Source organism: Alterluteimonas muca (assembly GCF_021191595.1).
GTDB classification, from domain to species: domain Bacteria; phylum Pseudomonadota; class Gammaproteobacteria; order Xanthomonadales; family Xanthomonadaceae; genus Luteimonas; species Luteimonas muca.
Genome location: NZ_JAIWPS010000007.1, coordinates 55,805 through 169,987 on the forward strand (window position 1 = coordinate 55,805; position 114,183 = coordinate 169,987).

The following is a 114,183-nucleotide window of genomic DNA, read 5'->3' on the forward strand; positions in this document are numbered from 1 at the left end:
GGATGGGTTGCGGGTTGGCGACGACGTGTTCATCGGTCCGAACGTGACGTTTACAAATGATCGTCATCCCCGTAGCGGCCGCCGTGACTTCGAGCTGTTGGCGACTCACCTGGAGAAGGGATGCTCCATTGGTGCAGGGGCTGTAATCCTTCCAGACATCCGCATTGGACAGGGGGCGATGGTCGGCGCAGGCGCGGTGGTGACAAAAGATGTACCAGATGGGGCAACTGTCGTTGGCAACCCTGCGCGAGTCGTGGCGGAGGATCGACATGCCGCTCGATGATTGTCGTCTTGTGGACCTGCCGAAAATCTCCGACCCGAGGGGTAACCTGACCTTCGTCGAAGGTGGACAGCACATCCCGTTCGACATCCAGCGCGTGTACTACCTGTACGACGTCCCTGGTGGTGCGGAGCGTGGAGGGCATGCCCACAAGGCGTTGCAGCAGCTGATCGTGGCCATGTCGGGCAGCTTCGACGTAATGCTGGATGACGGGCGCGAGAAGCGGCGCTTCCATCTCAACCGTTCCTACACGGGCCTGTACATCTGCTCGATGATCTGGCGCGAGCTGGACAACTTCTCATCCGGCTCTGTCTGCATGGTGCTGGCCTCGAACCGCTACGACGAAGACGACTACTACCGGGACTATGGTGACTACATGAAAGCGCAAGGGCTGGCGCAGTGATCCCTTTTCTTGACCTTGGGGCAGCGTATCGCGAGCTGCAGGGAGAGATTGATGCCGCCGTTTCTCGCGTCCTGGCGAGTGGGTATTACATCCTTGGCCCGGAAGTCGACGCTTTCGAAACCGACTACGCCGCCTATTGCGATGCCAGGCACGCCATTGGCGTCGCCAATGGTCTGGACGCCCTGCACTTGACGCTATGCGCGATGGGCGTGGGGCCGGGCGACGAGGTCATCGTCCCGTCCAATACCTATATCGCCACCTGGCTGGCAGTCAGCCAGTGTGGCGCGGTGCCGGTGCCGGTGGAGCCTGATCCGGCCACCCACAACATCGACCCGGCACGGATCGAAGCCGCCATCACCCCGCGCACCAAGGTCATCCTGCCGGTGCACCTGTACGGCCAGCCGGCCGATATGGATCCGATCCTGGCCATCGCCCGCAAGCACGGTCTGCGCGTGCTGGAGGATGGGGCGCAGGCGCACGGCGCGCGCTACAAGGGCAAACGGCTCGGTGCGCACGGCGATGCCGTGGCATGGAGCTTCTATCCCGGAAAGAACCTGGGCGCGCTGGGCGACGGCGGTGCCGTCACCACCGATGACGACGCGCTCGCCGATCGTCTGCGTGTGCTGCGCAACTACGGTTCGCGGGTGAAGTACGTCAATGAAGTGCAGGGCTACAACAGCCGTCTGGACCCTCTGCAGGCCGCGGTGCTGCGGGTCAAGCTCGCCCACCTTGATGCCTGGAACGCCCGGCGCGCCGCGCTGGCTCGGATCTACCTGGACGGACTGCGCGACACCGGGCTGGTGCTGCCGCACGTGCCCGACTGGGCCGAGCCTGCGTGGCATCTGTTCGTGGTCGGGCACCCGCAACGAGATGCGTTGCAACGGCGTCTTGCGGAGACAGGTATCGATTGTCTCATCCACTATCCGATTCCCCCGCACAAGCAGCAGGCCTATGCCGACGCCCAGTTCGGTGCGGACGCGTTCCCGCTAGCCTCGCGGATGGCGGGGGAAGTGCTGAGCCTCCCGATCGGACCGCAACTTTCGGCCCAAGCTGCGGAACAAGTTGTTGCCGCCGTTGCAGAGGCAGTGCTGTCAAGGTGAGCGAGAGCGGTTCGTACCGACAGATCCTGCGCTCGTCGTCCATCATCGGCGGCGCCTCACTGATCAACATCTTGGTCGGCCTGGTGAAGATGAAGGTGGCGGCGGTGCTCCTGGGGCCGGCCGGGGTGGGCATGATCGGGCTGTTGCAGAGCTTGATGTCCGCTGCGTCGGCCGTGTCGGCACTGGGCTTCGGCACCGTCGGCACCAGGCAGATCGCCGAAGCCGTCGGACGAGACGACGACGCAGCCATAGCGGCCGCCCGCCGCGCCCTGTTCTGGGGCACTCTTGGCTTGGCCGCACTCGGTGCGATGCTCGTGTGGACGCTGCGCGACCTGATCGCAGTCCACGTACTCCATGACCCTGCAATGGGCGGCTCAATCGGCTGGCTTGCCCTTGGGGTGGCACTTACGGTGGCATCTGGTTCGCAAGCGGCCTTGCTCAACGGACTTCGCCGAATCGGCGACCTGGCGCGCGTGAGCATCGCCTCCGGCTTCGCGTCAGCTGCTCTCGGGGTTTGCGCGCTGGCGGTCTGGGGAGAACGCGGGCTCCTCGCCTTTATCCTGGCCACGCCACTGGCAAGCTTCACGGCAAGCCTATGGTACGTGTCGCGCCTCCCGCCGATCGTGGCGCCGGCCACCTCCTTTCCTGCACTCGCCCACCAGTGGGCAACGCTCGCGCGGCTTGGCGCCGCGTTCATGGCCGCGGGAGTGGTGGGCACGGCTGGGCATTTAGCAATGCGGATCTTGGTGCAGCGGGAACTTGGCGTAGACGCGCTTGGTCAATTCCAAGCGTCATGGATGATTGCGATGACCTACATCGGTCTCGTGCTCGGTGCCATGGGCACCGATTACTACCCGCGCCTCACCGCCACCATTCGCGATCACCGGGCTACCAACGCGCTAGTGAACGAGCAAAGCGAGGTTGCGCTGCTGCTCGCAGGGCCTCTTCTGCTCGGGATGCTTGGCCTGGCGCCTTGGCTGATTGAGCTGCTCTACTCGAAGGAGTTCGATGACGCTGTCAGCGTGTTGCGCTGGCAGGTGCTGGGCGACGTTCTGAAGGTTGCGAGCTGGCCGTTGGGCTTCGTCATGCTGGCCGCCGGCGACGGACGCGTCTACCTGATCGCAGAAACGATAGCGATGGGCGCCTTGATTGCCCTGACTTGGATTGCGCTCCCTGTAGTGGGCGTGGAGGCGACTGGACTGGCGTTTCTAGGCATGTATGTGCTGTATCTGCCATTGGTGTACTGGCTGGCGCGGCGGCGAACAGGGTTTAGATGGCGGCGAAAGGTGCTGGCCCAGTTGCTCGTCATCTTTGTGCTGGCGATGCTGGTGTTCATTGTGGGTGGATGGTCGAAGTGGCTGGGGGCTGGGCTGGGATTGGCTTCCGCGGGGGCGCTTGGCTTGTCCGGCCTGGCAAGACTCGGCCACATGGCAAACCTGGGCGGGCCGCTGGGTCGGATCGCGGCAGCGAGCAGAAGTCTGATGATGAAGGCGGGGGTATGGCGTGACTGAGATGCAGCAACAACCACTGGTCACGTTTGCGCTGTTCGCATACAACCAGGAGCGCTTCATTCGCGAAGCGCTTGTTGGAGCCGTGTCCCAGGATTATGGGCGACTGGAGATAATCATTTCCGATGATGCGTCGTCCGATAACACGTATCAGATCATTCGTGACTTCGCCGACAGCTACGACGGGGCGCACGATCTCGTCCTGAACCGGAATCGCGAAAATCTCGGCATCGGAGGGCATGTCAACAAGATCATGGGCTTGGCCCGCGGTGAGGTCATCGTTGTTGCAGCCGGAGACGATATTTCCCATCCCGGACGGGTTTCGAAGGTCATGAGCGTGTTCGAGAGCGATCCCGAGCACACGTACTCTGTATGGTCGGGCGCAACCTACATCGATGACGACGGGAGGGCGCTGGAGCGGCAATTCCCTGGCAACCCGTCCGGCTACACGGACAGATCGATGGTCCGGAACCAGCGCCCCCTGATCGGGGCCACGCATGCGTGGCGCAGGGACGTCTTCGACTTCTTCGGCCCGCTGCTGGAGGGTGTGGTTTTCGAAGATAATGCGATCTCGTTCCGGAGCTATCTGCTAGGTGAAATCCGCTACGTCGACGAGAAGCTCGTCAGCTACCGGACCCACGCGGAGAACATCACCAATTTCAGCGCAGTCGCGGACAAGGCCGCCTTGTATGCTGCGGCGGCAAGGCGAAGCCAATGGGCGATGACCGGCCTGGCGCAGAGACGGCGCGACCTTGAAGTGGCGCTTGCCAGGACCCCTGCGCTGGAGCGCAATCCGCGGGTGCTGCTTGAAGAACTGGATCGGGTGGAACGGAGGACCGCGAGGCGGCTTGAGGCTTACCGACAGTTCCCCCGGCTTACGTGGCGGACCACTGCGGCCGCGGCCAAGGATCCGGAAATCGCGAAGCTGCTGCTTCGTTCGGTCCAGGCGAAACTCCAGGGAGTTGGATCGGCAGCATGAGAATCCTGTTCATCACGTGGGATGGCCCGCAGGTTCCCTACCTCGAGACTCTGTTCCTGCCAATTTTTACCAGGCTTGCGGCGGCTGGCTTTCACTTCCACATCCTGCAGTTCACCTGGGGCGATCCGACACGACTTGAACGCACCAGAAGGGCGTGCGAGGAGGCGGGGTTCTCCTATCGACCGGTGATTGTCGCAAGGAGGCCGAAGGCGTTGGGCGCGCTACTGACCGCGATATTCGGGGCCTGGCATGTACGAAGGCAGATTCGCGAGCACGCGATTGATGTGCTGATGCCCAGAAGCACGTTGCCCGCCCTTGCTGTGCTGTTGACGCCGAAGAGGATTGGCAGACGGGTGATATTCGATGCCGACGGCCTTCCACTGGACGAACGGGTGGAGTTCGCAGGGGACCGTGCCAACAGCGCTTCCTACCGCCTCTTGCGTGACGTCGAGGCGCAGGCGGTTCGCCGCGCGGATCGAGTGCTGGTGCGATCTTCACAGGCCGTCCAGATCCTTGCAGCGCGAGCCGGTGCCGGTACCGATGCATCCCGGTTTCACGTCGTGGCGAATGGCCGTGACAGTGGTGCGTTTGCAACCGGTTCGCCCGCTCTGCGCGACCTCATGAGGGCCAGTCTGGGGGTTCGGCCGGATGAACCCCTGATCGTGTATGCGGGATCCATGGGTCCGAAATACAGGTTGCAGGAAATGCTGCATCTGTTCAAAGCAGTGCGGAAACGACGGGAAGATGCCCGATTCCTGATCCTCACCAACGACCCGGGTGAAGTCGAATTGGGTTTGGGTGAGCAGCCGGCATTGCGCGACGTCGTGCTGATCAAGCAGGTGCTCCCTGAGACGGTGCCAGCACATCTGGCGTGTGCCGACCTAGGCGTCGCACTCATCCAGCAGACGCTTTCGATGAGAGCTGCGGCACCGATCAAGCTTGGGGAATATCTGCTTTGTGGGGTCCCGACGGTGATAACCGGGGGGATTGGCGACTCGTCTTCGATGCCGGTCGACTGCGGGTTTGTGGTCGCAACTCTCGAGACGCCACAGCTTGCAGCGGCAGCCGACTGGTTCGTGGACACGGTGCTGCCCGACCGGGAGGGGTTTCGCCGACGCTGCCGCGCTCTTGGTGAGGAACGCTACTCGCTCGACGCATGTGCCGAGTCATATTTGCGCGCGCTTCTCGGCATGGGCGAAGACGCGTGAGCGAACCCGATCATTCCGGCGGGCGCACCTGCCCGGCGCCCGCCCGTGAAGAGGCGGACTGCCGATGAAGGTACTCATCCTCTCTCGCTACGGTCGCCTTGGCGCGTCGTCCCGTTTGCGGGCGATGCAGTTCGTGCCAGTCCTGGAGAAGCGGGGATTTCGCTGCACCCTGCAGCCGTTCTTCGACGATCCGGCACTCCAGCAGAGATATGCCACTGGCAGCTATTCGGCGTCCACCGTGCTCCGAGCTTACGTCTCGCGGCTGCGCGCACTGCGCCAGCGGAAAATGTTCGATCTGGTCTGGATCGAGAAGGAGGCGTTGCCATGGTTGCCGGCATCCGTCGAGCGCAAGCTTCTGGAGGGCGTGCCCTATGCGATGGATTTCGACGACGCCATCTTCCACAACTATGACCTGCACCGTCGTCGCTGGGTGCGTCGCCTGCTGGGAGACCGGATCGATCGACTGATGGCGGGAACCAGTCTGGTTGTCGCTGGCAACCGCTACCTTGCTGAGCGTGCGGCGAAGGCAGGTGCCCCGAAGGTCGAAGTCGTGCCCACTGTCATCGACCTCGAGCGGTATCCCCCGGTCTCGCTTCGCCGCGAACCGGACCACATCCCGAGAATCGTCTGGGTGGGTTCTTCGACCACGACTCAATACCTGCAGGATCTGGCTGCCCCACTTCGAATGCTTTCTGCGCGGCATTCCTTCAAACTGCGCGTGATCGGCCCAGGGGACATCGACATGCCAGGTGTGGACGTCGAGCGCATGGACTGGACTGAGGAATCCGAAGTGGCTTCGATACAGCAGTGCGACATCGGGGTGATGCCACTGCAGGATACGCCGTGGGAACTCGGCAAATGCGGTTACAAGCTCATCCAGTACATGGCCTGCGGGCTCCCCGTTGTGGCGTCGCGGGTAGGCGCCAACATCGACATCGTGCGCGAAGGCAAAAACGGTTTTCTCGCCAGCGACGCGGAAGAGTGGATCGTGCTGCTGGAGCGCCTGCTGGTGGATGCGCCTTTGCGTCACCGGCTAGGTGCGACGGGGCGGCAGCGGGTGGAGCAGGAGTTCAGCCTCCAGAGTCAGGCTGGTCGCCTGGCTGGGTTGCTCAAGCAAGCAGCGCTGCGCTGATGTGCGGGCTGGCTGGGTTCCTGTCGCGAGGTGCGGCGAATCCTGATGTCATGACTGTTCTTGCAAGAGGCATGGCGGACCGCATCGCCAGTCGCGGGCCCGATGACTGGGGAGTCTGGTGCGACCAGGACTCGGGCGTCGCGCTCGCGCACCGGCGCCTGTCGATCCTGGATCTGTCTCCCGCCGGGCACCAGCCCATGCACTCGTCCAGCGGCCGCTGGGTCCTGGCCTACAACGGCGAGGTCTACAACCACCTTGCGTTGCGCCAGCGGCTGGAAGGCGAGGGCGCGGCACCGGCCTGGCGCGGCCACTCCGACACCGAGACCCTACTGGCCTGCATCGAGGCCTGGGGCATCGAGCGCACCCTGCAGGCCAGCGTCGGCATGTTTGCCATCGCCTTGTGGGACCGCAGTGAGCGTGCGCTGGTGCTCGCCCGAGACCGCGTCGGCGAGAAGCCGCTGTACTACGGATGGCAGGGTGACACCTTGCTGTTCGGATCCGAGCTGAAGGCGCTCCGCGCGCACCCGGCGTTCAACGCGGCTATCGATCGCGGCGCGCTGGCGCTGTTGCTGCGACACAACTACGTGCCGGCGCCGTATTCCATTTACCAGGGCATCCATAAGCTGCCGCCCGGCACCTTCCTGCGTCTGAGCGGGGGGCACCGGGAGGTCGAGCCGGTGCCCTACTGGTCACTGGCTGACGTGGCCGAACGCGGCATGGCGCAGCCCTTCGCAGGTTCGGATGTCGATGCGCTCGACGCGTTGGAAGGGCATCTCGGCAATGCGGTGCGCGGGCAAATGGTCGCCGACGTGCCGCTGGGCGCGCTGCTCTCCGGCGGCATCGACTCCACCGTGATCACCGCGCTGATGCAGGCCAACAGCAGCCGGCCGGTGCGCACCTTCACCATCGGGTTCGAGGAGGGGGAGTACGACGAGGCAACCCATGCGCGCGCGGTCGCCGCGCACCTGGGCACGGAACACACCGAACTGCGCCTCAGCGGCGCCGATGCGCTGGCGCTGGTGCCGCAGATGCCGGCGATGTACGACGAGCCGTTCGCCGATTCGTCGCAACTTCCCACGCATCTGGTAATGAAGCTGGCGCGCCAGCATGTGACCGTGGCCTTGTCCGGTGACGCGGGCGACGAACTGTTCGGTGGGTACAACCGCTACTTCCTCGGCCCGAAAACCTGGGACGGAATCCGCCGGCTGCCGCCGGCGTTCCGACGTGCACTGGGCGCGGCATTGACGGCTGTGCCCGCGCCCACGGTGAACCGTTTGTTCGGGCCCCTGGCGGGTCGCAGGGGCATCGCCTTGCCGGGTGACAAGGCGCACAAGCTCGGCGCGCGCCTGCGCCATGTGCGCAGCATCGATGACCTGTACGTGTCGCTGGTCTCGGAGTGGCCCGATCCTGCCGGCATGGTCGGTGCAGGCAACCTCCCGCCGAACCTCCTCGACGATCGTGCGCGTTGGCCGAAGCTGCACGATCCGGTGGCGCGGATGATGGCGCTGGACGGCCTGACTTACCTGCCCGACGACATCCTGGTGAAGGTGGACCGCGCCTCGATGGCGGTGTCGCTGGAGACGCGCGCGCCGTTCCTCGACCGCGACGTGATCGAGTTCGCATGGTCGCTGCCGATGCATATGAAGCTGCGTGGGGGCAAGGGCAAGTGGCTGCTCCGCCAACTGGTGGACCGGCATGTGCCGCGCGCGCTGATGGAACGGCCGAAAATGGGCTTCGGCATTCCCCTGGACCAGTGGCTGCGCGGCCCTTTGCGTGAGTGGGGCGAAGCCCTGCTGGCCGAGGACCGGCTCAAGCGCGAAGGCTACCTGGATCCTGCGCCGGTCCGTGCGACCTGGCTGCGGCACCAGCGCGGAGAGGGCTCCTTCGGTTACCGGTTGTGGTCCGTGCTGATGTTCCAGGCGTGGCTGGAACAAGAAGGCGGCAACGCCTGATGTGGCCGTTCTGGCTGATGTTCCTGGTTCCGGCCTTCGGCGTGCTGGTGCCGCGCAGACTGCCCGCCGCACAGGCGAGTGTGATGTGGTGGGTCGTCGGGCTGCTGTTCGCAATGATGATCGGCCTGCGCCATGAAGTAGGCGGTGACTGGTTCAACTACCTGCCGCATTTCCAGCATGCGGCCACCATGAGCTTTGCCGAGGCCGCTGGGATGGGCGACCCCGGCCACTATGTGCTGAACCGTTTAGTGGCCGGGCTGGGTGGCAGCATCTACACCGTGAACCTGATCTACGCCGCCGTGCTGATGATCGGCACGGTGGTGTTCTGCCGGCGACAGCCCAATCCCTGGCTCGCGTTGCTTGCCGCGGTGCCGTACATGCTGATCGTGGTCGGCATGGGCTATACCCGGCAATCGGTGGCGTTGGGCCTGGCGCTGATCGGCTTGGTGGCATTGGGCGAGCATCGCATCCGTACGTTTGTGATCTGCATTGCGCTGGGGGCGCTGTTCCACAAGTCTGCGGTGCTGCTCTTGCCCATCGCCGCGCTGGCGTCCAGCCGCAACCGGCTGCTGACCGGCACGATCGTGCTGCTGTCGACCGGCCTGATGTACTACCTGCTGCTGGCCGAAAGCGCCGAGGCGATGTGGACCAACTACGTGGAAGCCGACATGCAGTCGTCGGGTGGCGCGATCCGCGTAGTCATGAACGCGGTGCCGGCCGTGCTGCTGGTCGTGTTTCGGAAGCGGCTGGTGCCCGAACCGGGGGAACGCAAGCTGTGGCTGTGGATAGCGGCGTTCGCCTTGCTTTGCGTGCCACTGGTGGGGATCGCCTCGACCGCGGTGGACCGGGTGGCGTTGTACCTGATCCCGCTGCAACTTTATGTATTTGCAAGGCTGCCACGCCTGGCCACGACCACCCGCGCCCGCACCGCGGTCGTTGTCGGAATCCTCGGCTATTACGCGGCTGTGCAGTTCGTCTGGCTGAACTTCGCCACGCATGCGCCGTACTGGGTGCCGTACCAGCTCATGCCGCTGACATAGGCCAGCTCCGCGCCGTAAGCGCCACAATCGCGCCAAACTGTTGAAATCGCGCCAGAATGAGGGCGTAATCTGGCGCCATTGTGGCGCGATTCGGAATCCTGATGCCTCTCCAGCCCGCAGACAACCTTCGGCACTTGTTGGCGGGGCATCCCGATGGAGTGGGACTCGCCGCCCTGCAGCGGCTGTGCCCGAACGTGCCCAGGCGAACGCTGCAGCGCCAACTGGCCCGGCTGGTGGCCGACGGCGAGCTGTTGCCTGTCGGTGAGGGACGCGCACGGATCTATCGCCCGGTGGGCGCGGTGCCGCCGGGAGCCGGAGCGGATGAGTCGCTCATCCCCTTGTCGCCCGAGGGCCGGAGGATCCGCGAACAGGTACGGCAGCCACTGGCGCGTCGCCGACCGGTCGGCTACGACGCGGATCTGCTTGTCAGCTACGAACCCAATCGCAGTGCGTGGCTGCCGCCGGCGTTGCGCGAACGGCTGCATGCGCTGGGCCGCGCGCCGGTGGCCGATGCTCCTGCCGGAACCTATGTGCGTCAGATCCTGAACCGGCTGCTGGTGGATCTGTCATGGGCATCCAGCCATCTGGAAGGCAATACGTACTCGCGCCTGGACACGCAAAATCTGATCGAATTCGGCAGGGTGGCCGAGGGCAAGGATCGCCTGGAAGCGCAGATGATCCTCAACCACAAGGCGGCCATCGAAATGCTGGTGGAACAGGCCGGGGACATCGCTTTCGACCGCTACACCGTGCAGAACCTGCACGCACTGCTCGCCGAGAACCTGCTGCCCGAGCCTGCGGCCGGGGGGCGGCTGCGCAGGATGGACGTAGGCATCAGCGGCTCGGTGTTTCATCCCTTGTCGATCCCGCAGCGCGTGGAGGAACTGTTCGACATGCTGCTGGAAAAAGCGGACGCGATCCGGGATCCATTCGAGCAGGCGTTCTTCGCGATGGTGCATCTGCCGTATCTGCAGCCGTTCGAAGACGTCAACAAGCGGGTCTCGCGGCTGGCGGCGAATATTCCGCTGATCCGGGCCAACCTGGCGCCCTTGTCGTTCGTGGACGTTCCGCGCGAGGAGTACATCGAGGGGCTGCTGGGCGTGTACGAGCTCGGGCGGATCGAGCTTCTGCGCGATGTCTTTGCATGGGCCTACGAACGTTCGTGCCAGCGCTACACGGTGCTGCGCGACGTGCTGCCGGATCCGGATCCCCTGCGCCTGGCGCACCGCGAACTGCTGCGGTCGGTGATCATGGAGCTGGTGCAGGGCGGCGTGCGCCGCACCGATACCGGCGCCATCCGCCGCAGTCTGCAAGGCAGGGTGGATGCCGGCGCGATGGACGATGTGGTCGCGCTGGTGATCAACGAACTGCACCAGCTGCATGAGGGCAATATCGCGCGGTACAGGTTGCGGCCATCGGAGTTCGGCCACTGGCTCGAGCTGCAACAAGGAGACACGGACTGATGCCCCGCCGGGTTGTGACCGGGCGCAAGATCGTCCTCTTCGCCAACACCGACTGGTACCTCTATAACTTCCGCCGCTCGCTGGCGCTGGCGCTGCAGGGGCACGGCTACGAGCTGCTGCTGATTTCGCCACCCGGTCCGTACGGCGAGAAGCTGCGCGCCCTCGGTTTGCGCTGGGAACCGGTGCCGATGGACCGCCGCAGCCTCAACCCGCTGCGCGAGGCGAAGCTGCTGGCATGGCTGATGTCGCTGTTCTGCAGGGAGCGCCCGGCGCTGGTGCACGGCTTCACCATCAAATGTGCCGTGTACGGATCCCTCGCGGCGCGCGTGGCCGGCGTGCCGGCGCGCGTCAACGCCGTGGCCGGCATGGGCTACGTGTTCATCAGCAACGACACCAAGGCCCGCGTGCTGCGCCCGTTGGTGCGCGCGTTGCTGCGTACCGCGCTGGATGGCGACAACGCGCGCCTGGTGCTGCAGAACCCGGACGACGTGGCGCTGTTTGAAGCGGCGGGGCTGGTGGACCGCGACCACGTGCGCCTGATTCCGGGGTCCGGCGTGGACTGCTCGCGTTTTGTCGCGCGCGACGGCCAGCGCGATCCCACGCGCCCGCTGCGCGTGCTGCTGGCCGCGCGCCTGCTGTGGGACAAGGGCCTGGCGGAGTACGTGGAGGCCGCGCGTCGGCTGCGCGGCGAGGGCAGGGCGATCGAGTTCCTGCTGGCCGGCGACCCGGACCCGGGTAATCCCGCCGCCGTACCGGAATCAACCGTGCGCGGATGGGCCGACGAAGGCGTGCTGCAGTGGCTCGGCCATGTGGACGACATGGCGGGGTTGTTCGCATCCGTCGACGTGGTGGTCCTGCCCAGCTATCGCGAAGGCCTGCCGAAGGGATTGATCGAGGCCGCCGCCTGCGCGCTACCGCTCGTGACCACCGACGTGCCGGGATGCCGCGAAGTGGTGAGCGATGGCGTCGACGGGCTGCTGGTGCCGGTGCGCGACGCCGCGGCGCTGGCCGCGGCGATTGCGCGGTTGCACGATGATCCTGAGCTGGCTGCGCGCCTTGGTAAGGCCGCCCGCGCCAAGGCACTGGCCGAGTTCGACGAGCAAATCGTCATCGCCCGCACCCTGGCGGTTTACCGCGAACTGCTGCCCGCGCCATGACCGGCGCCGACGCCCTGTTGGCGCTCCTGGCGCTGGGTGTGGCGGTGCTGCTTGCCCGGGGCAGCCATCCCCTGGTGGCGGTGCTGCTGGTGGTGTCGGCCTTGGCGGTGTCGGCGATGCTGTTCCTGCCGACCGCGATGCTCGGCGAGTGGTTTGGCATGCATCGTGTGCATCGGCTGTATGGCCTGACTCGCGCCACGCCACTGGATCCGCCTGAGTGGATCCACCTTATCGCCTTCGCCTGGCTGGGGCTGCTGATCTGGTTGGCTCGCAAGGACTTACGCAATGGGTGGGGCGTGCTGCTGGTCGCGATTTTCGGCGTGGCCGCGGAGCTCTCGCAGTGGCTGACGGATGGGCGGCAGCCGAAGCTTGAAGATGCAGCGTTGAACGTGGCAGGCGGCCTGACAGGGGTGCTGCTCGCGCATTTGCTACTCCATGCTCTGGCGTTCTCCCGTCGCAGGAGAGTCGGGAAGCACGGCTGAAGGCCCCCTTGGCGGTGCCGGCTGTTGGTCAGCTCTGGGCACTGATTGATGCCGCGTGCTCGCGGCGCGAAGCCCCGGCCCGGGGACCCACCAATCGTCACCAACGTGCGCGCCGAGGACGAGGCCAGGATTGACCGAAGGCGGCGCAGCATCTGCTGGAATACCTGGCACGCGTTGGCAGCGCGATGGTGGAGCGGCGCTGCGATGTGGTCGTGCATAGGTGTGCGAGAATTGCACCCGGTCTGCGATCTGTCACATCGGCATTGATCGCATTATGGGAAGGTTCTGCGTGATCAGAACCTGGCGCGTCAAACGCCTGCAGGAGCCCGGTTTTGAACGTAAGCGTTGTACTGGAGCAGCTGGATTGGCTGGCTGCATTGGTCGCCTTCGCGATCACATGGATGGCATTGGCGCTCCTGACGCCGCTGGCGCCGCGGCTGCGCTTGCTGGATTATCCGCGCGGCCGGAAGAACCATGCTGCTCCCACCCCGGTTACCGGTGGGCTTGCAATGGCAGTGGGCGTCGTCCTGGCCGCGCTTGTGTTTGTGCCCGTGGCTGGCGACGGGTTCTGGGGCTTTGCAGCCGCGGCGATCGTGCTGATCGGCGTAGGTGTGATGGATGACATCCACGATATCCGCTGGCATTGGCGCGTTCTTTCCCAGGTCATCGCGGCTCTCATCATGGTGTACGCCAGCGGCGTGCGCGTGGAGCAGCTGGGCCCCGTGTTCGGCCTGGACTCGATGGCGCTTGGGGCGCTGTCGGTGCCGTTTACGGTCTTCGCTACGGTGGGGCTGATCAATGCCATCAACATGGTGGACGGCGTTGACGGCCTGGCGGGGGGGCTGGTGTGGTGCGCGTTGCTGATGCTGGCGGCTGCTGCGCTGTATGCGGGCAATGGGCTGATTGCCGAGCGCCTGATGCTGCTGATGGGGGCGGTCGCTGCATTTCTTGTCTTCAACATGCGGTGGCCGTGGCGGCAACGCGCGCGCCTGTTCATGGGCAATGGCGGCAGTGCATTCCTCGGCCTTGTGGTGGCGTGGTTCGCGTTCCGGCTCACCCAGAACGCCAGCCATCCGGTGAATCCGGTGCTTGCGCTGTGGCTGCTGCCCATTCCGGTGATGGACACGCTGGTGGTGATGATGCGGCGCATCCGCAGTCGTCGGTCGCCTTTCCACGCCGACCGCAACCATATCCATCATCTGATGATCGATGCAGGCGTCAGCGTGAGCCGCACGGTGGCGCTCTTGTGCATGTTCACGTTGGGCTGCGGACTGATGGCCGGGCAGGCTATGCGCGCCGACGTGCCGCACCCGGTTCTGCTGGTGCTCTTCGGCGTGATGACACTGGCCTGGTATGGCTTCAGCGAAGACCGCGATCGGGCGTTGTGGTTTTTCAGCTGGCTTTCCGGTGAAACCGGGGCCCAGCGGCAGGCGCGTGTGCAGGCGCGGACGACATTACCCGACTGAGTTTTGTCCGCTACGGCGCGGTCGCGCGCTCCAGTGCCAACAGGCCGTCCATGGCCTGCATGCGGCCGCCGCCGCACATCGAATCGCTTGGTCGCAGCGAACCGCACACTGCCGGTCGGCGCGGGTCGCCGAACAGCCGGCAGCGCAGCTGTTCGTCGAGCTGGATGCAGGCGACGCCCGCGGGCTTGCCGTGCGGCATGCCGGGAATCGGCGAGCTGATCGACGGGGCGATGCAGCAGGCGCCGCAGTGGTCGCGACAGTGCATGGAGATCAGTCCGCGGTGACCAGCAGCGCGTTGCGCGAGCGCAGCTGCCGGTAGACCTCGTCGGTTTCCGGGCGCACGCCATGCCACAGCGCGAAGCCCTCGGCAGCCTGTTCCACCAGCATGCCCAGCCCGTCGACCACGTCGTGCGCACCGGCGGCACGCGCCCATGACAGGAACGGCACCGCGACCTCGCCGTAGTTGAGGTCCACCGCCACCGCGCGGTTGGCGAGCACGCTGCGCGGCAGCACCGGCAGGCCACTGCCGCGGCCGGCGGAGGTGGCATTGATGACGAGCTCGAATTCGCCGAGCCCGCCGGCATCGTCGAGATAGCGCGGATGCACGCGGCCGGGCTGGCCCAGCGCGTCGGCCAGCGCATCGGCGCGGCTGCCGGTGCGGTTGACGACATAGAGATCGCCGATGCCCGCATCCAGCAGTGCCGGCGCGACGCCGCGCGCGGCGCCGCCAGCGCCGATCAGCAGGGTGCGACGCGCGCGCAGGTCGAGCCCGGCGCGCTCCGTGAGGTCGCGCACCAGGCCGCGACCATCGGTGTTCTCGCCATGCCAGCCTTCCGGCGTTCGCACCAGCGTGTTGACCGCGCCGGCGCGCCGGGCGCTTTCGCCGAGGCTTGCGCACAGCGTGGCGGCACGTTCCTTGAGCGGCAGGGTGACGTTGCCGCCGCGGCCACCGGCGGCGGCGAACGCCGCCAGGGTGTCGGCGAAGTCATCGGGCGCGGCCTCGATGGCCTCGTAGCGCAGCGGGATCGACAGCGCGCGGCCGAAGGCGGCGTGGATGGCGGGCGACAGCGAGTGTGCGACCGGCTGGCCGAACACGGCATAGCGCGGGCCGGGATAGGCGTCTGCGTCGGCGGGGCTCATGGGTTCCTCGTCACGTTGGAGAGTCACCGGCTGCAGGTCGGGCAGCGCACGGCGCGAGTCTACTCCCGGAGAACGGAATCCGCGGGGGAAGGCGGCGGGGCAGGTGGTCTGGCGGCCGCGCAGCAACAGTCCACCTGCGATCGGAAGGGTTGGCAGCGGCAAGGCGCCCTCATCCGCCCTTCGGGCACCTCGCTCCGCGCCCCGGCCCTCGCGTTGCCGCTCGGGCGTTCACCGGCACGCGAGCCTACGGCTCGCAGACGCACCGCTTCACCCCGTACACGGGAGAAGGGTGTTGTCCGATATCGGACCAGACAGGCGCCGCGCGATCAGCCCTCGCGCAGCCAGCGCGCGGCCTGGGGGGCGTAGTAGGTCAGCACGCCATCGGCGCCGGCACGCTTGAAGGCGAGCAGGGCTTCCAGCGCGCAGGCGCGTTCGTCGAGCCAGCCGTGGCCGGCGGCGGCCTTGAGCATCGCGTACTCGCCGCTGACCTGGTAGGCGAAGGTCGGCACGCCGAAGGCGTCCTTCACCCGCCGCACCACGTCGAGATAGGGCAGGCCCGGCTTGACCATGACCATGTCGGCGCCCTCGTCGAGATCGTGCTGCACCTCGCGCAGGGCCTCGTCGCCGTTGGCCGGATCCATCTGGTAGGTGGTCTTGTCGGCCTTGCCGAGCGCGGTGGCGGAGCCCACCGCGTCGCGGAACGGGCCGTAGAACGCCGAGGCGTACTTCGCCGCATACGCGAGGATGCGGGTGTGGATGAGGCCGGCATCCTCGAGCGCATCGCGGATCGCGCCGATGCGCCCGTCCATCATGTCGCTGGGCGCGACCACGTCGGCGCCGGCCTCGGCATGCGACAGCGCCTGCCTCACCAGCACCTCGACGGTGGCGTCGTTCAGCACATAGCCGCGGTCGTCGAGCAGGCCGTCCTGGCCGTGCGCGGTATACGGATCAAGGGCGACGTCGGTGATGACCCCCAGTTCCGGGAAGCGCGCCTTCAGCGCACGCACCGCGCGCTGCACCAGACCATCGGGATCGAACGCCGCCGCGGCATCGAGCGACTTCGCCTCCGGTGCGGTCACCGGAAACAGCGCCAGCGCCGGGATGCGCAGTTCGCAGGCCTCTTCGGCCAGGCGCAGCAGTTCGTCGACCGACACCCGCTCGACGCCGGGCATCGAGGGCACCTCGACGCGGCCGGCGGGTTCATGGACGAACACCGGCCAGATCAGGTCATTGGCGGTGAGCACGTGCTCGCGCATCAGCCGGCGCGAGAAATCGTCGCGGCGCATGCGCCGCGGGCGGTGGGGAAGGCGATTCATGGGCGGATTCTAGCGTGCGGCTGCTGAAGGGCCGCGGGCCGGCGCGCGTGCGTTGGGCCGCGTATGGCGCGCGAAGCGCCCTCTACCCGCGCCGTCGGGCGTCCTGGCACAGGCAGGAGAGCGGCATGGATGGGACCCGGGCGGCGGAGTCGGCACCCCGCGTGTGGATCAGCCGTGTACGCCGTCGATTTCCACCGCCAGCTCGCGCCGGCACACCGCCGCATGCAGGATCACCCGCGGCACCCGGTCGCCGAAGCGCTGCTGCAGGGCATCGGCCACCAGCGGCAGGTCGGCACGGTCGCGCACGTACACCTTGAGCCGGGTGCCGGGCCCGAATGCCGCCGGCAGCCCGGGCCGGTGCCGGCGGGCGTTGTCGAGCAGGGCGTCGAAGTTGGCGAATGTTTCCTCGATCTGCGCCAGCAGCTCGCCATCGTGCTGCGAGGCATGTCCCACCACCGCCGCGGTGCCCGACAGCAGCAGTGGCATCACATGGCCGTCGGCCGGCAGCATCGCGCGCGCGAAACTCGGCGGCTGTGGCCCGTACTGGCGCGGGTAGCGGTAGGCGCTGACCTGGCGCGGGTTCTCCACCGGGATCCCCGGCTCGCGCGCGCTCAGCCAGTAGACCTGCAGCACGCGCTCGCCATCGCAGCGGCCGATCGCGGTGGCGGCCGGCAGGCGTCCGAGGTCGAACGCACCGAGGCCTTCGGCGCGGCCCACGCAGAAGCGCCGGTAGCGCTCGGCATCGCCTTCGCCCAGGGTGATCGCGTCGAAGTAGTTCCAGATCCGCAGCAGGTGCGGCATCGCGCTGGCGCCGACATGCGCGACCATCGCCGCATACGCGCGCCGCGCCGCGGCCTCGATGCCGTCGTCGCCTTCGGCCACCTCGATCACCCCGAAGGCGAGGTGCCCGTCGGCCGCCCAGCGGATCCCGCCGTCATCGCCGTGCCGCACCGGGCCGGCCACGCGCCAGACCTCGGCCGGGCTGTCGCCGAACGGCGCCAGTGGCACCCGCAGCACGCGCGGGTCGGTGCCGGCCGGGGTCCGGTGGCCGAACACGAATGCCGCCAGCACGTCGTCGTCGAGGCGATCGAGACCGGCCTCGGCGTAGTCGACGCGCAGCCGCGCGACGTCGTCGGGCGTAGCGGGCATTGGATGGGTCACGGGTTGCCCTCCTGCAGGGTGTCGCCGGTGAACACCTCGCCGCGACGGCGGCGCTGGCGCCAGCCGCGCAGCGCCTGCGGTGCGATCGCCAGCGCATTGGCGAGATAGAGCAGCCGGAACAGGTACAGCCGCAGGCGCACCGGGCGGTTGTCGAACACGTCGCCGGCCAGCATCGAGATCACCGCCTGTTCGATCTGGAAATCATTGCGCGGGGTGGCGAACAGCCGCTGCATCACCGGCGTGGTGAAGCGGTGGATGAACCACGAGAAATGCCGCAGCCCGCGGTCGGCGCGACGCGCCATCGCCTTCTGCAGCGCCGCCTCGCGCGTCGGCTCACGCAGCGCGCCGTCGACCACTTCGGCGCCACGCTCGCCGGCGTCCATCGCCAGGAACACGCCGGAGGAGAAGATCGGGTCGATAAAGGCGTAGGCGTCGCCGATCATCAGCCAGCCGGGTCCGTGCATGCGCCGGCAGCGGTAGGAATAGTTGCCGGTCGCGTGTACCGGCGCTACGCGCTCGGCGCCCTGCATGCGCGCCATCACCGACGGGCGCGCGGCCAGCGTCTGCATCAGGAAGCCGGCGTTGTCGCCGCGGCGCTGCTTGAGGTACGCCGGTGAGCACACCGCACCCACGCTCATGACATCGTCGCGCAGCGGGATCAACCAGTACCAGCCGTGCTCGAACCGGTCGATGGTGATGTTCCCGGCATCTTCGCCGGGGCGGCGTTCGACGCCGCGGAAATGGCTGAACAGCGCCGCCGACTGGTGCCTGCGGTTGCGTTGCTTGAGCTTGAGCCGGTTGCCGAGGAAGGTGTCGCGGCCGCTGGCGTCGACGAGGTAGCGGAAACCGATGCGCAGCGTGTTGCCGGCGGCATCGCGTGCCAGCGCATGCGTTGGCCGCCCGGCCGCGTCGTGTTCCAGCGCGTCCACCTTCACCTGCTCGCGCGCGTCGACGCCGTTGGAACGCGCGTGCTCGAACAGCAGCTGGTCGAATTCCGAGCGGGTGACCTGGAAGGCGTAATCGGCCTTGGGCTCGAGCGCACGGGTGAAGCGGAACATGTTGATGCGCTTCGGATCACCGCCAACCGGGAAATCCGCACCGGTCTTGAGCACGCCGATCGCGCGCACCTGTTCGAGCACGCCAAGGCGCTCGAGGATCGGGATGTTCATCGGCAGCAGTGATTCGCCGATGTGGAAGCGCGGGTGGGCGTCCTTTTCCAGCATCGTCACCCGCCAGCCGCGGCGCGCGAGCAGGGTCGACACGGTGCTGCCGGCAGGCCCGCCGCCGATCACCAGCACATCGGTCTCCAGCGGTGCGGGTGCCGGGGTTTCGTTCCTGTTGGGGTCTGTCATCTCGCGGCGGGTGCCGGCCCATGCCATCATTCCGGGCGCGCATCATAGCGCGGCGCGGCAAACGCTCCGCCGCCTCCAGTCCAGTCACGGGAATCCGCATGTCCAGCCAGACCTCCGCCGCCCAGACCCCCGCAGAGCAGGAACTCGCCGAACTCCTGGTCGAGGCGCTCAACCTCGAGGACGTGGCCGCAGCCGACATCGACCCCGAGGCGCCGCTGTTCAATGCAGGCCTCGGCCTGGATTCGATCGATGCCCTGGAACTCGCGCTCGCCATCAGCAAGCGCTACGGCTTCCAGCTGCGCTCCGACAACGACGACAACCGCCGCATCTTCGCTTCGCTGCGCGCGCTGTCGGCGCATATCGAAGCCAATCGCGCCGCCTGACGCCGGGCGTTCCGGCTGCCGGCGCGTGCCGCGCCGTGTTGCCAGGCCCCCTGAACCCATGCCCGCGCGCTCCGCGCCCATGACGCCACACGGCGCCGCCGCATGCTGCTGATCATCGAGATCGCGCTGGCACTGGCCTACGGTGTGCTCGCGCACCTTGCCGCGGCGTGGCGCAACGACGTGCTGTCGCTGGCCGCGCTGCTGGCGCTGGTGGCGATGCTGCTGGCCGCACCGATCGCTGCACGCCGCGCGTGGGCATGGCTGGCACTGCCGTTGCTGGTGGCCGCGGCGTGGTGGCTGTACGCGGCCGGGCACGCCGGGGTGCCGCTGCTGCTGGTGCCGGTGGCCTTCATCCTGCTGATCGCCTGGGTGTTCGGGCGCACGCTCCGGCGTGGCCGCACGCCGCTGATCAGCCGCATCGTGCTGGCGCTGGAAGGCGGGCCGGACGCGCCGCTGGCGCCGGAACTCATCGCCTACACCCGGGCGCTCACCGCCTTCTGGGCGGCATTGCTGGTGACGCTGGCGCTGGTCAACCTGGTGCTTGCCGCCATCGCCACGCCCGACGGCCTGCTCGCCTCGCTGGGCGTCACGCCGCCGGTGTCGATCACCCGCACGCAGTGGTCGTGGTTCGCCAACCTGTTCAATTACGGCATCGTCGGTGGCGCGTTCATCGGTGAATACGCCTGGCGCAAGCGGCGCTTCCCGAACCGCTACGCGAGCTTCGCGGATTTCCTGCGGCGGATGGGCGGCCTCGGGCCGGCATTCTGGCGCGACCTGCTGCGCTGACGGCGCCGCGCGGCGACGATGCCCACCCACCCACGGTATGCTGCGCGCGTGAATCAGCGAATGGACTCCATCGAATTCGGGCCCGCACGCATGCAGCGTCTGGCGTGGGCGGCGGCGAACGCGGTGCAGTTCGGTTTCACCCTGGCGTGGACGGCGGGGCTGATCACGATCGCGCTGCTGCTGTGGGCGGTCACCGGCGGTCGCCGCCGGCTGCCGCTGCGCATGGCGTCCCGTTGCTGGGCGCCCGGGCTGTTCTGGGGCGCCGGCGCGCGCTGCGAGGTCGAGGGCGTCGACGGCGTGGACTGGTCGCGTCCCTATGTACTCGTGGCCAACCACCAGTCGGTGATCGACATCTGCGCGCTGTTCCGCGCGGTTCCGGTGCCGCTGCATTTCCTGCTCAAGCAGGAGATGGCCCGCGTGCCATTCGTGGGCTGGTATGCACGCGCGATGGGCATGGTGTTCATCCCCCGCGACAACCGCCGTGCCGCCACCGCCAGCCTGCGTCGCTCGGCGGACCTGGTCCGCAGCGGCGCGATCCTGTGCATCTTTCCCGAAGGCACCCGCAGCCACGACCGTACGGTCGCCGAGTTCAAGCCGGGCGCCTTCCAGGCGGCGCTTGCCGCCGGTGCCGACGTGCTGCCGGTAGCGCTGGAGGGCACCGGCGCGGTGCTGCCGCCAGGCGGCTTTTTCCGCGTGCGCCCCGGCACCATCCGCGTGCGCATCGGTACCCCGATCGCGGTCGCGGGGCGCGACCGCCAGGCGCTGGCGCAGGAAGCGCGCGCGCAGGTGCTGGCGTTGCTGCAGCATCGCAGCTGAACAGCGCCGCGGTCGCCCGTTACCGATCCGGTATCCTCTGGCCGCTTTTCACCAGTCGCGCCAGGGGGGCGCGCCGGAACGCCATGCAGTTCGAGATCGCGCACGACCATCCCAGCCTTCCCGGCCACTTCCCCGGCAACCCCGTGGTGCCGGGCGTGCTGCTGCTCGAACGGGTGCTCGACGCCGTCGAGGCGGCCGGCGGTCGCGCCGGTGCGCTGCGCCTGCCGCAGGTGAAATTCCTGCAGCCCTTGCTGCCGGGGCAATGTGCGGAAGTCTCGCTCGAGACTCCCGCGCCCGGCCGCTGGCGCTTCCGGGTCACCCGTGACGCGACGCTGCTGGCGTCCGGCGAAGTCGTCGACGACGCGGCGGGCCCGGCGTGAGCGCGCAGTGGAAGTGGCGCCGCGAGGCCGGCGCCGGCTGGGCGATCGCCGCGATCTGCGCGATCGGCCGCTATGGCGGGCGGGCGCTGGCGCGCGCGGTGCTCTACCCGTCGACCCTGTACTTCATGTGGCGGCGACCCGAAGAACGTCGTGACTCGCGCGATTACCTGTCGCGCGTGCACGGTCGCCCTGCCACCGCCGGCGAGGTGTTCCGGCACATCCACACCTTTTCGCAGACGGTCCTGGACCGCCTGTTCCTGCTCGGCGAGGACATGCGCCGCTTCGACGTGCGCACCCATGGCCTCGACGAACTGCACCGGCACCTCGAGTGCGGCCGCGGGGTGCTGCTGTTCGGCTCCCACCTGGGCAGCTTCGAGGTGCTGCGCGTGCTGTCGCGGCAGCGTCCCGACGTGCCGATCCGGGTGGTGCTCGACCGCGCCCACAGCGTCAGCGTCACTGCGCTGCTGGAACAGATCAATCCGGAGATCGCCGCCACCGTGATCGATGCCGGCCAGGACGGCCCGGCGATCATGCTGGCGATCCAGGAGGCGGCAGCGCAGGGCGCGATGATCGCGCTGCTGGTCGATCGCACCCAGCCCGGCGAGCCGTCGGTGAGCGTGCCCTTCCTCGGTGCGCCGGCGCGCTTCCCGGTGGCACCGTGGCTGATCGCCTCGGTGCTGAAGATCCCGGTGGTGCTGGCGTTCGGTCTGTACCGCGGCGGCAACCGCTACGATCTGCTGTTCGAGCCCTTCAGCGACGGCATCCAGGTGGCGCGTCGCGAGCGCGCGGCCGCGCTGCCGGCGCTCATCGCGCGTTATGCGGCGCGGCTGGAAGATCGCGTGCGCGATGCGCCCTACAACTGGTTCAACTTCTACGATTTCTGGGAGCGTGGTGATGATGGCGTCGATCCTTCCGCCAACGAAGCGGGCACCGCGCGCGCCGTCGATCCGCCGCAGGGCGGCGTGGGCGGCGATCGCGCTGTGCGCGCTGCTGCCGTGCTCGGTCCTGGCACAGCCGGCGACTGAACGCCCGACGATCGAGGCCGGCTGGATCCTCGAACGCATTGCCCGGCCCGCACCGGTGAGCACCTCGTTCCTGGAAGTGCGCGATTCACCGATGCTCAAGGCGCCGCTGCGCGTGAGCGGCGAGTACCAGCGCCCCGACGACGCCACGCTCGTGCGCGAGGTGCAGTCGCCGTACCGCGAGACCACCACGATCCGCGGCGACCAGGCCACCATTGCCCGCGAGGGCCGCTCGCCACGCCGTTTCAAGCTGACCCGTGCGCCCGAACTCGCGGCACTGCAGGCGAGCTTCGGCGCGCTGCTGGGCGGCGACCGTGCCGCCCTCGAGCGCCACTACACCGTGCGCAGCCAGGGCGTGCGCGAGCGCTGGATCCTGACGATGACGCCGCGTGATGCCGCGCTTGCCGCCCGTGTGCGCGAGGTCGCGCTGTATGGTCGCGGCGCCGAGCTGCGCTGCATCGAAACGCGTCCCGTCGATGGCGAGATCCAGCGCACCCTGCTGGCCACCGCCGCGCGCGCAGCGACGCCGGCACATGACGGCGCGGCCCTGGTCGCGCTGTGCCATGGCGATGCGACGGCTGCCACGGGCAGCCCGGGTGGCGGCCGCAGCGGATGAAGCCGCTGACGCAGTGGATGCTGGCGCTGCTGTGGGCGGCGCTGCTGGTGGCGCTTGGCCTGTGGTCGGCGCAGCGGCTGGAAATTTCCGGTGATCTGCGCGCCTTCCTGCCGGCGCCGGAGACCGCGGCCGAACGCCTGCTGATCGATGAGCTCGGTGACGGCCCCGGCTCGCGGCTGCTGCTGGTCGGGCTGTCGGGCGCCGATGCCGAAGAGCTTGCCGCGCAGTCGGAATCGCTGCGCGAGTCGCTGGCCACGGAGCCGCTGATCGAGTTCGTCGCCAATGGTGCCGAGTCCGACCTGGGCATGATCCCGCCACAGCTGTTGCCCTACCGCTACCTGCTCAGCGAGCGCTTCGACGACGTCCCGCTCGCTGCCGACACGTTGCGCGAGGCGCTGGAGGCGCGCCTGCAGGATCTGGGCTCGCCGGCCGGTGCACTGGTGGAGCCGTTGCTGCCATCCGACCCGACGCTGGAGATCCTGCACCTGGCCGAACGCTGGGAGCCGGCCACCGCGCCGCAGCGCCTGCACGGTGTGTGGTTCGATGCCGACGGCGCCGAGGCGCTGCTGGTGGTGCGCACCCATGCCGCAGGGTTCGACCCCACGGCACAGGCACAGATCATCGCCACGATCGAAGCGGCGTTTGCCGATGCCACCGGCGACAGCGGCAGCCGGCTGACCCTCACGGGTCCGGGCGCGTTCTCGGTGGAGATCGGCAACCGCACCGCCAAGGAGGCGGCAACGATCGGCGCGATCGGCACCCTGGGCCTGGTGCTGCTGTTCGTGTTCGCCTACCGCAGCGCGCGCCTGCTGCTGCTGGGCGTGCTGCCGCTCGCCACCGCCGGTCTCGCCGGCTTCGCCGCGGTGGCCACGCTGTTCGACGGCATCCACGGCATCACCCTGGCGTTCGGCTTCACCCTGATCGGGGTGGCGCAGGACTACCCGGTGCATCTCTTCAGCCACCTCTACGGGCGGCATGCGCCTGCCACCAGCGCGCGGGCGCTGTGGCCGACGCTGCTGACCGGCGTGGTGTCGACCTGCATCGCCTATCTCACCTTCTTCGTGGCCGGCGTGGACGGCCTGCGCCAGCTCGCGGTGTTCACCATCGTCGGGCTGCTGGCGGCCGCGCTGGCCACGCGTTTCCTGTTGCCGCCGCTGCTGGCACCGCGCGCGGACGACGTTGGCCAGGCGCGCTGGGTGGGGGCCTGCGCACGCGCCTTCGATCGCCTGCCGCGGCCGCGCCCGGTGATGCTGTCGGTCGTCGCGGTGCTTGCACTTGCGGTCGTGGCGCTGGCACCGGCGCCGTTCTGGGAAAACGACCTGTCGAAGCTGACGCCGGTGCCCGAGCAGGGCATGCGCGACGACATGCGCCTGCGCGAGGCGCTCGGCGCACCCGACGTGCGTTACCTGATGGTGACCCACGGTGCCGACGAGCAGGCGGTGCTGGCGGCGTCGGCCAGGCTGCTGCCGGCACTGGACGCACTGGTCGACGAAGGTGCGCTCGGCAGCTACGAACTCGCCGCGCGCTACCTGCCGACGGTGGAAGTGCAGCGCGCCCGCCAGGCCGGCCTGCCGACACCCGACGCGCTGCGCGCCGCACTGGATGCCGCCCTCGTCGACAGCCCGTTCCGCGCCGATGTGTTCGCGCCGTTCCTGGCGGACGTGGAGACCGCACGCACGGCCGCACCGTTGACCGCGGCGGATCTCGCCGGCACGCCGCTGGATGCGGCGGTCTCGGGCCTGCTGCTGTCGGGCGGCGACGGTGCCACCGCGCTGGTCTCGCTGGGCGGCCTTGCCGATCCGCAGCGCGTGGCCGAGGTGGCACGCGCGCAGGGCGCGGAGCTGCTCGACCTGAAGACGACCTCCGAATCGCTGGTCTCGGCCTGGCGTGGCGGCGTGCTGCTGTCGCTGGCCCTGGCCGCGCTGCTGCTGGCAGCAACGGTATGGCTGTCGCTGCGCAGCCCGCGGCGGGTGTCGCGGGTGCTGCTGCCGATGGGCCTGACCCTGCTGCTGACGCTGGCCGTGCTGCGTGCGGCCGGGATCGAGCTCACCCTGTTCCACCTGGTGTCGCTGGTGCTGGCGGCGGGGCTGGGGCTCGACTACGCGCTGTTCTTCGAGCGTGCATCCGGCGACCGCGACGAGCACCTGCGCACGCTGCACGCCATCATCGTGTGTTCGTCGATGACCGTGCTGGTGTTCGGCCTGCTGGCGCTGTCGTCGATCCCGGTGCTGCGCGCGATCGGAATGACGGTGACGCTGGGCGTGGTCGGGAACTTCGTGTTCGCGCTGCTGCTGGCCGGGCACGCGGGGCCGGCGCGGACGGCGGCTTCCGCATGATCGGTCGCGACACGCTGCTGGGCCTGGTGCCGCACCAGGGTGCGATGTGCCTGTGGGACCGGGTGCTCGACTGGGACGACACCCGCATCCGGCTCGCCACCGCCACGCATCGTGATCCTTCCCATCCGCTGCGCGGCGCGCAGGGACTGCGCGCGGTGCACCTGTGCGAATACGGGGCACAGGCCATGGCGGTACACGGTGGTCTGCGTGGACGCGCGGTGGGCCTGCCGGTGCGTCCCGGGATGCTGGTGGCGTTGCGCGGGATCAGGCTGCACGTGGCGTATGTGGACGCGCTCGAGGGCGACCTCATCGGCGAAGCCGAAGCGGTGGCCGAAGGTACCGACAGCCAGCAGTACGCGTTCCGCATCCTCCACGGCGGGCAGCTCCTGGCCGAAGGGCGCGCGGCGGTGATGCTGGGTTGAATCCCGGGCGTGGGTAGGAGCGTCACGGCCGCAGGCCTCCGATGGGCGTCACCCCCGAGGAACAGATCGTGGGCGAGGTGGCGCCCCGGCCAAGGCCCGGCACGCTTCCGCCTCCGCCTCTGTGGGTTCATTTCCCGACTCGGGGGGGGGGGCGTACGGGTGAACCACCTTCCTGCGTGCCGCCCATCGTGCACACGGGGGCGTTGTCCTCCCTCTTCTCCACGTCGCGGGCGGAGCAAAAAAATCGGAGTGCCGAGTGCCGAGTGCCGAGTGCCGAGTGTCGAGTGCCGGGGGGCGGTGAGGTGCTTCGTTTGGCTTCGCGCTGCCCGTCGCGCGCACAGGGGGGTGTGCTCCCCCGGCCGGAGTCCGCGTCCAGCTACCACGGCCGGCCGCCGGCCATCCATGGCCGGCTGGGAGCACACCCCCCCGGTGCACGCGACGGGCCCGGGTATGCGTCGGCTCCGGCACAAAAAGCAACGGCGGTCGTGCCGGCGTCGCCTGTCGCTGACATGCGCGTGCGTTCGGCAGTTCCGGCTTCGAGGTCAACAGCGGTGGCAACCGGGAAGTCGTCGACTATCAGGACGGCCTACGTCCTCAGCCGTTGACCTTCCGGACCCGCCGACGGTTCGGGCCCGCCGCGGACGCAGGGGGATGTCCAGAGCCGGCCATGGATGGCCGGCGGCCGGATGTGGTAGCAGGACGCGGAGATATCCGGCTGGGCATCCCCCTGTGGCCGCGGTGGGCCGCCCGCGCCCCCACCCGGCGCATGCTCCTGCTCCGGCTCCGGCTCCGGCTCCGGCTCCGGCTCCGGCTCCGGCCCCGGCCCTGGGCTCTGGTTCGGCTCCGGGCTTCCAGCTTCCGGCTTCCGGGCGCGAGGCTCCGCGCTCGGATGTAACTCTTTTCAATCGGTAGAAGAACCTTCTTTTTTCTTCCGCGACCTGCCTACGCATTGCGACGCATCGGTCCAAGGGCCGGCGCGCTCCGGCCGTCGCCGTGCCGCCGCAAGTCCGCATATTGCGGCGAAGCATCGGCACAGCCATGGATAATGCGCCCATGACGAACGCGACTCCCAGGAACAACAGCCCGCGACGGGCGCTGGTGACCGGCGGCAGCGGCGATATCGGTGGCGCGATCTGCCGGCGCCTGGCCGCTGATGGCCTGCACGTGATCGTGCAGGCCAACGCCAACATCGCCCGCGCCGAAGCCGTGGTGGCGACCATCGCCGAGGCTGGTGGAAGCGCGCAGGCGATCGCCTTCGACGTCGCCGATGGCGACGCCACCCGCGCTGCCCTCGAAGCACTGCTGGAAGATGGCCCCATCCAGGTCGTCGTCAACAACGCCGGCATCCACGACGACGCGCCGATGGCGGGGATGAGCGACGCGCAGTGGAAGCGGGTGGTCGACGTGTCCCTGCACGGCTTCTTCCACGTCACCCAGCCTGTGCTGCTGCCGATGGCGCGCACCCGCTGGGGGCGCGTGGTCAGTGTCTCCAGCGTGGCCGCGGTGCTCGGTAATCGCGGGCAGGCCAACTACGCCGCGGCCAAGGCCGGCCTGCATGGCGCCACCCGCTCGCTGGCGCGCGAGATGGCCAGCCGCGGCATCACCGTCAACGTGGTCGCGCCGGGGGTGATCGCCGGGGCGATGGCCGAAGACAGCTTCGACCCCGCGACGATCCGCCAGCTGGTCCCTGCCGCACGCGCCGGCCAGCCGGATGAGGTTGCAGCGCTGGTGGCGTTCCTGTGCCGCGACGAAGCGGGCTACATCAACGGCCAGGTGATCGGCATCAACGGCGGCATGGGCTGACCGGCGGCGCGACCTCCACGCGGAATTCAGCAGTTGCGGCGCATGCTCGCCGCAACCCAACGAGGACTGCCGCCATGCGTGCGATGCGTACCCTCCTGCTGCTTGCCGCGGTGTCGCTGCTCGCGGCCTGCGCGTCTTCCCACATCCTCACCGGCACCCCGCGCGCGCCGATCGACCCCGCGCAGGTACGCATCTACCACGGCCCGCCGCCGGGCGCCTACGAGGAGATCGCGGTCCTGCGCACGCAGTCGGGTGCGTTCACCTATGGCGCGCAGAACAAGACCGATTCGGTGCTGCGCAGGCTGCGCGAGGAGGCGGCGAAACTCGGCGCCAACGGCGTGCTGCTGCAGGGTGTCGCCGATGAGGGCCCCGGCGGTGGTGGCGTCAGTGTCGGTGCCGGTGGAGGCCGCTTCGGCGGCAGCAGCTTCAGCAGCGCCGGCGTCGGCGTGAACATCAGCCCCAGCCAGCAGTACGGCAGCGGCATCGCGATCTGGGTCGCCAATCCGCCGGCGGCACAGGGCAACTGACGCACGGCGGCGATAGGACGGGCCCGCGCGATCTCCGCGCGGGTCGTCAGGCGTCGGCGGTCGCAGCCGCGCCGTACCAGTGCGGCGCCAGCAGTGCCGGGCCACCGGCACCGGCCACCAGGGCTCCCAGTTCGCCGGCATCGATGTCCGCATGCGTCTCGCGTGCGCGGCCGAGGATTTCGGCGGCCAGCACGCGCATGCGTTCGACATTGGCTTCCATGGTCGCCACGAACGCATCGTCGTCGAGCGTGGACGACTCGCCGAGCGCCCCATTCAATGCGTGGAACCAGTCGATCCGCGCCTGGTCGAGCAGCCGCGACGGCGGTTCGTCCAGGGCCGCGTTGCATTCGCCCCACGCCCGCAGCAGGGGCTGCATCGCCAGGTTCAGCGCCGAGGCGCGGGTGAACACCGGCCGCAGGCGGCCGATCGTGCGCATGTCGGTCAGGCGCCCGGCGAAGAACAGCGGCGCCAGCAGCGACCAGTAATAGGTGTAATCCCAGATCACCTTGACCGGCATCACCTGCGCATCGCCGAACAGCGCGTACTGGTCCTGGTAGAGGGTCAGCGTGTTGGCGTAGAACGAGAAATACATCTGCTGGTAGATCTCGGCGTACGCCGCGAACGGCTCGCCGCGGAGGTCCCGGGCGACCAGGTCGCAGATGTAGGTATTGGCGATCGCGATGAAGTCGCTGCCGGGGGAATAGAACGGATCCAGGAACAGCCCGGCCTCGCCGGTGATCGCCCAGCGGTCGGCGCTGAACACCCGGGTGCAGTCGTAGGAGAAATGCCGCAGGAACAGGAAGTCCTGCAGCGTGTGCTGTTCGCGTTCGAGCGACGCCGCCACGCGCGGCTGGTGCTCGCGCAGCCAGTCCATCGCCTTCGCATGCGTGTTCATGGTCTCGAGCGGGTGCATGTCGGCGTCGCAGACGATGCCCAGCGAATGCGCGCCCGAGGCCAGCGGGATCAGCCAGAACCAGTAGCCCGGCCCGCACATATGGTTGGTCGAGCGCCAGCGGTCGGGCGGCGTGCAGCGTGCCAGCCAGGCCGGGTCGTCGGACCAGTCGTTGGGGTCGACCACGCCATCCACGCGCCACCACACCGCATTGGCGTTATGCGCATTCGCACGCGCGAGGCCGAACCTGCGCTTGAGCAACCCGGCGCGGCCGCTGGCATCCACCACCCAGCGCGCATCGAAGCAGCGGGTGGTTCCGGCATGGTCGACGGTGATCGCATGGCGTGCGCCGTCCGTGCCCATGTCGAGTGCGCGTACGACCGCGCCGTCGAGGAAGTCGATGCCCGCTGCCCGCGCGCGTTCGCCGAGGAAATTCTCGAAGCGGCCGCGGTCGATCTGCCACGACGGCGTCGGCAGCAGCTGGCTGACGCCCAGTTCGGTGCAGCGGTCGATGTCGCTGCGGCCGTCGGAAAAGAAGAAGCGGAAACCGAACTTGCGGATCTGCGCCTCGTCGAGATGGTCGCGCAGGCCCAGCACGTCGGCGAGATAGTGCGCGCCGATCTCCACCGTCGATTCGCCGACCTTGTGTGCGGCCTCGCGCAGCGGGTGCGCGCGCCGTTCGACCACGGTGATGGCGAGGTCGGGGTGCTGCTGGCGCAGCTGCAGTGCAACGGTGAGCCCGGCAAGGCCGCCTCCCAGCACCAGCACATCGGTGGAGGCGGTCACGTCCATGCTCATCCGGTATGGGTGGGCTGCCCTGCGGCCAGCGGCGCGGCGTCGGGCAGGGTGTCGGAATCGTCGATCAGCGGCGGGTTGGCGCGCGTGGTGCGGTAGCGGCGCAGCAGCTGGCCCTGGCGGAGCACCTGCACGACCACGTGCGAGGTGATCGAGTACAGATCTCGCCACAACCGGAAATGGCTCTTGCGGAACACCACGCCCGAGCCGGCCACGGCATAGCGGGTTTCCACCGGCAGGGCGACCACGCGCATGCCCAGTTCCTGCGCGGCGGAGATCAGCATCTGCGCCTCGAACACGAAGCCCTCGCCGGGCACGTCGCGCAGTGCGCACACCGCGGCCGGGTACAGGCGCTGGCCGCTCTGCGAATCGACCAGCCGGTAGCCGCAGCCGATGGCGATGCCCCAGTCGCCGAAGTCGTTGCCCAGGCGGCGATACCAGGGCTGGCAGCTGCGCTTGCGCAGGCGCGCACCGACGACGATGGCGTCCGGATGGCGGTTGGCGGAGGCGATCATGCGCGGGATGTCGGCAGCCGAATGCTGGCCGTCGCCATCCATGGTCAACACCGCGCGCGCGCCCTGGCGCAGCGCCTCGGCGAAACCATCGCGCAGGCTGGCACCCTTGCCGCGCCGCTGCGGATGGCGCAGCACGGTGACCGGCAGGTCGGCGATGAGGTCGGCGGTGCCGTCGTCGGAGCCGTCGTCGACGACAATCACCCGCTCGCACTCGGCCAGCGCGCCGGTGACCACTTCGCGGATGCGCAGTGCCTCGTTGAGCGCCGGGACCACCACCGCGACGTTGCCGCGGTGCAGGCGCGCCGGATCAGACATGCATCGCCTCCAATTCAACCTCCAGGGCCTGTGCCGCACCGGCATCGAGCATCACCCGTCCGGCGCCGGCGGCGAGTGCATCGAACAGGGGCAGCATCGGCGCCATCGCGTTGCCGTGCAAGCGTTGCGCAAGTGGACCGGGCGCAGGCTGCGCGGTGCCGGCCGCACTTGGCGATGCGCGCAGCAGCGCGCCGCTGCCATCCGCCGCGGATGTCAGCACCAGGGCACCGCCCAGCAGGTCGGCGCTCGGCGTCAGCGTGCCGAGCAGGCCGCTGGATTCGACGTCGTAGGCGACCAGCAGCACCGCAGGCGTACCGGTGGCGAGCTGTGCAAGCGCCTCCAGCAACCCCTGGGCGAAGGTCCCCGGGCCGGCGCTGATCGCCGTGGTGGTGGCGGTGCAGCCGGCGCCGATGGTCCAGTAGCCCGCGGCGGCGTTGTGCACCGAATTGTGGAAGCGGATCGGCGAGATCGCGCGCGGGTCGCTGGCCAGGGTCTCGCACATGTAGCCGGTGATGGCGAAATCGCCATGGCCGGAGGCGAAGATCGATGCGAGCGTCGCCGGATCGTGGCCGGATGCGCGGGTGGCCGCCAGCGCGACCTCCAGCGCCACCGCCACCGATTCCGGCGCACGACGGCGCTCGTTGGGCGCCAGCAGTTCCGGCGACGGCCGGCGCGGCGCGCCCTCGGGCAGGCGGCCATCGTGCACGTAGTCGCGCGCGGCCTCCCACGACGGCAGGCCGCTGGCCCAGAAGCCGACGCCGGCGATACGTGCGCGGAGGGTGGTCATCGCCGGCACCTGCCGGCGGGTTGCATCGCGGTGTCGATCAATCCGGGAAGATCCTTCATGCGCGCCCGAACACCAGCGAGCAGTTGTTGCCGCCGAAGCCGAACGAGTTGTTCATTGCGTAATCGATGCGCCGCTGCGCGTTGTCGAACCGCACCTGCGGGCCGCAGGCCTGGTCCGGAGATTCGCTGTTGAGCGTGCCGGGCAGCAGGCCGTCCTCCAGCGCAATCAGCGCGAACACCGATTCGACGATGCCGGCCGCGCCCAGCGTGTGCCCGGTCCAGCCCTTGGTGGAGCCGGCATGCAGGCCGTCGCCGAACAGTGCATCGATCGCGCGCGCCTCGACCGCATCGTTGGCCGGGGTCGCGGTGCCGTGCAGGTTGAGGTAGCCCACCTGGTCTGGCGCAATCGCCGCGCGTGCCAGTGCATCGCCCATCGCCAGGCGCGCGCCGAGGCCGTCCGGGTGCGGCGCGGACATGTGGTGGGCGTCGCTGGATTCGCCGTAGCCGCACAGGCGCAGCGTGGCGCTGCCATCGTCGCGCTCGAGCACCGCGAAGCCGCCGGCCTCGCCCAGCGAGAGCCCGTCGCGATCGCGGTCGAACGGACGTGCGGGCTGCGCCGACACCAGCCCGAGCGAGTTGAAACCGAACAGCACGCTGCCGCACAGGGTGTCGACGCCGCCGACCAGCGCGGCGTCGACGATACCGGCTTGGATCAGCCGCGCCGCCTGCGCGAATACCTTGGCGCTCGACGAGCACGCGGTGGCCACGGTGATGCAGGGGCCGGCAAGCCCGGTCGCCGCCTGCACGAAGCCCCCGAGCGAATGCGGCTGGTGCACGGCGGGGCGCTGCAGGTCGGCCGGCACGTCGCCATCCTGCGCCCGTGCATAGGCCTCCTCGGTGGCGCCGATGCTGGAGGTCGAGGTGCCGATGACGATGGCAACGCGATCGCGGCCGTGGCGCGCGCGCGTGGCGTCGATCGCCGCCATCAACCCGTCCTGCTGCAGGGCCAGCCAGGCGAGGCGGTTGTTGCGGCATTCCCAGGCCGCCAGCGTGCCCGGCAGCGCGGCATCCTCGAGGCCGTCGACGCGGCCGATCCAGGTGTCGAGCGGATCGGCGCCGAAGTCGTTGCGGCGCAGCCCGCCGCGGCGCGCGGACAGCGCATCGGCCTGGGCCTGGCGGCCGCGGCCGAGTGCGGTGGTGGCGGTATACGCGCGGATGGCGAGCGCCTCGATCGGCGCCGGAGCGGTGGACAACGGCATCTGCGCGGCAGGGCCCATGGCTGGATTCGACGGGAGGCGGAGTATACGGAGCGGTTCGCAAGCGTTCCGTTCACGACCGCGCGGTTCAGGCGCGGGGTTCAGGGCGCCAGGCAGCGCCCCAGGAAGGCCTCGCCGACGCGGTAGCGGTGCAGCGCATCGGCGCCGCGCAGGCCATGCTTGGCGCCGGGGTAGGTCATCAGCTCGAAGGGGATGCCGGCCTGCTGCAACTGGCCCATCAGCTGGGTGGAATTGGAGAACAGCACGTTGTCGTCGGCCATGCCGTGCACCAGCAGCAGCGCGCCGGGGCGGATGTTGCCGGCATGGGTGAACACGCTGGCCTCGCGGTAGCCCGCGGGATTGGCGCTGGGCAGGTGCATGTAGCGCTCGGTGTAGTGGGTGTCGTACAGCGCCCAGTCCGCCACCGGTGCGCCGGCGATGCCGCAGGCATAGGCGTCGGGGGCCTTCGCCAGCAGCATCAGCGTCATGTAGCCACCGTTCGACCAGCCGTGCACGGCGATGCGTTCGGCATCCACCCAGGACTGCTCGCGCAGCCATTCGATGCCGGCGAGCTGGTCGTCGATCTCCACCGTGCCCTGGCGGCGATACAGCGCGCCACCGAAGGCCTTGCCGCGTCGCGGCGTGCCGCGGTTGTCGAGCGAGAACACCACATAGCCCTGCTGGGCCAGGTACTGGTTGAAGAACGCATCGGCGCGGCCGGGCCAGCTCTCAAGCACGGTCTGCGCGGCAGGGCCGCCGTAGACGAACACCACCACCGGATACTGCTTCGACGCATCGAAGTCCGCCGGGCGGATCAGGCTGTAATGCAGTTCGGTCGCGCCGTCGGCGGCGGTCAGCGTGCCGAATTCGGTCGGCAGGTGGGCGTCGCGATAGGGCGCGTACGGGTGCTGCGGGTCGGCAAGGTCGTTGTCGACCAGGGTGGCGATATGGCGGCCGTCGGCATGCAGCAGGTCGATCTGCGGCGGCGTGGTGGTATTGGACCAGCTGTCGACGAACACGCTGGCATTGCGCGCGAAACTCGCGTTGTGCATGCCCGGCTGGCGGGTGAGCCGGGTCGGCTCGCCACCGGCCAGTGGCACCGAATAGACATGGCGCTGGGTGGCACCGTCGCGGGTGCCGGCGAACCACGCCAGGCCGCGGTCCTCGTCGACCGCCAGCAGGCCGTCGACCACCCATTCGCCGGAGGTCAGCGGCGCCAGCGTGCGCCCATCCTCGGAGGCGAGGTAGAGATGCTCGTAGCCGCTGCGCTCGGAACCCCAGACGAACCGGCCGTCACGCAGGAAGTGCAGGTTGTCGTGCAGCGGCACCCAGGTATCGGAAGTCTCGGTGAGCAGCGTGCGCTGGCGGCCGTTGGCCAGCTCCACTTCGATGAGTTCAAGCGTCTGCTGGTCGCGCGACTGGCGCTGGAAGGTCAGCCGCTGCGGATCGCGCCACTGCACGCGGGCGAGGTAGATGTCGTGTTCGGGGCCGAGATCGATTTCGCGTGGAGCCGGCGTGTCAGCGCCGGGCGCGATCACGAACAGCTGCACGCGCACGTTGTCGTCGCCGGCGGCCGGATAGCGCTGCTCGACGATCTCGGTGCGGTCGGCATAGACCTCGGGGCGCTTCTGCACCGGCACCGGGGATTCGTCGATGCGTGCGTAGGCGATCGTGGAATCATCGGGCGCCCACCAGTAGCCGGTGTGGCGACCCATCTCCTCGTCGGCGACGAACTCGGCCACGCCGTTGCCGATGGTGTCGCTGCCGTCGAAAGTCAGCTGGCGCTCGGCGCCCGAGGCGAGGTCGATCACCCACAGGTTGCGGGCGCGCACGAAGCTCACGTAGCCGCCGCGCGGGGAGAGTTTCGGGTCGGTGGCGAAACCGCCGCCATGGGTGAGTTGGCGCACTGCGTCCGCGCGCTGCTTCGACAGGTCGTACAGGTACAGCTCGCCGCCGAGCGGGAACAGCAGGCTCGCCGCATCCGGCGACCACTGGTAGTCGACGATGCCCGACAGTCCGGCGATGCGCTGGCGCTCGCGGCGTGCCTTCTCCTCGTCGCTGAGGGTCTCCTCGCCCGGCAGCACCACCGACGAATCCACCAGCATGCGGGTCTCGCCACTGTCGACGTGGTACTCCCAGAGGTCGAGGCGGTTGCGGTCGGCGTCCTTGCCACGCAGGAAGGTCACCCGCGAGCCATCGGGCGCGACCTGCGGCTTCATCAGCGTAGGCCCCGACAGCGGCGCGTCGCCGGTGATCGCTTCGAGCGTGAGCCTGCGCTCGGCGGCAGGCGAGGTGGCGGCAATGGCGAGCATCAGGGCGGCGGCGGCGAACATCGAGCGCATGGGCGATCCGGTGGAGCAGGGACCCCAGTGTATCGGCTGCGGCCGCGCTGGCCGGCTCAGCGCCTGCCGAACAGCACCTTCTTCTCTTCCTCGCTCATCGGCTGGCCCGCATTCGGGTTGACCTGCTTCGCCAGCGCGTACGCGCGCTGCGTGGCGGGGCGCTCCGCGATCGAGGCATGCCAGCGCCGCACCTCGGCGAATGGCGACAGGTCGATCGGCGCCTTGGCGTAGACGTTGATCCACGGGTACGCCGCCATGTCGGCGATGGTGTAGTCGTCGCCGGCGATGAACGCGCGGCCCTCGAGGCGGCGGTCGAGCACGCCCAGCAGGCGTTCGACCTCGCGCGTGTAGCGCTCGATCGCGTAGTCGATCCTCTCCGGCGCATAGACGTTGAAGTGTCCGTACTGGCCGGTCATCGGGCCCAGCCCGGCCATCTGCCAGGTCAGCCATTCGATCGTGGCGATGCGCTGGCGCAGGTCGGTGGGCAGGAAGCGGCCGGTCTTTTCGGCCAGGTACTGCAGGATCGCGCCGGACTCGAACACGGTGATCCGGTCGCCACCGTCGGCCGGGGCGCGGTCGATGATCGCCGGCATCTTGTTGTTGGGCGAGATCGCCAGGAAGGCGTCCTCGAACTGCGCGCCGCGGCCGATATCCACCGGATGCAACGTGTAATCGAGGCCGGTCTCCTCCAGGAACAGGGTGATCTTGTGGCCGTTGGGCGTGGGCCAGTAGAAGAGGTCGATCATGTCCGCACTCGCTGTGGCAAAGAGGACCGCGAGTCTAGGACGGCGCCCGCGGCGGTGGTGTGGTGCCGCGTGGTGACGCGCGGTTGACGCGTGCGCGACGAGGATGGCCCGATGGACGAGGGAATGCCCGGGACCCGGGCAGGAACAGGAGCGCGCGCAGGCCCGTGCGCGACACCGGGAGCCGCCGCGCACGCGCGCGGCGCCTGGGGGGCGCCCTGCTGGTCGCGGTCGCGCTGGTCGCCTGCGCGGTGGCATGGAACGACTACCGGGTCCGCCGCCATGCCGGCGAACGCTATGTGCTCACCCTCGCCGACAGCCACGCCCGCGAGCTGCGCCACGCGTTCGCCAGCCTGGCCCGCGGCATGACCGGCATGGGCACCGACCTGCGCCTGTACGAGCGCATCGCGCCGCAGCAGGCGCCGGCGCTGTTGCGCGACGCGCTGCTCACCTTCGATGACCGCCATCCCGACGTGCACGGCCTGGAGGTGCGCGCCGGCGTCCCGCCCCCGTTCGCCGATGGCGCCGCGGCGCCGTGGACGTTGCACGTCGGGCCGCCCGAACGTGCAGCATCGGGTGCCTGGCAGATGGGGCTGGCGATGCGGATCCTGCCCGGCCCCGGCAGTGCCGACCGTTGGCTTGTGGGCGCGCTGGATCTGCGGTTCTTCGACGAGGTGCTGTCCGAGCACGAGGTCGGCGAGCACGGCATCGCCACCGTGCTCACCCGCGACGCGGTGCTGGTGGCGCGGTCGGACAGCGGGACCCGGCATACCGGGATGTCGGCCACGCATTCGCCGGTCTTCGCCCGGATCGATACGACGCCGCGCGGCATCGTCGACGCCCGCAGCCGGCTCGACGGGCGCCAGCGTGTGGTGGCCTACCGCACCGTGGACGGCCTGCCGCTGGTGGCCACCGTCGGGATGACACCCGGGGCCCTGTATGGGGGCTGGTGGGCGTTCGTGGCGGCGCTGGCCGCCGGTGTCGCCGGCCTGGCGCTGGCGTGGCTTGCCGGCCTGCGCTTCCTGGGTGTCGCCGCGCGCCGCGAACAGAGCATGCGCCGCAGCATCGAGGCCTCCGAGCACACCGTGGGGCACCTGCGCGAGCGGGTGCGCGACGTCGAGGCGCAGTACCGCTTCCTGTACGAGCAGCATCCGCTGCCGGCCTGCGTGTTCGACCGCGAGACGCTGGCGATCCTCGAGGTCAACGGGGCGGCCGTGCACAAGTACGGCTACAGCCACGACGAGTTCCTCGCCCTCAACGCCGCCGAGCTGCTGGCCGAGGGCCGGCTCGAGGACGTGCGCGAGGAGATCCAGACGCATCCGCGCGCCTATGGCCATCGTGTCTGGCTGCACCGCAAGCGCGATGGCAGCGTCTTCCACGCCCTCATCTTCGCCAGCGACCTGCTGTCGTTCCGGGACAGGCCTGCGCGGCTGGTGATCGCCCTGGACGTGAGCGACCGGGTTCGCGCGGAGGCCGACCTGCGCCTGCTGCGCCGCGCGGTGGCCGCCAGCGAGGAAGGGTTGTTCGTCCTTGATGTCGCGGCCGATCGACTGGTGTACGCGAACGCGGCCTTCAACCGCCTGACCGGCACCGGCGTGACGGGCGAGGGGCTGGAGATCGACGCCAGTGCACCGGAGGTCGTCGACGCCCGCGCCACCGCGGCATTGCGCGAGGCGATACGGCGGGGCGAGGAAGCCGCGGCCGAGGTCCACGATCAACGCGATCCCGACGACCCGCGCTGGCTGGAGGTGCGCATGGGCCCGGTGCCGGACGCCGGCGGCGTGGTCACCCATTACGTCGGCCTGGTGACCGATATCACCGCGCGTCGTCGCGACGCCGAGGAGCGCGCATTCCGCGCCAGCCACGACGCGCTGACCGGCCTGTCCAACCGCGACCACCTCATCCGGGCGATCGATGCGGCCATCGCCGGGCGTAACGGGCTGGTGGCCGCGTGCTTCCTCGACCTCGACCGCTTCCAGCTGGTCAACGACAGCCTCGGCCACGTGGTCGGCGACGAGCTGCTGGTGGCGGTCGCGCAGCGCCTCGAGGCCGCGGCCGGCGATGGCAGCCTGGTCGCGCGCCTGGGCGGCGACGAGTTCGGCGTGCTGCTGTGCTGCAGTGACGATGCCGAGCTGTCGCGGCAGGTGGAATCGCTGCGCGCGGCGGTGGCGGAGGCGCGCACCGTGCGTGGTGTCTCGCTGCACGTGACACCGAGCATCGGCTACAGCCGCCACCCCTTCGATGGCGACGACGGCCAGACCCTGCTGCGCACCGCCAGCCAGGCGGGTGCGCAGGCCAAGCGGCTGGGACGCAACCGCAGCGTCGCCTACCGGCCCGCCTTCGATCCGCGTGCCGGACAGCGGCTGGAGCTGATCCAGGACCTGCACCGTGCGCTGCGACACGACGAGTTCGAACTTGCCTTCCAGCTGCAGTTCGACAGTGGGCGCCGCCCCTGCGGCATGGAGGCGCTGGTGCGCTGGCGGCATCCGGAGCGCGGCCTGCTCGGACCTGGAGAGTTCATGGCGGCCTGCGAGGAATCCGGGCTGGTGCTGGCGCTGGGGCGCTGGGTGCTGGGCGAGGCCGCGCGCCGCTGGTGCCAGCTCGACGAGCGCGGCTGGGGCCGCCTGCGGATGGGCGTGAACGTCTCCGCGCTGCAGTTCCAGGAAGGCCTGGTCGCCGATGTCGCGTCGGCCGTCAGCGACTACGGCCTGCCGCCGGGGCGGCTGGAACTCGAACTCACCGAGAGCGTGCTGCTGGACAGCCCCGCCGATGCCCGCACCGTGATGCAGGACCTGAGCGCGCTGGGCGCGTCGCTTGCGATCGATGATTTCGGCACCGGCTATTCCAGCCTCGCCTACCTGAAGGCCCTGCCGCTGCAGCGCCTCAAGCTCGACCAGTCGTTCGTGCGCGACCTGGGCAGTGATCCCGGCAACGAGGCGATCAGCGAGGCGATCCTGGGCATGGCGCGCAGCCTCGGGCTGGAGGTCACCGCCGAGGGGGTGGAGACCGAGGCCCAGTTCAGCTGGCTGCACACGCGCGGCTGCGGCGAGTTCCAGGGTTTTCTGCTGGCGCGCCCCGCACCCTTCGACGAGGTGCTCGCGCGGCTGGGCGCGTCGGCGTGAATCCCGGGCCCTGCGACGCACTCGCGTAAACTGCGCGCATGGATGTTTCGTACCTGCTCGACGGCCTCAACGCGGCCCAGCGCGAGGCCGTGTCGGCGCCGCCGGGGCATTACCTCGTGCTCGCCGGCGCAGGCTCCGGCAAGACCCGCGTGCTCACCCACCGCATCGCCTGGCTCAATGCCGTGCACGGCGTGCCCGCGCACGGCATCTTCGCGGTCACCTTCACCAACAAGGCCGCGGCGGAGATGCGCCACCGCGCCGAGCCGCTGCTGCCCAACGGCGCGCGCGGCCTGTGGATCGGCACCTTCCACGGCCTGGCCCACCGCCTGCTGCGCCTGCACTGGCAGGACGCGAAGCTGCCCGAAGGCTTCCAGATCCTCGATTCCGAGGACCAGCTGCGCCTGGTCAAGCGCGTGGTGCAGCAGCTCGAACTCGACGAAGCACGTTTTCCGCCGCGCCAGATCGCCTGGTGGATCAACGCGCAGAAGGACGAGGGCCGCCGCGCGCAGCACCTGCAGGACGAGCCCGGCGACGAATGGGGCAGCGCCATGCGCCGCGCGTACGCGCTGTACCAGGAGCGCTGCGACCGTGCCGGGCTGGTGGACTTCGCCGAACTGCTGCTGCGCGCGCACGAACTGCTGCGCGACAACGCCGCGATCCTCGCCCATTACCGGCGCCGCTTCACCCATCTGCTGGTCGACGAGTTCCAGGACACCAATGCCATCCAGTACGCGTTCGTGCGCGTGCTGGCCGGCGACAGCGGGCAGGTGTTCGTGGTCGGCGACGACGACCAGGCGATCTACGGCTGGCGCGGCGCCAAGGTCGAGAACGTGCAGCGTTTCCTGCGCGACTTCGGCGGTGCCGACGGCGACAGCGCGCGGACCATCCGCCTGGAACAGAACTACCGGTCGACGGCCAATATCCTCGACGCCGCCAACGCGGTGATCGCGCACAACCCCGACCGCCTCGGCAAGCAGCTGTGGACCGAGAGCGGGCAGGGCGATCCGATCGACCTGTATGCCGCCTACAACGAGATCGACGAGGCGCGCTACATCGTCGAGCGTGCCCGCCAGTGGGTGCGCGACGGCGGCGGCTATGGCGACTGCGCGGTGCTCTACCGCAGCAATGCGCAGTCGCGCGCGATCGAGGAACAGCTGATCGCCGAACAGATCCCCTACCGCGTCTATGGCGGCGTGCGCTTCTTCGAGCGTGCCGAGATCAAGGACGCGCTGGCCTATATGCGCCTGTTCGCCAACCGCGCCGACGACGCCGCGTTCGAGCGTGCGGTCAACACGCCGGCGCGCGGCATCGGCGGGCGCACGCTCGACGAGGTGCGCATGCGCGCACGCGCCGATGGCCTGTCGCTGTGGGATGCATCGCTGCGCACGCAGCACGACAGCGTGCTGGCCGCGCGCGCGCGCAATGCGCTGGCGGCGTTCCATGCGCTGATCGATGCGCTGGCGGGCGAGGTGGACGACCTGCCGCTGCCGGAGAAGATCGACCACATGCTGGCGCGTTCCGGGCTGCGCGAGCACTGGGCCAAGGAAAGCCGCGGCGGCCTGGATTCGGAATCGCGCATCGACAACCTCGACGAGCTGGTGTCGGTGGCGTCGCGCTTCGTGCCGGGGGACGACGAGGAATCCGCGGCGCTCACCGAGCTGGTGGCGTTCCTTGCCTATGCCGCGCTGGAAGCCGGCGAGGGCCAGGCGCAGGCCGGCGAGGATGGCGTGCAGCTGATGACGCTGCACAGTGCCAAGGGGCTGGAATTCCCGCTGGTGTTCCTGGCCGGCGTCGAGGAAGGCCTGTTCCCGAACCAGCGCTCGATCGACGAGAGCGGCCGCCTCGAGGAGGAGCGCAGGCTGGCCTACGTCGGCATCACCCGTGCGCGGCAGAAGCTGGTGCTCAGCTACGCCGAGTCACGCCGGCTGCATGGCCAGGACATGCTTGGCCTGCCGTCGCGCTTCCTGCGCGAGATCCCGTCGCAGCTGTTGAACGAGGTGCGCCCGCGCACGCCCGCACCACGGCCGTCGTACGCGATGCCGCGGCGGGCCGGCCATGCCATCGTCGACGACGCCGCGCCGAGTTTCCGGCTCGGGCAGAACGTCGCCCATGCCAAGTTCGGCAGCGGCGTGGTGACCGACATCGAGGGCAACGGCGCGCACGCGCGGGTGCAGGTGAACTTCGACGAGGCCGGCAGCAAGTGGCTGGTGCTGGCCTACGCCAACCTGCAGCCGGGCTGAGCCCCGGCTCAGGCGGCCGGGTCCTTCTGCCGCGTGCGCGACACCGCCGTAACCATGCCGATGCCCAGCAGCACCACGGCGCCGACCACGATCCACTGCATCGCGACACCGGCGAAATAGGCGCCGGCCGCCAGGCCGATGATCAGGACCAGCATTCCGGCGAGATAGATGGCGAACGAGGACATGTGCGACTCCATGCCCGGGATGGGCGCGAGGGTGGCGCGCATGCTGAATGCAGGTGCGTGGAGCCGGCGTGGACGAAGGGTGGCCCCGGATGCCGCTTCCCGTCATGGCAGCATGGTGGCCCGCCCGGCTGGAGCGCATGCCCATGTACACCCACATCCTCGCCACCACCGACGGCTCGGAACTCGCCCTGCGTGGAGTGGCGCATGCCGCCGCCCTCGCCGCCGCACTGGACGCACGGCTGACGGTGGTAACGGTGTCGGAACCCTGGAACACGGCGCTGGCCGACCCCACCGGGTTCGGTGCCGCCGGCGAGCTGGTCAACGAATACCGCGCCGGTGCACGCGAACAGGCCGATGCCTGCCTCGCCGCGGCAGCCGCGCTCGCCGGCCGTCACGAGGTGACGGCGCAGGTGCTGCATGTGGAGGACCGCGCACCCGCGGAGGCGATCATCGACACCGCACGCGAGCACGGCTGCGACCTGGTGGTGATGGCATCGCACGGGCGCAGCGGCCTCGGCCGGCTGCTGCTGGGCAGCCAGACCCAGGCCGTGGTCGGACGCAGCAGCGTGCCGGTGCTGGTGGTGCGCTGACGCGCGCTACAGCACGTAACCGCCGTCGACGACCAGTTCGGTGCCGGTGACGAACGAGGCGCCGTCGCCGGCCAGATAGGCCACCGCGGCGGCGATGTCGTCCGGCTGCCCGACCCGCTTCAACGGCGTCGCGGCGATGCCGGCCGCGTTCGCCTCGTCGGAGTTGCCGGCCAGCATCGGCGTGTCGATGAACCCCGGGTGCACCGAGTTGACACGGATGCGATGTCGGGCGAACTCCACCGCCACGGTCTTGGTCATCCCGCGTACCGCCCACTTGGTGCCGACATAGGCGCAGGCGCCGGGGAAGCCCACCATGCCGGCAATCGAGGAGATGTTGACGATGCTGCCCCCGCCGGCGGCCTTCATCGGCTCCAGCGCGTGCTTCATGCCGAGGAAGGTGCCGGTCTGGTTGACCCGGACCATCCACTCGAAGGTGGCAGTGCTGGTGTCCTCGACCGCGCCGGGCTGGTACACGCCGGCGTTGTTGACCAGCACGTGCAGGGCGCCGAAGCGCTCCACCGCGGCGGCGACCGCCGCCTGCCAGCCGGCCTCGTCGGCGACATCGTGATGGACGAACAGGGCCCGCTGGCCGAGTCCTGCCGCCAGCGCTTCACCTTCGGCGTTGAGGAGGTCGGTGATCACCACGTTGGCGCCCTCGGCGTGCAGCCGACGCACGATCGCTGCGCCGATGCCGCGTGCGCCGCCAGTCACCAGGGCGGTACGGCCGTCAAGCGTGTGGATGGTCATTGCCTGCTCCGGTCCGGATGGATCGACAGGATGGCACCGCCGCGGTGGTCGCCGCATTGATCGCGCGCAAACGCGTTGTTCAGTCGCGCAGCTTGAAGCCCGGGTTCTCGTTGATCGAGCCGTCGGGTTCCAGGGTGACCCAACGCGAACCCTCGCGGTCGAACAGGATCGGCACCGGATCCTGGAACAGCGGACGACGCACGAACCGCAGTTTCCATCCGAACCGTTCCAGCAGCGGTAGCGCCGCACGCTGCGCAGGCGTCAACGCGGCGCGCAGCGCGTCGTGATCGGGATCGGTGGTTTTCCGGCGTTCGCGGCCGTACATGCGGTCGGCGAGATGGCGAAAGACCGCGCCATTGTCGCCGATGGCCGCCCCCTGTCGGTGAACCGCATCCCAGCATGGGCGGTCCGGCCGCCGATTCCGCTACGATCCGGCCTTCCGGTTCCGCCGCACAAGGCCGCTTCGATGAAACACCTGCTTGCCCTGGCCGTCGCCAGTCTGGTCTCCGCTTCCGCGTCCGCCGCCGAGGGCATGTGGACGCTCGACAACCTGCCCACCCGCGCGCTGCAGTCCGCCTACGACTTCAGCCCGGGCGAAGACTGGGTGCGCAACGCGATGCGATCCTCGGTGCGCCTGGCCGGCGGCTGCTCGGGCTCGTTCGTGTCCGGGGAGGGCCTGGTGCTGACCAACGCGCACTGCATCGTCGGCTGCGTGCAGGGCCTGTCGTCGGCGGAGAACGACCGCCTCAACGACGGTTTCGTGGCCGGTTCGCGCGGCGAGGAACTGCAGTGCCCGGCCGAGGAACTCAACGTGCTGCAGGAGATCACCGACGTCACCGGGCGCATCGCGAAGGCGACCGCGGGCAAGTCCGGGCGCGAGTACATCGATGCGCGCAATGCCGAGGTCTCGCGCATCGAGGACGAGTGCGTGGCGGGCGACGCCTCGGGCAAGCGTTGCGACGTGGTGTCGCTGTACGCAGGCGGCCAGCACCACCTGTACGCCTACAAGCGCTACCAGGACGTGCGGCTGGTGTTCTCGCCGGAGTACTCCGTCGGCTTCTTCGGCGGCGATCCGGACAATTTCAATTTCCCGCGCTACAACCTCGACATGGGCCTGCTGCGTGCCTACGAGAACGGCCAGCCGGCAAAGGTCGAGCACCACTTCCGCATCAACCCGGCCGGGGCGCAGCCGGGCGAGCTGACCATGGTCACCGGCCACCCGGGTCGCACCCAGCGCCAGCTCACCGTCGCCCAGCTCGAGCGCGTGCGCGACGTCGACCTGATCAACAACCTGCTGCTGCTGGCCGAGCGCCGCGCGATGCTGGCGCAGTACAGCCGCGGTGGCGAGGAAGCCGCGCGCCAGGCGCAGTCGGACCTCACCTTCACCGAGAACAGCTACAAGGTCTTTCGCGGCCAGCTGCAGGCGCTGCTCGATCCACAGGTGTTCGCGGCCAAGCGTCGCGAGGAGGCCGAGCTGCGCACTGCCGCCGAGTCGTCCACGCCGTGGGACGAGATCGCGCAGGCGCAGCAGGTGCGGCGCACGCTGTATTACCCGCACATGCTGATCGGCCAGCAGCGTGCGTTCGACAGCCGCTACTTCCAGTTCGCATCCATCCTGCTGCGCGGCGGCGACGAGCGCCCGAAGCCCAATGCCGAGCGCCTGCCCGAGTTCCAGGATGCGGGCCTTGCGCGGCTGGAGCAGACGCTGTTCTCGAAGTCGCCGGTGTACCCGGAGTTCGAGACGGTCAAGCTGACCCATTCGCTGAGCAAGTTCCGCGAACTGCTGGGCACCGACCACCCGACCGTGCGCCAGGTGTTCGCCGGCAGGTCGCCGGAAGCGCTGGCCGCGGAACTCGTCGGCGGCACGACGCTGGGTGATGCCGCCGAGCGCGAGCGCCTGTGGCGCGGAGGCAAGGCCGCGGTCGATGCCTCCCAGGATCCGTTCATCCGCCTCGCGCGTGCGCTGGATGCGGAATCGCGCGCGCTGCGCAGCCGCTTCGAATCCGAGGTCGATGCGGTGGAAGCGCGCAATGCCGAGTCGATCGCCCGCACCCGTTTCGCGAAGTACGGCACCAACGTCTATCCCGATGCCACCTTCACCCTGCGCCTGTCGTACGGCGAGGTGCGCGGCTGGAACGAGAACGGCAACGAGATCGCGCCGTACACGCAGATCGGTGGGGTGTTCGAGCGTGCCACCGGCTTCGCCCCGTACGCGCTGCCCGAGCGCTGGCTGGAGGCGAAGGACGAGCTCGATCTCGATGCACGCTTCAACTTCGTCAGCACCAACGACATCATCGGCGGCAATTCCGGCAGCCCGGTGATCAACCGTGATGCCGAGGTGGTGGGCCTGGCCTTCGACGGCAACATCCACTCGCTGGGCGGCAGCTTCTGGTACGACGAGACGCTCAACCGCACGGTGTCGGTGCACAGCGCGGCGATGATCGAGGCGCTGGATACGGTGTATGACGCCGGCCACCTGGTCGAGGAAATGAACCCGGTCGACGCGCGCTGAGGGCTGCCCTCACCCGCCCTCCGGGCACCCTCTCCCGCGCGCGGGAGAGGGGGAGGGGTGAGGGCCGCGGGCGCATTCCGACCCGGCAATTGCGCAGGCGTCGCGTATCCCTCAGCCCAGCTCGGACAGCCAGTCGCGGGGGCGCAGGTAGTCGGCCAGGCGTGCTTCCGCGCTGCCCGGCTCCGGCACATGGCCGTATTCCCAGCGCGCCAGCGGCGGCAGGCTCATCAGGATCGATTCGGTGCGCCCGCCGGACTGCAGCCCGAACAGCGTGCCGCGGTCCCACACCAGGTTGAACTCGACATAGCGGCCGCGCCGGTAGAGCTGGAAGTCGCGCTCGCGGTCGCCGTACGGGGTGTCGCGACGCCGTTCCACGATCGGCAGCCACGCGTCGAGAAAACCGTCGCCGACCGCGCGCATGTAGGCGAAGTCGCGCTCGAAATCCTCGCCGAGGTCGTCGAAGAACAGCCCGCCGACGCCACGGGTCTCGCCGCGGTGCTTCAGGAAGAAATACTCGTCGCACCACTTCTTGTGTGCGTCGTAGCGCGCCTGGCCGCCGAACGGTTCGCACAGCGCCCGGGCGGTGCGGTGCCAGTGCAGCACATCGTCGTCGAAGGGATAGAAGGGCGTGAGGTCGAAGCCGCCGCCGAACCACCAGGCCACCGTTTCGCCATCGCGCTCGGCGCGGAAGTGGCGCACGTTGGCATGGGTGGTGGGCACATGCGGATTGCGCGGGTGGAACACCAGCGACACCCCCGTCGCGCGCCACGAGGCACCGGCGAGTTCCGGCCGCGCCGCGGTCGCCGAGGGCGGCAGGCGCTCGCCGAACACGTCGGAAAAGCCGATGCCCGCCTGTTCGAACACCGCGCCATCGCGCATGACGCGGGTGCGTCCGCCGCCACCGAGCGCGGTGCTGCCGGGCGTGGGTTCACGCGTCCACGCATCCTCGTGGAAGCGCGCGGCGCCATCGGCCGCCTCCATCGCCGCGCAGATGCGGTCCTGGAGGCCGGTCAGGTAGTTGCGTACGGTGTCGGTGTCATCCATGCCGGGATTGTATCGGCAGCGCTCCGATGCTTCCCTCGGCGGTGGTACCTGTCGCAGCGAACGCGCGAGGCGTGCCCTCTCCCGCGGCGGCGGGAAAGGGTGCCAAGCGGCGACGGGTACAGGCGCGTCAGCGGTGCCCGGAGATCAGTTCCGGTCTTCCGTCGTCTTCAGCGCCCGCTCGAACAGCTCGTGGATGCGCCGGTACTGGTCGTACCAGGATGCCGCGTGCTGGTAGGCATGGCGCTCCATCGGGTAGCTCGCCAGTTCCCACTTGTCCTTGCGCAGCTCGATGAGCCGCTGCGCCATCATCACCGAGTCCCGGTAGAACACGTTGTCGTCGATCATGCCGTGCGCGATGAGCAGGTGGTCCTGCAGGCGGTCGGCGTACTCCATCGGCGAGGACACCCTGTAGGCCTCCGGGTCGATCGCCGGGGTGTTGAGGATGTTCGCGGTGTAGGCGTGGTTGTACTGGGTCCAGTCGGTGACCGGGCGCAGCGCCGCGCCGGCCTTGAACACGCCCGGCTCGCGCATCAGCGCCATGAAGGCCATGAAGCCGCCGTAGCTGCCGCCGTAGATGCCGACACGGTCGCGGTCGCCCTGGCGGGTGTCGACCAGCCAGTCGATGCCGTCCAGATAGTCCTCGAGCTCCGGGTGGCCCATCTGCCGGTAGATCGCCGTGCGCCAGTCGCGGCCGTAGCCCTCCGACGCGCGGAAATCGAGGTCCAGCACGATGTAGCCCTGCTGCACCAGCATGTTGTGGAACATCTGCTCGCGGAAGTAGTTCGGATAGCGGTCGCTGACGTTCTGCAGGTAGCCGGCGCCGTGCACGAACAGCACGATCGGATACTCGCGGCCCGGCTCCATCGCCGCCGGGCCGTAGTACTTGCCCCAGATCGTGCCGGCACCGTGCTTCGACGGCACCTGCACGGTCTCCGGCTCGAGCCAGTCGAAGCCGCGGAACTCGGCGGTGCGGGTATCGGTGAGCTGGCGGTAGCCGGCGCCGTCGACGCCGATCACCGCCAGCTGTGGCGGCACGTAGCTCGAGGAATGGCGCACCAGCAGGCGGCGGCCGTCCGGCGATTCGCGGAAATCCTCGACGCCGTCGAGCGCGGTCACTTCGCGCACCTCGCCGCCGGTGGCCGGGACCTGGCAGACCTCGTAGTCGCCCGGCCGGGCGCGGTTGCACACGAACAGGAAGGTGCTGCCGTCGGCGGCCAGCACCGGCGCCGAGGCCTCCCAGCGCCCGGAGGTCAGCGCGCGGGTGGTGCCGCCATCGCTGGTGTAGAGGTGCGAGTACCCGCTGTGCTCGGACAGGTACCACAGGGTGCGGTTGTCCGGCATCCAGCCGAACTCGTTGAAGCTCCAGTTGATCCATGCCTCGTCGGTAAGGCGGTGACGCAGTCGTGGCGACGTGGCGCCCGCGTCCACGGTGATCAGCCAGCGGTCCTTGTTGTCGACCGAATGCAGCATCAGCGCGGCCTGGCGGCTGTCACCCGCCCAGCGCATGACGTCGGGGCCCTGGCCTTCCAGCCGCACCGCGCGCACGCCCTTCAGCGGCTCCTGGCCGGCGCTGCGGCGCAGGTCCGCGAGCGGATCGCGGTCGATCCCGGGCAGCGCGTCGAGCGCGAGCTTCTGCGCCTGGCCGGTGGCGACCTCGACCATCCACAACGTCTGCGCGACCGGGTCGTTGCGGCCGACGCGGGTGCGCACGTCCTCGAATTCCTCGTAACCCGATTCGGTCACGTACTTCGGCATGCGCCCGCCCTGGCCCTTGTCGGCGGCCTTGGGTTCGGTGGCGACCAGCATGTAGCGACCATCGGGCGACAGCGCACTGGCGGCGATGGTGACGTCGCGGCCAAGATGGATCGGCGCAGGCGCGCGGGTGGGGTCGGCACGGCGCCAGTCGGCATCCTGCTCGCGCTGGGCATCGCGGCGCTCGCGCTCCACGCGCAGGGTGTCGACCAGGCGCAGCTGCAGCTCGCGCAGGCCGTCCTCCTTCGGCGGCGCAGCCGGGTCCTCCTCCGTGCGCAGCACGATGGCGGTGGTGACATCCTCGCGCGGATCCCAGCGGAACCAGCGGTCGTTGCCGACGCGCCATACCAGCGCGCCGTCGTCGCCCCACATCGGCGAGGCGGCGCGCTCGTCACCGCGGCCGAGCTGGGTCAGCGCGCCGTTGCGCAGGTCGCGCACGAACACGTCGCCATTGCGCACGTAGGCCATGCGCGTGCGGCCGCGGTCGTAGGCGGCCTGCATGCCATCGATATCCGCCCGCGCCGGGCCGTCGACGCGTTCGCCGCCCTCGCCACCGTCCAGCGGCACCACCCAGGTGTCGCGCACGATGCTGTCCGGGCGCTTGAGCGTGTAGAAGGCGCGCCGGCCGTCCCACGACCACCATGCCTGTTCGACCGGCGGGCCGATCCAGTCCGGATCGGCCATCACCTGGTGCAGGGTCAGCGGCTGGGCGGGCTGGGCGAGGGCAGGCGCGACGGCGCCCAGGAAGAGGACGAGCGGAAGCAGGCGGATCATGCGGAGTCCGGAAGGGCAAAAACCGCCGCAGGGTACCAGCCGGGATGCGGCGGACGGGCGGGCCACAGGTCACGGGTGGCAGTGCCGGGGCCGGAAAAGGACGGGGACGCTTTCGCGTCCCCGTCTGCACGTCCCTGTTCGCCGGAAGCATCCGGATCATCCTGTGCGTGCACCGTACGTGAATCGATGCTGAAAGGATGCGAAATCCGTCACAGTCGATGACGCAGCAGGTCGCGTTCTGCCGTAGTTCCCGAGTGGGGAAACGCAGCCTGACGTGGTGCGTCACATCGTGGCGCCGGTTTTCCGACCCCGTTGCTCGGCCTACGCCGGCCTCACATGGACCGCCCTAGTCTGCAGCACCGTTCAGCTTCGAGGTGACGGTGGACGCACTGCTGCTTTCGCGGATCCAGTTCGGGTTCGTGATCTCGTTCCACGTGCTGTTCCCGGCGTTCACGGTCGGCCTGTCGTCCTGGCTTGCGTTCCTGCAATGGCGCTGGCTGCGCACGCGCGACACGATCTGGCGCGACATGTACTTCTTCTGGATGAAGATCTTCGCGATCTCGTTCGGCATGGGCGTGGTGTCGGGCATCGTCATGAGCTTCCAGTTCGGCACCAACTGGTCGGTGCTGTCGGAACGCGCCGGCCACATCCTCGGGCCGCTGCTCGCCTACGAGGTGCTGACGGCGTTCTTCCTGGAAGCGTCGTTCCTGGGCGTGATGCTGTTCGGCTGGCGCAAGGTGCCGGAGAAGCTGCATTTCTTCTCCACCTGCATGGTCGCGCTGGGCACGCTGATCTCGACCTTCTGGATCCTCTCGGCCAACAGCTGGCTGCACACGCCCGCCGGTTTCGAGATGGTCGGCGACATGTTCCACCCGGTCAGCTGGTGGCAGATCATCTTCAATCCCTCGTTCCCGTTCCGGCTGGCGCACATGGTGCTCGCCGCCTTCATCACCACCTGCTTCGTCATCGGTGGTGCGGGTGCGTGGTACCTGCGGCGCGGCGACCACATCGAAGCCGGGCGGCGGATGCTCAGGCTGGCGGTCGCGTTCGCCGCGATCACCGTGCCCCTGCAGATCGTGGTCGGCGATTTCCATGGCCTGGCCACCTCCGAGTACCAGCCGACCAAGCTCGCCGCCATGGAAGGCCACTGGCACCACGGTGAGCCCGGAGCCGGCGTGCCGCTGGTCGTCTTCGGCGTGCCCGACGAGGCGAACGAGCGCAACAACTTCGAAGTGGCGATCCCGCGCCTGGGCAGCGTGATCCTCACCCACAGCCTGGATGGCGAGATCGAGCCGCTGACGGCGGTGCCGGCGGAGGATCGCCCGCCGGTGGCGCCGGTGTTCTTCGCGTTCCGGGTGATGGTGGGCATCGGGCTGCTCATGCTGGCGCTGAGCGTGCTTTCGCTGTGGGCCTGGCGGCGCGGGCGCCTGTACGACACGCCGTGGCTCTTGAATGGCTGGCGGCTGATGGCACCGAGCGGCTTCATCGCCGTGCTTGCAGGCTGGTTCGTGGTCGAGATCGGCCGCCAGCCGTGGGTGGTGCAGGGCCTGCTGCGGACCGAGGACGCGGTCAGCGACCTGGAGGTGTCGAGCGTGGTGATCTCGCTGAGCGCGTTCGTGCTGGCCTACGCGATCGTGTTCGGCGCGGGCGGCGGCTACATCTACAAGCTGCTGCGTCGCGGCCCGATGCCCTTCGAGCCGGCGCCCGAGACCGAAGACGGGGACCGCACGCCGAGGCGTCCGCTGTCGGCCGCCGACGGTGCCGACGAGGGCGATGTGTCGCCCCCCGAACCGGGCGGGAGGGCGAGCTGATGGACATGGAAACCGTGCTGCCGGTGATCTGGTTCGGAGTGATCGGCTTCGGCGTACTGATGTACGTGCTGCTCGACGGCTTCGTGCTCGGCCTGGGCATCCTCGCGCCGTTCGCCGATGACGGCCACCAGCTCGATCAGATGATGAACACCGCCGCGCCGATCTGGGATGGCAACGAGACCTGGCTGGTGCTGGGCGGCGTGGCCCTGCTGGCCGCCTTCCCGGCGGCGTATGCGCTGGTGTTGTCGGCCCTCTACCTGCCGGTGCTGCTGATGCTCATCGCGCTGATCTTCCGCGGCGTCGCCTTCGAGTTCCGCTTCAAGGCCAGGCGGGCGCGTCGCTTCTGGGGCGGGGCCTTCGCGGTGGGCTCGCTGTTGGCGACGTTCGCGCAGGGGGTGATCCTCGGTGCGCTGGTCGAAGGCATGCCGTTGCAGGAAGGCCGCTACGTCGGCGGCGCACTCGGCTGGTTCAGCCCGTTCTCGATGTTGACGGGCATGGCGGTGGTGTTCGGCTATGCACTGCTGGGCAGCACCTGGCTGATCCTCAAGACCGAGGGCCGGCTGCAGCAGATCGCGCGCACGCTGACCCGGCCACTGGTGCTGGTGGTGGCGGCGTTCATGGGGCTGGTGAGCGCGTGGCTGCCGTTCCTGGAGTCGCAGGTCATGGAGCGCTGGTTCGAAGGCAACAACTTCCTGTGGCTGTCGCCGGTGCCGTTGCTGGTGCTGGCCAATGCGGTGCTGCTGTGGCGCGCGGCGATGCGCGAGGGCCGTGACGCGACGCCGTTCCTGCTGACCCTGTGCTTCTTCTTCCTCGGTTTCGTGGGGCTGGTGCTGGGCATGTGGCCCAACATCGTGCCGCCGACGCTGTCGATCTGGGAGGCGTCGTCGCCCACCTCGTCGCAGGGCTTCCTGCTGGTCGGGCTGGTGGTGCTGCTGCCGCTGATCCTCGGCTACACCGGGTGGTCGTACTACGTGTTCCGCGGCAAGATCGGCTCGGATTCCGGCTACCACTGACGCCCTCCGGCGCAGGATGGATCCGCTTCGCACGGAGGTGCGACGACGGTCGCCGCCGCTACGGTGATGCCATGCGCGTGGTTCGCGCCGCGGTTCCTTGTACAGCCCGTTTCCCGCACAATCGCGTGCATCAAGCCGTATTCCGGGCCATGCACGCCTACGTCTACAAGAGCCAGCGCAAGGACGACACCTATGTCTACCTTGCCGTGCGCGACGACTTCTCCGTACTGCCCGCGGTCCTGCTGGACCGGCTCGGGCCGTTCCGCTTCGTGCTCGACGTGGAGCTCACCGCGGAGCGCCGGCTGGCACGCGAGGACATCGCGACCGTGCGTGCCAACCTCGCCGCGCACCGCTTCCACCTGCAGATGCCGCCGTCGGCTGCCGCCGATCCGCTGACCGCGGACTGGGGCACCGATGCCTGAGCCGGGCCCCGCCGCCGGGCGCGATCGCATTGCGCTGTATGCGCTGGGCGCCGGGCTGGCATTGCTGGCAGGCCTCGCGCCGTGGCTGGCGGCGCTCGGGCTGTGGCTGGCGCAGCCGGTGTTCGCGCTGGCTGCGCGTGGTGCCCGCCTGGATCGTGCATTGCCGGCCCAGTCCATGCCGCTGCTGCTGGCATGGGGCGGCCTGCTGGTGACCACCGCGGTGCTGGTGGCGTGGCCGCTGTCGGCGCTGCGGCAGAGCGGCTCGCTGGGCGCCGCGCTGGGCCTGAGCGCCAGTGGTGGTCTGCTGCTGATCGCGCTGTGGCGGACGTGGCCGTTCTGGCATGCGCTCGAACGCCAAGGTGGCAGCATGTCCGCGCACTGGCAGGCGCTGTCGGAACAGGATGCCGGCGCGCTGCGCGGCCTGTGGCTGGCGCTGGGCGCGGGGGGCATCGCCGCGCTGGCGGTGGTGCTGGCCTGGCCGGGCCTGGTCGATGGCGGTGCGCGCTGGGGGCTGGCCGCGCTCGCCGCGGCATGGAGCGGGCTTGCGCATCGCGGCCTGCAGGCGCTGGCACCGGCCACCCGCCTGCCGCTGCCCGTCGTCGATATCGAAATGCCGAAGGTGGTCGAGCCTGTCGTCGAAGGTGACCCCGATGCCGCGCTGTACGCCGCCGCGCGCGCCGGCCGTGTCGACCGGGCGCTGGAACTGCTCGAACACGGTGCGGATCCGATGGCGCCGCCGCCCGCGGGTGGGCGCGACCAGCGGGCGCTGGTGGTGCTGGCCGCGGTGCTGCCGGACCTGCGCCTGCTGCGCGCGTTGATCGCCCGCGGCGTGGACCTCAACGACGCCACCGCCGGCATGACGCCGCTGCTGGCCGCCACCCGCGACAGCTGGCACGGGCGACCGGAAGCGGTAATGACGCTGCTGGCCAACGGCGCCGATCCGCGTGCGCGCGACCACGAGGGCAACACCCCGCTGCACCATGCCGCGCGCAGCACCGATCCCGGCGTCGCCGCCTTGCTGCGTGATGCCGCCGCGGAACTGGATGCGCGCAACGACGAAGGCCTGACCCCGCTCGGCATCGCCTGCGCTGCCGGCAACTGGCGTCTGGCGAAGTTCCTGCTCGAGCGCGGCGCCGCCACCCATCCTGCCGATGCCACCCCGGCGCTTCTGGCCGCGGCCGGTGGCGACGAGGACGATGCCGCCGGCGTGCAGCTGCTGCTGCGCCACAAGGCCAGGGTGGATGCGCGCGACGCGCGCGGACGCACCGCGCTGCACGAGGCCGCGTTCGCCGGCCACGTCGACGTCGTCGCCGCACTGCTCGATGCCGGTGCCGCGGCGGATCCGGCCGACTCCAGTTCGCGCACGCCGCTGCTCGAGGCCGCGCGTGGTGGGCGGCTTGCCACTTTCGAGGCACTGCTGGCTGCCGGCGCCAGCGTCGGCGCGGTCGATGCGCAGGGGCAGGGCGCGCTGGCATTGGCCGCGCTTGCCGATCCGCCCTCGGCCAGCCTGGTGCGCCGCCTGGTCGAACTCGGGCTCGATCCGCACCAGGCGGACGCCGGCGGCCGCACGCCGCTCGATCACGCCGCGGCCGCGGGCCGCTGGTCGCTGGTGGCGCTGCTGGACCCCGGCTATGCGCTGCCTGCCAGCGTGCTTCCGGACGGCGCCGATGCGGAGGTGCCCGACCGCGCGCCGCTGGCCTTGCTGCGTGACGCGCTGCGCGAAGCGCGCACCGATCGCCTCGACGCACTGCTGGGGCTGGTGGACGCCCGCGAACTCGGCAGCCTGCTCGAGGACGACGAGGTGCCGGTGACGCCTGCCCGCATCGACTGGCTGATGGCCCACGGCGCAGATCCGGACGTACGCACGGGCGATGCCGACAGCGCGATCTTCCGCCTGCTCGCGCAGGGCCCGGAAGCCCTGGAAGCCCTCCAGGCGATGCTGCGCCACAACGTGTCGCCGGCGGGCGCCGGCGGGCTGGCGCGCTTCCTTGCCGCCTGCGCCCACGGCGACCATGCCGCGCGCGCGCTGGAGCACCTCGCGCTGGAACTGCTGGAGCGCGGTGCCGATCCGTTCGCGGCCTCGCCCGAAGGTGATCCGCCGCTGTCACTGGCGGTGCGGCTGGGCTGGCACCAGCTGCTCGAACGTCTGGTCGCGATCGGCGTCGACCTCGATGCCCGCGATGGCCGTGGCATGACCGCGCTGCACCTGGCCGCGGCCCTCGGCCGCGAGGCGGCGCTGAAGGCGCTGGTGCGGGCGGGTGCGAGCCCCGGCATGCGCGCAGCCGACGGGCAGACGCCGCTGGGCGTGGCGCTGGCCGGCGGCCGCCGCGACCTCGCCGACTGGCTCGACTGGCGTGGCTGGGCACTGCCCCGCCGCGCACTGCAGCCGGCGGACCTGCCCGGTGCGGCGATGGCCGGCGATGCCGATGCGGTGCGCCGCCTGCTCGACCTCGGCTTCGCTGTGGACACCATCGATGCGCAGGGCTGCAGCGCGCTGCTGCGTGCCAGCGGCGGCGGCCATCGCGCGGTCGTCGACCTGCTGCTTGCGCGCGGTGCCGATCCGGCGCTGGCTGCACACAGCGGTGCGACGCCGCTGTCGGCCGCGGTCAGCATGCGCGAGCTCGACATCGTCGATCGTCTGCTCGAAGCCGGTGCCGGTCACCAGCAGCGCCTGCCCGGCGAGGTGACCGTACTGATGCTCGCCGCCGCGCTCGGGCTGCCGGACCTGTGCGGGCGCCTGATCAAGGCCGGTGCCGACATCCACGCCACCGACGCCCAGGGCCTGACCGCGTTGCATTGCGCAGCCCTCTACGGTTTCACCGCGCGCGACCGCCCGCGCCTGGTCGCGCTGTTCGACACCCTGCTGTACGGCGGCGCCGAGATCGACGCCGTGGCCGCCGGCGGGGTCACGCCGCTGCTGCTGCTGCTGGGCGCACGTGCCGAGCCCGGCACCGCCTGCGACGAGAACGTGGTTGCCGCGGTGCTCGACCACCTGCTCGACGAGGGCGCTTCGCTGGACGCGCAGGACCCGCGCGGCTTCGGCCCGCTGCATCTCACCGCGCTGCACGGCCTGCTGCAGCTGGCACGCCGCCTGCTGCGGGCCGGTGCCGACCCCGGCCTGCGCGACGCGCTCAACCGGGTGCCGCGCGACGTCGCGATCATGCGCGGCTTCGTCGACGTCGCCGCCGAGCTTGCGCCGAGCCACCAGGCCGGCGGCGACGTGTCGATGGCGAGGTTCCTGCGCGATCAGGGCTGATCGGCGCCGGAACCCGCAGCACCTGCCCAGGGCTCGTGCCGTGCGGTCAGGATGCGGAGACGCACCCCGCGCCCGGCACCTGCCCGCGGTTGCGACAACGGCACCGGCGTTGCATCCTCGCTGTCCCGGACCGCGCAGGAAGCCATCATGTTCCGAATCGTCGCCGCCGCTTTGCTTGCGGCATCGTTGCTGGCGCTGCCCACCCGCGCCGAATCGCAGACCGCACGCGAGGCCCGCCAGGAAGTCGAGGCCAGCATGGTGGTCACCGGCACCGTCGACATCGACGCGCAGGGCGAGGTCACCTCGCACATCGTGGACCTGCCGGACAAACTCCCCGACTACGTGCTCGAGCTGGTCGATCGCGCGGTCCCCGCGTTCCGCTTCGAGCCGCTGCTGGTGGACGGATCACCCGCATCGGGACAGGCGAAGATGAGCCTGCGCCTGGTCGCAACGCAGGCCGGCGATGGCAGCATGAACGTCGCCATCCGCAGCGCGCATTTCGGCGAAACGTATTCGGACACTGATGCGAGCAGCGTGCGCAGAAAGAACATGCGTCCGCCGCAGTATCCCTCCAACGTGCTGGTTGCCGGCGGCACGGGCACGGTCTACCTGCTGGTCAAGGTCGGCCGCGACGGCCGCGTCGAGGACGTCGCGGCCGAACAGGTGAACCTGACGGTGGTCGGCACCGCGCGTGCCATGGAATCCATCCGCGAGGCCCTGGCCCGCGCCTCGATCAGTGGCGCGCGCAGGTGGACCTTCATCCCGCCGTCGGAAGGGCCGGAGGCGGCGCACGATCACTGGGTGGTGCGGGTGCCGGTCGATTTCCTCATCGGCAACAACCGCCGGCCCCGGTACGGCGAATGGGCGTCCTACCATCCCGGTCCCCGCACGCGTCCCGACTGGGCCAGGCCAACGCCGCCGGCCTTCAGCCCCGATCTGCTGCTGGCCGACAGCCTGACACCGGAAATGTCACGTTTCCGCCTGCTCACGCCGCTGGATGGCTGAGCCACGCCCAGCGACTGTTCCAGGAGGAACACCCATGAAGACGATGCTTGCGCTGGCCTGTTGCGCCACGCTGGTGGCCGCTACACCCGCACTTGCACAGCAGGTCGACACACCGGTGGCCTTCACCACGATGGTCAAGGTCGCGGTCGACGACGCCGGCAGGCCCGCTGTCGTCGAGGCGGTGTCGGCGTTGCCGGAAGCGGTGCGTGACTTCGTCGAGGCGCGCACGCGCGAACTCGAATTCCAGCCAGCGATGATCGATGGCCGGGCGCACGGTGGCGTCACCTACGTGGTGATGGGCGTGTGCGCGGTGCCGGATGGCGATGCCATGGTCATGGCAGCCGAATACCGCGCCAATGGCCCGGGCCAGACGGACGGGACGCCGTATCCGGCGCCACCACGCTACCCGATCGAAGCCGCCAGGCGTGACCTGGGCGCGGAGATGACGATCCACTACACCGCGAGGCCCGATGGGTCGGCGGCACTGGACCGGGTGGAGTTCAATGACAAGGCCCAGCGCGGCAAGGGAATGTTCGAGCGCATGGCACGCGACTGGGTGCGCGACATGCGCCTGCTTCCCGAGCAGGTGGACGGCCGGCCGATCAGCACGCCGGTGAGCACGCCGGTCGAACTGGTCGTGGCAAGGGCAGGTACGCCGCGCGCCCGCGAGATGCTGGAGGCGGCCCGGCGGTCCTGGGTGGACCGGCCGGAGTGCCTTGCGGCCGAGCGCCCCTCGGGCCAGGCCGTCGCCGCGCAATCGCCGTTCGTGGTGCGCGAGGACGCCGGATAACAGCACCACGGATCGGCGCCACGACGGACAGAACGGAAAAGCCCCGCGGATGCGGGGCTTTTCGTTTAGCGCCTCCGTTGCCGGATCAGCGCTTCATCGAGGAGAAGAACTCGTCGTTGGACTTGGTGGTCTTCATCTTGTCCAGGAGGAACTCCATCGCCGCGATCTCGTCCATCGGGTGCAGCAGCTTGCGCAGGATCCAGATCTTCTGCAGCAGCTCCGGCTCGATCAGGTAGTCCTCGCGGCGGGTGCCCGACTGGTTGACGTTGATCGCCGGGTACACGCGCTTCTCGGTGATGCGGCGGTCGAGGTGGATCTCGGAGTTGCCGGTGCCCTTGAACTCCTCGTAGATCACCTTGTCCATCGCGCTGCCGGTGTCGACCAGCGCGGTGGCGATGATCGTCAGCGAGCCGCCTTCCTCGACGTTGCGCGCGGCACCGAAGAAGCGCTTCGGCCGGTGCAGGGCATTGGCGTCGACGCCACCGGTGAGCACCTTGCCCGACGACGGCACGACGTTGTTGTAGGCACGCGCCAGACGGGTGATCGAGTCGAGCAGGATCACCACGTCGCGCTTGTGCTCGACCAGGCGCTTGGCGCGCTCGATCACCATCTCGGCGACCTGCACGTGGCGCGCGGCGGGCTCGTCGAACGTCGAGGAGACCACTTCGCCGCGCACGGTGCGCTGCATCTCGGTCACTTCTTCCGGACGCTCGTCCACCAGCAGCACGATCATGTGCACTTCGGGATGGTTGGTGGTGATGGCGGTGGCGATCTGCTGCATCATCATCGTCTTGCCCGCCTTCGGCGGCGAGACGATCAGCGCGCGCTGGCCCTTGCCCTGCGGGGCCATCAGGTCGAGGATGCGGCCGGTGATGTCCTCGGTGGAACCGTCGCCACGCTCGAGCTTGAAGCGCTTGCGCGGGAACAGCGGGGTCAGGTTCTCGAACAGCACCTTGCCCTTGCTGGCCTCCGGCGGCTCGCCGTTGATGGTGTCCACCACGTTGAGCGCGAAGTAGCGTTCGCCGTCCTTGGGCCAGCGGATGCGGCCACTCAGGTGGTCACCGGTGCGCAGGTTGAAGCGGCGGATCTGGCTGGGCGAGATGTAGGTGTCGTCCGGGCCGGCCAGGTAGCTCGCCTCGGCGCCGCGCAGGAAGCCGAAGCCGTCCGGCAGGATCTCCAGCACGCCGTCGGCCTGCACGCCTTCGCCGGTACGCGTCAGCACCTTCAGCAGGGCGAAGATGACGTCCTGCTTGCGGGCGCGGGCGACGCCTTCGTGGATGTTGAGCTGTTCGGCGATGTCGAGCAGCTTGTGCGCGGGCATCCGCTTGAGATCGCCCAGCGAGTACTGCGGGAAGCCTTCCGGGATGTTCGGCGGCGGCAGGCGGTGGGCCTGCTGCTGTTCGTTGCCGCTTTCCTGCGGCAGCCCGTCGTCGCGGAAGCGGTCGCGCTGGCGGTCGCGGCGGTTGCGGAAGCGATCGCGGCGGTTGTTGCCCTGGCCCTGGTTCTGGCCTTGGTTCTGGCCTTGGCCCTGCTGCCCGTGGCCGCGATTGTCCTGGCCGTCGTGGTCACGCCCGCCACCGTCGCCGCCATTCCCGCCATTGCCGTCGTTGGACTGGGCAGCGTGCGCGGGCGCGGAGGATTCGGAAGGCGTCGCCGCGGGCGCAGCCGGAGCCGAAGGCGCGGGCGCGGATGGCGCGGGTGCGTCCACCGGCAGCGCCTGCTGCACGGGGGTGTCGGCATCGGCCTTGGCGGCACGGGGTGCCCGCGGGGCACGCGGCTTGCGCACGCGCTTTTCGGCGGTGTCGCCTGATTCGCCGGTCTGGCCGGCGTCGGGGGTGTTATCGGACAAGTGCGAATTCCTCGCTGCTGCGAGCGCCCGCTTGGATGCGGGCGAGGGATGGAAGGGGAACCTTCAGAAGGGTGCGGCGCGGTACTCCACGCCGGATCGGTCAAAACTAGCACCGCCATCGTTCGGCGGCAAGCGGCCGCGCGGGCCGCTGCAATGGCGCCTGGCGGGCGCCATGCGGTGGATCAGAGTGCCTTGTCGATCATCTGCGCGAGCTGGGCCTTGCCCACCGCGCCGATCTGGGTGGCCTGCACCTGGCCATCCTTGAACAGCAGCAGCATCGGGATCGAGCGTACGTGGTACTTCAGCGCGGTCGCCTGGTGCTGGTCGATGTCGACCTTCACCACCCTGGCGCGGCCGGCATACGCCTCGGCCAGCTCGTCGAGGGCCGGGGCGATCATCCGGCACGGGCCGCACCACGGCGCCCAGAAGTCGACCAGCACGGGCTCGTCGGACTGCAGCACGGTGGTTTCGAAATCGGCATCGCCGGCGTGGATGACCTTGTCGCTCACTGGATTCTCCTGAAAGGCTCGGGGCAGGCGGCGCGGCCGCGCAACCTGCATGGATGCTAGACTTGGGCGCTTCCGGCCAAAAACCAAGGCCGGCTGTCAAGGCCTGATCGAGGCCCGACCGTCCAGGGCCCACAACGGCGCCCTCCCTCCGGCCGGCAGTCTGCGACGCGGGTCTCCCCCGCGCAAGCGCAATCCCGCCTCAAGCCACCGGCGAGCCCGGCCATATCGAGCACTCCCAACGCATGAGCGACAAGCCTCTAACCGACATCACCTTTTCGGAATTCGACCTGCATCCGCAGCTCCTGGCCGGCCTTGAGGCCGCCGGATTCCTCCGCTGCACCCCGATCCAGGCGCTGACCCTGCCGCTCGCCCTCAACGGCCGCGATGTCGCCGGCCAGGCGCAGACCGGTACCGGCAAGACGCTGGCCTTCCTGGTCGCGGTGATCGACCGCCTGCTCAAGCGCCCGGCGCTGGCCGACCGCAAGCCCGAGGACCCGCGCGCCCTGATCCTGGCGCCGACCCGCGAGCTCGCCATCCAGATCCACAAGGATGCGATGAAGCTCGACCTCGGCCTGAAGTTCGCCCTGGTCTACGGCGGCGTGGACTACGACAAGCAGCGCCAGCAGCTGCAGGACGGCGCCGACGTCATCATCGCCACGCCCGGCCGCCTGATCGACTACGTCAAGCAGCACAAGGTCGTGAGCCTGCATGCCTGCGAGATGTGCGTGCTCGACGAGGCCGACCGCATGTTCGACCTCGGCTTCATCAAGGACATCCGTTTCCTGCTCAGGCGCATGCCGATCCGCACCGAACGGCAGACGCTGCTGTTCTCGGCGACGCTGTCGCATCGCGTGCTCGAGCTCGCCTACGAACACATGAACGAGCCCGAGAAGATCGTCGTCGAAAGCGAGTTCATCACCGCGGCGAAGGTGCGCCAGAAGGTGTACTACCCGTCGGACGAGGAAAAGATCCCGCTGCTGCTGGGCCTGCTGTCGCGCAGCGAGGGCGCGCGCACGATGGTGTTCGTCAACACCAAGGCCTTCGTCGAGCGCGTGGCGCGTTCGCTGGAGAAGGCCGGCTACCGGGTCGGCGTGCTGTCGGGCGACGTGCCACAGAAGAAGCGCGAGTCGCTGCTGAAGAAGTTCCAGGCCGGCCAGCTCGAGATCCTGGTGGCCACCGACGTCGCCGCGCGCGGCCTGCACATCGATGGCGTCAGCCACGTCTACAACTACGACCTGCCGTTCGATGCCGAGGACTACGTGCACCGCATCGGCCGCACCGCGCGCCTCGGTGCGGAAGGCGACGCCATCAGCTTCGCCTGCGAGCGCTATGCGATGTCGCTGCCCGACATCGAGACCTATATCGAGCAGAAGCTGCCGCTGGAGCCGGTGACCGCGGAACTGCTGACCGCGCTGCCGCGCAAGCCGCGCGAAGGCGTCGAGCTGCAGGCGGAAGAAGGCGAGAGCATCGGCGAGATCTTCCGCGAGGCACGCGAGCAGCGTGCGGCGGACGACGCCCGCCGCGGTGGCCCGCGCAAGGGTGGTGCGGGTGGCCCGGGTGCCGGCCGTCGCAGCGGTGGTCGCGCGTCGTCGGGCGAAGGCGGGCCGGGCGAGCGCCGCCGGCCGCGCAGCAGCGAGGACGCCAGCATCGCGGCTGCTCCAGACGCCGCTCCGGCAACTGTCAGCAACGGCGCCGTGAGCACCCCGGTTGCCGCCGCACCGGGGGCCGAGGGCGCACCGGCGAATGGCGGTGATGCCGCGTCGCCGGCGCGCAAGCGTCGTCGCCGTCGTGGCCCGCGCAAGGACGGTGATGCCGCCGGCACGCCGCCGCAGGCAGCGGGTGCCGCATCGGGCGAGGCAGGAACGGCCGCGCCGCGCGCTCCGCGGCCCCCGCGCCAGGGTGGTCCGGAAGGCGGGAATGCGCGTGGGCCGCGTGCACCGCGTGACAGCGCAGCGTCGTCCGCCACCCCGCGCGCACCCCGCGACAACACGGCAGCGCCTGCGGCTCCGCGTCCGGCAGCTGCTACCGCCGCCCAGCAGCCGGCGCCGTCCCTGTTGTCGCGGATCGGCCGCGGCCTCAAGCGCCTGGTCGGCGGTTCCACCGACGCGCGCTGAGCAACCCGGCGCGAAGCCACGACGGCCCGGCATGTCCGGGCCGTCGTCGTTTGCGGCCCGACCGCACACCGGCGGACGTGCACAGGTGTTGCAGGCATAATCGATCGCCATGGGCGTCCTTCGATTCGACAACGTCAGCAAGCAGTATTCGGGCGGGCACGTCGCACTGGCGGACGTCAGCTTCGATGTCGGCGAGGGCGAGATGCTGTTCGTCACCGGGCATTCCGGTGCCGGCAAGAGCACGCTGCTGAAACTCGTACACCTGGCCGAGCGGCCCAGCCGCGGCGCGGTGCTGTTCGGCGAGCGCAACCTGTTGCGCGTGCGTGGCCGCAAGGTGGCGATGCACCGTCGCGATGTCGGCGTGGTGTTCCAGGACCATCGCCTGCTGGCCGACCGTACCGTTGCCGAGAACGTGGCATTGCCGCTGATCCTGCGCGGCCTGCGGCGGCCGGATATCGCCAGGCGCGTGCGCAGCGCGCTGGAGCGACTGGGCCTGGGCGAGCGCGAGCGCGCGCTGCCCACGCAACTGTCGGCGGGCGAGCAGCAGCGGGTCGGCATCGCCCGCGCGATCGTCGGCGAGCCGCGACTGCTGGTGGCCGACGAACCCACCGGCAATCTCGATCCCACCCTGTCGGCGGAGATCATGACGCTGTTCGAGACCCTGCCCGCGCGGGGCACCAGCGTGCTGGTGGCAAGCCACGACCTCGCACTGGTGCGGCGCATGCGCAAGCGCGTGCTGGTGCTCGACCAGGGGCGGCTGGTGGATGACATCAAGCCCGAGGAACTCGCCGATGAGTGAGCCGGCGGCGAAGCCGGTGCAGTCGCAATCCGGCTTCGGCACCTGGATCGACCACCATGCCTACAGCGTGGTGTCGGGCCTCGGACGCCTGCTGCGCAGGCCCTGGGCGACCGCGCTGACCATCGGCGTGATGGCGGTGGCGCTGGCGCTGCCGCTGGGGCTGCTGCTGGTGCTCGACAACGTCGGGCGGCTGTCGGGCAGCGTGCAGCAGTCGCAGGAAATCAGTGTGTTCCTGGCGATGGACACCAGCACCGAACGCACGCAGGCACTCGAGCGCGAGATCGCCGCACGTGCCGACGTCGCCACAGTGGAACTGCGCACGCCCGAGCAGGGCCTGGAGGAACTGCGCAGCCGTGGCGGCCTTGGCGATGCCATCGATGGCCTGGGTGGCCTCGAGGCGAACCCCTTGCCGGCGGTGCTGGTGGTGGTGCCGGCGGGCGACGATGCCGCGCTTGCCGCAACGCTGGGTGCGTTGCCCGAAGCCGAACTGGTGGTGCACGACGCCGCCTGGCGACAGCGGCTGGATGCGTGGATGCGTTTCGCCGCACGGGTGGCCTGGGTGCTGGCGGCGCTGCTCGGCATCGGCGCGCTGCTGGTGGTCGGCAATACCGTGCGCCTGGACATTCAGTCGCGCCGCGACGAGATCGGCGTGCTGCAGCTGCTGGGTGCCACCGACGGTTTCATCCGCCGGCCGTTCCTGTACCAGGGTGCGTGGTACGGCCTGGCCGCCGGCGCGCTGGCGCTCGGCCTGCTGGCCCTGGCCGGCCTTGCGCTGCAGGCGCCGCTGGCGGAACTCGTGGCCGGTTACGGCAGCGGCTTCGCCCTGCGGGGTTTCGGCATCGCGCAGTCGCTGGCGGTGGTCGCGGGTGCCGCGCTGCTGGGCTGGCTCGGCGCCGGCGTGGTGACCGGCCACTATCTGCGACAGACCCGACCCACGGATGCCTGAGATGAGCCATCCCGCCGCCCCCGACCTTCGCCACCTGGTCAGCGAGACCCCGCGGATCATGGTGGTCGACGGCTCGAAGCTGGTGCGCAGGCTGATCGGGGACGTGCTGCGGCAGGAGGTACCGAACGTCGAGGTCGTCGCCTGCGCCGGGCTGGCCGAAGCGCGCGAAGCGCTGGCGGCGGCGCCGGTGGATCTCGTCACCACCTCGCTGGTACTGCCCGATGGCGATGGCCAGCAGCTCGCGCGTGCGGTACGCGAGACCGCGGGGCAGAAATACGTACCGGTGATCGTGGTCTCGGCCGAGGCGCAGGCGCACCTGGAACGCCGCCGCTTCACCGAGGACGTCACCGACTACTTCGACAAGGCCGAAGGTCACCAGGCACTGGCGACCTTCGTGCGCGGCTACGTGATGCCGCAGGCGATCCCCGGCGCGTGCGTGCTCTACGTCGAGGACAGCCGCACGGTCGCGCTGGCGACCCGGCGCATGCTGCAGTCGCACGGCATGGAAGTGATCCACCTGATCAGCGCCGAGGACGCCATCGAGTGGCTGCGCGAGCGCCGCGACAGCGCCGATGCGCCGGGCGCGGACCTGCTGCTGACCGACGTCTACCTGAAGGGCGAACTCAGCGGCCGCGACCTGCTGCAGGCCGTGCGCGGCGAGCTCGGCTACGGCAAGCGGCGGTTGCCGGTGCTGGTGATGACCGGTGACGACAACCGGGTCAACCAGATGGCGCTGCTTCGCGACGGCGCCAACGATCTGGTGCTCAAGCCGATCGAGGAACGGCTGCTGGTCACCAAGGCGCTGTTTCAGCTGCGGCTGGCCCGGCTGGGCGGGGCAGGGCCGCAGGGACGCGGGGCGCCGGCGCCCACCGCGGGCTGAGGCGGTGACACGCAACGCATCGGTGGACGACCTCCCGACGCAGGCCGCGGGGGCGCCCCACAGTGACGCGGATTCGCGGATCCGTCTGCACCCGTCCTGGAAAGCCCGCATCGGCGACTACCTGCTGCGCGAGGACATGCAGGCGCTGTCGGCGTTCCTGCGCGAACGCAGGGCGGCGGGCGCGGCAATCTACCCGCCCGGCCCGCGGATCTTCGCCGCCTTCGAGGCCACGCCCTTCGATGACGTCAAGGTGGTGGTCCTCGGCCAGGATCCCTACCACGGCCCCGGGCAGTCCCATGGGTTGGCGTTCTCGGTGCCGCCCGGGGTGCCGGTGCCGCCGTCGCTGCTCAACATGTTCAAGGAACTCGAGCGCGACCTCGGCCTGCCACGCCCCGACCATGGCTATCTGCTGCCCTGGGCGCAGCGTGGGGTGCTGCTGCTCAACGCGGTGCTGACGGTCGAGCATGGCAAGGCCGGCGCACACCAGGGACGCGGCTGGGAAGGCTTCACCGACCACGTGGTGGAAACCCTCAACCGCGAGCGCGACGGCCTGGTGTTCATGCTGTGGGGCAGCTACGCCCAGGCCAAGGGGCGGGTGATCGACCCGCGCAGGCACAAGGTGCTGCGCAGCACCCACCCCTCGCCGCTGTCGGCCCACCGCGGGTTCAACGGCTGCGGGCATTTCTCCGCCGCCAACGACTACCTGCGCCGCCGCGGGCTGGGCGCGATCGACTGGCGCCTGCCGCCGCGGGCCCAGCTGGATGCCGTCGTCCCCGGCTGACTGCCGCCTGCACGGTTGCGGGCGGGATTGCCCGCTGTGCACGTCCTGTTGAAGGTGGATCCGTTACCGTCCTGTACTTCCGGAACACCCTTTGTGGGCTCGATAACGCCGTTCCACCGGCGGAACAGAGGAACTTTTCCTGTACCCGGCAGTCCAATAGCCCGACTGCTAACATGAGGTCCATGAGCCAGACGATGACTGCCAACGCCTTGGTTGCCAACAATCTCCCCGTCCCCAGTGCGCTCGGTTCGCTGGACGCCTACGTCAATGCCGTGCACCAGATCCCGGTGCTGTCGGTCGAGGACGAGCAGGCGCTGGCACGCCGTTACCGCGAGAACGAGGATCTCGACGCCGCCCGCGAGCTGGTGCATTCGCACCTGCGTTTCGTGGTGCACGTGGCGCGTGGCTACAACGGCTACGGGCTGCCGCTGGGCGACCTGATCCAGGAAGGCAACATCGGCCTGATGAAGGCGGTGAAGCGTTTCGACCCCGCGGTCGGCGTGCGCCTGGTGTCGTTCGCGGTGCACTGGATCCGTGCCGAGATGCACGAGTACATCCTCAAGAACTGGCGCATCGTCAAGGTCGCCACCACCAAGGCGCAGCGCAAGCTGTTCTTCAACCTGCGCCGGAGCAAGAAGCGCCTGGGCTGGTTGAACGCGGCCGAAGTGAGCGCGGTTGCCAAGGACCTCAACGTCTCCGAGCGCGAGGTGCTGGAGATGGAGTCGCGGCTGTCCGGGCGCGATATCGGCTTCGATGCCAGCGCCGACGAGGATGACGAGCGCGCGCCGCCGGCACCGGCCGGGTATCTGATGGCGCACGACGCCGATCCCGCACAGGCCTACGAACGTGCCGACAGCGAGGACAACCAGCTGGCGCTGCTGCGCGAAGGCCTGGCCGGGCTGGATGCGCGTTCGCGCGACATCATCAAGCGCCGCTGGCTGGATCCGGACGCCAGGATCACCCTGCAGGAGCTGGCCGACGAGTACGGCGTGTCGGCCGAGCGGATCCGCCAGGTGGAAGCCAACGCGCTGAAGAAGATGAAGGCGTTGTTCGCGGCCTGACCCGCGCGGTGGCTGCCAGAAGGCCCGGAGCGATCCGGGCCTTTTTCGTTGGTGCCGGTCGCGCGGTTAAGGGGACGTGCCCCACTTGAACAGCACCAGGCTCAGTGCCAGCGCCGACATGCCCGCCACCAGCCCGTACACGGTCTCGTGGCCCTTGGCATAGCGCTTGGCGGCGGGGAGCAGTTCGTCGAGCGCGAGGAACACCATGATGCCGGCGATCACCCCGAACACGCCGCCGAACACCGCCTCCGACATCACCGGCGCCAGCAGCACGTAGCCCAGGATCGCGCCGATCGGCTCCGCCATGCCCGACAGCAGCGAGGCGAGGAACGCCAGCGACTTGTTGTTGGTGGCGTAGTACACCGGCACCGCGATGGCGATGCCCTCGGGGATGTTGTGGATCGCGATCGCCAGCGCCAGCGGCAGGCCGACGGCCGGATCGCCGACGGTGGCGAAGAAGGTGGCCAGGCCCTCCGGGAAGTTGTGCGCGGTGATCGCGATCGCGGTCAGCAGGCCGACGCGCTTGATGTATTCGCGGTTGTGTTCGCGGAAGAACGGGTCGTCGGCTTCCAGGCTCTCGTGCGGGTTGGGCACCAGGTGGTCGATCCCGACGATGAGCAGCAAGCCGGCCAGGAACGCGAGGATCGCGCAGGTGAAGCCGAGGTTGTCGCCATAGGCGAGCGAGAACGACTGGATCGACTTGTTCAGGATTTCCGACAGCGACACGAACACCATCGCGCCGCCCGCGAAGGCGAGCCCGAAGGCCAGCAGCCGTGCGTTCGGCGCCCTGGTCGTGAACACCAGCAGGCCGCCGATGCCGGTGGCGAGACCGGCGCCGGTGGTGACCGCGAGCGCGATCAGGATGTTGGACAGCTGGATGTCGAGCATGCGCTGCGCGTTCCCGTGTCAGCGGGCGCGGGAATGCGCACGACTGCGTTGCAATCGTAGTCAGCGGCCGGCTGCTTGGCGACAGGCGCAGCCAGCCTTGCGGCATGTCCGTGCCGGCGGATCCGGCTGACGCCGCCCCCTCGCCACGCAGCTTCGAGCCGGCGCCCGGGCGGCGCCACCACGGTGGGGCGGAGGTGGCGGGCGTCGCGGGGCGTTGTCGGCCAGCGTCGGGGGGTGCGCCCGGTGCATGACGCCCGGCCCACGGCACGTGATGCCCTCACCACCATCCGCGCACGCCCGCGACCACGTGGGTGTCGCGTGCCGGCTCCCCGGCCGTGCGCGCAAGGTCCGCGGTGCCGCCGAACAGGCGCTCGTGCGCGATGCCGACATAGGGCGCGAACCGCGGAGTGATCTCGTAGCGCAGGCGCAGCCCGGCCTCGATGCCGTTGAGGCCGCTGCCGGTGCCGTGGTCGGGCTCGTCCTCGAGCGAGGCGGTGGCCTCCAGCAGCGGCTGCAGGATCAGCCGGTCGCTGAAGCGCAGGTCGTACCCCGCCTCCAGCTTGAGCTGCAGCTGGCCGCCGCTGCCGACGTAGGCCATCGCGGTGACGTCGATCATCCCCGGTGCGGTGCCTTCGACGCCGAGCGCCGCCCAGCTGCGCGACCCGGGCCGGGTCTCGTGGCACACCCCGGCCAGCACATCCCACCATGGCGTCACGGCGCGGCCATACAGCAGTTCGAGCTCGGCGCTGTCGGTCCGCCCGCCGCTGCGGCTGCCCTCGCTCTTCAGCAACAGGCCGTGCACATCACCGCCGACCGACGCCTCGGCCTCCCACAGCTGGCCGGTGCCCGGATCGGCATCCCGGGCCTCCAGGCGATCGATCTCGAGCTGCCACGTCACCGGCGACGGGTGCTCCATCGAATGGTGGGCAAGGACGGGAAACGCGGCCGCGCGATCGGCATCGGTCGGCTCCGGCACGGGCGTGCGTGGCGCACGGGTGGACAGCGTGCAGTGGCCCATCGCCGCGTGTTCCGGAGTGCACGAGGGGCCCTGGTGGTGCGCGTCGTGGGCCGCCTGGTGCTGGCCATGGCCTGTCCCGGTGCTGCCGCCGTCATTCCGGTGCCCGTGGTCCTACCCGTGCTGCTGTGCATGGTCGCCGTGCTGTGCGTGCGCCGTCGCGCCGCAGCTGATGGCGGCCAGCGCGGCGATCGCGATTGCGTGGCGCCTGCTCATGCGGTCTCCTCGATGCGGACCTCGCGCATCATCCCGGCCTCCATGTGATAGAGAAGATGGCAGTGGAACGCCCATCGGCCGAGTGCGTCGGCACGTACGCGGAACGCGCGGCGCGTGCCGGGCGGCATGTCCACGGTGTGCTTGCGCACCATGAAGTCGCCGTCGGCGTCCTCGAGATCACTCCACACGCCGTGCATGGGGATGGGGTGGGTCATCATCGTGTCGTTGACCAGCACGATGCGCACCCGCTCGCCGTAGTTGAGCCGCAGCGGCTCGGCGCCCGCGAACGGGATGCCGTCGAATGACCAGGAGAACTTCTCCATGTGGCCGGTGAGGTGCAGCTCCACCTCGCGCCCGGGGTCGCGGCCGTCCTCGTCGCCGGCAATGCTGGCGAGGTCCGCATAGGCCAGCACGCGACGGCCGTTGTCGCGCAGGCCGATGCCGGGGTCGTCGAGGCGTGGCGTCGGCGACATCGTCTGCATGTCGACCAGCGGGTTGCCTGCCTCGCTGGCAGGATGCGCCTGCATGCCGCCGTGTCTGGCGTGCGCATGGGCGTCGCGGCCGGGGTGGGCGGAGGCCTTTGGCTCGTGCCCGGCATGCGCAGCGTGCCCGGCGACAGGCGCATGACCACTGCCATGTCCTGTCTGCGCAGGAGGCGCGCCGTGTGCCGCCGGGCCTGCGTGGGCATCGCCGTGCCCGGCATGCGTGCCGTGTGCGGCGTTGGCCGGCGCCGCCCCGTGCATGGCGTGGTCGCCATGGCCCATGTCGGCCATCGTCAGCCGGGGGCGCGGGTCGATCGGCGGCAGCGGCGCTTCCAGGCCGGGCCGCACGGCGAGCGTGCCGCGGGCGAAGCCGGTGCGGCCCATGTCCTGGGCGAAGATCGTGTAGGCATCCTGGCCGGACGGTTCGACGATGACGTCGAAGGTCTCCGCGGCGGCGATGCGGAACTCGTCCACCGTCACCGGATGCACCGGCAGGCCGTCGGCGGCCACCACGGTCATCTTCAGCCCCGGAATGCGCACGTCGAAATAGGTCATCGCGCCGGCGTTGATGAAGCGCAGCAGCACCTTCTCGCCGCTGCGGAACAGCCCGGTCCAGTTCGATGCCGGCGTCGCGCCGTTCATCAGGTAGGTGTAGGTGTTGGCGTCGACGTCGGAGAGGTCGGTCGGCGTCATCCGCATGCGCGCCCAGTCACGGCGGTCGGCGAGCGCGGCGGCCCAGCCATGGGTGCGCACATCGCGGACGAACTCGCCGACGGTGGGCTGGTGGCGGTTGTCGTAGGCGGAGTCGATCTTCAGGCGGCGGAACAGCCGGCCGGGATCGAGATCGGTCCAGTCCGACAGCAGCACCACGTGCTCGCGGTCCCAGCGGTAGGGCAGCGGCTCGGCCGGGTCGACGATGATCGCGCCGTACAGGCCGGCCTGTTCCTGGAACAGCGAATGGCTGTGGTACCAGTAGCTGCCGGACTGGCCGAGCGTGAAGCGGTAGAGCCAGCTCTCGCCAGGCGCGATGCCGTCGAAGCTCAGGCCGGGCACGCCGTCCATGTTGGCCGGCAGGATGATCCCGTGCCAGTGGATCGAGGTCATCGCGTCCCGCAGCCGGTTGGCCACCCGCAGCGTCACGGTGCCGCCCTGGCGCCAGCGCAGGATCGGCGCCGGCAGGCTGCCGTTGACGGTGATGGCCGGTCGCGTGCGGCCGGTGAAGTTGACGGGCGTGCTGCCGATCGACAGGTCGAAACTGTTGCCGGCAAGCACCTGCGGCCCGGTGCGTGCGTCGGCGGACGCGTGCGCGGGCAGACGCAGGCCGGCGGTGCCGAGCGCGAGACCGCCCAGCGCCAGTCCCTGCACGAAGCGACGGCGCGACAGCGGCGCCTGCCATGACGGCAGGCCGGAAGAATGGTGGTGCATCGAAGGCTCCGGGCACGCGGGCGTGCCGTGATGACATCGGGTCACGCCACGGTGCGGCTGCACAGGGCGCGCGGTGCGGTCGCAGGCGACCGTGATGTCATGCCCCGATGGGCGGTCGCAGCGGTGGCGGGCGCGGCGTGGATGCGAGCCCTGGGGCGACGCGTTTCACCGGCGCGGCCACGGTCCGGGTCGCCGGCGGCAGCGCTGGCAATGCGGAAAGCACCTGCACCGGCTGCAGGCTCAGGTCCATGCACAGTTTCATGCAGTCGGTGACGCCGGGTGCGCGCTCCGGCTCGGGCGCTGCGTGTGGGGTGTCCGCAAGGGCGGCAACCGGATGCCCGCAGTCATGCCCCTCGGCGGCTGGAGCAGTCATCACGTCGCTGGCAAGGGCCTCCAGCTGCACATGCACCGATGCCATGGCCGAGCCGATGCCGTTGAGCAGCAGCGTCGCGCACAGCAGCAGGCGGAACAGCAGGGCATGGATACACGGAGGGCCGACGGCGGCGGCAGGATACCGCAGTTGTCCGCCGCCGGCCCGCCCGCGACGGCTTCACCGCCATGGGCCTGGGGTCACGCAGATCAGAAGTCCCAGCGCGCCGACAGCGTGACCGGTACCGAGACGCGGCTGCCGGTGTTGTTGATGCTGGCGAGGCCGAGGCCGCCGATGGCGCTGTCGTCGTCCTTGAGGTCGCTGACATAGCGCACGCCGCTGGCCAGGGTCACGCTGAAGGTGTCGGAGACCGGCATGACCACGCCGAGGTCGAGTCCGCCGGTCGCCGACCAGCCCGTCTCGTAGAACGGCGCATCGGCGATGGTGATGCCGGCGTCGGGGATGTCGAAGGTGGCGCGGATGCCGTTGGTGCGGGTCGCACCGATGCGCGCACCCACGAACGGCCGCGCGAAGCCGACGGTGCCGAAGTAGTGGCGGTAGCCGACTTCCGCCGCGAGCGCCTCGTAGTCGCCGAACGTGCCGTACACCGGCAGCTCGGTGTCCAGCGCGGGGACGAACGCGCCGCCCACCTGCACGTAGCCTTCCTCGGTCATCGTCTTGCGAATGGACCCGAACACCTCGGCACTGTCGCTCAGGCCATAGCCCAGTTCGAGGCCGATCGTGGTGGCCTGGCCGTAGATGCGGTCATGGTCGCGGGCGCCGATGCGCAGTTCCGCCGCCACCCCGGCGAGCGCGGGATTGAGCGGGCCGAGGTCGGGCACCGGCGCGACGGCGCCATCGTGGACATCACCGCCGACCGGGACATCCACGCCACCGGTCAGTGACAGCGAGAAACGACCGGCTTCGGGGCCGGCGGCGTGGGCGGAGGTGGCGAGCAGGGCAGCGAACGGGACAAGCAGCAGGGAGGTGCGCATGGGGGCTCCGGGAAGCGACGGTTGCGGCGACGCCACGGTGGCGACGCGCCGACGCTAGGGCTGGAGCGGTTATCCGCCGATCCACGCGGGGCATGTACAAAATATGTACATCGGCGACGGCGGCCGGCCAACGCAGGGTGCGCAGGCGATTGAAGTTGTTGCGTCCGATCGGTCACGTGCGGATGCGGCGTTCCGCAGCCATCACGCGCCGACGAGCCCCTTGGCATGCTCGTACTCCACCCATTCGGGGTCGTCGTTGACACCCCAGCGGATGGCCTTGTTGTCGAGCGCCGCAAGCGTGGCGTCGAGCGTGGAGGATTGCGCCGCGTACGCGTACCACAGCACCCGGTCCGGGGTTTCGTGGACCAGCACCGTCAGGCAGGCGCGGTCCTTCTCCAGCGCGGTCTTCACCGTTTCCAGCAGCGCGGAAGGCTCACCGGCGATCTCCGCGCGCTCGACCCAGGCCAGCGCCACCACCGGGAAGTCGGCGCGACGTACGCCGGCCGGCAATTGGCGGACGTGCAGGGTGCCGGCGATACCGTCGTGCACGAGCGGCCGCGCCAGCCAGTTGTCGCCGATGGCGGCGAGGTCGAACCTGCGGATCTTTCTGCGTTTCAGGAAGCCGAACATGGGGTTGCCTGCGGTGAGCGCTGGGGGTGATTCTCCCCTTCGAGGGGCGCCGGTGTGTGATTCCGGGCGGCACGCCACGGCCATCCGGGCGCGGAGCTTTGCGCCGGAAGCCCTGAAGCTCTGGAGCACGGAGCACGGAGCACGGAGCCGGGAAGCCGGGAAGCTGGGAAGCCAAGCCAAGCCAAGCCAGAGCCGGAGCACGGGCCGGGTGGGGCGCGGGTGGCCCGCCGCGGCCACAGGGGGATGCCCAGCCGGATATCTCCGCGTCCTGCTACCACATCCGGCCGCCGGCCATCCATGGCCGGCTCTGGACATCCCCCTGCGTCCGCGGCGTGCCCCGAAACGTCGTCGCGTTTCCGGAAGAGATCAACGGCGAAGCGCGTCAGACCGACGTGCCGGGGGCTTCCGGCCTGCCGCCTTTACCGTCGCTGCCGCCATGGCGCCGTTGCCGGCGTTGAGGCCGTATCGCGCCTGCCGACCTCATGCCGGAACTGCCGAACGCACGACGCGGGTATGTCAGCAGGCAACGGCGGCACAACCGCTTTCGATGTTCGGAACCGGCGAATGCCCGGGCCCGTCGCGTGCATCGGGGTGTGCTCCCAGCCTGCCTGGCGCGCCGAGCCTGCAGCCCGGCGCGCCGAACTCCGGGTCCGTGCGCGGGGCGTGCCATCCGCCCCCGCCCTCACCCCGGAGCGGATGACGGCGGGCAGACGCATCCGACCGCCGCTTCAGCGCCCGTAGGCGCGCGGCAGCCCACCCTGCTCGCGCGGCGATTCCTGCTGCATGTAGCGATCACGCAGCTCCGTCTGCCGCGAGCGCATCGGGATGGCGCGGCCGTCGAACCAGGTCTGCTCGGCGGTGTGGATGACGTCGAGCGGATCGCCCGTCCACAGCACCAGGTCCGCGCGCTGGCCCACGGCGATCGTGCCCACGCCTTCCACGCCCAGGGTTTCCGCCGGCACCCGGGTCAGCCCCGCGAGCGCGGCGTCCCAGGGCATGCCGTTGGCCACCGCGTTGCCGGCCAGCTGGCGCAGCTTGCGTGCGTTATGGGCGGCGTCGCTGGCCTGCGCGAACGACACCTGCACGCCGGCGGCCTGCAGGCGCGCGGCGTTTTCCAGCGAGGCGTGCAGCTGGTCGAAGCCGGCCGGCAGGTTGTCGAGCGGATCGACGAACACCGGCACGTTGGCGGCGGCCAGTTCGCCGGCCACGCGCCAGGCCTCGCTGCCGCCGGCGATGGCGATGCGCAGGTTGTGGCGCTTGGACCAGCGCAGCAGCTGGCGGATGTCGGCGGCGCGGTCCACCGCCACCAGCACGCGGCCGTTGCCGTCGAGGTAGCGGGTGAGCGCGGTGCGGCCCGCCGGCGTCAGCAGCGACACATGCGAACCGGCGGGGATGCGCCCGCGCGCCTCGTCGATGATCTGGTCGAGCAGCATCCACTGCGCGGCGCGCGAGTTGCCGGTGAGTTCAGCGCCGCGCGCACCCAGCTGCAGGAACAGCACCCGCGGGCCGGCCGGGTCGATGCCGCCATCCAGGCGCATGGCGGCGCCCTGGCCGGCGAGGATCGAGCCGCCCGAGGTGGCACCGGCCGCCAGCAGGGTGAAGCCGATGCCCTCGGCGGTGGCCACCGGGCGCAGGATCGAATCCGGGTTGTAGGCCAGGGTCACGTCGAATTCGGGCCGCACCACCATGTCCTTGGCGCCGTCGCCCAGTGCGAGGCGGCCGTCGCTGGTGGTCTCCTCGCCCGACACCTCCTCGATGCCGAGGCCATTGATGCCGCCGAACAGCGCCGGCGTCAGCGGCCTGCCCGCGGCGTCGACCACGGTCGCCCCGCCGGCGGCGAGGCCGTTGCCGACCCCGGCGATGCGGCCAGCGCGCACCAGCACGTCGGTGTTGTGCAGGGTGCCCTGCGCGGTGGCGGTGTGCACGGTGGCGTTGCGGATCAGCAGGTCCTGCGCGGCGACGGGCAGTGCCAGTGCCGCGGACAGCGCCGCGGCGAGCAGGGCGGGAACGCGGCGGCTCATCGGGCACCTCCGGCGGACTGGCCAAGCATGAAGTCGGACACCGGCTGGCGGCTGCGGTCGTTGCGGTCGTACACGCGCGCGCCGTCGATATAGACGTGCTCGGCCAGCGCGTAGCTCGAGAACGGGTCGCGGTTCCACACCACCACGTCGGCCATCTTGCCGGGCTCCAGGGTGCCGGTTTCATCCAGGATGCCCATCGAACGGGCGGGGTTGGCCGTGACCCAGGTGATCGCGCGCTCGGGGGCGATCTCCATGCCGGCGCGGCGTGCGCTGGCCATCACCTTGGCGGCTTCCTGGTTGAGGCGCTGGATGCCCTCGCTGGAATCGGAATGCACGATCGCGCAGCCGTTGGCGGGACGGTCCACCAGCGCCACGTTCTCCTGGATGCCGTCGAGGGCCTCCATCTTGAAGCCCCACCAGTCGGCCCACAGCGCACCGCAGATGCCTTCGCGGGCGAGGTCATCGGCGAGCTTGTAGGCCTCGACGCCGTGGTGGAACGCGGCGATCTCGAAGCCGAATTCATTGGCCAGCTGCATCATGTTGGCCATCTCGTCGGCGCGGTAGCAGTGGATGTGGACGAGGATGTCGCCGTTGAGCGCGCCGGCCAGGGTGTCCAGGCGCAGGTCGCGCTTGCCGGCGCCATTGCCGTTGCCGTTCTCGCTGCCGCTGTTGCGGCCACGGCGGCGCGGCGCCTCTTCGGCCGGGGTGTTGCGGGTGCGGTATTCGGCCGCCTCGGTGAAGGCGGCGCGGAAGCCGGCCATGTTGCCCATGCGCGTGGCCGGGCCGCCCTTCTGGCCGTAGACGCGCTTGGGGTTCTCGCCGCAGGCCATCTTCAGCCCGTGCGGCGCACCCGGGAACTTCATGTCCTGCATGGTGGTGCCGGCGACGTTCTTGAGCGTCACCGCGCGGCCACCGAACAGGTTGGCCGAGCCGGGCAGGATCTGCAGCGAGGTCACGCCACCGGCCAGCGCGGCGGCAAAGCCCGGATCCTGCGGCCACACCGAATGCTCGGCCCACACCGCGGCGGTGTTGGGGTTGGTCATCTCGTTGCCGTCCGAGTGCGCACGCACGCCGGGGCTGGGGTAGACGCCCAGGTGCGAGTGCACGTCGACCAGGCCGGGCGTGACCCACTTGCCGGTGCCGTCGACCACGGTCGCGCCCTCGGGGGCCTGCAGGCCCGGGCCGACCGCCTCGATACGGTCGCCCACCAGCAGCACATCGGCGCCGTCGAGGCGCTCGCCGGTGCCGGTCAGCACGGTGGCGCCGCGGATCAGCACCGGCGCGCTGGCGATCGGCGCATAGGTGCTGGGGTAGGGATCGTGGGCGAAGCGCGCGGCACCCTGCGGCGCCTCGTTGGCGAAGGCGGGCGCGGACGCGACCGCGAGCACCGCGGCCAGCGCCGCGGACAGTGGTTTGAGCATCGGTGGTTCCCCGGGACGTCGAACCGTCAACGCTATCCCCTGCCGCGGGGGCTGCCAACCTGACGTTGGTCATGGACGGGCACCGCGGGGAAGTCCAAGCGCCCGGCCGCGCGCCCGCGCCGCAACCTAGAATGGGGCGCAGAAAAGGAGATGGCATGAAAGACAAGTCCCAGATCGTCGACAACTGGCTGCCGCGCTACACCGGCGTGCCACTGGACGGCTTCGGCGAGCACATCCTGCTCACCAACTTCGGCGGCTACCTGGCCCATTTCGCGCGCCTGACCGGTGCCGAGATCGTCGGCGCCGACCGCCCGATGCCCAGCGCCACCGCCGACGGCATCACCATGATCAACTTCGGCATGGGCAGCCCCAACGCCGCGACGATGATGGACCTGCTGTCGGCGATCGCACCCAAGGCGGTGCTGTTTCTGGGCAAGTGCGGCGGGCTCAAGCGCAAGAACCAGCTGGGCGACCTGATCCTGCCGATCGCGGCGATCCGCGGCGACGGCACCAGCAACGACTACCTGCCGCCGGAAGTGCCGGCGCTGCCTGCGTTCGCGCTGCAGCGTGCGGTCTCCACCACCATCCGCGATCTCGGCCACGACTACTGGACCGGCACCGTGTTCACCACCAACCGCCGGGTGTGGGAACACGACGACGAGTTCAAGGCCTACCTGCGGCGGCTGCGCTGCATGGCCATCGACATGGAGACCGCGACCATCTTCGCCGCCGGCTTCGCCAACCGCATCCCGTGCGGTGCGTTGCTGCTGGTGTCCGACCAGCCGATGGTGCCGGAAGGGGTGAAGACCGAGGCCAGCGATGCCAAGGTCAGCGCCGAGTACGTGGAGAACCACATCCAGGTCGGCATCGAGGCGCTGCGGCTGATCCGCCGCCATGGCAAGTCGGTGCGGCACCTGCGGTTCGACGAATAGCGCATCACGGAGCCTGCCGATGAATCACAACACCCTGACCCTTGCCGCTGCGCTCGCGGCATTCTCGCTTTCCGCCTGTGCGGAAGAACCCGCCCGGCCCGCGGCGATGATCGCAGCACCCGTCGCAGAGGCCCCATCCGCTGCGCCGCCAGCTGAGGATCGGGGCAGCCTCGGGGTCGACACCGCTGCCGCGTCGTTCGCGTGGCCGGCGATGACCGTGCACAAGAGCCCGTCCTGCGGCTGCTGCGTGGTGTGGATCGAACACATGCGCCGTGCGGGCGTGCCGGTGGAGGTGGTCGACACCGATGACATGGGGCCGATCAAGCAACAGCTGGGCGTGCCGTACGGGAAGGGTTCGTGCCATACCGCGCGCATCGATGGCTATCTCATCGAGGGCCATGTGCCGGTCGCCGACATCCGCAGGCTGTTGCAGGAACGTCCGCAGGCGCGCGGGCTGGTGCTACCCGGCATGCCCGCCGGATCGCCCGGGATGGAGATGCCCGACGGCCGCCGCCAGGCATTCACCGTGGAGCTCGTGGCCAGCGACGGCACCACGAGCGATTGGGCGCATCACCCGGCGCGTGACGGAAGCACGCGATGACCCCCCCTCACGAGGTGGTGGCGTTCTGGTGGGAGGCGGGCGCGGGAAAGTGGTTCAACGGCGGCGAGGCATTCGATCGCGAATGCCTGCGTTTCCTCGACGCACACCACGCCGCGGCGCGTCGCGAGCATGCGCACTGGCAGGACACGGCAGAGGGCCTGGCGGCGCTGCTGATCCTGCTCGACCAGATCCCGCGCAACATCTTCCGCGGCAGCGGGCATGCGTTCGCCACCGACGGGCTGGCGCTGCACTACGCGCGCTGTGCGGTCGCACGTGGCATGGACCTGCAGGTGGACGCCGACCTGCGTGCGTTCGTGTACCTGCCGTTCGAGCATTCGGAAGTCCTGGCCGACCAGCACGAGGCGGTGCGGCTGTTCCGCACCCTCGGCAACGCCGAGTACGACCGCTATGCGCTGGCGCACCTGGACGTCATCGAACGCTTCGGCCGCTTCCCGCATCGCAACGCCGCACTGGGGCGGGTGAACCCGGCCGACGAGCAGGCCTGGCTGGATGCAGGCGGCGGGTTCTGAGGAATTGCGGAGGCTGTTCTCCGGGTTCCGGAGTCCGGGTTCGGGATCGCGGATTCGAGCGACGGCAACTGCTGGACTGGTCGTGCGTCAGTGCGCGTGGGGAGCTTCGTTATGGTCCGCGCTGCCCGTCGCGCGCCCAGGGGGGTGTGCTCCCCCGGCCGGAGTCCGCGTCCAGCTCCCACGGCCGGCCGCCGGCCATCCATGGCCGGCTGGGAGCACACCCCCCGGTGCACGCGACGGGCTCAGGCAAATCGTGGGCTTCGGCACGGAGATCCACAGCGGCTGCGGCGGCAGCCACGAAGCCCTGACCGCTTTCGTCGCTGACCTTCGTTCCGACGCGGCGGCAGGTTGGGGCCCGCCGCGGACGCAGGGGGATGTCCAGAGCCGGCCATGGATGGCCGGCGGCCGGATGTGGGAGCAGGACGCGGAGATATCCGGCTGGGCATCCCCCTGTGGCCGTGGCGGGCCGCCGGGCATTCCCTTCACGGAGAAGATCCACGCGCGGCGCGATCAGCCGCCGCCGGGGGTGAAGCCGATCGTGCGCCGCGTGGTGATCGGTGCATCCATCGGCTCGAAGCGCCAGCGGCGCACCGCGGTCAGTGCTTCGCGGTCGAACACCCGCGGCGGGTCGGCGCGCACGACGCGTGCATTGGAGACCGAGCCGTCGGCGGCCACGGTGAACTCCACCAGCACCTCGCCGGACTGCCCGCCACGCAGCGCCTCGGGCGGATAACGCGGGGCCGGCGTGCTGATCGCGCGCAGGTCGGCCGCCGACGGCGCCACGAATGCCGGTGCCGCGGACGCCGCCCGCTGCTGCGCGGCGCGTTCCTCGCTGGCGCGCTGCTCGGCCGCACGGCGTTCGGCGGCCTGGCGCTCGGCCGCTTCGCGGGCCGCCGCATCGCGCTCGGCCTGCTGTTCGGCTTCGCGGCTGGCTTCCTGCTGTGCCGCCAGTTCACGCGCGGCCTGTGCCTGCTGTTCCTGCTGCTGCTTCGCGCGCTCGGCCTCGAGCTGCTTGCGACGCTCGGCTTCCCGCTCCGAGCTCAGCGCCTGCTGGGCGATGCGCTGCTCGCTCGCGGCCTGTGCATTGTCGATGCTGGTGCCGAGCCGGCCGACCGCCGGGTGGCTGCCGTCGGTGCGCTGGATCAGGGCCTGCAGCCGGCGCGCCTCCTCGAAGTCCTCGCGGTCGCGCGCCTGCTCGGTGGCGATCACCGCCATCGGCAACAGGTCGATCAACGCGCTCGAGGCGCCGGCGTCGCCGGGCTCGCGCTCGCGCAGCGCGAGGTAGTACTCGATCGCGTTGTCGCCGGCCGGCGCGTACAGGCGGCTCTCCTGATACGCCCTGGACGCCGCCGCGCGCAGTTCGTCGACGCTGAGCGTGGCCACCGCGTCCGATGCCGGCGCGTCCTGGCTGACTGCGGCGGCCGGCTCGCCCGGCGCGGTCCCCACCGCGTCGTCGGCGGGTGCCGGATCCCCCGAACACGCGGCCAGTGCACAGACCAATGCCATGGCGATCAGGCGCCGGTTCCACATGGTGTTCCCCTTCGGTGTCGCCAACATCTGGTGTTCCCCCCTGGTAGTGCGTCACGCACCGTCGCGTAGGACGCGATAGCCGCGACGATTTGTCAACCGTCGATGTCGCGGAAGCCGCGCGCCCGGCCCTTCCCCGGCCGGCTGGTCCGCTGGATGCCGCGTTACTTGCCGATGCAGAACGTCGAGAAGATATGCCCGAGGAGATCGTCGGGCGTCACCCGCCCGGTGATCTCGCCCAGGGCGTCGTGGGCCACGCGCAGGTCCTCCGCCGCCAGCTCCAGCCGCTCGGCGTCGAGCTCCGCGGCCGCCTGCGCCAGGTCCGCCTGCACCCGCAGCAGCGCATCGACATGCCGCGCGCGCGCCGTGAAGGCATCCTCGCCCGTTGCGCCATCCGCCTCCAGCAGCGTGGCCAGGTGGCTTTCCAGCGCCGCCAGGCCGTCACCGGTGCGCGCGGAGATCCGCAGGCCCTCGACCGCGGCCGTGCTGTCCGGGCCGACAAGGTCGGTCTTGTTGAGCAGCACCACTTGGCGCGGCACGCCTGCCACTGACGCGGCGACCGCGGCCAGTCCGCCGGCGGGATCACGCGCATCGACCACCACCAGCGCGAGGTCGGCACGCTGCAGCTCGTCATGGGCGCGACGCATGCCCTCGCGTTCGATGGCATCGCCGCCCTCGCGCAGGCCGGCCGTGTCGACCAGGGTGAGTTCGATGCCGCCCACGCGTACGGTTTCGCGCAACAGGTCGCGGGTGGTACCGGCGATATCTGTGACGATCGCGCGCGCGCTGCCGGCCAGCGCGTTCAGCAGCGAACTCTTGCCCGCATTGGGCGGACCGACGATCACCGCATGCCAGCCTTCGCGCAGTTTCCGGCCGCGCCGCGCGGCGGCGAGCAGCGCCTGGAGGGTGTCACGTGCGGCGGCAAGGTCGCGCCGCAACCCGGCACCGCCGAGGGTGTCGATGGGTTCGTCGGCGAAGTCGATCGCCGCTTCCACCTGCACGCGCAGTGCCAGCAGCGCGTCGGCCAGCGCGTCGACCCGCTGCGAGAACACGCCGTCGAGCGAGCGCCGCGCGGCGCGGGCCGCGCGCACGTCCGCGGCGGCGATGAGGTCGGCGACCGCCTCGGCCTGGGCGAGGTCCAGCCGGCCATGGAGGTAGGCGCGCTCGGAAAATTCGCCGGCACGCGCGGGCCGCGCCCCGAGCTCCAGTGCGCGCCCGACCAGCGCCTGCAGCACCGGCCGGCTGCCATGCGCCTGCAGTTCCACCACGTCCTCGCCGGTGTAGCTGGCCGGCGCGCGGAACCACAGCGCCAGGCCGTCGTCGATCACGCGGCCGTCGGCGGCATGGAAGCGCACGTGGTGGGCGTGCCGCGGGCGCAGCCTGCGGCTACAGATCGCCTCGGCGATGTTTCGCACCTGCGGGCCGGACAGACGCACCACGCCGATGCCACCTGCACCCGGTGCGGTGGCGATAGCGACGATCGTGGAGGGACTGGACGTCATCGGCACAGGCTTCGCGCGCGTGTTGCACCTGCCAACGCACTGAACCCGCCATCAGGCGGGTTCAGTGGTCGATCAGGCCTTGGCCGGCTTGCCACCGGAGGGCTTGTCGTCGGCGTACTTGCGGATCAGCAGCCACTGCTGCAGCAGCCCGAGCGCGCCATTGGTCACCCAGTACAGCACCAGGCCGGCCGGGAAGAAGATCATGATCACGCCGAACACCAGTGGCATGAAGGTCATGATCCGCTGCTGCATCGGATCCATGCCGGTCATCGGCGACAGGCGCTGGGTGGCCCACATCACCGCCATGTTGAGCACCGGCAGGATGAAGTACGGATCGCGCGCGGTGAGGTCCTGGATCCACAGCATCCATGGCGCATGGCGCAGTTCCACCGACTCCAGCAGCACCCAGTACAGGGCGAAGAAGATCGGCATCTGCAGCAGGATCGGCAGGCAGCCGCCGATCGGATTGATCTTCTCCTTCTTGTACAGCTCCATCATCGCCATCTGCAGCTTCTGGCGGTCGTCGCCATAGCGCTCCTTGAGCTGCTGCATGCGCGGCTGGAACTTGCGCATCTTGGCCATCGACTTGTACTGCGCCTGCGACAGCGGGAACAGCGCAAGCTTCACCAGCACCACCAGGCCGACGATCGCCCAGCCCCAGTTGTTGAACAGGCCGTGCAGCAGGTCGAGCAGGCGGAACAGCCACTCGCCGAGCACCGCCATGACCGTGAAGCGCGAATAGTCGACGGCGCGATCGAGCCCGCGCACGTCCTCGGCGCGGATCAGGCCCACCAGCTTCGGCCCCACCCACAGCCGCGCACTGGTGGTGACCGCCTGGCCCGGGCCGACGGCAACGCCGGGGCCGAGTTCACGGATGAGATGCGGGCTGCGCGCGCCGGTGCCATCGACGTGCAGCGAGACGGTGGTCTCGTCCTGGCCGTCGGGAATCCATGCGCTGAAGAAATGATGCTGCAGCAGCGCGATCCAGCTGCCGGTGCCGCGCTGGTTGACGGTGCCGTCGTCGATGAAGTCGGCGAACTTGCGACGGCCGAAGCCATCCTGCGCGGTATGCCAGACGCCGCCGTTGAGGCTGAAGGACTCCGGATCCGGATTCATCCAGTTGCCGGCGGTGACCGGCGGCACCTTGGCCAGCTGGCGGTAGATGAAGCCCTGCCACGGCTGCGCGCCGCGGTTGATCACCTCGTCGCGTACTTCGATGGCATAGGTGCCGCGGCGCACGGTGTAGGTACGGCGCACGGTGACGCCGTCGGGCCCGGTCCACACGAACGGCACGCTGACGCTCTCGCCGTCGGCGTCGAGCACGTAGTCGTTGCGCCCGCCTTCGGGAACGAACTCGGCCTCATGGGTGGGCGCGGTGCTGGTGCTGCTGACCCAGCCGACCTGGGCGGCGTAGAAGCGCGAGGGATCCGGGTCGAGCAGGGTGACCGGCGGGCTGCCGGCCTCGCGGGTCTGCGGGTACTGCAGCAGCTCCGCCGACACCACGTTGCCGCGCTCCAGGGTCAGGCGCAGGACATCGCTGGTGATGGTGACGGGGGCCACCGTGCCGGCCGTGGCGGGTGCAGCGGCGCCGACCACCCCGGGTGCAGCGGGCGCCGACGGGGTCGCCACGCTGGGCGCCTGCGGGATCGAGCCGGGAGCGGCACCGGGAACGGCGGCGGTGGTCTGGCCGGCCGGCGTGGCGCCCGCCACGGGCGCGACCTGTTCCCGGTTCCATGCCATCCACAAAAGCGTCGCCACCATCAGCCAGGCGAGGATCAGGAAGGTACGGGTCTGGTTCATCAGGCAGGCACGCTCACGGGCCGGTGGAAGCCGGCGCGTCCGGAGGAAGGGGAGACGGATCGTCGGCGGGCATTGTGCCGGCCGGGGTGGCGACGGGCAACGCGCCGGCACGCTGCAGCAGGCGCAGGAAACCGTCGCGCAGTGCGCTGTTGTCGGCCTGGCGGGCAGACGGTCGCGCCACCAGCACGTAGGCGCCCGGGGCGAGTTCGCCCTGCAGGCGGCGGAACTGGTCGCGGATCACCCGCTTGATGCGGTTGCGACCCACCGCGGTCGGATCCACCTTGCGCGAGACCGCCAGCCCGAGACGCACCGGGCCGTCATCGGCGAGCCGGTGCAGGGCCATCATCGGGGAGGCCGTTCGCCGCCCGTGCTGGAAGACGCGGTCGAATTCCGCGCGCGCACGAACGCGCGCCTGCTTGGGGAAGCGGGCGGCTGTCATCGGAACGACTGCGGCGCGACCGGCACCTCGAGGGTGCGCGGCCGCGGCCGGCATCAGGCGCTGAGGCGCTTGCGGCCCTTGGCGCGGCGACGGGCGAGGATCTTGCGGCCGTCGGCGGTCGCCATGCGGGCACGGAAACCGTGGTCGCGCTTGCGCTTGAGGTTGCTGGGCTGGTAGGTGCGCTTGGTGGCCATGGGGTTGCTCGTGCATGTGGTCGCGAATGCTCGCGACGGAAAGAACCGGCGATTCTAGCGGGCGCCCCGGTCGCACGTCAACGCAACAGGGCGCGCGGACCGTCGGCGCGGATGCTTCCGGGGGGGCGCGGTGGTAGTCTGCCGGCCCACTCCCGCGCATCGTGCGCGCTGCCCATCCTGCGGCGGCGCGCAGGTCGCCTGCTGAAAAAAGTTCAACACCCGATGGATGTCTGGCCCCGCTGTCTCGAACGCCTCGAAGCCGAATTCCCGCTCGAGGACGTGCACACCTGGCTCAAGCCCCTGCAGGCCGCGCGGCGCGACGACATGACGGTGCTGTACGCACCCAACGCCTTCGTCCGCGACGAGGTGCGCTCGCGCTACCTGGCGCGCATCCGCGAACTGCTCGCGCATTTCGCCGGCAACGGCGAGGTCTCGCTGGAGATCGGCTCGCTGCCGCGCGCGGCGCCGGAGACGATGGCCGACACGCCCATCAGCGTGGTGCCGCCGCAGGCGCCCAGCGAACCGTTCGCCGGCAACCTCGACAGTCATTACACCTTCGAGAACTTCGTCGAGGGCCGCAGCAACCAGCTGGGCCGTGCCGCCGCACTGCAGGCCGCGCAGAAACCCGGCGACCGCGCGCACAACCCGCTGCTGCTCTACGGCAGCACCGGCCTGGGCAAGACCCACCTGATGTTCGCCGCCGGCAATGCCATGCGTGCGGCGAATCCGTCGATGCGGGTGCTGTACCTGCGCTCCGAGCAGTTCTTCAGCGCGATGATGAAGGCGCTGCAGGAAAAGGCGATGGAGGGCTTCAAGCGCCAGTTCCAGCGCGTGGACGCGCTGCTGATCGACGACATCCAGTTCTTCGCCGGCAAGGACCGCACCCAGGAGGAGTTCTTCCACACCTTCAACGCGCTGTTCGACAGCCGCCAGCAGATCATCATGACCTGCGACCGCTTCCCGCGTGAGGTCGAAGGGCTGGAACCGCGGTTGAAGTCGCGGCTGGCGTGGGGCCTGTCGGTGGCGATCGACCCACCGGACTTCGAGACCCGCGCGCAGATCGTGCTGTCCAAGGCGCGCGAGCGTGGCGCGCAGATCCCGGAGGACGTCGCGTTCCTGATCGCCAAGAAGATGCGCTCCAACGTGCGCGACCTCGAGGGCGCCCTGAACACGCTGGCGGCGCGTGCCAACTTCACCGGTCGCGCGATCACCCAGGAGTTTGCCCAGGAGACCCTGCGCGACCTGCTGCGCGCGCAGATGCACAGCGTCGGCATCCCCAACATCCAGAAGACCGTGGCAGACTACTACGGCCTGCAGATCAAGGACTTGCTGTCGAAACGGCGTACCCGTTCGCTGGCCCGCCCCCGCCAGATGGCGATGGCACTTGCGAAGGAACTCACCGAACACAGCCTGCCCGAGATCGGCGACGCCTTCGCGGGGCGCGACCATACCACCGTGCTGCATGCCTGCCGTCAGATCCGCACCCTGATGGAGACCGACGGCAAGCTGCGCGAGGACTGGGACAAGCTGCTGCGCAAGCTCAGCGAGTAGCGCGAAGAAGCCGGTGCACGGAACCGGTACAACATGTGGATAAGTCGACCGCCAATCCGGGGTGCCAGAGTTGTCCACAGGTTGTCTCCAATCCGCAGCGACTTGTCCACCCGTTTCACAGTTCCAATTTCTCCAAAGGATTCAACGGGTTGAAGCACTAGCCCACCGTTTCCGGCGACACCATCACCACCGCTTTTGATATTTATCCAATCCTTGATACATGGGCATGGGGGTTAGCGCAGGCATGCGATTCAGTCTTCAACGAGAGGTATTCCTGCGACCGCTGGCCCAGGTGGTCAATGTCGTCGAGCGCCGGCAGACCCTGCCCGTGCTGGCCAACCTGCTGGTGCAGGTGCAGGACGGGCGGGTGTCGCTGACCGGTACCGACCTCGAGGTCGAGATGGTTGCGCGCTCCGCGGTCGACGACGCGGTCGACGGCGAGACCACGATCCCGGCACGCAAGCTGTTCGAGATCGTCCGTGCCCTGCCCGACGGCAGCAAGGTCACGGTCTCGCAGACCGGCGACAAGATCACCGTGCAGGCCGGGCGCAGCCGCTTCACCCTGGCGAGCCTGCCGGCCAACGACTTCCCGTCGATCGATGACGTGGAGACCACCGAGCGGGTGCAGGTGCCCGAGGCCACGCTGAAGGAGCTGATCGAACGCACCGCGTTCGCGATGGCCCAGCAGGACGTGCGCTACTACCTCAACGGGCTGCTGTTCGACCTTGGTGAAAGCCGGCTGCGTTGCGTAGCGACCGACGGCCACCGCCTGGCGCTGTGCGAGGCCGAGCTGGAGGCACCGGTGGTGACGCGGCGGCAGATCATCGTGCCGCGCAAGGGCGTGCAGGAGCTGCAGCGCCTGCTCGAGGGCGGGGACCGCTCGCTGGAACTGGAGATGGACCGCAGCCACCTGCGGGTCAAGCGTGACGATGTCACGTTCACCTCGAAGCTGATCGATGGCAAGTTCCCGGATTACGCCGCGGTGATCCCGATCGGTGCCGACCGTGAAGTGCGGGTGGATCGCGAGGTGCTGCGCGCGGCGCTGCAGCGTGCGGCGATCCTGTCCAACGAGAAGTACCGCGGTGTCCGCGTCGAGGTCTCGCCTGGCCAGCTCAGGATCAGCGCGCACAACCCCGAGCAGGAAGAGGCGCAGGAAGAGATCGAGGCACAGACCAGCGTCGACGACCTCGCGATCGGGTTCAACGTCAACTACCTGATGGACGCGCTCAGCGCCCTGCGCGACGAGGAGGTCATCCTGCAGCTGCGCGATGCCAATTCCTCGGCACTGGTGCGAGAGGCGGGCAGCGAGAAGTCGCGGCATGTGGTGATGCCGTTGCGGCTCTGACCTGACCCCATGTTCCACGTGAAACAGTACCCGGCTCCGGCCGGGTACTTCGTTTCGGGCGTTCGCAGGGAAAGTCCGCCTCCCCGCGACGCCCTACACTGCTCTGGCTTTCGCCTTCCGGTACCACCGATCCGTGCGCATCACCCGCCTGCATATCCGCGATTTCCGCCGCCTTCACGACGTCGACGTCAGGCCGGGGCCGGGGGTGAACCTGCTGATCGGCCCGAACGGTGCCGGGAAGACCAGTGTTCTCGAGGCCATCCACCTGATGGCCTACGGCCGCAGTTTCCGTGGCCGTGTACGCGACGGCCTGATCCGCACCGGTGCCGCCGCGGTGGAAGTATTCGTCGAGTGGGATGACGCCGGGCGCGAGCGGCGCGCCGGCCTGCGCCATGGCGGCGACCGCTGGGAAGGGCGTCTGGACGGCGCATCCGTGGACCAGCTGGGCGACCTGTGCGCCGCGCTGGCGGTGGTCAGTTTCGAGCCCGGCAGCCACGCGCTGGTGGCCGGAGGCGGAGAGCCGCGGCGGCGTTTTCTGGATTGGGGCCTGTTCCACGTGGAACATGAGTTTCTGCCCGCCTGGCGCCGCTATGCCCGTGCACTGCGCCAGCGCAACGCCCTGCTCAAGGCGCAGCGCGGTGATGCCGAGCTCGACGGCTGGGAGCACGAGATGGCCGTCGCCGGCGAGACGATGACGCGGCTCCGTGCCGGATACGTCGACACATTGCAGGCGGCGCTGGCCGACGTGGTGCCGGTGATCGCGCCGTCGCTGGGCGCGGCGGGAATGGAGTTCGTCGCGGGCTGGAAGCGCGCGGACCTGAGCCTGCGCGATGCACTGCTGATCTCGCGCGAGCGCGATCGCCTCTCGGGTCATACCACCGTGGGCCCTCACCGCGCCGACTGGCGGGTGCATGTGGCCGCAACCCCGCAGGGCGAGGCGCTCTCGCGGGGGCAGGCCAAGCTGGTGGCGCTCGCCTGCCTGCTGGCGCAGGCACAGGATCTCGCCGGTCGGCAGGGCCAATGGCCGATCGTGGTGCTGGACGACCTCGCCTCCGAACTCGATGCCCACCATCGCGAGCGTGCGCTGGGGCTTCTGGCCGCCACCCGTGCCCAGGTCTTCGTCAGTGGGACCGATCTGCAGCCGCTGGCCAGTGCGGCCGCGGCCGGGGCGACAGTGTTTCACGTGGAACAGGGCAGCCTGATCCCCGACGGGCCGGCCGGCCCAGGCGCATCCGGGGCGGCCGTACCCCCCAAAATGCTATGATTCGTCGATTGTCGAGCCTGCTTCTTTGCCCTTCCGGCCGCCTTGGCCCGGCGCAGGCCGCGTCCGCACAGAGGAACGCATGACCGAGCAGACCCCCGAGTCCACCGCCGCCGGTGGCACCAGCGCCTACGACTCCAGCAAGATCACCGTCCTGCGCGGGCTCGAGGCCGTGCGCAAGCGGCCGGGCATGTACATCGGCGACGTCCACGACGGCACCGGCCTGCACCACATGGTGTTCGAGGTGGTCGACAACGCGGTCGACGAGGCGCTGGCTGGCCACGCCGACGACATCGTGGTGACGATCCACGTCGACGGCTCGGTGTCGGTGTCCGACAACGGCCGTGGCATCCCGGTCGACATCCACAAGGAAGAAGGCGTATCCGCGGCCGAGGTGATCCTCACCGTGCTGCACGCCGGCGGCAAGTTCGACGACAACAGCTACAAGGTCTCCGGCGGCCTGCACGGTGTCGGCGTCTCCGTGGTCAATGCGCTGTCCGAGCACCTGTGGCTCGACATCTGGCGCGATGGCCACCACCACCGCCAGGAGTACTCGCTGGGCGTGCCGTTGTACCCGCTCAAGGAGCTGGGTCCCGATGATCGCCGCGGCACGCTGCTGCGTTTCAAGCCGGCCTCGGAGATCTTCAGCGACACCGAGTTCCACTACGACATCCTGGCGCGCCGCCTGCGCGAGCTGTCGTTCCTCAACTCCGGCGTGCGCATCACCCTCGCCGACGAGCGGGAGGACCGCCGCGACACCTTCGAGTACGAGGGCGGCATCGCCTCGTTCGTGGAACATCTGGCGCAGCTCAAGACCCCGCTGCATCCGCACGTGATCGCGGTCTCGGGCGAGCACAACGGCATCAGCGTGGAAGTCGCGCTGCAGTGGACCGATGCCTACCAGGAAACGATGTACTGCTTCACCAACAACATCCCGCAGAAGGACGGCGGTACCCACCTGCAGGGCTTCCGTGCCGCGCTCACGCGCACGCTGACCAATTACATCGAGCAGAACGGCATCGCCAGGCAGGCCAAGGTGGCGCTGTCGGGCGATGACATGCGCGAGGGCATGATCGCGGTGCTGTCGGTGAAGGTGCCAGACCCGAGCTTTTCATCGCAGACCAAGGAAAAGCTTGTCTCATCGGATGTGAGACCGGCTGTTGAGAGCACGTTCGGTGCACGTTTGGAGGAGTTCCTCCAGGAACACCCGAACGAGGCCAAGGTGATCGCGGGCAAGATCATCGACGCGGCACGTGCCCGCGAGGCGGCGCGCAAGGCGCGCGACCTCACCCGCCGCAAGGGCGCGCTCGATATCGCCGGCCTGCCGGGCAAGCTGGCCGACTGCCAGGAGAAGGATCCGGCGCTGTCGGAACTCTTCATCGTCGAGGGCGACTCGGCCGGCGGCTCGGCCAAGCAGGGCCGCAACCGCAAGAACCAGGCGGTGCTGCCGCTCAGGGGCAAGATCCTCAACGTCGAGCGCGCGCGCTTCGACCGCATGCTGGCCTCGGCCGAGGTCGGCACGCTGATCACCGCGCTGGGCACCGGCATCGGCAAGGACGAGTACAACCCGGACAAGCTGCGCTACCACAAGATCATCGTGATGACCGACGCCGATGTCGACGGCTCGCACATCCGCACCCTGCTGCTGACCTTCTTCTACCGGCAGATGCCCGAACTGATCGAGCGCGGGCACATCTACATCGGCCTGCCGCCGCTGTACAAGATCAAGCAGGGCAAGACCGACCTGTACCTGAAGGACGATGCCGCGCTGGATGCGTATCTCGCCGGCAATGCGGTGGAAGGTGCGGCACTCACCCCGGCAGAGGGCGAGCCCGCCATCGAAGGCGTGCATCTGGAGAAGCTGCTGCTGTCGTACGCCCGCGCCCGCGACGCCATCGCCCGCAACGCGCACCGTTACGACCCGGCGCTGATCGAGGCGCTGATCGACTTCACCCCGGTGGATCCGGAGCGCCTGCGCGCCAATATCGACGAGCGCCATGAGCTCGATGCCCTCGAGGCGCGCCTCAACCGGGGTGGCCTCGGCCGTCCGGTCTATCGGCTCACCCTGCAGGCCGATGCCGACGGCCGGCCTGCGGCGTTGCTGTCCACCCGCAGGCACATGGGCGTGGAACTGCAGCAGGTGCTGCCGCTGGCCGCGCTCGAGAGCGGTGAACTGCGCGCGGTGCGCGAGGCGGCCGAGCTGCTGCATGGGCTGGTCCGCGATGGCGCGATGATCGTGCGTGGCAGCCGCCAGCAGCCGGTTGCGAGCTTCGCCGAGGCGCAGGCCTGGCTGCTCGAGGAGGCCAAGAGGGGGCGCCAGATCCAGCGCTTCAAGGGTCTGGGCGAAATGAACCCCGAGCAGCTGTGGGAAACCACGGTCAATCCGGATTCGCGCCGCCTGCTGCAGGTGCGCGTCGAGGACGCGGTGGCCGCCGACCAGATCTTCAGCACGCTGATGGGCGATGTGGTCGAACCGCGCCGGGAGTTCATCGAGGACAACGCGCTCAAGGTCTCCAACCTCGACGTCTGAGTCGGCTCGATGCAGGATCCGGCGGCAATGTTTGCCGGATCCGGCGGCAATGTTTGCCGGATCCGGCGATATCACGTCCGCGTCCGGCTGGAACCGGGCTTGACGCATCGTTAAGCCCCGCCCGATTACAAGTCGAATCCTCTCCCTGCGGAACTCCCGACGCATGAAGCCGATCCTGACAGCGCTGGCCGCGGCCGCGCTTGTGACCGCTTGCGCGACCACGGTGTCGCCGACCGGGCGCACCCAGTACGTGGGCGCCGTTTCCCAGGCCCAGCTCGACCAGCTCGGCGAGCAGTCGTTCGTGCAGATGAAGACCCAGCAGCAGGTGTCGGGCGATGCCCGCCAGAACGCTTACGTCAGCTGCGTGGTCAACGCCATCGTGCAGCAGCTGCCGGCCAACGAGCAGCGCATCCGCTGGGAATCGGCGGTATTCGTGGACGACAATCCGAACGCGTTCGCGCTGCCGGGCGGCAAGGTCGGCGTGTACACCGGCATCTTCAAGGTCGCGCAGAACCAGGACCAGCTGGCCGCGGTGATCGCCCACGAAATCGGCCACGTCATCGCCCGCCACCACGACGAACGCATTACCCGGCAGGCCGGCGCGAGCGGCGCGTTGCAGGTCGTCGGTGCCGTGCTCGGCTCGCGCTATGGCGAGGGGGTTGGCAATGCAGCGGTGCAAGGTGGCAGTATTGCCGCCCAGGCGGGGTTCCTGCTGCCCGGTTCGCGGGAGCAGGAAAGCGAGGCCGACGTGGTCGGCCAGCAACTGATGGCGTCGGCGGGTTTCGATCCGCGGGCCGCGGTCAACCTCTGGCAGAACATGATCGCGGCGAGCGGTGGCAACCGTCCCGCGACGTGGCTGTCGACCCACCCGGATCCGCAGAGCCGGATCGGCGAACTCCAGTCCCGCGCCCAGGGCCTGGTGCCGACCTGGCAGCAGGCGCGGTCGGCGGGTCGCCAACCCAGGTGTGGCTGACAGGACGTTGGCAGATCGAATCCAGCGCAACCAACGCACCGGCCCGGTGCCCAATGTCAACGCTACAGGTGATTGCATGAAAGCCACTACCCACGCACCGGCCCTGATCGCGCTCGCGGTTGCCGCCGTCCTCGGCACCGGCACCGTGAATGCCACGACGACGTCCGGCATCCAGGCCGACGAACAGCAGTGCCAGCGCGAACGCGCGTCGCGCAGCAATCGCCCGCAGGAGCTCTATCCGGAGTCGACCCGCACGGCACCGACCGAGCGTGCCTCGCAGCGCATGGGTGGCCAGCTCAACAAGCTCGGCACCGCGCTCGACAAGGAAGACAACGCGCAGGTGCGGCAGATCGCCGACGAGGTGATCGCCAACGCGCGCGCCAACAACTACGACAAGGCCTATGCCGCGCAACTGGCAGCCAACGCCGCCTACAACGACGATGACCTGGCCGCGGCCAAGACCTACCTCGTGCAGGCGGTGGAACTCGATGCGCTCGACAACAACGCGCACTTCCAGTCGATGATGATGCTGGCGCAGCTGCAGGCACAGGACGAGGAGTACGAGCAGGCGCTGGCCACCCTCGACCGTTACCTGGAAGGCAGCCAGAGCAGCAAGGCCGACGACCTCGCGCTCAAGGGGCAGATCCTCGTCCAGGCCGGCCGCCCGCAGGATGCGATCCCGGTGCTGCGCCAGGCCATCGACGCTGCCGAGACCCCGAACATGGGCTGGACCCAGGCGCTGATGGCGGCCTATCTCGACACCGAGAACACCGCCGAGGCCACCCGCCTCGCCGAGCAGATCGCCGCGGCGTCGCCGGGCGACAAGCGCTCCCAGCTCAACCTCGCGTCGATGCATATCCAGGCCGACAACAGCGCCGAAGCGATCGCGATCATGGAACGCCTGCGCGCCGAAGGTCAGCTGACCGAGGACCGCGAGTACCGCAACCTGTTCGCGCTGCACCTCAACACCGAGGGCGGTGAGCCCAAGGCCATCGAGGTCATCAACGAGGGCCTCGAGAAGGGCGTGCTGGAGGGCAACCACCAGACCTACCTCGCGCTCGGTCAGGCGTACTACTTCTCCGAGCAGGTGGCGCCGGCCATCGACGCCTACCAGAAGGCCGCGCCACTGGCCGAGAACGGCGAGACCTATCTCAACCTGGCACGCATCCTCTTCAACGAGGACCGCATCCCGGAAGCCAAGCAGGCGGCGCAGCAGGCGCTGGACAAGGGAGTCCGCAACCCCGACGAGGCGCGCAAGCTGCTGGCGCGCTGACGGCACGCCATCGACGCACTGAAAAAACGTTTTCCGTGCGGTGGTGGCGAGGATTCTTTCTGTTATAGACTTGGGAATTCGCGTCTGCACACGGTGAAGACGCGCTCCAAAGCCACCGACTAGGGGCGCCCCGGCGTCCAGCCAGACTTGAGTTCCCCCCGCATGACGCAACGCTTGCATAACCAACCGCGCGAAGACGAAGGCCTCAACTGGGCGCGTATCGCTGGCTTCACGATGGTGATCGCAGTCCATGCGGCCGCGATCATGTTGCTGATGGCGCCGGTCAATCCGCCGGGCGCGGGACCCGAGGAGGAAGAGGTGACCCAGGTGGTCATCATCGAACCGCCGCCGCCGCCACCCCCGCCGCCGCCGCCGCCGCCGGAACCGCCGAAGCCGCAGCCCATCAAGGAGCTGTCGCCGCCGCGCCCGACTCCGGTGCCGCCGCCGCCGGAAGATCCGCCGGTCGTGTTCGACGAGCCGTCGCCGGTCGACACGCCTGCCCCGCCGCCGGCCCCGCCCGCGCCTCCGGCCCCGGTGGCCGATATCGGCGCCAGCGTCGATATCTCGTCGAAGAACATGAACCCGCCGAAGTACCCGCCCGCCGCCATGCGCGCCGGCATCGAGGGTACGGTGATCCTGATCATCGACGTCGACGCCAACGGCAACGTCACCAACGTCAGCGTCGAGACCTCCAGCCGCAACCGCGACCTGGACCGTGCCGCGATGCAGGCCGCACGTGGCTGGCGCTTCAATGCCGCGACCGCCAACGGCAAGCCTGCCGCTGGCCGGGTCCGCGTACCGGTCGATTTCAACCTCGGCGGCTGACGCCTCCGCGGGTCGCAACACCCGTTCCATACCGCACCATCCATAACTCCAATCTTCATCATTCAAAGGTAAGCGTCATGCTGCAGGAATCCACCAACGCCCCTGTCACCGGAGCCACCGACAACGCCGCGGCAATGAGCCAGATGGGCTTCGCGGACATGCTCCAGCACATGGATGCGGTGAACTGGACGGTGCTGATCGTCCTGATCGCCATGTCGGCCATGTCGATCTACTGGATCATCTTCAACTTCATCAAGAACATGCGCCTGCGCGCATCGGCCGATCGCGTCGTGACCACGTTCTGGGAAACCCCGAACGCCCAGGACGCCATCCGCTACATGGAAGAGCAGCCGGCCAGCGAGCCCTTCTCCAAGGTCGCGCTCGACGCCGCACAGGCAGCGGCCCACCACCAGCGTCATGAAGGCTCGCGTCTGGTCGAGTCGCTCAACCGCTCCGAGTTCGTCGACCGCGCCCTGCGCCAGGCCGTGATCCGCGAGTCGCTGCGTCTCGAGTCCGGCCTGACCGTGCTCGCCACCGTGGGTTCGACCGCTCCGTTCGTCGGTCTGCTCGGTACGGTGTGGGGCATCTACCGCGCCCTGATCCGCATCGGTGCCAGCGGCCAGGCCGACATGGGTTCCGTGGCCGGTCCGGTCGGCGAGGCGCTGATCATGACCGCGATCGGTCTGGGTGTTGCGATCCCGGCGGTGCTGGGCTTCAACTTCTTCACCCGCTCCAACCGCATCACCAACAACAAGCTCGACACGTTCGCGCACGACCTGCACGACTTCTTCGCCACCGGTGCCCGCGTGGGCGATGCGCCGCCGGCCCAGCGCTGAATCTCGTCGACGTATTGACGGAGTCCGGATATGGCTTTCAGTTCCAATGAGGGCGGCGGCAAGCCGATGGCGGCCATCAACGTCGTCCCGCTGGTCGACGTGATGCTGGTGCTGCTGATCATCTTCATGGTGACGGCACCACTGATGACCCACCGCGTCCAGGTGGACCTGCCCGAAGCCGATCTGCTCGAACGGCCGGAGGCGGGTCCTGCTCCGCCGATCACCATCGCGGTGACGGACCAGGGCAACGTGTTCATCAACGATCAGCCCGTGTCTCTGGCCCAGCTGGAGAGCGCGCTGTCGGTGGAGGCACAGAAGACCCCGCAGCCGCCGATCAACCTCCGTGCCGACCGCACCACGAAGTACCGGATCGTCAACGAAGTGGTGACCATCGCGCAGTCCCAGGGCATGCGCAAGGTTGGCTTCGTATCGACCGTCGAAAGCAATTGAGGAAGAGCACCCATGGCATTCAGTAGTGGTGACGGCGACGGCCCCATGGCCGAGATCAACATCATTCCGCTTGCGGACGTGATGCTGGTGCTGCTGATCATCTTCATGGTGACCGCCCTGAAGACGCAGTACCCGATCGACATCGACCTGCCGCAGCGTTCGACGACGCCGCCGGACAACCCGGTGGAGCCGCCGGAGCCCGTCCGTCTGCGCATCGACAACTCGAACCAGGTGTTCTGGAACGACAGCCCGGTGCCGGTGACCGCGTTGCGCAACATGATGGAAGCGGAAGTGCAGCGTGATCCGGCCAACCAGCCGACGCTGGAGATCGACGCCAGCCAGGACTCGGACTACGGCGTGCTCGCCAAGGTCCTGGCCGAGGCGAAGAACGCACAGATGCTCAAGATCGGTTTCATCAAGAAGTAATCGCAGGACCTGGCCGGTCGTCGCCTGCAGCGCGCCGGCCAGCCGCTTACCTTTGAACGCCGCCTCCGGGCGGCGTTTTTTTGCCTGCGTGCCGGGCTGATCAGCCGCCGACGATGCGCACGTAGCGGGCGACGGTGGCGGCCAGCCCGTCGTAGAGCGCTTCGCCGATCAGCGCATGGCCGATCGAGACTTCCAGCACGCCGGGCACGGCGGCAAGGAACGGGCCGAGGTTGTCCTGGTTGAGGTCGTGACCGGCATTGACGCCGAGCCCGGCATCGCGGGCACGGCGGGCGGTGTCGAAGAAGGGAGCCAGCGTCGCGGTATCGCCGCGCGCGTGGCCCTCGGCGTAGGGGCCGGTGTAGAGCTCGATACGCTGCACGCCGATCGCGGCCGCCTGTTCCACGTCGGCGCCGGCATCCGCGAACAGGCTGACCCTGCACCCCAGCGCCTGCAGCGCGGCCACCGGTGCGCGCAGGCGCGCGGCATCACGGCCGAAGTCGAAGCCGTGGTCCGAGGTCAGCTGGCCGTCGTCATCGGGCACCAGCGTCGCCTGGTCGGGTCGCGCCAGTTCGCACAGCGCAACAAAACCCGGATAGCCCTCGCGTGCTCCGGCGAACGGGTTGCCTTCGAGGTTGAACTCGACGCCGCGCTGCCGGCACAGCGTCGCCAATGCGATGACGTCATCGGTGCGTGCGTGGCGTGCGTCGGGGCGCGGATGGACGGTGAGTCCGTGCGCGCCGGCCTCCAGGCAGACGCTTGCCGCACGCACGACATCCGGTTCGCCACCACCGCGCGAATTGCGCAACAGGGCGACCTTGTTGAGGTTGACGCTGAGCCGGGTCATGCGTTGCGTGCGTGCTCAGCGTGCGGTGTCACGGTCGCCAAGCGTGGCGGCGGCGGCGGCGGCGCGGCGCGCCTCGGCCTCCTCGCGCAAGCGCCGCAGTTCCTGCGGGTCGATCATCATGGTGTCGTCGCGGCTGCGGGTTCCCACGCGCTGTGCCAGCAGCGAGAGCACCCAGATCACCAGGAACGCCAGCGCGGCCAGCACGCAGAGGATGGCCAGGGCCATCGAGGTGGTCGACATCGCGATGGCGAATGCCGCGATCGCCAGCAACAGGAACAGCCAGGGCATGGGCGCTCTCCTTGAGCCTCGTCCGGTGAAGTCTACCCGCTGCGTGGCGCGGCGGTCGCCGCTCGCGAACGCCACGGCACCGCCCGTCCCGAATGCCGGGTGGCAACTCACAGCAACGGCGACAGCAGCCTGGCCATCGCTTCCGGCAGCCGATAGGTGAACAACGGGCGGCTGGCGACCGGCTCCACTTCGGGCGCGTCGGCGAACTCACCCTGCAGATGCTGCTCGAGCCGGGCAGCGACGTCGCGGTCGTCGAACATCACCGCGACCTCGAAGTTGAGGCGGAAGCTGCGGTGGTCGAAGTTGGCGCTTCCGAAGATCGAGATCGCATCGTCGATGAGCAGCGCCTTGGTGTGCAGCATGCGCGGCCCGTATTCGTGGATATGCACGCCGGCGGCGATGAGTTCGTCGAAGTAGGAACGCGCCGCATGGGTGACCAGCGCCGAATCGCTGCGCTTGGGCAGCAGCACGCGAACATCGAGGCCCGCGAGCGCCGCCGAGGTCAGTGCCATCCGCGCGGCTTCGCCGGGCACGAAGTACGGCGTGGCCAGCCACACCCGCCGGTGCGCCGCGTGGATCGCGCCCACCTGCACGCGGTGGATGGCTTCCCAGTCCGAATCCGGCCCCGACACCACCACCTGCGAGGCGATGTCGCCGGGCGGGTCGGCCTGCGGGGTCTCGTCGGCGATCGCCTTCAGGCAGTCGCGCTGGCCACTGGCATAGATCCAGTCTTCGGTGAACACCCGTTGCAGCGGACGCACCACGTCGCCCTCGAGCCGCACGTGCAGGTCGCGGAAGGCATCGTCGCGGCTGCGGTTGTCCTGTTCGTCGCTGATGTTGATGCCGCCGGTGTAGGCGATGCGGCCATCGATCACCACGATCTTGCGGTGGGTGCGCAGGTTGATCCACGGCCGCTCCCAGATGCGCCCGAAGCGCGCCGGATGGAACCAGGCGATCTCGCCGCCGGCATCCAGCAACGAGCGGAACATGCGCCGGGCGCGTGCGGCACCCACGGCATCGACCAGCAGGCGCACGCGCACGCCTGCGCGCGCGCGTTCGGTCAGCGCCTCGCACAGTGCGGTACCGATCGCATCGCAATGATAGATGTAGTACTCCAGGTGCACGTGCTGGCGCGCGGCGCGGATGTCCTTCAACAGCGCTTCGTACTTCTCGCCGCCGTCGACCAGCAACCGCACCTCCCGCGCCACCGACGGCGCCAGGCCACTCGCCGCCTGGCCGAGCCGCGCCAGCTCGCGCGCATCGGCATGCCTGCCAAAGGCGTCGCGGCTGGCATCGAGCTGGCTGCGGCTGTTGGCGCGGCGCAAGCGGTGCCGCTTGATCTTCTGCGGCCCGAACACGTGATAGATGAGGAATCCCACGTACGGCAGCAGCGCCAGGCCGAGCAGCCAGCTCAGCGTCGCGACCGGCTCGCGCTTCTGCAGCACGATCCAGCCGCCAAGCACGACCAGGTACAGCAGCCAGCCGAGCGCGAGCAGCGTGGTGAGGTCCAGTGAAGCGGTAACGGTATCGGCAAGCGGCGCGATCGCGTCGGGCATCGTGAACTCCTTGGGGGCGGCAACACGATAGCGGCTTGCGGGTGTGCGTCGCAGTGTGAGGAGCGGGTGTAACGCCGCGCGCAACGGTGTTGCATGGATGTAACAGGATCGAAATGGCGTTCCGCCGGCCCGGGGGCCGGGCGGCTTGCGCTTCGGGTGATGCACGGGAGTTACGCCCGCGTCGGACGCCTGGTGCAGGCCACAAGAGGCAACCCGTTGATTCCGAAGTAGAAACTCAACTGGCACGCGGTATGCGTTGGCTGTGGGACCCGAAAGGAGTTCCGCCATGTCCCGCACAGCCACCACCGTGATCGTCACCGGCCTGCTGCTCGCGCTGCCCGGCCTGGCATCGGCTGCCGGCGCAAGGCGCGCCGTGGACGCGCACCACGGCGAGATCACCCTGCTGCGTGACGTGCATGCACGGCCGGCCTACCGGCCGATGCCGCCGGGCATGGCGATCATCGCCGACCCCACCCCCACCCGGGAACTGGCCAACGCCCTGGGCACCGGGGAATTGAGCGACGCCGACTTTGCCGGCCTCGCCGCCGATGCCCCGGTCACCTCGGCCCGTGGTGGCGCCATTCCGCTGGCCGAGCGCATCGAGCAACCCCTGCACGGCGTGCTCGGCACCGCCGGGCCAAACGGCGGCGCCAACGGCACCGGCCATGCGCTGGGCGGTGCGCTCGGCGTGCCGCTCAACGCCGTCGGCAATACCACCCGCGGCATCGGCGACCACGTCAAGGGCGCGCTGGCGCAGTTCCCGATGATGGGCACCAAGGCGGGCGGCCCGTGAACATCGCCCGCGCATTCCACCGCACGGCCGCCGGCGCGGCTGCGCTGGCGCTGTGCATTGCCGCGGTCCTGCCCCGGGAGGCGGCCGCGGACGACTACACCGCGATGCTCGGCTACCTCGCCGACAGCCGCATCGAGGACCGCGCCTTTGCCGGCGCCCAGGGTGCGATCGCCATCAACCAGGCGGCCGGCGACCACAACCTGCAGGCCAACCTGCACAGCCTTGCGCAGGGCGACCGCGCCAGCGCAACGGCCACCGCACGCCAGTACAGCAACGACATCCGCACCCGCGGCGCGCTGCCCGACACCGCACGCGCGGTCATCGGTGGCGACGCATTCCGCGGCGCCGGCGGACTCGTTTCGATCAACCAGGCCAGCGGCGCAGCGAACGCCGAGCTCAATGTCGTCACCGCGACGCTGGCCAACCAGGGCATACGCGAGGCCGGGGATGCGCGGTTGGCATCCGCGGATCTCGCGTCGGCAGGGCCGCGGGCCCCCGCCGTGCAGGACGACAGCGACCCGGCGACGCGACACGTCGCCGTGGAGCGCACCGCCCTGCACGGGTTCGAAGGGGTCCTGCAGCTCAACCAGATCGCGGGGGCAGGCAACACCACGGACAACGCGCTGGTGATTTCCGTGCAGGCCGGACCGTGAAATTCACTTCCCAGGAAACACCAAGAGGAACTACCCAGATGAACACCAACCTGAAGCGGACTGCGCTTGCACTGGCAGTGGCTTCCTTCGCAGCGGCCGGTGCGGCGCAGGCGCAGGAAGTCGTCGACTACCAGGAATACGTGACCATCGATCACGACATCACCGTGGACGACACCCGCAACTACGAGACCAACGTCATCGACAACCGCGACTACGACGTGGCCGTCGACGACACGCGCAACTACTCGTTCACCGACAGCCAGGACTACGACGTCACCGTCGACGACACCCGCAACTACGAAACCAACACCACCAACACCACCTACGACCAGAACGTTGACATCAATGCGACGGTCGACGCCGACGTGGACCTCGTGCTCGATGCAGCCGCGGTGATCCGCTACAACACCACGACCAACGAACTGTCGAACTCGACCGAGAACTACACTTCCGACGAGACCAGTACGGTCGACTACACGTCCAACGAGACCCGGGACGTTGCTTTTGCCTCTGACACGGTGCGCTATGACGAGGAGCGCCGTTTCGATTCCGAGAGCTCGACCCGCGTCGACAACTCTTGGAACAACGTGGTGAACGAGGATGTCGACGTCGACTCCGAGATCCGTCGCGAGCAGAACGAGCATGGCCGTTCGGTGTACCTGGCGAAGGACCTGTCGCTGGATTCCGATATCAGCTTCAGCGGTGACATCGCGTTGACTGGTGAACTCGACGTCGACTCTGCGGCAATCGCCGTGGTCGATGGCCGCCAGACCATCGTCAACAACGAAGGCAATAACAACATGCTGGCCAACGATGCGTCGATCTCCGACCACGCGGCCTCGGGGTCGTCGGGCAACCTCGGCTTCAACGTGGCCGCCGGCGACAACAACGCCCAGGACAATGCCGCGGCGCTGTCGGCCGCCGATGCCGCCTTCAGCTTCGGCATGTCCGATGCCGAGATCTTCAACAACCAGCTCGGCGCCAACAACGCAACCGAGAACCAAGGCGTGACCAACAACGCCAACATGGGCGGCAATGCCTTCAACGGCGCCAGCGGCAACATCGCGGTCAACATCGCTGCCGGCAACAACAACGCCCAGCGCAACTCGCTGGCGGCGTCGGTGTCGGTCGCCGGTTATGCGCAGGCTTCGGTGGCCTCCGACCAGGTGTCGACCGGCAACGTGACCAACAACGCCGGAATGATGGAGACGCGCGAGGGCACCACGCAGATCAACCTGACCGGTTTGGTGTCCGGCAATGACGGCTCCAGCGCCAGCTACGCCGGACGCGGTGATGCCTACCAGATGGACCACATGTATCCCGACACCTGGAACGGCTTGAGCGCGCATCCCAGCGGCAATCGCACTGGCCACATCGATCTCGATAGCGAAATGCAAGGTGCCGTCGAGAACCGCTACAACCCTGACGTCGGAGGCTTGGCCTTTGATACCGGCGAGTGGGGTGACATCGATATGTCCGACCTCGAACTCGGCGCCAGCCTGACCGGAAGCGGCACCTATACCTATCAGGTGGCAGTGCAGTCGACCAACTCGGCCACCCTCGATGGATCCGCGTTCAGCGGTGCCTCCGGCAACATCGGCGTCAACGTCGCTTCTGGCACAGGCAACCTGCAGTCCAACAGTCTGTCGCTGGCGGTCGCTCAGCCGGGCAATGGCGGCGGCGAGCAGTAACCGACATCCGGCGTCATCAATGCCGCAGACGTAGCAAGTGCGTCACCCCCGGCGCCTCCCCTGTCGCCGGGGTCCCGAAAGCCCCGCTCCACTCCCCCCGGAGCGGGGCTTTCCCTTCCTGGAGTGATCGATGTCAGCCCGCACACGGATCCGCGTGCTCGTCACCAGGGTGCTCGCTGCCTGCGTCCTGCTTCTTGCCGGCACCGGTCCCGCGATCGCCGCGGAGATCGGCTTCAGCGGCGTGCTGCCGAACGGTGCGATCTACCGCACCCCGGTCGAGAGCATGCGCGAGGCGCGCTATCGCAACCTGGTGCGCCAGCAGACCGACTACAGCTGCGGCGCCGCCGCACTGGCGACGCTGCTGCGCTACGCCTATGGCCTGGATGCCGACGAGGCGACCGTCATCGAAGGGATGATGCGCGTGGCCGACCCGGTGGTGGTGCAGCAACGCGGTTTCTCGCTGCTCGACATCAAGCGCTACGTCGAAGCCCTGGGGATGCGTGGCCGCGGTTACCGGATCGACGAATCGCGCCTGCGTTCGCTGCGCGTGCCGGCCATCGTGCTGGTCGACGTGCGTGGTTTCCGCCACTTCGTCGTGCTCAAGCAGGTGGTGGGCGACCAGGTCGAGGTGGGTGATCCGATCCTCGGCAACCGCAGTGTGCCGATGGGGGAATTCCTGGAGTCGTGGCCGTCACGGGCCGTGTTTGTCGTGATAGGGAGCGACTTCGACCGCAACACCGTGCTGCTGGAGCCGATGTCCAGGCCCAGCGCGCGAACCCTGTATGCACGGCAGGGGCCGATCACCGACGCCGAGCTCATCGACTTCGGTTTCAGCCACGCCGACCTGTTCTGATGGAGTAACGCCATGCACACCGCCACCTGGTGCCTCGCCCTGCTGCTTGCAGGCGCTCCCGCCGTGGCCGCGCCGCCCGTATCCGCTCCGGCGCGCACCCCGCTTTCCGAGATTCCCGATGCCGAACTGGGCGACATGCGCGGCCGCTACGTGGTCGGCAACGACCTGGTCGCCTGGTTCGGCGTCACCATGACCTCGGTCTGGCAGACCGCGTCCGGGCAGACCCTGCAGGGCACCCTGCAGCTCGGCATGGACTTCTCGGCCGGTGGCACGCCGACGTTGAGCTTCGAGCCGACCGTGAGCATCACCGCCGCCGATGCGCCGCTGCCGACGGCAACCGCCGGTGCCAGCGTGGACGCATCCGGCCTGGCCAATGTCTCCGGCCTGGTGCAGAGCGTGCAGGTGGCCGGTGACGACAATGCGGTGCGCAACGTCACCGCGCTGCGCGTGCGCGAAGGCGCGGCGCCGGCACCGCCCACCGCGCAGGACGCCACCAGCCGCACCGCTTCGGCTGCCGGCATGCAGGCCAGCGCCGGAGTCGTCGACGGCGTGGCGCAGGTGCGGCTGCAGGTGGACGGCCAGGGGCTGACCACGCAGTGGCTGCGGTCGGGCAGCGCCGGGCAGAGCGTGCAGCTCGCCGCCAGTGGCCAGCAGATCCACAACCAGCTGCAGATCGACCTGGTCCGGCAGAGCCTGCCGGCGACCGCCAACCTGCAGCGCGACGTGGCACAGGCCATCGGCCTGAACCGCGGCGTCGGCATCTGAGCACCGTCCCGGGGGGAAACGCAGTGAACAACCAGACCTTGCATGGCACCGGCCGCATCGCGGCCGGTCTTGTTCTCGCGCTGGCCGCATCCGCCGCCGGCGCGCAGACACCGCCGCCGGCCACCGTGGCCAGCGACGCCGACCGCGCCGAGATGCGCAGGCTGATGGAGCAGCTCACGCAGATGCGTGCGGCCTATGCCCAGGAGGTCAGGCGCCTGCGCGACCTCGACATGCAGATGCAGGCGCTGCAGGCGCGTCTGGAAGGCCGCGTGCCACCGGCGGCACCGCTCGCCTCGCAGGCCGCAGCACCGGCCCCGCAACCACCGCAGTCACCCGTGCAGGCGCAGGCCGAGCCCGCCGCGGCCGCACCGCCACCCGCCGAGGGCTACGCGGGTACCGCCGAAGAGGCGCGGCGCGCGCAGGAAGAGGAACGCGAAAGCCGCAGCGTGGCCGACGTCAAACAGCAGAACCAGGCGCTGTTCGACCGCCGCCTGGTGCTGGAAAACAGCGTTGCCTACACCCGCTACGACCGCAAGCAGCTCACCCTCAACGGGTTCCTGGCGCTGGATGCGATCTTCCTCGGCAACATCGCCATCGAGAACGTCGAGTCCGACACACTCAACTACAACTTCGCCGCGCGCTGGGGCCTCAACCCGCGGCTGACGCTCAACCTCGACGTGCCCTATCTGGCGCGGCGCACGCTCTACCAGAAGGGCGGCGCCGGCGGTGCCGCGGCCAGCATCGCCCAGGAGCGCACCAGTGGGCACGGCATCGGCGACGTATCGCTCAGTGCCAACTACAAACTGTTCAGCGAGCGCGGCATCTGGCCCGACACCGTGCTCAATCTCGGCATCACCGCGCCCACCGGTCGTGAGCCCTATGGCATCAACTGGCGCATCCTCGAGCGCGACGACGACGACTTCATCCGCTTCGCGGTGCCCGAGGAACAGCCCACCGGCAATGGCCTGTGGGCGGCGACCGTCGGCCTGTCCGCGGTCAAGACCACCGACCCGGCGATCCTGTTCGGCAACATCGGCTACACCCGCACGATGGCCGGCTCCTTCGATGACCTGGACAACAACCCGGAAACGGTGAACCCGGGCCAGGTGCGGATGGGTGATGCCTACTTCTTCGGCGCCGGCGTGGCGTTCGCCTTCAACGAACGCACCAGCCTGAGCATTTCCTTCAGCGATCGCCTCGCCGCGCGTGCACGCACCCGGTATGACGGCGACGTGTGGCGCAAGGTGATCGGCAGCGACGCCAACGCCGCGATGTTCAACCTCGGGGTGACCCACGCGCTGAACCCGAACACCACGCTGGTCGGCATCCTTGGCATCGGGTTGACGCCGGATGCGCCCGACTTCTCGCTGACCTTCAAGCTGCCCTACATGCTGTAACCGGCAGAGCGCGCCGGGATGGGGCGCGGGTGGACGAGCCGCGGGCGAGGCCGCTCAGCGCAATGCCTGCAACTGCAGGCGGTGCTTGCGGCACAACCGGTACACCGTGACCCGCGACACCCGCAACCTGCGCGCGCACTCGCTGACGTTGTAGCCGCATGCGCGCAGGGCATCCAGCACCGCCTGCCGCTCGGCGTGCTCGCGGCGGTCGTCGAGGCAGATCGCCGGCTGCAGGGTGGGGTCGGCCAGGTGCAGGTCGGCAGGGCGGATCAGCTCCTGCTCGCTCACGACCGCCGCGCGGCGCACCCGGTTGAGCAGTTCGCGCACGTTGCCCGGCCACGCGTGCTCGCGCAGCGCACGCCGTGCGTCGGCATCGAAACCACGCGCGCGCACCTGGTTGTGTTCGCGGAACTCCTCCAGCACGCGGCGTGCCAGCAGTTCGATGTCGTCACCGCGCACGCGCAGCGGCGGCATGTCCAGGCGCAGCACGTCGAGCCGGTAGTAGAGATCCTGGCGGAAGCGACCCTGTTCCACCGCCTGCTCGAGGTCGACATGGGTGGCCGCCAGCACGCGCACGTCGACATGCACCGACTGGTTGCTGCCGACCCGTTCCAGGCTGCCTTCCTGCAGCACCCGCAGCAGGCTGGTCTGGGCGTCGGCGGGCAGGTCGCCGATCTCGTCGAGGAACACGGTGCCGCCGTTGCCGGTCTCGAACAGGCCCATCCGGCGCGCATTGGCGCCGGTGAACGCGCCGCGCTCATGGCCGAACAGTTCCGACTGCACCAGCGTCGGCGACAGCGCGCCGCAGTTGACCGCCACGAACGGCCGCCAGCGACGCGCCGAAAGATCGTGCAGGGCACGCGCCGCCAGTTCCTTGCCGGTGCCGGTCTCGCCGGTGATCAGCACCGGCAGGTCCACCCGCGCATAGCGGTGCACGGTGGCGCGTACCTCCAGCATCGCGGGGCTGGCGCCGACCAGCCGGTCGATGTCGCCGGCGGTATCGGCGCGGGTACGCTCGCAGGCGGCCAGGGCCTGCGCCAGCTGTTGCGCGTTCACCGGGGACACCAGGCGCTCGCTGCAGCGGGTGAGGATGCGCTCGAGCGCCGGATGCTGCTCCACAGCACCGCTGCCATCCAGGGCGATCAGCGGCAATTCCGAGTGTGCTTCCAGCAGGCGCGCCAGCGGCGCCACCTGCTCGGCGGTGAGGGCCCGCAGGTCGACCAGGCCGATCACCCGATCGCCGGTGCGCATGCCGATGCGTGCCGGGGCATCGCCGGCCACCACCCGCAGCTGCCAGCCGGCCGCGGCCAGCATGCTGCGCTCCTTGCCGCCGGGCTGGCCGAACCAGACCACGCAGCATCGCCCCACCTCACTGTGGTTCACGTCCATTTCCCCCGCGAACGCCGGTCCGCATTGCGTCGCCCGGCGCCGCCCGGGTGGACGCACCGGCAGGAGGTCCAACGCCGCCCGCGGGCGTGGGCGGCCACGGCACACGCTGAACATGTTCAGGCGCGTCGCATCGGCTGAGACACCGCCGCGGCAGACTGCCGCGATGAGTGCACCTGGACCCCACGGCAAGCTGCGCATTCCGGGCAGCGGCGCGATCAAGGGCCGCGGCTCGGCATCGTGGGTGGAGGGCCGCTTCGAGCGCCGCAGCGCGCAGGCCTGCCACGACGGCTGGGACAGCCTGCGCGAGGACGATCCGACGTTCCAGCCGGCGCCGCTGCGCACCCATGTCACCGAGGAAACCGCGCGCAGCATCATCAGCCGCAACCAGTCGCCGGATGTCGGGTTCAGCCAGTCGGTCAATCCATACCGCGGCTGCGAGCACGGGTGCGTCTACTGCTTCGCGCGGCCCTCGCACGCGTACCTGGACCTCTCGCCCGGCCTCGATTTCGAGACCCGGCTGTTTGCCAAGACCAATGCGCCGGACCGGCTGCGCGCCGAGCTCGGCAAGCCCGGCTACGTGTGTTCGCCGATCGCGCTGGGCATCAATACCGATGGCTACCAGCCGCTCGAGCGCGATCGCGGCATCACCCGCGCGTGCCTGGAGATCTGTGCGCAGGCAGGCCAGCCGGTGCATATCGTCACCAAGAGCGCGCTGGTGGTGCGCGACCTCGACCTGCTGGCGCCGATGGCCGCGCGCGGGCTGGTGGAGGTGCATCTTTCGGTGACCACCCTCGACAACCGGCTGTCGGCCCGCATGGAACCGCGCGCGGCCGCGCCGCATGCGCGCCTGCGTACGATCCGCGCGCTGGCCGAAGCCGGGGTGCCGACCGGGGTGCTCGTCGCGCCGGTGATCCCGATGATCAGCGACCACGAGCTCGAGGCGATCCTGGAAGCCACGCGCGAGGCCGGCGCGACGTCGGCGGGCTACGTGCTGCTGCGCCTGCCGCACGAGCTCAAGGAGATCTGGCGTGAATGGCTCGAGCTGCACTATCCGCAGCGCGCCGCCCATGTGATGAGCCTGGTCCAGCAGATGCGCGGTGGTCGCGACTACGACAGCCGCTACGGCAGCCGCATGCGTGGCCAGGGCCCGTTCGCCGATCTCATCGGTGCGCGCTTCGACCGCGCGCGGCGCGCGCTGGGTTTCGGTGAGCTGCCTCCCCTGCGTTGCGACCTGTTCAGCCCGCCGCGCGAGGTTTCGCCGCAGGGCGACCTGTTCTGACCGCGATCCGGCGTGCGTGTCCACGCCCTGCTGACCCGGGGATGGCTAGACTTCCGGCTTTCCGTGCACGCAGAACGAGTCATGTCTTCCGGTTCCAGTGTCCCGCGGGTCGACGACCTGCCCGACCAGCTTGTGCGCAGCGAAGCGGCGATCGCGCGCATGCGCAAGCGCGAGGAGCATCTCGCCCATGGCATCTCTCATGACCTGCGCGCGCCGCTGCGCGCGATCACCGGCTATGCGCAGGTGCTGGTCAACCAGTACGCGGAAGCGCTGGATCCGCAGGCGCGCGACTACCTGGGCCGCATCCACGATGCCGCCGGGCGCATGGAAGGCCTGATCGAGAAACTCCTGCAGCTGTCGTATGTCGATCGCGCGCCGCTCAAGCCCGAGCGCGTGGACCTCGGCATGCTGGCGGAATGGAGCCTCGCCGAACTGCAGGACCTGCAACCCGGCCCGATGGCCGACATCGAGGTACAGACCGATCTGTTCATGCATGGCGACGAACGCCAGCTCAAGCAGTTGATGGACCGCCTGCTGCACAACGCGTGGACGTTCTCGCGCTCGCGCGAGCAGATCCGTATCCGCGTGCGCGGCCGCCGCGAAGGCGCGCGCCTGCTGGTCGCGGTGGAGGACGCCGGCAGCGGTTTCGACATGCGCTATGCTGACCGCGTCTTCGTGCCGTTCCAGCGCCTGCATGGCAGCGAGCAGGGCGGCGGCGACGGCCTCGGGCTTGCGATCGCGCAGGCCATCGTCGAACGCCACGACGGCCGCATCTGGGCCGAATCCACCCCCGGCGTCGGCAGCGTGTTCCATATCGACCTGCCGGCGGCGCAGGACAGCGAGGACGAAGCTGGGCATGACTGAGAAGGAAATCCTGCTGGTCGAGGACAATCCCGACGACGTCGAACTGACCCGTATCGCATTCGCCGAGGCGAAGATCGCCAACCCGCTGGTGGTGGTGCGCGATGGCGTGGAAGCACTGGACTACCTGTTCGCACGCGGCTCGTACGCGCACCGCAATGCCGATGACCTGCCGTCGATCGTGCTGCTCGACCTCAACCTGCCACGGGTGGACGGCCGCGAGGTGCTGCAGGCGATCCGCGCCGATGCGCACACCCGCGCACTGCCGGTGGTGGTGCTGACCACCAGCAGCGAACCGTTCGATATCGAGGCCGCCTATGCGCTGGGCGTCAACAGCTATATCCGCAAGCCGGTCGACTTCCAGCAGTTCGTCGGCGCGGTGAAGCAGGTCGGCCTGTACTGGCTGGTGCTCAACCACCCCAGCCCGGCCTGAGCGGCAGGCCGCTTCAGCTGCCGCGGTAGAGCTGCTCGGCGCGCTGGAACAGGATCCAACTGGTGGCGATGAACTTGTCGCCACCACGCGGGCGGTTGCCGCGATGGGTATGGGTGAACGCGGTCGGCGCGATCAGCAGGTCTCCGGTGCGTGGCGTCACCTTGCGCTGCTGGAACATGAATTCGGTCTCGCCGGCGTCGAAGCCGTCGTTGAGGTAGAGCGTCCACAGCAGATGCCGGTGCAGGGTCTCGCACTGCGGATCGCGCGGGTACAGCTCGCAATGCCAGTACGGATAACCGCCCTCGCCGTCGCGGTACCACTGCAGGTTGACCGCACCCGGGCGCAGGCAGGTGCGTGCGAGGCCGCCAAGTGCGGCATCGTCCATCGCCGCCAGGTCCTCGGCCGACAGCCGCCGCAGGCCACCGCGGCCATCCGGCTGCTGCAGCATCAGCGGCGCGATCAGTGCCTGCGGGTAACGGCGCAGGTAGGCGAGCAGGCCCGTATAGACGGCGACGTTGAGTGCCTGGTCGACATCGGCCCAGTCCGCGCGGCCCGCAAGCGACAGGTCGCGGCTGTGCTTGAGCTCGGGAAACACACCGCCGCCGATCTGCCCCGGCGACAGCGCATCGCTTGCGCGCATGCGTTCGACGATCGCCGCACAGCTGGCCGCATCCAGTGCGGCGGGCACGACCTCGATGAAGTCGTCGACGGCGGATGCGCTGCGGTCGTCCATGTCGATAGCGGGTGAGAGGTGGGCCGCCAGCATCGCCGACGTCCCCACCCCATGCAACGCGTCAGCCGCGGACGTCGTGCTCGAGGTGGTAGCGCGTGGCGGCGTCCACTTCCTCGCGCGATCCGAGGAACACGGGTACGCGCTGGTGCAGCTCGCCCGGTTCGATGTCGAGAATGCGGCGGCGGCCGTCGGTGGCCGCGCCGCCGGCCTGCTCGATGAGCATCGCCATCGGGTTGACCTCGTACATCAGCCGCAGCTTTCCCGGCTTGGACGGATCCTTGCGGTCCCAGGGATAGATGAAGATGCCGCCGCGGGTGAGGATGCGATGCACGTCGGCGACCATCGACGCCACCCAGCGCATGTTGAAGTCCTTGCCGCGCGCGCCTTCCCTGCCGGCCAGAAGATCGCTGACATAGGCCTGCATCGGCACGTCCCAGTGGCGCTGGTTGGACATGTTGATGGCGAATTCCTTCGTCGCCGGCGGCACCTGGATGTCGCGCCGGGTCAGCACGAAGGAGCCCTGCTCGCGGTCCAGGGTGAACGCATGGGTGCCGTGGCCCACGGTCAGCACCAGCATCGTGCTCGGGCCGTAGATGCAGTAGCCCGCGGCAACCTGCTCGCGCCCGGGCTGGAGGAAGTGCGCGTCCTCGGCCGGGCCGTCGTCGCGCGCGCGCAGCACCGAGAAGATCGTGCCCACCGAGACGTTGACGTCGATATTGCTGCTGCCGTCGAGGGGATCGAACACCAGCAGGTAGTTGCCGCGCGGGAATGCATCCGGCACCGGCTGGCAGTGGTCCATCTCCTCCGATGCGCAGGCCGCGAGGTGCCCGCCCCAGGCGTTGGCCTCGAGCAGGATCTCGTTGGACAGCACGTCCAGCTTCTTCTGCGCCTCGCCCTGCACGTTGATGCTGTCGCCGCCGTCGCCGGCCACCGCGTCGCCGAGCACGCCGCCGAGTGCGCCCTTGCCCACCGCCACCGAGATCCGCTTGCAGGCGCGTGCCACCACCTCGATCAGCAGGCGCAGCTCCGGGTTGAGCTGGCCGGCGCGCTGCGCCTCGATCAGGAAACGGGTCAACGAGGTCTGGGACATGACGCACTCCACGGCTGCGGGGCCGGCATTATCGCCCGCATCCATGCGGCCGCCACCCGGCCTGCCGCCGCGCCTGCGTGCGCAGACTCAGATCACCCGCAGCGTGATCGCCTTCAGCACCGCACGGGTGCGGTCGCGGGTGCCGAGCTTGTCGAGGATCACCGACACGTAGTTCTTCACCGTGCCCTCGGCCAGGAACAGGCTGCGCGCGATCTCGCGGTTGGAATAGCCACCGGCCAGCAGGCGCAGGATCGCGACCTCGCGCGGATTGAAGCTGACCAGCGGCGCGCGGTCGTCGCGGAAGTGGAAACGCGCACGCACGGGGTCGGTGCTGACCGGCTGCAGCAGGGTCTCGCCGGCCGCCACGCGGGTGACAGCATCGAACAGCTCTTCCGGCGCGGCGTCCTTGAGCAGGAAGCCCTGCGCACCGGCTTCCGCGGCGCGCAGCAACAGGTCGCTGTCGTCGAAGGTGGTCAGCAGCAGGAGCGGCGTGGTGTCGCCACGCGCGCGCAGTGCCTGCAGGGCCTGGATGCCGTCGGTGCCGGGCATGCGGATGTCCGTAAGCACCACGTCCACCGTGGTGGCCTGCAGTTGCGCGAGCAGGGCCGCGCCATCGTCGGCTTCCAGCGCGATCACGATGCCCAGCCGCTCCAGCAGGGCGCGCAGCCCCGCACGCACCAGGGCCTGGTCATCGGCGAGCGCAACGCGCAGTGCGCTCATGCCGGCAGCTCCGCCTCGATGCGCAATGCGCCGCGCGGTCCGGTTGCCAGCGCCAGCCGGCCACCCAGGGCATCGATGCGTTCGCGCATCCCGGCCAGGCCATTGCCCTCGCGCACCGCGCCGTGCAGATGGCCATCGTCCTCGATCGCCACCCGCAGGCAGCCATCGTGCTGCACCAGGCTGACCGCAAGCGTGGTGGCGCCGGCGTGGCGGGCGCTGTTGGTCAGCGCCTCCTGCACCATCCGCAGCACGGCCTCCGCCAGCGCCGGATCGCGGATGCGCAGGTCGGGTGCGATCTGCAGCGCCAGCCGCGGCCGAGGGAAGGGCGCGGCCAGCGCGTGCAGCGCATTGGTGAGGTCGAGCCCGCCGCCGTCGCGCATCGCCTGCACCACGCCGCGGATGTCGCCCATCAGCTCACCGCACAGCTGCTGGGCGATCCTGAGTTCAGCGCGTTCGCGCAGCTGCGGATCGCTCGCCAGTGCGCGCAGGTTGAGGGTCAGTGCGGTGAGCGTGTGGCCGGCGACGTCGTGCAGTTCGCGCGCCACGCGCACCCGCTCGCTGTCGCGCGCGCTGTCGGCCAGCAGGGCGCGCGTGGCCAGCAGGTCGGCATTGACCCGTACCAGCGCATCGCGGCTGTTCTCGGCATTGCGCAGGGCGCACGCGGTCACCGCGGCGAAGCCCTGGAAGCCGGTGTAGAGCAGGGTCACCGTCAACGGCGCGGAATGCCCGTAATCGAGCATCAGCAGGTACTGGCCGAGACCGCTCAGCGCGATGGCGGCCACGACCGCACGCCCCGACCAGTGCGAGGCGACCACCGCGGTCCAGATCACCAGCAGCACCTGGGCGGTGCCCACGCGCGGATTGATCCACAGCAGCAGCAGGGCGAGCACCGGCATCAGCAGCAGCAGGGCGTCGGCCGTGCGCGGCGAACGGCGGCGCACGCCATCGTGCGAGAGCTGGGCGATCGCGAAGGCCCCCAGCAGCGCCCATGCCAGCGCCGGATGCGTGCCGGCGATCCAGCGCAAGGACATCGCCACCGCGCCCAGCGTGCACAGCCCGGCAAGGTGCATCGGATGCAGCAGGTTGCGCAGGGCGTCGGGCATGCGGCCATGCTGCGACGCCGTGGCGGCATCGGCAATGCCACGGCGGCCGAAAGTGACTTCCGGCAGGTCGGCGCGATGACCTCCGGCCATGTGCTGCTTCGGCGCCGGCAGCGAGTCTGACGGCATTCCCGTCACAGGAGCCGGCAATGTCACCCGGAGTGCGAAGTTGCAGGCTGACGTTGTATGTCGTGCTGGCGCTGGTACTGCTGGTCTGCCTGTGGATCGGCTGGCGGGACACGGCCGGTGGCTCGAGCAGGCGCTCGTGCGTCAGCGGATCCGCGAGTGGATCCGCCTGGGCCTGCAGCTAGCGGTGCAGTGCGCGATCCCGGGTGCGATCGCGCTGGCGTTCATGCGCAGGGCGGGCGGCGCCGGGCAACGGCGCCGCGTGTGCAGGCCTTAACCCGCGACCATCGAGATCGCGTCGGCCACGTAGTCGAGGTTGCGATCGTTGAGCGCGGCCACGCAGATACGGCCGGTGCCCACCGCGTAGATCGCGAACTCGTCGCGCAGGCGGTCGACCTGCTCTCGGCTCAGGCCGGAATACGAAAACATGCCTGCCTGGTCGTTGATGAAGGCGAAGCGGCCGGCACCATGGGCGTCCAGACGCGCCACCAGGCCTGCGCGCAGGGCGTGGATGCGCGTGCGCATCTCGCCCAGTTCCTGCTCCCACATCACCTTGAGCGCGGGATCGTTGAGCACGCCCGACACCAGCATCGCGCCGTGCGAGGGCGGACTGGAATAGTTCGCGCGGATCAGCCGCTTGACCTGCGACTGCACGCGGCGCGCCTCGTCGGCGTCGGCGCACACCACCGACAGCGCGCCGGTGCGCTCGCCGTACAGCGAGAACGACTTCGAATACGAGCTCGCCACCATGAAGTTGGCGATGCCCGATTCCGCCAGCAGTCGGATCGCCGCGGAATCTTCCTCGATGCCCTTGTCGAAGCCCTGGTAGGCGATATCGATGAACGGCACCAGCGCACGCTCGGCCAGCACCGCGATCACCTGGCGCCATTGGCCGACGTCGAGGTCGGCCCCGGTGGGGTTGTGGCAGCAGGCGTGCAGCAGCACCACCGTGCCGGCTTCGAGCCTGCGCAGGTCGGCGAGCATGCCGTCGAAGTCGAGGCCATGGCGCTCGGCATCGAAGTAGGTGTAGTCGAGCACCTCGAAGCCGACCGCGCCGAACACCGCGCGGTGGTTCTCCCAGCTCGGGTTGCTGATCGCGATGCGCGCTGCAGGCAGCGAGTGCTTCAGCAGCTCGGCGCCGGTGCGCAGCGCACCGCTGCCGCCCACGGTCTGCGCGGTAATCACGCGCCCGGCGGCCAGCAGCGCGGAATCCGAGCCGAACAGCAGTTCGCGGGTGGCGCGGGTGTAGGCGGGCAGGCCATCGATGGGCAGGTAGCCACGCGCTGCGCCCTCCTCGGCCAGCCGGCGCTGCACATTGTCGACCGCGCGCAGCAGCGGGATGCGTCCGGCCTCGTCGTAATAGATGCCCACGCCCAGGTTGACCTTGTCGGTGCGGGCGTCGGCATTGAAGGCCTCGGTCAGGCCCAGGATGGGATCGCCTGGAACCTGTTCAAGATGTGCGAAAACGGACACGGCGCGACTCGCTGGCTGGAAGACGGAAGGCCCGCGGCGCGGGGGCTGCGGGCCGGCCATGATACCCCGCGGCACCCTGTGGGCCTGGCGGGGGCGGGCGACCGGCCCGAGCCTTCAGCGCATCCGGTCCCAGTTCCACTGCAGGCCGACGGTGAGCTGGCGGCTGATGCCGGGCTCGTAGAAGCGGCCGTTGCCCTCGTTGACGATCACCGAGCCGATATGGCGGCGGTCGAAGACGTTGTCGAGTCGTGCGAAGCCGCGCAGGGTGCCGTTGGCGGTCTGCCAGTCGCGGCCACCGGACAGGTGCAGCAGGCCGTAGCCCGAAGCTGCTTCGCTACCGAGGTCGTTGACGGTGACATCGCCCAGCGCCTCGCCCTCGATGGCGGCCGACCACGGCCCCTGGCGCCAGTCGAGGCGCGCATACAGCTGCTGCTCGGCCACGCCGGGGATGCGGGTGCCGGCGGGCACTACGGTGCTCGGCACGGTGCAGCCGGCGCCCTGGCAGATCAGGTAGTCGCTGCGGAAGGTCGCATCCAGCCAGGTCCACGCCAGCTGCAGGTCGAGCGACTCGCCCATCGGCATCGTGAACGCGGCCTCGGCGCCCTGCCGGCGTGCCTGACCGACGTTGCGGAAGCTGCTGCGACCGCCGGCATTGCGTGCGACGGCGAGCTCGTTGTCGGTATCGGCGCGGAACAGCGCGGCTTCCAGCGACCAGCCCGGCGCGCCCCGCCACTTCACCCCCGCCTCGAGGTTGTCGCTGATCGCCGGCTGCAGGCCGAACGCCAACCCGGCGCCGCCATCGGCGCGGTAGGACAGCTCGTTGAAGGTCGGGGTCTCGAAGCCGCGGCCGGCCGACACATAGAAACGCAGTGCGTCATCGGGCGCGAACACCAGCCCGGCCACCGGCGCGGTCTGGCGGTAGCGCACGCGACCGCTGTCGTCCGGATTGGCGCCGGTGACATAGCGGTCGTCGGATTCGAACTGCACCTCGCTGTGGCGCACGCCAGCCAGCAGCGACCACTGCGGTGCGAACCGCCACCACGCCTGCGCGTAGCCGTCGGCGTTCTCCAGCGTGTTGCGCTCGTCGCGGCGCAGGCCGCCACGCACGCCGAGCGCGTCGCCGACGAAGTTCTCGAAACCGCGGCGGTGCTGGCGCTGGCGGTCGAGGTTGCCGCCCACGGTCACCTCGAACGGCGCCCCCGCCAACGCGCCTTCCCAGGTCCAGCGCGCATCGATGCCGTCGTAGCGGTTGTCGAGGTCGATCACCCCGCCGGCGTGCAGCGCGCTGTTGTTCTGCGGCGCCGGCGGAATCGGCAGGAACTGCACTACGTCGCGCTCGCCGCCCCAGGCGCGCACGCGTACCGTCTGTGCGTCACCCAGGCCGTGCTCGTAGGTGGCGCCGAGCTGCTGCTGGCGGGTGGTCTTGCGGGTGTTGTACTGGTGGGCCACGCCGACCGCCTGGCGCGGGTTCTCGCGCGCCTGCTCCGCGGTGAGGCCGAGCGGATCCTGCGCATCGACATCGAGCCAGTTCGCCACCACGTCGAGCCGGCGGCGCTCGCCGAAATCCCTGTGCAGCTTCAGGTTGGCGATGTCGCGGCGTGCGGC

At 69.5% G+C, this 114,183-nt stretch carries 101 protein-coding genes and 1 pseudogene (2 of these 102 only partly in view); 61 read left to right on the forward strand and 41 right to left on the reverse strand.

The annotated features are described in order from the left end of the window. The 13 genes from LDO11_RS15790 to LDO11_RS10430 all read left to right on the forward strand — a co-directional run. Positions 1–283 carry the 3' portion of an acyltransferase gene (locus tag LDO11_RS15790; protein ID WP_305068845.1) on the forward strand. 206 nt of this gene lie to the left of the window's left edge, so only the last 283 of its 489 coding nucleotides appear in the window; its start codon lies off the left edge, out of view; the stop codon is at positions 281–283. Then, on the forward strand, positions 270–683 hold the full coding sequence (locus LDO11_RS10375) for a sugar 3,4-ketoisomerase (RefSeq protein ID WP_232141480.1): 414 nt from the start codon (positions 270–272) through the stop codon (positions 681–683). Before LDO11_RS15790 ends, LDO11_RS10375 begins: the two co-directional genes overlap by 14 nt. Beyond that, the gene (locus LDO11_RS10380) at positions 680–1,783 is read left to right on the forward strand and encodes a DegT/DnrJ/EryC1/StrS family aminotransferase (protein WP_232141481.1); all 1,104 of its coding nucleotides are present in this window, start codon (positions 680–682) and stop codon (positions 1,781–1,783) included. Before LDO11_RS10375 ends, LDO11_RS10380 begins: the two co-directional genes overlap by 4 nt. After that, a complete protein-coding gene (locus tag LDO11_RS10385) occupies positions 1,780–3,294 on the forward strand; it encodes an O-antigen translocase (RefSeq protein ID WP_232141482.1) in 1,515 nt (504 codons plus the stop codon). Before LDO11_RS10380 ends, LDO11_RS10385 begins: the two co-directional genes overlap by 4 nt. Position 3,295: 1 nt before the next feature. Beyond that, positions 3,296–4,270: a glycosyltransferase gene (locus LDO11_RS10390; protein ID WP_232141564.1), complete on the forward strand. Its 975-nt coding sequence runs from the start codon at positions 3,296–3,298 to the stop codon at positions 4,268–4,270. After that, positions 4,267–5,478, forward strand: a complete 1,212-nt coding sequence (locus LDO11_RS10395) for a glycosyltransferase (RefSeq protein ID WP_232141483.1) — start codon at positions 4,267–4,269, stop codon at positions 5,476–5,478. Before LDO11_RS10390 ends, LDO11_RS10395 begins: the two co-directional genes overlap by 4 nt. A gap of 64 nt (positions 5,479–5,542) precedes the next feature. Continuing rightward, positions 5,543–6,610 carry a glycosyltransferase family 4 protein gene (locus tag LDO11_RS10400; protein WP_232141484.1) on the forward strand — a complete coding sequence of 356 codons (1,068 nt, stop codon included), beginning with the start codon at positions 5,543–5,545 and terminating at the stop codon, positions 6,608–6,610. Continuing rightward, positions 6,610–8,562 (forward strand): asparagine synthase (glutamine-hydrolyzing), encoded by a 1,953-nt coding sequence (gene asnB, locus LDO11_RS10405; protein ID WP_255683423.1) that lies wholly within the window; start codon positions 6,610–6,612, stop codon positions 8,560–8,562. The genes LDO11_RS10400 and asnB overlap by 1 nt, the downstream gene beginning before the upstream one ends. Before the next feature lie 41 nt (positions 8,563–8,603). Beyond that, positions 8,604–9,602, forward strand: a complete 999-nt coding sequence (locus LDO11_RS10410) for an EpsG family protein (protein WP_232141485.1) — start codon at positions 8,604–8,606, stop codon at positions 9,600–9,602. A gap of 290 nt (positions 9,603–9,892) precedes the next feature. Continuing rightward, the gene (locus LDO11_RS15855; protein ID WP_232141486.1) at positions 9,893–11,065 is read left to right on the forward strand and encodes a Fic family protein; all 1,173 of its coding nucleotides are present in this window, start codon (positions 9,893–9,895) and stop codon (positions 11,063–11,065) included. Next, positions 11,065–12,222, forward strand: a complete 1,158-nt coding sequence (locus tag LDO11_RS10420) for a glycosyltransferase family 4 protein (protein ID WP_232141487.1) — start codon at positions 11,065–11,067, stop codon at positions 12,220–12,222. The genes LDO11_RS15855 and LDO11_RS10420 overlap by 1 nt, the downstream gene beginning before the upstream one ends. After that, entirely contained in the window at positions 12,219–12,704 is a 486-nt protein-coding gene (locus LDO11_RS10425; protein ID WP_232141488.1) for a VanZ family protein, read from the forward strand. The genes LDO11_RS10420 and LDO11_RS10425 overlap by 4 nt, the downstream gene beginning before the upstream one ends. Before the next feature lie 332 nt (positions 12,705–13,036). Next, positions 13,037–14,170: an MraY family glycosyltransferase gene (locus LDO11_RS10430; RefSeq protein WP_232141489.1), complete on the forward strand. Its 1,134-nt coding sequence runs from the start codon at positions 13,037–13,039 to the stop codon at positions 14,168–14,170. Positions 14,171–14,180: 10 nt separating this feature from the next. On the opposite strand, the gene LDO11_RS10435 is transcribed toward LDO11_RS10430, so the two are convergent. The 5 genes from LDO11_RS10435 to LDO11_RS10455 all read right to left on the reverse strand — a co-directional run bounded on the left by LDO11_RS10435 (position 14,181) and on the right by LDO11_RS10455 (position 19,139). Beyond that, positions 14,181–14,435 carry a YkgJ family cysteine cluster protein gene (locus LDO11_RS10435; protein WP_232141490.1) on the reverse strand — a complete coding sequence of 85 codons (255 nt, stop codon included), beginning with the start codon at positions 14,433–14,435 and terminating at the stop codon, positions 14,181–14,183. A 5-nt stretch (positions 14,436–14,440) separates the two neighbouring features. Next, positions 14,441–15,310 (reverse strand): shikimate dehydrogenase, encoded by an 870-nt coding sequence (gene aroE / locus LDO11_RS10440; RefSeq protein WP_232141491.1) that lies wholly within the window; start codon positions 15,308–15,310, stop codon positions 14,441–14,443. Between the two features lie 326 nt (positions 15,311–15,636). Beyond that, positions 15,637–16,626 carry a porphobilinogen synthase gene (gene hemB, locus LDO11_RS10445; protein WP_232141492.1) on the reverse strand — a complete coding sequence of 330 codons (990 nt, stop codon included), beginning with the start codon at positions 16,624–16,626 and terminating at the stop codon, positions 15,637–15,639. Positions 16,627–16,794: 168 nt separating this feature from the next. Beyond that, positions 16,795–17,775, reverse strand: coding sequence for a chorismate transformation FkbO/Hyg5 family protein (locus LDO11_RS10450; protein ID WP_232141566.1), 981 nt, complete (start codon positions 17,773–17,775; stop codon positions 16,795–16,797). Between the two features lie 8 nt (positions 17,776–17,783). Next, complete coding sequence (locus tag LDO11_RS10455) at positions 17,784–19,139, reverse strand: NAD(P)/FAD-dependent oxidoreductase (RefSeq protein ID WP_232141567.1); 1,356 nt, start codon at positions 19,137–19,139, stop codon at positions 17,784–17,786. Between the two features lie 98 nt (positions 19,140–19,237). Between LDO11_RS10455 and LDO11_RS10460 the strand changes: the two genes are divergently transcribed. From LDO11_RS10460 to LDO11_RS10505, 10 genes are all read left to right on the forward strand, one after another. Next, the gene (locus tag LDO11_RS10460) at positions 19,238–19,522 is read left to right on the forward strand and encodes a phosphopantetheine-binding protein (RefSeq protein ID WP_232141493.1); all 285 of its coding nucleotides are present in this window, start codon (positions 19,238–19,240) and stop codon (positions 19,520–19,522) included. Between the two features lie 102 nt (positions 19,523–19,624). Continuing rightward, on the forward strand, positions 19,625–20,308 hold the full coding sequence (locus LDO11_RS10465; protein ID WP_232141494.1) for a COG4648 family protein: 684 nt from the start codon (positions 19,625–19,627) through the stop codon (positions 20,306–20,308). Positions 20,309–20,368: 60 nt separating this feature from the next. Beyond that, positions 20,369–21,124 carry a lysophospholipid acyltransferase family protein gene (locus LDO11_RS10470; RefSeq protein WP_232141495.1) on the forward strand — a complete coding sequence of 252 codons (756 nt, stop codon included), beginning with the start codon at positions 20,369–20,371 and terminating at the stop codon, positions 21,122–21,124. An 83-nt stretch (positions 21,125–21,207) separates the two neighbouring features. Beyond that, entirely contained in the window at positions 21,208–21,504 is a 297-nt protein-coding gene (locus tag LDO11_RS10475; protein WP_232141496.1) for an ApeI family dehydratase, read from the forward strand. Continuing rightward, on the forward strand, positions 21,501–22,529 hold the full coding sequence (locus LDO11_RS10480) for a lysophospholipid acyltransferase family protein (protein ID WP_232141497.1): 1,029 nt from the start codon (positions 21,501–21,503) through the stop codon (positions 22,527–22,529). Before LDO11_RS10475 ends, LDO11_RS10480 begins: the two co-directional genes overlap by 4 nt. After that, positions 22,477–23,142, forward strand: coding sequence for a LolA-related protein (locus tag LDO11_RS10485; protein WP_435574633.1), 666 nt, complete (start codon positions 22,477–22,479; stop codon positions 23,140–23,142). Before LDO11_RS10480 ends, LDO11_RS10485 begins: the two co-directional genes overlap by 53 nt. Continuing rightward, the gene (locus LDO11_RS10490; RefSeq protein WP_232141498.1) at positions 23,139–25,478 is read left to right on the forward strand and encodes an MMPL family transporter; all 2,340 of its coding nucleotides are present in this window, start codon (positions 23,139–23,141) and stop codon (positions 25,476–25,478) included. Before LDO11_RS10485 ends, LDO11_RS10490 begins: the two co-directional genes overlap by 4 nt. Beyond that, positions 25,475–25,900, forward strand: coding sequence for a hotdog family protein (locus LDO11_RS10495; protein ID WP_232141499.1), 426 nt, complete (start codon positions 25,475–25,477; stop codon positions 25,898–25,900). Before LDO11_RS10490 ends, LDO11_RS10495 begins: the two co-directional genes overlap by 4 nt. A 1,053-nt stretch (positions 25,901–26,953) precedes the next feature. Next, positions 26,954–27,703: a 3-oxoacyl-ACP reductase FabG gene (gene fabG / locus LDO11_RS10500; RefSeq protein ID WP_232141500.1), complete on the forward strand. Its 750-nt coding sequence runs from the start codon at positions 26,954–26,956 to the stop codon at positions 27,701–27,703. A gap of 74 nt (positions 27,704–27,777) precedes the next feature. Continuing rightward, positions 27,778–28,230 (forward strand): hypothetical protein, encoded by a 453-nt coding sequence (locus LDO11_RS10505; protein ID WP_129136963.1) that lies wholly within the window; start codon positions 27,778–27,780, stop codon positions 28,228–28,230. Positions 28,231–28,276: 46 nt separating this feature from the next. On the opposite strand, the gene LDO11_RS10510 is transcribed toward LDO11_RS10505, so the two are convergent. The 6 genes from LDO11_RS10510 to LDO11_RS10535 form a co-directional block, all read right to left on the reverse strand. Then, complete coding sequence (locus LDO11_RS10510; RefSeq protein WP_232141501.1) at positions 28,277–29,914, reverse strand: NAD(P)/FAD-dependent oxidoreductase; 1,638 nt, start codon at positions 29,912–29,914, stop codon at positions 28,277–28,279. 2 nt (positions 29,915–29,916) lie between these two features. Then, positions 29,917–30,747: a glycosyltransferase family 2 protein gene (locus LDO11_RS10515; RefSeq protein WP_232141502.1), complete on the reverse strand. Its 831-nt coding sequence runs from the start codon at positions 30,745–30,747 to the stop codon at positions 29,917–29,919. After that, entirely contained in the window at positions 30,740–31,534 is a 795-nt protein-coding gene (locus LDO11_RS10520; protein ID WP_232141503.1) for a beta-ketoacyl synthase chain length factor, read from the reverse strand. Before LDO11_RS10520 ends, LDO11_RS10515 begins: the two co-directional genes overlap by 8 nt. Positions 31,535–31,589: 55 nt before the next feature. Then, the gene (locus LDO11_RS10525; protein WP_255683427.1) at positions 31,590–32,792 is read right to left on the reverse strand and encodes a beta-ketoacyl-[acyl-carrier-protein] synthase family protein; all 1,203 of its coding nucleotides are present in this window, start codon (positions 32,790–32,792) and stop codon (positions 31,590–31,592) included. 98 nt (positions 32,793–32,890) lie between these two features. Continuing rightward, on the reverse strand, positions 32,891–35,131 hold the full coding sequence (locus LDO11_RS10530) for a S9 family peptidase (RefSeq protein ID WP_232141504.1): 2,241 nt from the start codon (positions 35,129–35,131) through the stop codon (positions 32,891–32,893). A gap of 56 nt (positions 35,132–35,187) precedes the next feature. Then, the gene (locus LDO11_RS10535; RefSeq protein WP_232141505.1) at positions 35,188–35,877 is read right to left on the reverse strand and encodes a glutathione binding-like protein; all 690 of its coding nucleotides are present in this window, start codon (positions 35,875–35,877) and stop codon (positions 35,188–35,190) included. Between the two features lie 164 nt (positions 35,878–36,041). On the opposite strand from LDO11_RS10535, the gene LDO11_RS10540 reads away from it, so the two are divergent. Both LDO11_RS10540 and uvrD read left to right on the forward strand, forming a co-directional pair. Continuing rightward, the gene (locus LDO11_RS10540) at positions 36,042–38,996 is read left to right on the forward strand and encodes a bifunctional diguanylate cyclase/phosphodiesterase (RefSeq protein ID WP_232141506.1); all 2,955 of its coding nucleotides are present in this window, start codon (positions 36,042–36,044) and stop codon (positions 38,994–38,996) included. Positions 38,997–39,034: 38 nt separating this feature from the next. Then, positions 39,035–41,236 (forward strand): DNA helicase II, encoded by a 2,202-nt coding sequence (gene uvrD, locus LDO11_RS10545; protein WP_232141507.1) that lies wholly within the window; start codon positions 39,035–39,037, stop codon positions 41,234–41,236. Positions 41,237–41,244: 8 nt separating this feature from the next. On the opposite strand, the gene LDO11_RS10550 is transcribed toward uvrD, so the two are convergent. Continuing rightward, positions 41,245–41,421 (reverse strand): hypothetical protein, encoded by a 177-nt coding sequence (locus LDO11_RS10550; RefSeq protein WP_206733328.1) that lies wholly within the window; start codon positions 41,419–41,421, stop codon positions 41,245–41,247. A gap of 143 nt (positions 41,422–41,564) precedes the next feature. On the opposite strand from LDO11_RS10550, the gene LDO11_RS10555 reads away from it, so the two are divergent. Continuing rightward, the gene (locus LDO11_RS10555; protein ID WP_232141508.1) at positions 41,565–42,011 is read left to right on the forward strand and encodes a universal stress protein; all 447 of its coding nucleotides are present in this window, start codon (positions 41,565–41,567) and stop codon (positions 42,009–42,011) included. Positions 42,012–42,017: 6 nt separating this feature from the next. Here LDO11_RS10555 and LDO11_RS10560 read toward each other — a convergent pair whose 3' ends face one another. Continuing rightward, a complete protein-coding gene (locus LDO11_RS10560) occupies positions 42,018–42,758 on the reverse strand; it encodes an SDR family NAD(P)-dependent oxidoreductase (protein WP_232141509.1) in 741 nt (246 codons plus the stop codon). Positions 42,759–42,837: 79 nt separating this feature from the next. Then, on the reverse strand, positions 42,838–43,083 hold the full coding sequence (locus LDO11_RS10565) for a hypothetical protein (RefSeq protein WP_232141510.1): 246 nt from the start codon (positions 43,081–43,083) through the stop codon (positions 42,838–42,840). A gap of 141 nt (positions 43,084–43,224) precedes the next feature. Here LDO11_RS10565 and LDO11_RS10570 point away from each other — a divergent pair, with 141 nt between their 5' ends. Continuing rightward, a complete protein-coding gene (locus tag LDO11_RS10570) occupies positions 43,225–45,270 on the forward strand; it encodes a S46 family peptidase (RefSeq protein ID WP_232141511.1) in 2,046 nt (681 codons plus the stop codon). A 111-nt stretch (positions 45,271–45,381) separates the two neighbouring features. Here LDO11_RS10570 and hemF read toward each other — a convergent pair whose 3' ends face one another. Both hemF and LDO11_RS10580 read right to left on the reverse strand, forming a co-directional pair. Further along, positions 45,382–46,314 carry an oxygen-dependent coproporphyrinogen oxidase gene (gene hemF, locus LDO11_RS10575; protein WP_232141512.1) on the reverse strand — a complete coding sequence of 311 codons (933 nt, stop codon included), beginning with the start codon at positions 46,312–46,314 and terminating at the stop codon, positions 45,382–45,384. Positions 46,315–46,458: 144 nt separating this feature from the next. Then, positions 46,459–48,840: a S9 family peptidase gene (locus LDO11_RS10580; protein WP_232141513.1), complete on the reverse strand. Its 2,382-nt coding sequence runs from the start codon at positions 48,838–48,840 to the stop codon at positions 46,459–46,461. Between the two features lie 380 nt (positions 48,841–49,220). Between LDO11_RS10580 and LDO11_RS10585 the strand changes: the two genes are divergently transcribed. The 6 genes from LDO11_RS10585 to LDO11_RS10610 all read left to right on the forward strand — a co-directional run bounded on the left by LDO11_RS10585 (position 49,221) and on the right by LDO11_RS10610 (position 57,137). Next, positions 49,221–50,651: a cytochrome ubiquinol oxidase subunit I gene (locus tag LDO11_RS10585; RefSeq protein WP_129136948.1), complete on the forward strand. Its 1,431-nt coding sequence runs from the start codon at positions 49,221–49,223 to the stop codon at positions 50,649–50,651. Then, complete coding sequence (cydB, locus tag LDO11_RS10590) at positions 50,651–51,664, forward strand: cytochrome d ubiquinol oxidase subunit II (RefSeq protein ID WP_129136947.1); 1,014 nt, start codon at positions 50,651–50,653, stop codon at positions 51,662–51,664. The genes LDO11_RS10585 and cydB overlap by 1 nt, the downstream gene beginning before the upstream one ends. A 149-nt stretch (positions 51,665–51,813) precedes the next feature. After that, positions 51,814–52,086 carry a YcgL domain-containing protein gene (locus LDO11_RS10595; protein WP_129136946.1) on the forward strand — a complete coding sequence of 91 codons (273 nt, stop codon included), beginning with the start codon at positions 51,814–51,816 and terminating at the stop codon, positions 52,084–52,086. Then, positions 52,079–55,342 carry an ankyrin repeat domain-containing protein gene (locus LDO11_RS10600; RefSeq protein ID WP_232141514.1) on the forward strand — a complete coding sequence of 1,088 codons (3,264 nt, stop codon included), beginning with the start codon at positions 52,079–52,081 and terminating at the stop codon, positions 55,340–55,342. The genes LDO11_RS10595 and LDO11_RS10600 overlap by 8 nt, the downstream gene beginning before the upstream one ends. 147 nt (positions 55,343–55,489) lie before the next feature. Further along, positions 55,490–56,347: an energy transducer TonB gene (locus tag LDO11_RS10605; protein WP_232141515.1), complete on the forward strand. Its 858-nt coding sequence runs from the start codon at positions 55,490–55,492 to the stop codon at positions 56,345–56,347. Between the two features lie 34 nt (positions 56,348–56,381). Beyond that, on the forward strand, positions 56,382–57,137 hold the full coding sequence (locus LDO11_RS10610) for an energy transducer TonB (protein WP_232141516.1): 756 nt from the start codon (positions 56,382–56,384) through the stop codon (positions 57,135–57,137). An 85-nt stretch (positions 57,138–57,222) separates the two neighbouring features. Here LDO11_RS10610 and rho read toward each other — a convergent pair whose 3' ends face one another. Both rho and trxA read right to left on the reverse strand, forming a co-directional pair. Continuing rightward, positions 57,223–58,986: a transcription termination factor Rho gene (gene rho, locus LDO11_RS10615; protein ID WP_232141517.1), complete on the reverse strand. Its 1,764-nt coding sequence runs from the start codon at positions 58,984–58,986 to the stop codon at positions 57,223–57,225. A 182-nt stretch (positions 58,987–59,168) separates the two neighbouring features. Beyond that, a complete protein-coding gene (trxA, locus tag LDO11_RS10620) occupies positions 59,169–59,495 on the reverse strand; it encodes a thioredoxin TrxA (RefSeq protein WP_232141518.1) in 327 nt (108 codons plus the stop codon). Positions 59,496–59,737: 242 nt separating this feature from the next. On the opposite strand from trxA, the pseudogene rhlB reads away from it, so the two are divergent. The 6 genes and pseudogenes from rhlB to rpoH form a co-directional block, all read left to right on the forward strand. After that, positions 59,738–61,393 (forward strand): annotated as a pseudogene (gene rhlB, locus LDO11_RS10625) (ATP-dependent RNA helicase RhlB); the annotation flags it as partial. 325 nt (positions 61,394–61,718) lie between these two features. Next, on the forward strand, positions 61,719–62,408 hold the full coding sequence (ftsE, locus tag LDO11_RS10630; RefSeq protein ID WP_129136939.1) for a cell division ATP-binding protein FtsE: 690 nt from the start codon (positions 61,719–61,721) through the stop codon (positions 62,406–62,408). Continuing rightward, positions 62,401–63,354 carry a permease-like cell division protein FtsX gene (ftsX, locus tag LDO11_RS10635; RefSeq protein ID WP_232141519.1) on the forward strand — a complete coding sequence of 318 codons (954 nt, stop codon included), beginning with the start codon at positions 62,401–62,403 and terminating at the stop codon, positions 63,352–63,354. Before ftsE ends, ftsX begins: the two co-directional genes overlap by 8 nt. Position 63,355: 1 nt before the next feature. Next, positions 63,356–64,234, forward strand: a complete 879-nt coding sequence (locus LDO11_RS10640) for a response regulator (RefSeq protein WP_232141520.1) — start codon at positions 63,356–63,358, stop codon at positions 64,232–64,234. Between the two features lie 22 nt (positions 64,235–64,256). Then, positions 64,257–65,015, forward strand: coding sequence for a uracil-DNA glycosylase (ung, locus tag LDO11_RS10645; protein ID WP_129137363.1), 759 nt, complete (start codon positions 64,257–64,259; stop codon positions 65,013–65,015). Positions 65,016–65,197: 182 nt separating this feature from the next. Then, the gene (gene rpoH / locus LDO11_RS10650) at positions 65,198–66,076 is read left to right on the forward strand and encodes an RNA polymerase sigma factor RpoH (protein WP_232141521.1); all 879 of its coding nucleotides are present in this window, start codon (positions 65,198–65,200) and stop codon (positions 66,074–66,076) included. A 66-nt stretch (positions 66,077–66,142) separates the two neighbouring features. Here rpoH and zupT read toward each other — a convergent pair whose 3' ends face one another. From zupT to LDO11_RS10690, 8 genes are all read right to left on the reverse strand, one after another. Further along, entirely contained in the window at positions 66,143–66,964 is an 822-nt protein-coding gene (zupT, locus tag LDO11_RS10655) for a zinc transporter ZupT (protein ID WP_129136935.1), read from the reverse strand. 277 nt (positions 66,965–67,241) lie between these two features. Beyond that, entirely contained in the window at positions 67,242–67,982 is a 741-nt protein-coding gene (locus tag LDO11_RS10660; protein ID WP_232141522.1) for a copper resistance protein B, read from the reverse strand. A gap of 209 nt (positions 67,983–68,191) precedes the next feature. Continuing rightward, positions 68,192–70,102: a copper resistance system multicopper oxidase gene (locus LDO11_RS10665; protein WP_232141523.1), complete on the reverse strand. Its 1,911-nt coding sequence runs from the start codon at positions 70,100–70,102 to the stop codon at positions 68,192–68,194. Between the two features lie 97 nt (positions 70,103–70,199). Further along, on the reverse strand, positions 70,200–70,622 hold the full coding sequence (locus tag LDO11_RS10670; RefSeq protein WP_343226124.1) for a CopL family metal-binding regulatory protein: 423 nt from the start codon (positions 70,620–70,622) through the stop codon (positions 70,200–70,202). Between the two features lie 59 nt (positions 70,623–70,681). Further along, positions 70,682–71,467 (reverse strand): hypothetical protein, encoded by a 786-nt coding sequence (locus LDO11_RS10675; protein ID WP_232141525.1) that lies wholly within the window; start codon positions 71,465–71,467, stop codon positions 70,682–70,684. Positions 71,468–71,668: 201 nt separating this feature from the next. Then, the gene (locus LDO11_RS10680; protein WP_232141526.1) at positions 71,669–72,097 is read right to left on the reverse strand and encodes a hypothetical protein; all 429 of its coding nucleotides are present in this window, start codon (positions 72,095–72,097) and stop codon (positions 71,669–71,671) included. A gap of 728 nt (positions 72,098–72,825) precedes the next feature. Next, on the reverse strand, positions 72,826–74,118 hold the full coding sequence (locus tag LDO11_RS10685) for an amidohydrolase family protein (protein WP_232141527.1): 1,293 nt from the start codon (positions 74,116–74,118) through the stop codon (positions 72,826–72,828). Beyond that, positions 74,115–75,539 (reverse strand): amidohydrolase, encoded by a 1,425-nt coding sequence (locus tag LDO11_RS10690; RefSeq protein ID WP_232141528.1) that lies wholly within the window; start codon positions 75,537–75,539, stop codon positions 74,115–74,117. Before LDO11_RS10690 ends, LDO11_RS10685 begins: the two co-directional genes overlap by 4 nt. Positions 75,540–75,694: 155 nt before the next feature. Between LDO11_RS10690 and LDO11_RS10695 the strand changes: the two genes are divergently transcribed. From LDO11_RS10695 to LDO11_RS10705, 3 genes are read left to right on the forward strand one after another with little or no spacing between them, the layout of a single operon-like run. Further along, positions 75,695–76,471 carry an AMP nucleosidase gene (locus tag LDO11_RS10695; protein ID WP_232141529.1) on the forward strand — a complete coding sequence of 259 codons (777 nt, stop codon included), beginning with the start codon at positions 75,695–75,697 and terminating at the stop codon, positions 76,469–76,471. 19 nt (positions 76,472–76,490) lie between these two features. Continuing rightward, entirely contained in the window at positions 76,491–77,072 is a 582-nt protein-coding gene (locus tag LDO11_RS10700) for a DUF411 domain-containing protein (protein WP_232141530.1), read from the forward strand. After that, positions 77,069–77,602, forward strand: coding sequence for a DUF924 family protein (locus LDO11_RS10705; protein WP_232141531.1), 534 nt, complete (start codon positions 77,069–77,071; stop codon positions 77,600–77,602). The genes LDO11_RS10700 and LDO11_RS10705 overlap by 4 nt, the downstream gene beginning before the upstream one ends. Before the next feature lie 510 nt (positions 77,603–78,112). On the opposite strand, the gene LDO11_RS10710 is transcribed toward LDO11_RS10705, so the two are convergent. From LDO11_RS10710 to rpmH, 5 genes are all read right to left on the reverse strand, one after another. Further along, positions 78,113–79,132, reverse strand: a complete 1,020-nt coding sequence (locus LDO11_RS10710) for an energy transducer TonB (RefSeq protein WP_232141532.1) — start codon at positions 79,130–79,132, stop codon at positions 78,113–78,115. A gap of 161 nt (positions 79,133–79,293) precedes the next feature. Beyond that, complete coding sequence (gene mnmE / locus LDO11_RS10715; RefSeq protein ID WP_232141533.1) at positions 79,294–80,631, reverse strand: tRNA uridine-5-carboxymethylaminomethyl(34) synthesis GTPase MnmE; 1,338 nt, start codon at positions 80,629–80,631, stop codon at positions 79,294–79,296. 72 nt (positions 80,632–80,703) lie between these two features. Beyond that, positions 80,704–82,431, reverse strand: coding sequence for a membrane protein insertase YidC (gene yidC, locus LDO11_RS10720; protein WP_232141534.1), 1,728 nt, complete (start codon positions 82,429–82,431; stop codon positions 80,704–80,706). Positions 82,432–82,444: 13 nt separating this feature from the next. After that, on the reverse strand, positions 82,445–82,870 hold the full coding sequence (rnpA, locus tag LDO11_RS10725; protein ID WP_232141535.1) for a ribonuclease P protein component: 426 nt from the start codon (positions 82,868–82,870) through the stop codon (positions 82,445–82,447). A 53-nt stretch (positions 82,871–82,923) separates the two neighbouring features. Then, positions 82,924–83,064 (reverse strand): 50S ribosomal protein L34, encoded by a 141-nt coding sequence (gene rpmH / locus LDO11_RS10730; protein ID WP_027070414.1) that lies wholly within the window; start codon positions 83,062–83,064, stop codon positions 82,924–82,926. A gap of 222 nt (positions 83,065–83,286) precedes the next feature. On the opposite strand from rpmH, the gene dnaA reads away from it, so the two are divergent. The 10 genes from dnaA to LDO11_RS10780 all read left to right on the forward strand — a co-directional run bounded on the left by dnaA (position 83,287) and on the right by LDO11_RS10780 (position 94,534). Then, entirely contained in the window at positions 83,287–84,615 is a 1,329-nt protein-coding gene (dnaA, locus tag LDO11_RS10735) for a chromosomal replication initiator protein DnaA (protein ID WP_129134598.1), read from the forward strand. A gap of 244 nt (positions 84,616–84,859) precedes the next feature. Then, positions 84,860–85,960 (forward strand): DNA polymerase III subunit beta, encoded by a 1,101-nt coding sequence (gene dnaN, locus LDO11_RS10740; protein WP_129134599.1) that lies wholly within the window; start codon positions 84,860–84,862, stop codon positions 85,958–85,960. A 133-nt stretch (positions 85,961–86,093) separates the two neighbouring features. After that, a complete protein-coding gene (gene recF / locus LDO11_RS10745) occupies positions 86,094–87,224 on the forward strand; it encodes a DNA replication/repair protein RecF (protein ID WP_129134600.1) in 1,131 nt (376 codons plus the stop codon). A 79-nt stretch (positions 87,225–87,303) separates the two neighbouring features. After that, complete coding sequence (gene gyrB / locus LDO11_RS10750; RefSeq protein WP_232141536.1) at positions 87,304–89,751, forward strand: DNA topoisomerase (ATP-hydrolyzing) subunit B; 2,448 nt, start codon at positions 87,304–87,306, stop codon at positions 89,749–89,751. A gap of 163 nt (positions 89,752–89,914) precedes the next feature. Further along, positions 89,915–90,724 carry a M48 family metallopeptidase gene (locus LDO11_RS10755; RefSeq protein WP_232141537.1) on the forward strand — a complete coding sequence of 270 codons (810 nt, stop codon included), beginning with the start codon at positions 89,915–89,917 and terminating at the stop codon, positions 90,722–90,724. A 76-nt stretch (positions 90,725–90,800) separates the two neighbouring features. After that, positions 90,801–91,997: a tetratricopeptide repeat protein gene (locus tag LDO11_RS10760; protein ID WP_232141538.1), complete on the forward strand. Its 1,197-nt coding sequence runs from the start codon at positions 90,801–90,803 to the stop codon at positions 91,995–91,997. A gap of 162 nt (positions 91,998–92,159) precedes the next feature. Continuing rightward, on the forward strand, positions 92,160–92,822 hold the full coding sequence (locus tag LDO11_RS10765; protein ID WP_232141539.1) for an energy transducer TonB: 663 nt from the start codon (positions 92,160–92,162) through the stop codon (positions 92,820–92,822). A 77-nt stretch (positions 92,823–92,899) separates the two neighbouring features. Continuing rightward, a complete protein-coding gene (locus tag LDO11_RS10770) occupies positions 92,900–93,658 on the forward strand; it encodes a MotA/TolQ/ExbB proton channel family protein (protein ID WP_232141540.1) in 759 nt (252 codons plus the stop codon). Between the two features lie 30 nt (positions 93,659–93,688). Then, positions 93,689–94,108 (forward strand): ExbD/TolR family protein, encoded by a 420-nt coding sequence (locus LDO11_RS10775; RefSeq protein WP_129134606.1) that lies wholly within the window; start codon positions 93,689–93,691, stop codon positions 94,106–94,108. 12 nt (positions 94,109–94,120) lie between these two features. Then, positions 94,121–94,534: an ExbD/TolR family protein gene (locus LDO11_RS10780; RefSeq protein ID WP_129134607.1), complete on the forward strand. Its 414-nt coding sequence runs from the start codon at positions 94,121–94,123 to the stop codon at positions 94,532–94,534. A gap of 100 nt (positions 94,535–94,634) precedes the next feature. Here the strand turns inward: LDO11_RS10780 and LDO11_RS10785 are convergent, their stop codons facing one another. From LDO11_RS10785 to cls, 3 genes are all read right to left on the reverse strand, one after another. Next, positions 94,635–95,378: a pyridoxine 5'-phosphate synthase gene (locus LDO11_RS10785; RefSeq protein ID WP_232141541.1), complete on the reverse strand. Its 744-nt coding sequence runs from the start codon at positions 95,376–95,378 to the stop codon at positions 94,635–94,637. Positions 95,379–95,393: 15 nt separating this feature from the next. After that, positions 95,394–95,666: a hypothetical protein gene (locus LDO11_RS10790; protein WP_232141542.1), complete on the reverse strand. Its 273-nt coding sequence runs from the start codon at positions 95,664–95,666 to the stop codon at positions 95,394–95,396. 107 nt (positions 95,667–95,773) lie between these two features. Then, positions 95,774–97,222 (reverse strand): cardiolipin synthase, encoded by a 1,449-nt coding sequence (gene cls / locus LDO11_RS10795; protein WP_232141543.1) that lies wholly within the window; start codon positions 97,220–97,222, stop codon positions 95,774–95,776. Positions 97,223–97,508: 286 nt separating this feature from the next. On the opposite strand from cls, the gene LDO11_RS10800 reads away from it, so the two are divergent. From LDO11_RS10800 to LDO11_RS10825, 6 genes are all read left to right on the forward strand, one after another. Then, positions 97,509–98,015, forward strand: a complete 507-nt coding sequence (locus LDO11_RS10800; protein WP_232141544.1) for a FapA family amyloid fibril periplasmic chaperone — start codon at positions 97,509–97,511, stop codon at positions 98,013–98,015. Then, positions 98,012–98,668, forward strand: a complete 657-nt coding sequence (locus tag LDO11_RS10805) for a FapB/FapC family functional amyloid domain-containing protein (protein ID WP_435574631.1) — start codon at positions 98,012–98,014, stop codon at positions 98,666–98,668. The genes LDO11_RS10800 and LDO11_RS10805 overlap by 4 nt, the downstream gene beginning before the upstream one ends. Positions 98,669–98,706: 38 nt before the next feature. Then, positions 98,707–100,359, forward strand: coding sequence for a FapB/FapC family functional amyloid domain-containing protein (locus LDO11_RS10810; RefSeq protein WP_232141545.1), 1,653 nt, complete (start codon positions 98,707–98,709; stop codon positions 100,357–100,359). A gap of 130 nt (positions 100,360–100,489) precedes the next feature. Further along, positions 100,490–101,212 carry a C39 family peptidase gene (locus LDO11_RS10815; protein ID WP_232141546.1) on the forward strand — a complete coding sequence of 241 codons (723 nt, stop codon included), beginning with the start codon at positions 100,490–100,492 and terminating at the stop codon, positions 101,210–101,212. Positions 101,213–101,224: 12 nt separating this feature from the next. After that, the gene (locus LDO11_RS10820; protein WP_232141547.1) at positions 101,225–101,977 is read left to right on the forward strand and encodes a hypothetical protein; all 753 of its coding nucleotides are present in this window, start codon (positions 101,225–101,227) and stop codon (positions 101,975–101,977) included. Positions 101,978–102,015: 38 nt separating this feature from the next. Next, positions 102,016–103,374: a transporter family protein gene (locus LDO11_RS10825; RefSeq protein ID WP_255683432.1), complete on the forward strand. Its 1,359-nt coding sequence runs from the start codon at positions 102,016–102,018 to the stop codon at positions 103,372–103,374. A gap of 54 nt (positions 103,375–103,428) precedes the next feature. On the opposite strand, the gene LDO11_RS10830 is transcribed toward LDO11_RS10825, so the two are convergent. Then, positions 103,429–104,688, reverse strand: a complete 1,260-nt coding sequence (locus LDO11_RS10830) for a sigma-54 interaction domain-containing protein (protein WP_232141571.1) — start codon at positions 104,686–104,688, stop codon at positions 103,429–103,431. Between the two features lie 238 nt (positions 104,689–104,926). Here LDO11_RS10830 and LDO11_RS10835 point away from each other — a divergent pair, with 238 nt between their 5' ends. The 3 genes from LDO11_RS10835 (at position 104,927) to LDO11_RS10845 (ending at position 107,336) form a co-directional block, all read left to right on the forward strand. Next, positions 104,927–106,042 (forward strand): PA0069 family radical SAM protein, encoded by a 1,116-nt coding sequence (locus LDO11_RS10835; protein ID WP_232141549.1) that lies wholly within the window; start codon positions 104,927–104,929, stop codon positions 106,040–106,042. Between the two features lie 81 nt (positions 106,043–106,123). Next, the gene (locus LDO11_RS10840) at positions 106,124–106,906 is read left to right on the forward strand and encodes a sensor histidine kinase (RefSeq protein WP_232141550.1); all 783 of its coding nucleotides are present in this window, start codon (positions 106,124–106,126) and stop codon (positions 106,904–106,906) included. Next, the gene (locus LDO11_RS10845; protein WP_129134652.1) at positions 106,899–107,336 is read left to right on the forward strand and encodes a response regulator; all 438 of its coding nucleotides are present in this window, start codon (positions 106,899–106,901) and stop codon (positions 107,334–107,336) included. Before LDO11_RS10840 ends, LDO11_RS10845 begins: the two co-directional genes overlap by 8 nt. A gap of 13 nt (positions 107,337–107,349) precedes the next feature. On the opposite strand, the gene LDO11_RS10850 is transcribed toward LDO11_RS10845, so the two are convergent. The 6 genes from LDO11_RS10850 to LDO11_RS10875 form a co-directional block, all read right to left on the reverse strand. Continuing rightward, positions 107,350–108,069, reverse strand: coding sequence for a 2OG-Fe(II) oxygenase (locus LDO11_RS10850; protein WP_232141551.1), 720 nt, complete (start codon positions 108,067–108,069; stop codon positions 107,350–107,352). A gap of 61 nt (positions 108,070–108,130) precedes the next feature. Next, positions 108,131–109,159: a class 1 fructose-bisphosphatase gene (locus LDO11_RS10855; protein WP_232141552.1), complete on the reverse strand. Its 1,029-nt coding sequence runs from the start codon at positions 109,157–109,159 to the stop codon at positions 108,131–108,133. Positions 109,160–109,246: 87 nt separating this feature from the next. Continuing rightward, positions 109,247–109,879: a response regulator transcription factor gene (locus LDO11_RS10860; RefSeq protein WP_232141553.1), complete on the reverse strand. Its 633-nt coding sequence runs from the start codon at positions 109,877–109,879 to the stop codon at positions 109,247–109,249. Beyond that, positions 109,876–111,072, reverse strand: a complete 1,197-nt coding sequence (locus LDO11_RS10865) for a sensor histidine kinase (RefSeq protein WP_232141554.1) — start codon at positions 111,070–111,072, stop codon at positions 109,876–109,878. The genes LDO11_RS10860 and LDO11_RS10865 overlap by 4 nt, the downstream gene beginning before the upstream one ends. A 306-nt stretch (positions 111,073–111,378) precedes the next feature. Further along, positions 111,379–112,578 carry an amino acid aminotransferase gene (locus LDO11_RS10870; protein WP_232141555.1) on the reverse strand — a complete coding sequence of 400 codons (1,200 nt, stop codon included), beginning with the start codon at positions 112,576–112,578 and terminating at the stop codon, positions 111,379–111,381. Between the two features lie 114 nt (positions 112,579–112,692). Beyond that, on the reverse strand, positions 112,693–114,183 hold the 3' portion of the coding sequence (locus LDO11_RS10875; protein ID WP_232141556.1) for a TonB-dependent receptor family protein. It continues 648 nt past the right edge of the window; 1,491 of the gene's 2,139 nt are visible here — the last part of the coding sequence; the start codon falls outside the window, past its right edge — the gene reads right to left on this strand; it ends in the stop codon at positions 112,693–112,695.

What these genes read in the sequence shown, in the direction of transcription:
- LDO11_RS10375 (WP_232141480.1), top strand. Translation starts at nt 270, where the DNA reads ATGCCGCTCGATGATTGTCGTCTTGTGGACCTGCCGAAAATCTCCGAC.
- LDO11_RS10390 (WP_232141564.1), top strand. Translation starts at nt 3,296, where the DNA reads ATGCAGCAACAACCACTGGTCACGTTTGCGCTGTTCGCATACAACCAG.
- LDO11_RS10395 (WP_232141483.1), top strand. Translation starts at nt 4,267, where the DNA reads ATGAGAATCCTGTTCATCACGTGGGATGGCCCGCAGGTTCCCTACCTC.
- LDO11_RS10400 (WP_232141484.1), top strand. Translation starts at nt 5,543, where the DNA reads ATGAAGGTACTCATCCTCTCTCGCTACGGTCGCCTTGGCGCGTCGTCC.
- asnB (WP_255683423.1), top strand. Translation starts at nt 6,610, where the DNA reads ATGTGCGGGCTGGCTGGGTTCCTGTCGCGAGGTGCGGCGAATCCTGAT.
- LDO11_RS10420 (WP_232141487.1), top strand. Translation starts at nt 11,065, where the DNA reads ATGCCCCGCCGGGTTGTGACCGGGCGCAAGATCGTCCTCTTCGCCAAC.
- LDO11_RS10425 (WP_232141488.1), top strand. Translation starts at nt 12,219, where the DNA reads ATGACCGGCGCCGACGCCCTGTTGGCGCTCCTGGCGCTGGGTGTGGCG.
- LDO11_RS10435 (WP_232141490.1), bottom strand. Translation starts at nt 14,435, where the DNA reads ATGCACTGTCGCGACCACTGCGGCGCCTGCTGCATCGCCCCGTCGATC.
- aroE (WP_232141491.1), bottom strand. Translation starts at nt 15,310, where the DNA reads ATGAGCCCCGCCGACGCAGACGCCTATCCCGGCCCGCGCTATGCCGTG.
- hemB (WP_232141492.1), bottom strand. Translation starts at nt 16,626, where the DNA reads ATGAATCGCCTTCCCCACCGCCCGCGGCGCATGCGCCGCGACGATTTC.
- LDO11_RS10450 (WP_232141566.1), bottom strand. Translation starts at nt 17,775, where the DNA reads ATGCCCGCTACGCCCGACGACGTCGCGCGGCTGCGCGTCGACTACGCC.
- LDO11_RS10455 (WP_232141567.1), bottom strand. Translation starts at nt 19,139, where the DNA reads ATGACAGACCCCAACAGGAACGAAACCCCGGCACCCGCACCGCTGGAG.
- LDO11_RS10460 (WP_232141493.1), top strand. Translation starts at nt 19,238, where the DNA reads ATGTCCAGCCAGACCTCCGCCGCCCAGACCCCCGCAGAGCAGGAACTC.
- LDO11_RS10465 (WP_232141494.1), top strand. Translation starts at nt 19,625, where the DNA reads ATGCTGCTGATCATCGAGATCGCGCTGGCACTGGCCTACGGTGTGCTC.
- LDO11_RS10470 (WP_232141495.1), top strand. Translation starts at nt 20,369, where the DNA reads ATGGACTCCATCGAATTCGGGCCCGCACGCATGCAGCGTCTGGCGTGG.
- LDO11_RS10475 (WP_232141496.1), top strand. Translation starts at nt 21,208, where the DNA reads ATGCAGTTCGAGATCGCGCACGACCATCCCAGCCTTCCCGGCCACTTC.
- LDO11_RS10490 (WP_232141498.1), top strand. Translation starts at nt 23,139, where the DNA reads ATGAAGCCGCTGACGCAGTGGATGCTGGCGCTGCTGTGGGCGGCGCTG.
- LDO11_RS10495 (WP_232141499.1), top strand. Translation starts at nt 25,475, where the DNA reads ATGATCGGTCGCGACACGCTGCTGGGCCTGGTGCCGCACCAGGGTGCG.
- fabG (WP_232141500.1), top strand. Translation starts at nt 26,954, where the DNA reads ATGACGAACGCGACTCCCAGGAACAACAGCCCGCGACGGGCGCTGGTG.
- LDO11_RS10505 (WP_129136963.1), top strand. Translation starts at nt 27,778, where the DNA reads ATGCGTGCGATGCGTACCCTCCTGCTGCTTGCCGCGGTGTCGCTGCTC.
- LDO11_RS10510 (WP_232141501.1), bottom strand. Translation starts at nt 29,914, where the DNA reads ATGGACGTGACCGCCTCCACCGATGTGCTGGTGCTGGGAGGCGGCCTT.
- LDO11_RS10515 (WP_232141502.1), bottom strand. Translation starts at nt 30,747, where the DNA reads ATGTCTGATCCGGCGCGCCTGCACCGCGGCAACGTCGCGGTGGTGGTC.
- LDO11_RS10520 (WP_232141503.1), bottom strand. Translation starts at nt 31,534, where the DNA reads ATGACCACCCTCCGCGCACGTATCGCCGGCGTCGGCTTCTGGGCCAGC.
- LDO11_RS10525 (WP_255683427.1), bottom strand. Translation starts at nt 32,792, where the DNA reads ATGCCGTTGTCCACCGCTCCGGCGCCGATCGAGGCGCTCGCCATCCGC.
- LDO11_RS10530 (WP_232141504.1), bottom strand. Translation starts at nt 35,131, where the DNA reads ATGCGCTCGATGTTCGCCGCCGCCGCCCTGATGCTCGCCATTGCCGCC.
- LDO11_RS10535 (WP_232141505.1), bottom strand. Translation starts at nt 35,877, where the DNA reads ATGATCGACCTCTTCTACTGGCCCACGCCCAACGGCCACAAGATCACC.
- uvrD (WP_232141507.1), top strand. Translation starts at nt 39,035, where the DNA reads ATGGATGTTTCGTACCTGCTCGACGGCCTCAACGCGGCCCAGCGCGAG.
- LDO11_RS10550 (WP_206733328.1), bottom strand. Translation starts at nt 41,421, where the DNA reads ATGTCCTCGTTCGCCATCTATCTCGCCGGAATGCTGGTCCTGATCATC.
- LDO11_RS10555 (WP_232141508.1), top strand. Translation starts at nt 41,565, where the DNA reads ATGTACACCCACATCCTCGCCACCACCGACGGCTCGGAACTCGCCCTG.
- LDO11_RS10560 (WP_232141509.1), bottom strand. Translation starts at nt 42,758, where the DNA reads ATGACCATCCACACGCTTGACGGCCGTACCGCCCTGGTGACTGGCGGC.
- LDO11_RS10565 (WP_232141510.1), bottom strand. Translation starts at nt 43,083, where the DNA reads ATGTACGGCCGCGAACGCCGGAAAACCACCGATCCCGATCACGACGCG.
- LDO11_RS10570 (WP_232141511.1), top strand. Translation starts at nt 43,225, where the DNA reads ATGAAACACCTGCTTGCCCTGGCCGTCGCCAGTCTGGTCTCCGCTTCC.
- hemF (WP_232141512.1), bottom strand. Translation starts at nt 46,314, where the DNA reads ATGGATGACACCGACACCGTACGCAACTACCTGACCGGCCTCCAGGAC.
- LDO11_RS10580 (WP_232141513.1), bottom strand. Translation starts at nt 48,840, where the DNA reads ATGATCCGCCTGCTTCCGCTCGTCCTCTTCCTGGGCGCCGTCGCGCCT.
- cydB (WP_129136947.1), top strand. Translation starts at nt 50,651, where the DNA reads ATGGACATGGAAACCGTGCTGCCGGTGATCTGGTTCGGAGTGATCGGC.
- LDO11_RS10595 (WP_129136946.1), top strand. Translation starts at nt 51,814, where the DNA reads ATGCACGCCTACGTCTACAAGAGCCAGCGCAAGGACGACACCTATGTC.
- LDO11_RS10600 (WP_232141514.1), top strand. Translation starts at nt 52,079, where the DNA reads ATGCCTGAGCCGGGCCCCGCCGCCGGGCGCGATCGCATTGCGCTGTAT.
- LDO11_RS10605 (WP_232141515.1), top strand. Translation starts at nt 55,490, where the DNA reads ATGTTCCGAATCGTCGCCGCCGCTTTGCTTGCGGCATCGTTGCTGGCG.
- LDO11_RS10610 (WP_232141516.1), top strand. Translation starts at nt 56,382, where the DNA reads ATGAAGACGATGCTTGCGCTGGCCTGTTGCGCCACGCTGGTGGCCGCT.
- ftsE (WP_129136939.1), top strand. Translation starts at nt 61,719, where the DNA reads ATGGGCGTCCTTCGATTCGACAACGTCAGCAAGCAGTATTCGGGCGGG.
- ftsX (WP_232141519.1), top strand. Translation starts at nt 62,401, where the DNA reads ATGAGTGAGCCGGCGGCGAAGCCGGTGCAGTCGCAATCCGGCTTCGGC.
- LDO11_RS10640 (WP_232141520.1), top strand. Translation starts at nt 63,356, where the DNA reads ATGAGCCATCCCGCCGCCCCCGACCTTCGCCACCTGGTCAGCGAGACC.
- rpoH (WP_232141521.1), top strand. Translation starts at nt 65,198, where the DNA reads ATGAGCCAGACGATGACTGCCAACGCCTTGGTTGCCAACAATCTCCCC.
- zupT (WP_129136935.1), bottom strand. Translation starts at nt 66,964, where the DNA reads ATGCTCGACATCCAGCTGTCCAACATCCTGATCGCGCTCGCGGTCACC.
- LDO11_RS10660 (WP_232141522.1), bottom strand. Translation starts at nt 67,982, where the DNA reads ATGGGCCACTGCACGCTGTCCACCCGTGCGCCACGCACGCCCGTGCCG.
- LDO11_RS10665 (WP_232141523.1), bottom strand. Translation starts at nt 70,102, where the DNA reads ATGCACCACCATTCTTCCGGCCTGCCGTCATGGCAGGCGCCGCTGTCG.
- LDO11_RS10675 (WP_232141525.1), bottom strand. Translation starts at nt 71,467, where the DNA reads ATGCGCACCTCCCTGCTGCTTGTCCCGTTCGCTGCCCTGCTCGCCACC.
- LDO11_RS10680 (WP_232141526.1), bottom strand. Translation starts at nt 72,097, where the DNA reads ATGTTCGGCTTCCTGAAACGCAGAAAGATCCGCAGGTTCGACCTCGCC.
- LDO11_RS10685 (WP_232141527.1), bottom strand. Translation starts at nt 74,118, where the DNA reads ATGAGCCGCCGCGTTCCCGCCCTGCTCGCCGCGGCGCTGTCCGCGGCA.
- LDO11_RS10690 (WP_232141528.1), bottom strand. Translation starts at nt 75,539, where the DNA reads ATGCTCAAACCACTGTCCGCGGCGCTGGCCGCGGTGCTCGCGGTCGCG.
- LDO11_RS10695 (WP_232141529.1), top strand. Translation starts at nt 75,695, where the DNA reads ATGAAAGACAAGTCCCAGATCGTCGACAACTGGCTGCCGCGCTACACC.
- LDO11_RS10700 (WP_232141530.1), top strand. Translation starts at nt 76,491, where the DNA reads ATGAATCACAACACCCTGACCCTTGCCGCTGCGCTCGCGGCATTCTCG.
- LDO11_RS10705 (WP_232141531.1), top strand. Translation starts at nt 77,069, where the DNA reads ATGACCCCCCCTCACGAGGTGGTGGCGTTCTGGTGGGAGGCGGGCGCG.
- LDO11_RS10710 (WP_232141532.1), bottom strand. Translation starts at nt 79,132, where the DNA reads ATGTGGAACCGGCGCCTGATCGCCATGGCATTGGTCTGTGCACTGGCC.
- mnmE (WP_232141533.1), bottom strand. Translation starts at nt 80,631, where the DNA reads ATGACGTCCAGTCCCTCCACGATCGTCGCTATCGCCACCGCACCGGGT.
- yidC (WP_232141534.1), bottom strand. Translation starts at nt 82,431, where the DNA reads ATGAACCAGACCCGTACCTTCCTGATCCTCGCCTGGCTGATGGTGGCG.
- rnpA (WP_232141535.1), bottom strand. Translation starts at nt 82,870, where the DNA reads ATGACAGCCGCCCGCTTCCCCAAGCAGGCGCGCGTTCGTGCGCGCGCG.
- rpmH (WP_027070414.1), bottom strand. Translation starts at nt 83,064, where the DNA reads ATGGCCACCAAGCGCACCTACCAGCCCAGCAACCTCAAGCGCAAGCGC.
- dnaA (WP_129134598.1), top strand. Translation starts at nt 83,287, where the DNA reads ATGGATGTCTGGCCCCGCTGTCTCGAACGCCTCGAAGCCGAATTCCCG.
- dnaN (WP_129134599.1), top strand. Translation starts at nt 84,860, where the DNA reads ATGCGATTCAGTCTTCAACGAGAGGTATTCCTGCGACCGCTGGCCCAG.
- gyrB (WP_232141536.1), top strand. Translation starts at nt 87,304, where the DNA reads ATGACCGAGCAGACCCCCGAGTCCACCGCCGCCGGTGGCACCAGCGCC.
- LDO11_RS10755 (WP_232141537.1), top strand. Translation starts at nt 89,915, where the DNA reads ATGAAGCCGATCCTGACAGCGCTGGCCGCGGCCGCGCTTGTGACCGCT.
- LDO11_RS10760 (WP_232141538.1), top strand. Translation starts at nt 90,801, where the DNA reads ATGAAAGCCACTACCCACGCACCGGCCCTGATCGCGCTCGCGGTTGCC.
- LDO11_RS10765 (WP_232141539.1), top strand. Translation starts at nt 92,160, where the DNA reads ATGACGCAACGCTTGCATAACCAACCGCGCGAAGACGAAGGCCTCAAC.
- LDO11_RS10770 (WP_232141540.1), top strand. Translation starts at nt 92,900, where the DNA reads ATGCTGCAGGAATCCACCAACGCCCCTGTCACCGGAGCCACCGACAAC.
- LDO11_RS10775 (WP_129134606.1), top strand. Translation starts at nt 93,689, where the DNA reads ATGGCTTTCAGTTCCAATGAGGGCGGCGGCAAGCCGATGGCGGCCATC.
- LDO11_RS10780 (WP_129134607.1), top strand. Translation starts at nt 94,121, where the DNA reads ATGGCATTCAGTAGTGGTGACGGCGACGGCCCCATGGCCGAGATCAAC.
- LDO11_RS10785 (WP_232141541.1), bottom strand. Translation starts at nt 95,378, where the DNA reads ATGACCCGGCTCAGCGTCAACCTCAACAAGGTCGCCCTGTTGCGCAAT.
- LDO11_RS10790 (WP_232141542.1), bottom strand. Translation starts at nt 95,666, where the DNA reads ATGCCCTGGCTGTTCCTGTTGCTGGCGATCGCGGCATTCGCCATCGCG.
- cls (WP_232141543.1), bottom strand. Translation starts at nt 97,222, where the DNA reads ATGCCCGACGCGATCGCGCCGCTTGCCGATACCGTTACCGCTTCACTG.
- LDO11_RS10800 (WP_232141544.1), top strand. Translation starts at nt 97,509, where the DNA reads ATGTCCCGCACAGCCACCACCGTGATCGTCACCGGCCTGCTGCTCGCG.
- LDO11_RS10810 (WP_232141545.1), top strand. Translation starts at nt 98,707, where the DNA reads ATGAACACCAACCTGAAGCGGACTGCGCTTGCACTGGCAGTGGCTTCC.
- LDO11_RS10815 (WP_232141546.1), top strand. Translation starts at nt 100,490, where the DNA reads ATGTCAGCCCGCACACGGATCCGCGTGCTCGTCACCAGGGTGCTCGCT.
- LDO11_RS10820 (WP_232141547.1), top strand. Translation starts at nt 101,225, where the DNA reads ATGCACACCGCCACCTGGTGCCTCGCCCTGCTGCTTGCAGGCGCTCCC.
- LDO11_RS10830 (WP_232141571.1), bottom strand. Translation starts at nt 104,688, where the DNA reads ATGCTGGCCGCGGCCGGCTGGCAGCTGCGGGTGGTGGCCGGCGATGCC.
- LDO11_RS10835 (WP_232141549.1), top strand. Translation starts at nt 104,927, where the DNA reads ATGAGTGCACCTGGACCCCACGGCAAGCTGCGCATTCCGGGCAGCGGC.
- LDO11_RS10840 (WP_232141550.1), top strand. Translation starts at nt 106,124, where the DNA reads ATGTCTTCCGGTTCCAGTGTCCCGCGGGTCGACGACCTGCCCGACCAG.
- LDO11_RS10845 (WP_129134652.1), top strand. Translation starts at nt 106,899, where the DNA reads ATGACTGAGAAGGAAATCCTGCTGGTCGAGGACAATCCCGACGACGTC.
- LDO11_RS10850 (WP_232141551.1), bottom strand. Translation starts at nt 108,069, where the DNA reads ATGGACGACCGCAGCGCATCCGCCGTCGACGACTTCATCGAGGTCGTG.
- LDO11_RS10855 (WP_232141552.1), bottom strand. Translation starts at nt 109,159, where the DNA reads ATGTCCCAGACCTCGTTGACCCGTTTCCTGATCGAGGCGCAGCGCGCC.
- LDO11_RS10860 (WP_232141553.1), bottom strand. Translation starts at nt 109,879, where the DNA reads ATGAGCGCACTGCGCGTTGCGCTCGCCGATGACCAGGCCCTGGTGCGT.
- LDO11_RS10865 (WP_232141554.1), bottom strand. Translation starts at nt 111,072, where the DNA reads ATGGCCGGAGGTCATCGCGCCGACCTGCCGGAAGTCACTTTCGGCCGC.